Source organism: Curtobacterium sp. MCPF17_001 (genome assembly GCF_003234615.1).
Taxonomy (GTDB): Bacteria; Actinomycetota; Actinomycetes; order Actinomycetales; family Microbacteriaceae; genus Curtobacterium.
Genome location: NZ_QKSL01000001.1, coordinates 1 through 110656 on the forward strand (window position 1 = coordinate 1; position 110656 = coordinate 110656).

116 protein-coding genes (1 of these 116 cut by a window edge) are annotated in these 110656 nt (G+C 71.5%); 42 read left to right on the plus strand and 74 right to left on the minus strand.

The features are described from left to right. Window positions 1-171: 171 nt before the first annotated feature. The 9 genes from DEJ24_RS00005 to DEJ24_RS00045 all read left to right on the plus strand — a co-directional run bounded on the left by DEJ24_RS00005 (window position 172) and on the right by DEJ24_RS00045 (window position 9112). Window positions 172-2646, plus strand: coding sequence for a phosphoketolase (locus DEJ24_RS00005; RefSeq protein ID WP_111076740.1), 2475 nt, complete (start codon window positions 172-174; stop codon window positions 2644-2646). Window positions 2647-2725: 79 nt separating this feature from the next. Next, entirely contained in the window at window positions 2726-3193 is a 468-nt protein-coding gene (locus DEJ24_RS00010) for a GtrA family protein (protein ID WP_111076741.1), read from the plus strand. Then, window positions 3190-3873, plus strand: a complete 684-nt coding sequence (locus DEJ24_RS00015) for a fumarylacetoacetate hydrolase family protein (RefSeq protein ID WP_111076742.1) — start codon at window positions 3190-3192, stop codon at window positions 3871-3873. Before DEJ24_RS00010 ends, DEJ24_RS00015 begins: the two co-directional genes overlap by 4 nt. A 361-nt stretch (window positions 3874-4234) precedes the next feature. Further along, a complete protein-coding gene (locus DEJ24_RS00020; RefSeq protein ID WP_146242580.1) occupies window positions 4235-5314 on the plus strand; it encodes a hypothetical protein in 1080 nt (359 codons plus the stop codon). Between the two features lie 25 nt (window positions 5315-5339). Next, the gene (locus tag DEJ24_RS00025) at window positions 5340-6263 is read left to right on the plus strand and encodes an ABC transporter ATP-binding protein (protein ID WP_258374545.1); all 924 of its coding nucleotides are present in this window, start codon (window positions 5340-5342) and stop codon (window positions 6261-6263) included. Then, the gene (locus DEJ24_RS00030; protein WP_181432831.1) at window positions 6260-7003 is read left to right on the plus strand and encodes an ABC transporter permease; all 744 of its coding nucleotides are present in this window, start codon (window positions 6260-6262) and stop codon (window positions 7001-7003) included. The genes DEJ24_RS00025 and DEJ24_RS00030 overlap by 4 nt, the downstream gene beginning before the upstream one ends. A gap of 20 nt (window positions 7004-7023) precedes the next feature. Beyond that, complete coding sequence (locus tag DEJ24_RS00035; RefSeq protein WP_181432832.1) at window positions 7024-7785, plus strand: ABC transporter permease; 762 nt, start codon at window positions 7024-7026, stop codon at window positions 7783-7785. Window positions 7786-7956: 171 nt separating this feature from the next. After that, window positions 7957-8922, plus strand: coding sequence for a sugar phosphate isomerase/epimerase (locus DEJ24_RS00040; protein WP_181432833.1), 966 nt, complete (start codon window positions 7957-7959; stop codon window positions 8920-8922). A 10-nt stretch (window positions 8923-8932) separates the two neighbouring features. After that, complete coding sequence (locus DEJ24_RS00045) at window positions 8933-9112, plus strand: hypothetical protein (RefSeq protein ID WP_111076747.1); 180 nt, start codon at window positions 8933-8935, stop codon at window positions 9110-9112. A 33-nt stretch (window positions 9113-9145) separates the two neighbouring features. Here DEJ24_RS00045 and DEJ24_RS00050 read toward each other — a convergent pair whose 3' ends face one another. From DEJ24_RS00050 to DEJ24_RS00065, 4 genes are all read right to left on the minus strand, one after another. Next, a complete protein-coding gene (locus DEJ24_RS00050; protein WP_111076748.1) occupies window positions 9146-9343 on the minus strand; it encodes a hypothetical protein in 198 nt (65 codons plus the stop codon). A gap of 171 nt (window positions 9344-9514) precedes the next feature. Beyond that, entirely contained in the window at window positions 9515-12082 is a 2568-nt protein-coding gene (locus DEJ24_RS00055; RefSeq protein WP_111076749.1) for an ATP-dependent DNA ligase, read from the minus strand. Next, the gene (locus DEJ24_RS00060; protein ID WP_111076750.1) at window positions 12079-12969 is read right to left on the minus strand and encodes an SDR family oxidoreductase; all 891 of its coding nucleotides are present in this window, start codon (window positions 12967-12969) and stop codon (window positions 12079-12081) included. The genes DEJ24_RS00055 and DEJ24_RS00060 overlap by 4 nt, the downstream gene beginning before the upstream one ends. Before the next feature lie 113 nt (window positions 12970-13082). Beyond that, window positions 13083-13610, minus strand: a complete 528-nt coding sequence (locus DEJ24_RS00065) for a hypothetical protein (protein WP_146242581.1) — start codon at window positions 13608-13610, stop codon at window positions 13083-13085. A 94-nt stretch (window positions 13611-13704) separates the two neighbouring features. On the opposite strand from DEJ24_RS00065, the gene DEJ24_RS00070 reads away from it, so the two are divergent. Beyond that, window positions 13705-14745: a Ku protein gene (locus tag DEJ24_RS00070; protein WP_111076752.1), complete on the plus strand. Its 1041-nt coding sequence runs from the start codon at window positions 13705-13707 to the stop codon at window positions 14743-14745. Window positions 14746-14776: 31 nt separating this feature from the next. Here DEJ24_RS00070 and DEJ24_RS00075 read toward each other — a convergent pair whose 3' ends face one another. Further along, the gene (locus tag DEJ24_RS00075) at window positions 14777-15289 is read right to left on the minus strand and encodes a DUF6328 family protein (RefSeq protein WP_111044529.1); all 513 of its coding nucleotides are present in this window, start codon (window positions 15287-15289) and stop codon (window positions 14777-14779) included. A 159-nt stretch (window positions 15290-15448) separates the two neighbouring features. Here DEJ24_RS00075 and DEJ24_RS00080 point away from each other — a divergent pair, with 159 nt between their 5' ends. Further along, complete coding sequence (locus DEJ24_RS00080) at window positions 15449-16039, plus strand: antibiotic biosynthesis monooxygenase (protein ID WP_111076753.1); 591 nt, start codon at window positions 15449-15451, stop codon at window positions 16037-16039. Between the two features lie 534 nt (window positions 16040-16573). Here the strand turns inward: DEJ24_RS00080 and DEJ24_RS00090 are convergent. From DEJ24_RS00090 to DEJ24_RS16680, 5 genes are read right to left on the minus strand one after another with little or no spacing between them, the layout of a single operon-like run. Then, window positions 16574-16834 (minus strand): hypothetical protein, encoded by a 261-nt coding sequence (locus DEJ24_RS00090; protein ID WP_111076755.1) that lies wholly within the window; start codon window positions 16832-16834, stop codon window positions 16574-16576. Further along, window positions 16831-18252: a PH domain-containing protein gene (locus DEJ24_RS00095; protein ID WP_181436482.1), complete on the minus strand. Its 1422-nt coding sequence runs from the start codon at window positions 18250-18252 to the stop codon at window positions 16831-16833. Before DEJ24_RS00095 ends, DEJ24_RS00090 begins: the two co-directional genes overlap by 4 nt. 58 nt (window positions 18253-18310) lie before the next feature. After that, on the minus strand, window positions 18311-18808 hold the full coding sequence (locus DEJ24_RS00100) for a PH domain-containing protein (protein ID WP_146242582.1): 498 nt from the start codon (window positions 18806-18808) through the stop codon (window positions 18311-18313). Further along, complete coding sequence (locus tag DEJ24_RS00105; protein ID WP_181432835.1) at window positions 18780-19658, minus strand: ATP-binding cassette domain-containing protein; 879 nt, start codon at window positions 19656-19658, stop codon at window positions 18780-18782. Before DEJ24_RS00105 ends, DEJ24_RS00100 begins: the two co-directional genes overlap by 29 nt. Beyond that, window positions 19655-20335: a hypothetical protein gene (locus DEJ24_RS16680; protein WP_181421683.1), complete on the minus strand. Its 681-nt coding sequence runs from the start codon at window positions 20333-20335 to the stop codon at window positions 19655-19657. Before DEJ24_RS16680 ends, DEJ24_RS00105 begins: the two co-directional genes overlap by 4 nt. A 304-nt stretch (window positions 20336-20639) precedes the next feature. On the opposite strand from DEJ24_RS16680, the gene DEJ24_RS00110 reads away from it, so the two are divergent. Further along, window positions 20640-20801, plus strand: a complete 162-nt coding sequence (locus DEJ24_RS00110; RefSeq protein WP_110904833.1) for an aureocin A53 family class IId bacteriocin — start codon at window positions 20640-20642, stop codon at window positions 20799-20801. Between the two features lie 116 nt (window positions 20802-20917). On the opposite strand, the gene DEJ24_RS00115 is transcribed toward DEJ24_RS00110, so the two are convergent. Genes DEJ24_RS00115 through DEJ24_RS00130 form a run of 4 tightly spaced genes read right to left on the minus strand, consistent with a single transcriptional unit; the run spans window position 20918 to window position 25167 of the window. Then, entirely contained in the window at window positions 20918-21853 is a 936-nt protein-coding gene (locus tag DEJ24_RS00115) for a Ppx/GppA family phosphatase (protein ID WP_111076759.1), read from the minus strand. Between the two features lie 34 nt (window positions 21854-21887). Then, entirely contained in the window at window positions 21888-22748 is an 861-nt protein-coding gene (locus DEJ24_RS00120) for a ribokinase (RefSeq protein ID WP_111076760.1), read from the minus strand. Further along, a complete protein-coding gene (locus tag DEJ24_RS00125; protein WP_111076761.1) occupies window positions 22745-24190 on the minus strand; it encodes an MFS transporter in 1446 nt (481 codons plus the stop codon). The genes DEJ24_RS00120 and DEJ24_RS00125 overlap by 4 nt, the downstream gene beginning before the upstream one ends. A gap of 5 nt (window positions 24191-24195) precedes the next feature. Then, the gene (locus DEJ24_RS00130) at window positions 24196-25167 is read right to left on the minus strand and encodes a nucleoside hydrolase (protein ID WP_375334682.1); all 972 of its coding nucleotides are present in this window, start codon (window positions 25165-25167) and stop codon (window positions 24196-24198) included. Between the two features lie 246 nt (window positions 25168-25413). On the opposite strand from DEJ24_RS00130, the gene DEJ24_RS00135 reads away from it, so the two are divergent. Continuing rightward, window positions 25414-26424, plus strand: a complete 1011-nt coding sequence (locus DEJ24_RS00135; protein WP_258374556.1) for a LacI family DNA-binding transcriptional regulator — start codon at window positions 25414-25416, stop codon at window positions 26422-26424. Between the two features lie 72 nt (window positions 26425-26496). Here the strand turns inward: DEJ24_RS00135 and DEJ24_RS00140 are convergent, their stop codons facing one another. From DEJ24_RS00140 to DEJ24_RS00170, 7 genes are all read right to left on the minus strand, one after another. After that, complete coding sequence (locus DEJ24_RS00140; protein WP_111076763.1) at window positions 26497-28221, minus strand: MDR family MFS transporter; 1725 nt, start codon at window positions 28219-28221, stop codon at window positions 26497-26499. Continuing rightward, window positions 28218-28841: a TetR/AcrR family transcriptional regulator gene (locus tag DEJ24_RS16685; protein ID WP_181436483.1), complete on the minus strand. Its 624-nt coding sequence runs from the start codon at window positions 28839-28841 to the stop codon at window positions 28218-28220. The genes DEJ24_RS00140 and DEJ24_RS16685 overlap by 4 nt, the downstream gene beginning before the upstream one ends. 65 nt (window positions 28842-28906) lie before the next feature. Next, window positions 28907-29389 (minus strand): GNAT family N-acetyltransferase, encoded by a 483-nt coding sequence (locus DEJ24_RS00150; RefSeq protein ID WP_258374547.1) that lies wholly within the window; start codon window positions 29387-29389, stop codon window positions 28907-28909. A gap of 49 nt (window positions 29390-29438) precedes the next feature. After that, a complete protein-coding gene (locus DEJ24_RS00155; RefSeq protein ID WP_111076764.1) occupies window positions 29439-30113 on the minus strand; it encodes an HAD family hydrolase in 675 nt (224 codons plus the stop codon). A 132-nt stretch (window positions 30114-30245) separates the two neighbouring features. Then, window positions 30246-30851 carry a DUF3618 domain-containing protein gene (locus DEJ24_RS00160; RefSeq protein WP_258374548.1) on the minus strand — a complete coding sequence of 202 codons (606 nt, stop codon included), beginning with the start codon at window positions 30849-30851 and terminating at the stop codon, window positions 30246-30248. Next, on the minus strand, window positions 30851-31300 hold the full coding sequence (locus DEJ24_RS00165) for a phage holin family protein (protein WP_111076765.1): 450 nt from the start codon (window positions 31298-31300) through the stop codon (window positions 30851-30853). The genes DEJ24_RS00160 and DEJ24_RS00165 overlap by 1 nt, the downstream gene beginning before the upstream one ends. Beyond that, a complete protein-coding gene (locus DEJ24_RS00170) occupies window positions 31297-32157 on the minus strand; it encodes a hypothetical protein (protein ID WP_111076766.1) in 861 nt (286 codons plus the stop codon). Before DEJ24_RS00170 ends, DEJ24_RS00165 begins: the two co-directional genes overlap by 4 nt. A 190-nt stretch (window positions 32158-32347) precedes the next feature. Here DEJ24_RS00170 and DEJ24_RS00175 point away from each other — a divergent pair, with 190 nt between their 5' ends. Next, window positions 32348-33115 (plus strand): glycosyltransferase, encoded by a 768-nt coding sequence (locus DEJ24_RS00175; RefSeq protein ID WP_111076767.1) that lies wholly within the window; start codon window positions 32348-32350, stop codon window positions 33113-33115. 51 nt (window positions 33116-33166) lie between these two features. On the opposite strand, the gene DEJ24_RS00180 is transcribed toward DEJ24_RS00175, so the two are convergent. Next, window positions 33167-34096, minus strand: a complete 930-nt coding sequence (locus tag DEJ24_RS00180) for an NADP-dependent oxidoreductase (protein WP_111076768.1) — start codon at window positions 34094-34096, stop codon at window positions 33167-33169. A 91-nt stretch (window positions 34097-34187) separates the two neighbouring features. On the opposite strand from DEJ24_RS00180, the gene DEJ24_RS00185 reads away from it, so the two are divergent. Beyond that, on the plus strand, window positions 34188-34688 hold the full coding sequence (locus tag DEJ24_RS00185; protein ID WP_111076769.1) for a MarR family winged helix-turn-helix transcriptional regulator: 501 nt from the start codon (window positions 34188-34190) through the stop codon (window positions 34686-34688). A gap of 298 nt (window positions 34689-34986) precedes the next feature. Here the strand turns inward: DEJ24_RS00185 and DEJ24_RS00190 are convergent, their stop codons facing one another. The 6 genes from DEJ24_RS00190 to DEJ24_RS00215 form a co-directional block, all read right to left on the minus strand. After that, window positions 34987-36144, minus strand: a complete 1158-nt coding sequence (locus DEJ24_RS00190; protein ID WP_258374563.1) for an ROK family transcriptional regulator — start codon at window positions 36142-36144, stop codon at window positions 34987-34989. 186 nt (window positions 36145-36330) lie between these two features. Continuing rightward, the gene (yicI, locus tag DEJ24_RS00195) at window positions 36331-38601 is read right to left on the minus strand and encodes an alpha-xylosidase (protein WP_111076771.1); all 2271 of its coding nucleotides are present in this window, start codon (window positions 38599-38601) and stop codon (window positions 36331-36333) included. Further along, window positions 38601-39524: a carbohydrate ABC transporter permease gene (locus DEJ24_RS00200; protein WP_110904818.1), complete on the minus strand. Its 924-nt coding sequence runs from the start codon at window positions 39522-39524 to the stop codon at window positions 38601-38603. Before DEJ24_RS00200 ends, yicI begins: the two co-directional genes overlap by 1 nt. After that, window positions 39521-40423 carry a carbohydrate ABC transporter permease gene (locus DEJ24_RS00205; protein ID WP_110891462.1) on the minus strand — a complete coding sequence of 301 codons (903 nt, stop codon included), beginning with the start codon at window positions 40421-40423 and terminating at the stop codon, window positions 39521-39523. Before DEJ24_RS00205 ends, DEJ24_RS00200 begins: the two co-directional genes overlap by 4 nt. A 219-nt stretch (window positions 40424-40642) precedes the next feature. Then, window positions 40643-41947, minus strand: coding sequence for an ABC transporter substrate-binding protein (locus DEJ24_RS00210; RefSeq protein ID WP_111076773.1), 1305 nt, complete (start codon window positions 41945-41947; stop codon window positions 40643-40645). Between the two features lie 91 nt (window positions 41948-42038). After that, window positions 42039-43046, minus strand: coding sequence for a LacI family DNA-binding transcriptional regulator (locus tag DEJ24_RS00215; protein WP_111076774.1), 1008 nt, complete (start codon window positions 43044-43046; stop codon window positions 42039-42041). Between the two features lie 279 nt (window positions 43047-43325). Here DEJ24_RS00215 and DEJ24_RS00220 point away from each other — a divergent pair, with 279 nt between their 5' ends. Next, window positions 43326-43811: a hypothetical protein gene (locus tag DEJ24_RS00220; RefSeq protein ID WP_111076775.1), complete on the plus strand. Its 486-nt coding sequence runs from the start codon at window positions 43326-43328 to the stop codon at window positions 43809-43811. 73 nt (window positions 43812-43884) lie between these two features. Here the strand turns inward: DEJ24_RS00220 and DEJ24_RS00225 are convergent, their stop codons facing one another. The 4 genes from DEJ24_RS00225 to DEJ24_RS00240 all read right to left on the minus strand — a co-directional run bounded on the left by DEJ24_RS00225 (window position 43885) and on the right by DEJ24_RS00240 (window position 47607). Beyond that, a complete protein-coding gene (locus DEJ24_RS00225) occupies window positions 43885-44967 on the minus strand; it encodes a Gfo/Idh/MocA family protein (RefSeq protein ID WP_111077074.1) in 1083 nt (360 codons plus the stop codon). Continuing rightward, a complete protein-coding gene (locus tag DEJ24_RS00230; RefSeq protein WP_111076776.1) occupies window positions 44964-45656 on the minus strand; it encodes a ThuA domain-containing protein in 693 nt (230 codons plus the stop codon). Before DEJ24_RS00230 ends, DEJ24_RS00225 begins: the two co-directional genes overlap by 4 nt. A gap of 35 nt (window positions 45657-45691) precedes the next feature. Beyond that, window positions 45692-46885 (minus strand): Gfo/Idh/MocA family protein, encoded by a 1194-nt coding sequence (locus DEJ24_RS00235; RefSeq protein ID WP_111076777.1) that lies wholly within the window; start codon window positions 46883-46885, stop codon window positions 45692-45694. Window positions 46886-47022: 137 nt separating this feature from the next. Then, window positions 47023-47607 carry a TetR/AcrR family transcriptional regulator gene (locus DEJ24_RS00240; RefSeq protein WP_111076778.1) on the minus strand — a complete coding sequence of 195 codons (585 nt, stop codon included), beginning with the start codon at window positions 47605-47607 and terminating at the stop codon, window positions 47023-47025. Between the two features lie 120 nt (window positions 47608-47727). Here DEJ24_RS00240 and DEJ24_RS00245 point away from each other — a divergent pair, with 120 nt between their 5' ends. Continuing rightward, on the plus strand, window positions 47728-49146 hold the full coding sequence (locus tag DEJ24_RS00245; RefSeq protein WP_111076779.1) for an MDR family MFS transporter: 1419 nt from the start codon (window positions 47728-47730) through the stop codon (window positions 49144-49146). A 195-nt stretch (window positions 49147-49341) separates the two neighbouring features. On the opposite strand, the gene DEJ24_RS00250 is transcribed toward DEJ24_RS00245, so the two are convergent. From DEJ24_RS00250 to DEJ24_RS00260, 3 genes are read right to left on the minus strand one after another with little or no spacing between them, the layout of a single operon-like run. Beyond that, entirely contained in the window at window positions 49342-49713 is a 372-nt protein-coding gene (locus DEJ24_RS00250) for a hypothetical protein (protein ID WP_111076780.1), read from the minus strand. A gap of 8 nt (window positions 49714-49721) precedes the next feature. Beyond that, window positions 49722-50315 carry a hypothetical protein gene (locus tag DEJ24_RS00255; RefSeq protein WP_146242584.1) on the minus strand — a complete coding sequence of 198 codons (594 nt, stop codon included), beginning with the start codon at window positions 50313-50315 and terminating at the stop codon, window positions 49722-49724. Next, complete coding sequence (locus tag DEJ24_RS00260) at window positions 50312-50869, minus strand: RNA polymerase sigma factor (RefSeq protein ID WP_111077075.1); 558 nt, start codon at window positions 50867-50869, stop codon at window positions 50312-50314. The genes DEJ24_RS00255 and DEJ24_RS00260 overlap by 4 nt, the downstream gene beginning before the upstream one ends. 155 nt (window positions 50870-51024) lie before the next feature. On the opposite strand from DEJ24_RS00260, the gene DEJ24_RS00265 reads away from it, so the two are divergent. Then, the gene (locus tag DEJ24_RS00265; RefSeq protein ID WP_111076782.1) at window positions 51025-51231 is read left to right on the plus strand and encodes a hypothetical protein; all 207 of its coding nucleotides are present in this window, start codon (window positions 51025-51027) and stop codon (window positions 51229-51231) included. Window positions 51232-51252: 21 nt separating this feature from the next. Here the strand turns inward: DEJ24_RS00265 and DEJ24_RS00270 are convergent, their stop codons facing one another. The 3 genes from DEJ24_RS00270 to DEJ24_RS17300 form a co-directional block, all read right to left on the minus strand. Further along, window positions 51253-52308 (minus strand): LacI family DNA-binding transcriptional regulator, encoded by a 1056-nt coding sequence (locus DEJ24_RS00270; RefSeq protein ID WP_146245912.1) that lies wholly within the window; start codon window positions 52306-52308, stop codon window positions 51253-51255. Window positions 52309-52372: 64 nt separating this feature from the next. After that, window positions 52373-53623 carry a Gfo/Idh/MocA family protein gene (locus DEJ24_RS00275; RefSeq protein ID WP_111076784.1) on the minus strand — a complete coding sequence of 417 codons (1251 nt, stop codon included), beginning with the start codon at window positions 53621-53623 and terminating at the stop codon, window positions 52373-52375. A gap of 126 nt (window positions 53624-53749) precedes the next feature. Beyond that, window positions 53750-55459 carry a GrpB family protein gene (locus DEJ24_RS17300; RefSeq protein ID WP_111076785.1) on the minus strand — a complete coding sequence of 570 codons (1710 nt, stop codon included), beginning with the start codon at window positions 55457-55459 and terminating at the stop codon, window positions 53750-53752. Between the two features lie 278 nt (window positions 55460-55737). Here DEJ24_RS17300 and DEJ24_RS16690 point away from each other — a divergent pair, with 278 nt between their 5' ends. The 3 genes from DEJ24_RS16690 to xylB all read left to right on the plus strand — a co-directional run bounded on the left by DEJ24_RS16690 (window position 55738) and on the right by xylB (window position 59310). After that, a complete protein-coding gene (locus DEJ24_RS16690) occupies window positions 55738-56487 on the plus strand; it encodes a TetR/AcrR family transcriptional regulator (RefSeq protein WP_181436484.1) in 750 nt (249 codons plus the stop codon). A 128-nt stretch (window positions 56488-56615) separates the two neighbouring features. Further along, on the plus strand, window positions 56616-57809 hold the full coding sequence (xylA, locus tag DEJ24_RS00295) for a xylose isomerase (RefSeq protein ID WP_111076788.1): 1194 nt from the start codon (window positions 56616-56618) through the stop codon (window positions 57807-57809). Further along, window positions 57802-59310, plus strand: a complete 1509-nt coding sequence (xylB, locus tag DEJ24_RS00300) for a xylulokinase (protein ID WP_258374564.1) — start codon at window positions 57802-57804, stop codon at window positions 59308-59310. The genes xylA and xylB overlap by 8 nt, the downstream gene beginning before the upstream one ends. Before the next feature lie 99 nt (window positions 59311-59409). Here the strand turns inward: xylB and DEJ24_RS00305 are convergent, their stop codons facing one another. Next, window positions 59410-60027 (minus strand): helix-turn-helix domain-containing protein, encoded by a 618-nt coding sequence (locus DEJ24_RS00305; RefSeq protein WP_111076789.1) that lies wholly within the window; start codon window positions 60025-60027, stop codon window positions 59410-59412. Between the two features lie 67 nt (window positions 60028-60094). Between DEJ24_RS00305 and DEJ24_RS00310 the strand changes: the two genes are divergently transcribed. After that, a complete protein-coding gene (locus tag DEJ24_RS00310; protein WP_111076790.1) occupies window positions 60095-61078 on the plus strand; it encodes an NAD(P)/FAD-dependent oxidoreductase in 984 nt (327 codons plus the stop codon). A 3-nt stretch (window positions 61079-61081) separates the two neighbouring features. Here the strand turns inward: DEJ24_RS00310 and DEJ24_RS00315 are convergent, their stop codons facing one another. From DEJ24_RS00315 to DEJ24_RS00325, 3 genes are all read right to left on the minus strand, one after another. After that, on the minus strand, window positions 61082-61513 hold the full coding sequence (locus tag DEJ24_RS00315) for a DUF6314 family protein (RefSeq protein WP_111076791.1): 432 nt from the start codon (window positions 61511-61513) through the stop codon (window positions 61082-61084). Further along, window positions 61510-62175 (minus strand): pentapeptide repeat-containing protein, encoded by a 666-nt coding sequence (locus tag DEJ24_RS00320; protein ID WP_111076792.1) that lies wholly within the window; start codon window positions 62173-62175, stop codon window positions 61510-61512. Before DEJ24_RS00320 ends, DEJ24_RS00315 begins: the two co-directional genes overlap by 4 nt. A gap of 157 nt (window positions 62176-62332) precedes the next feature. Beyond that, on the minus strand, window positions 62333-62815 hold the full coding sequence (locus tag DEJ24_RS00325) for a MarR family winged helix-turn-helix transcriptional regulator (RefSeq protein ID WP_258374567.1): 483 nt from the start codon (window positions 62813-62815) through the stop codon (window positions 62333-62335). A gap of 117 nt (window positions 62816-62932) precedes the next feature. Between DEJ24_RS00325 and DEJ24_RS00330 the strand changes: the two genes are divergently transcribed. Both DEJ24_RS00330 and DEJ24_RS00335 read left to right on the plus strand, forming a co-directional pair. Continuing rightward, window positions 62933-63535, plus strand: coding sequence for a hypothetical protein (locus DEJ24_RS00330; RefSeq protein WP_111076793.1), 603 nt, complete (start codon window positions 62933-62935; stop codon window positions 63533-63535). 42 nt (window positions 63536-63577) lie between these two features. Further along, window positions 63578-64576 (plus strand): signal peptidase I, encoded by a 999-nt coding sequence (locus DEJ24_RS00335; protein WP_111076794.1) that lies wholly within the window; start codon window positions 63578-63580, stop codon window positions 64574-64576. Between the two features lie 203 nt (window positions 64577-64779). On the opposite strand, the gene DEJ24_RS00340 is transcribed toward DEJ24_RS00335, so the two are convergent. The 3 genes from DEJ24_RS00340 to DEJ24_RS00350 form a co-directional block, all read right to left on the minus strand. Beyond that, window positions 64780-65631 carry a LamG domain-containing protein gene (locus DEJ24_RS00340; RefSeq protein WP_111076795.1) on the minus strand — a complete coding sequence of 284 codons (852 nt, stop codon included), beginning with the start codon at window positions 65629-65631 and terminating at the stop codon, window positions 64780-64782. Next, a complete protein-coding gene (locus DEJ24_RS00345) occupies window positions 65628-66512 on the minus strand; it encodes a S26 family signal peptidase (RefSeq protein WP_111076796.1) in 885 nt (294 codons plus the stop codon). Before DEJ24_RS00345 ends, DEJ24_RS00340 begins: the two co-directional genes overlap by 4 nt. A 95-nt stretch (window positions 66513-66607) precedes the next feature. Further along, complete coding sequence (locus DEJ24_RS00350) at window positions 66608-67255, minus strand: hypothetical protein (protein ID WP_110903833.1); 648 nt, start codon at window positions 67253-67255, stop codon at window positions 66608-66610. A 208-nt stretch (window positions 67256-67463) separates the two neighbouring features. On the opposite strand from DEJ24_RS00350, the gene DEJ24_RS00355 reads away from it, so the two are divergent. Next, complete coding sequence (locus DEJ24_RS00355) at window positions 67464-67931, plus strand: MarR family winged helix-turn-helix transcriptional regulator (protein ID WP_146242586.1); 468 nt, start codon at window positions 67464-67466, stop codon at window positions 67929-67931. 56 nt (window positions 67932-67987) lie between these two features. Here DEJ24_RS00355 and DEJ24_RS00360 read toward each other — a convergent pair whose 3' ends face one another. The 7 genes from DEJ24_RS00360 to DEJ24_RS00385 all read right to left on the minus strand — a co-directional run bounded on the left by DEJ24_RS00360 (window position 67988) and on the right by DEJ24_RS00385 (window position 73918). Continuing rightward, entirely contained in the window at window positions 67988-68515 is a 528-nt protein-coding gene (locus DEJ24_RS00360; protein WP_258374656.1) for a S1 family peptidase, read from the minus strand. 3 nt (window positions 68516-68518) lie between these two features. Continuing rightward, entirely contained in the window at window positions 68519-68716 is a 198-nt protein-coding gene (locus DEJ24_RS17135) for a hypothetical protein (RefSeq protein WP_258374568.1), read from the minus strand. 122 nt (window positions 68717-68838) lie between these two features. Next, window positions 68839-69864 (minus strand): NAD-dependent epimerase/dehydratase family protein, encoded by a 1026-nt coding sequence (locus tag DEJ24_RS00365; RefSeq protein ID WP_111076798.1) that lies wholly within the window; start codon window positions 69862-69864, stop codon window positions 68839-68841. After that, entirely contained in the window at window positions 69861-71066 is a 1206-nt protein-coding gene (locus DEJ24_RS00370) for a zinc-dependent alcohol dehydrogenase (protein WP_111044599.1), read from the minus strand. Before DEJ24_RS00370 ends, DEJ24_RS00365 begins: the two co-directional genes overlap by 4 nt. 101 nt (window positions 71067-71167) lie before the next feature. After that, the gene (locus DEJ24_RS00375; protein ID WP_111076799.1) at window positions 71168-71998 is read right to left on the minus strand and encodes a cytochrome c oxidase assembly protein; all 831 of its coding nucleotides are present in this window, start codon (window positions 71996-71998) and stop codon (window positions 71168-71170) included. Window positions 71999-72077: 79 nt separating this feature from the next. Next, window positions 72078-72719: a DNA alkylation repair protein gene (locus DEJ24_RS00380; protein ID WP_111076800.1), complete on the minus strand. Its 642-nt coding sequence runs from the start codon at window positions 72717-72719 to the stop codon at window positions 72078-72080. A gap of 38 nt (window positions 72720-72757) precedes the next feature. Next, complete coding sequence (locus DEJ24_RS00385) at window positions 72758-73918, minus strand: peptidoglycan DD-metalloendopeptidase family protein (protein ID WP_111076801.1); 1161 nt, start codon at window positions 73916-73918, stop codon at window positions 72758-72760. 200 nt (window positions 73919-74118) lie between these two features. On the opposite strand from DEJ24_RS00385, the gene DEJ24_RS00390 reads away from it, so the two are divergent. Next, window positions 74119-76014, plus strand: a complete 1896-nt coding sequence (locus DEJ24_RS00390) for a gamma-glutamyltransferase family protein (protein WP_111076802.1) — start codon at window positions 74119-74121, stop codon at window positions 76012-76014. A gap of 21 nt (window positions 76015-76035) precedes the next feature. Here DEJ24_RS00390 and DEJ24_RS00395 read toward each other — a convergent pair whose 3' ends face one another. From DEJ24_RS00395 to DEJ24_RS16695, 3 genes are read right to left on the minus strand one after another with little or no spacing between them, the layout of a single operon-like run. Continuing rightward, a complete protein-coding gene (locus tag DEJ24_RS00395) occupies window positions 76036-76452 on the minus strand; it encodes a VOC family protein (protein ID WP_111076803.1) in 417 nt (138 codons plus the stop codon). 43 nt (window positions 76453-76495) lie between these two features. After that, the gene (locus DEJ24_RS00400) at window positions 76496-77455 is read right to left on the minus strand and encodes a GNAT family N-acetyltransferase (RefSeq protein ID WP_111076804.1); all 960 of its coding nucleotides are present in this window, start codon (window positions 77453-77455) and stop codon (window positions 76496-76498) included. Between the two features lie 35 nt (window positions 77456-77490). After that, window positions 77491-77649, minus strand: a complete 159-nt coding sequence (locus DEJ24_RS16695; protein ID WP_181432838.1) for a hypothetical protein — start codon at window positions 77647-77649, stop codon at window positions 77491-77493. A 101-nt stretch (window positions 77650-77750) separates the two neighbouring features. Here DEJ24_RS16695 and DEJ24_RS00405 point away from each other — a divergent pair, with 101 nt between their 5' ends. Both DEJ24_RS00405 and DEJ24_RS00410 read left to right on the plus strand, forming a co-directional pair. Beyond that, the gene (locus DEJ24_RS00405) at window positions 77751-78191 is read left to right on the plus strand and encodes an OsmC family peroxiredoxin (RefSeq protein ID WP_111076805.1); all 441 of its coding nucleotides are present in this window, start codon (window positions 77751-77753) and stop codon (window positions 78189-78191) included. A 91-nt stretch (window positions 78192-78282) separates the two neighbouring features. After that, window positions 78283-79785 carry a threonine/serine exporter ThrE family protein gene (locus DEJ24_RS00410; protein WP_111076806.1) on the plus strand — a complete coding sequence of 501 codons (1503 nt, stop codon included), beginning with the start codon at window positions 78283-78285 and terminating at the stop codon, window positions 79783-79785. 99 nt (window positions 79786-79884) lie between these two features. On the opposite strand, the gene DEJ24_RS00415 is transcribed toward DEJ24_RS00410, so the two are convergent. Both DEJ24_RS00415 and DEJ24_RS00420 read right to left on the minus strand, forming a co-directional pair. Then, the gene (locus DEJ24_RS00415; RefSeq protein ID WP_110903840.1) at window positions 79885-80079 is read right to left on the minus strand and encodes a DUF2795 domain-containing protein; all 195 of its coding nucleotides are present in this window, start codon (window positions 80077-80079) and stop codon (window positions 79885-79887) included. Window positions 80080-80189: 110 nt separating this feature from the next. Continuing rightward, window positions 80190-80882, minus strand: coding sequence for a TetR/AcrR family transcriptional regulator (locus tag DEJ24_RS00420; protein WP_111044495.1), 693 nt, complete (start codon window positions 80880-80882; stop codon window positions 80190-80192). Between the two features lie 203 nt (window positions 80883-81085). Here DEJ24_RS00420 and DEJ24_RS00425 point away from each other — a divergent pair, with 203 nt between their 5' ends. Continuing rightward, window positions 81086-81406, plus strand: coding sequence for a hypothetical protein (locus DEJ24_RS00425; protein ID WP_111076807.1), 321 nt, complete (start codon window positions 81086-81088; stop codon window positions 81404-81406). A gap of 144 nt (window positions 81407-81550) precedes the next feature. Here the strand turns inward: DEJ24_RS00425 and DEJ24_RS00430 are convergent, their stop codons facing one another. Both DEJ24_RS00430 and DEJ24_RS00435 read right to left on the minus strand, forming a co-directional pair. Continuing rightward, window positions 81551-82462 (minus strand): SDR family oxidoreductase, encoded by a 912-nt coding sequence (locus DEJ24_RS00430; protein ID WP_111076808.1) that lies wholly within the window; start codon window positions 82460-82462, stop codon window positions 81551-81553. Between the two features lie 99 nt (window positions 82463-82561). After that, a complete protein-coding gene (locus DEJ24_RS00435) occupies window positions 82562-82768 on the minus strand; it encodes a hypothetical protein (protein WP_111076809.1) in 207 nt (68 codons plus the stop codon). Window positions 82769-82904: 136 nt separating this feature from the next. On the opposite strand from DEJ24_RS00435, the gene DEJ24_RS00440 reads away from it, so the two are divergent. Further along, window positions 82905-83648 carry a hypothetical protein gene (locus DEJ24_RS00440; RefSeq protein WP_146245914.1) on the plus strand — a complete coding sequence of 248 codons (744 nt, stop codon included), beginning with the start codon at window positions 82905-82907 and terminating at the stop codon, window positions 83646-83648. 3 nt (window positions 83649-83651) lie between these two features. On the opposite strand, the gene DEJ24_RS00445 is transcribed toward DEJ24_RS00440, so the two are convergent. Genes DEJ24_RS00445 through DEJ24_RS00455 form a run of 3 tightly spaced genes read right to left on the minus strand, consistent with a single transcriptional unit; the run spans window position 83652 to window position 86611 of the window. After that, the gene (locus tag DEJ24_RS00445) at window positions 83652-84434 is read right to left on the minus strand and encodes an endonuclease/exonuclease/phosphatase family protein (RefSeq protein WP_111076811.1); all 783 of its coding nucleotides are present in this window, start codon (window positions 84432-84434) and stop codon (window positions 83652-83654) included. Next, a complete protein-coding gene (locus tag DEJ24_RS00450) occupies window positions 84431-85045 on the minus strand; it encodes a sigma-70 family RNA polymerase sigma factor (RefSeq protein ID WP_181436485.1) in 615 nt (204 codons plus the stop codon). The genes DEJ24_RS00445 and DEJ24_RS00450 overlap by 4 nt, the downstream gene beginning before the upstream one ends. Before the next feature lie 60 nt (window positions 85046-85105). Beyond that, window positions 85106-86611 (minus strand): LCP family protein, encoded by a 1506-nt coding sequence (locus DEJ24_RS00455; protein WP_258374570.1) that lies wholly within the window; start codon window positions 86609-86611, stop codon window positions 85106-85108. A 136-nt stretch (window positions 86612-86747) separates the two neighbouring features. On the opposite strand from DEJ24_RS00455, the gene DEJ24_RS00460 reads away from it, so the two are divergent. After that, window positions 86748-87584 carry a YdcF family protein gene (locus tag DEJ24_RS00460; RefSeq protein ID WP_181436487.1) on the plus strand — a complete coding sequence of 279 codons (837 nt, stop codon included), beginning with the start codon at window positions 86748-86750 and terminating at the stop codon, window positions 87582-87584. Window positions 87585-87629: 45 nt separating this feature from the next. Here the strand turns inward: DEJ24_RS00460 and DEJ24_RS00465 are convergent, their stop codons facing one another. Together DEJ24_RS00465 and DEJ24_RS00470 are read right to left on the minus strand one after the other, a co-directional pair. After that, window positions 87630-88280 (minus strand): GntR family transcriptional regulator, encoded by a 651-nt coding sequence (locus DEJ24_RS00465; RefSeq protein WP_111076815.1) that lies wholly within the window; start codon window positions 88278-88280, stop codon window positions 87630-87632. A 12-nt stretch (window positions 88281-88292) separates the two neighbouring features. After that, on the minus strand, window positions 88293-90428 hold the full coding sequence (locus DEJ24_RS00470) for an efflux RND transporter permease subunit (RefSeq protein WP_111076816.1): 2136 nt from the start codon (window positions 90426-90428) through the stop codon (window positions 88293-88295). A gap of 86 nt (window positions 90429-90514) precedes the next feature. Here DEJ24_RS00470 and DEJ24_RS00475 point away from each other — a divergent pair, with 86 nt between their 5' ends. Both DEJ24_RS00475 and DEJ24_RS00480 read left to right on the plus strand, forming a co-directional pair. Beyond that, window positions 90515-90934 carry a MarR family winged helix-turn-helix transcriptional regulator gene (locus DEJ24_RS00475; RefSeq protein ID WP_111076817.1) on the plus strand — a complete coding sequence of 140 codons (420 nt, stop codon included), beginning with the start codon at window positions 90515-90517 and terminating at the stop codon, window positions 90932-90934. Between the two features lie 76 nt (window positions 90935-91010). Then, window positions 91011-92045, plus strand: coding sequence for an LCP family protein (locus DEJ24_RS00480; RefSeq protein WP_111076818.1), 1035 nt, complete (start codon window positions 91011-91013; stop codon window positions 92043-92045). Between the two features lie 127 nt (window positions 92046-92172). Here the strand turns inward: DEJ24_RS00480 and DEJ24_RS00485 are convergent, their stop codons facing one another. The 5 genes from DEJ24_RS00485 to DEJ24_RS00505 all read right to left on the minus strand — a co-directional run bounded on the left by DEJ24_RS00485 (window position 92173) and on the right by DEJ24_RS00505 (window position 96806). Next, a complete protein-coding gene (locus tag DEJ24_RS00485) occupies window positions 92173-92859 on the minus strand; it encodes a transglycosylase family protein (protein WP_111044597.1) in 687 nt (228 codons plus the stop codon). Window positions 92860-93194: 335 nt separating this feature from the next. Continuing rightward, entirely contained in the window at window positions 93195-94346 is a 1152-nt protein-coding gene (gene rlmC, locus DEJ24_RS00490; protein ID WP_111076819.1) for a 23S rRNA (uracil(747)-C(5))-methyltransferase RlmC, read from the minus strand. 17 nt (window positions 94347-94363) lie between these two features. Continuing rightward, window positions 94364-95266, minus strand: coding sequence for an SMP-30/gluconolactonase/LRE family protein (locus DEJ24_RS00495; protein ID WP_258374571.1), 903 nt, complete (start codon window positions 95264-95266; stop codon window positions 94364-94366). 69 nt (window positions 95267-95335) lie between these two features. After that, on the minus strand, window positions 95336-95965 hold the full coding sequence (locus DEJ24_RS00500) for a DedA family protein (protein ID WP_111076821.1): 630 nt from the start codon (window positions 95963-95965) through the stop codon (window positions 95336-95338). Between the two features lie 73 nt (window positions 95966-96038). Continuing rightward, on the minus strand, window positions 96039-96806 hold the full coding sequence (locus DEJ24_RS00505; protein ID WP_111076822.1) for an SDR family oxidoreductase: 768 nt from the start codon (window positions 96804-96806) through the stop codon (window positions 96039-96041). Between the two features lie 52 nt (window positions 96807-96858). On the opposite strand from DEJ24_RS00505, the gene DEJ24_RS00510 reads away from it, so the two are divergent. From DEJ24_RS00510 to DEJ24_RS00545, 8 genes are all read left to right on the plus strand, one after another. Further along, window positions 96859-97662, plus strand: coding sequence for an SDR family NAD(P)-dependent oxidoreductase (locus tag DEJ24_RS00510; RefSeq protein ID WP_111076823.1), 804 nt, complete (start codon window positions 96859-96861; stop codon window positions 97660-97662). A 164-nt stretch (window positions 97663-97826) separates the two neighbouring features. Beyond that, the gene (locus DEJ24_RS00515; RefSeq protein ID WP_111076824.1) at window positions 97827-100697 is read left to right on the plus strand and encodes a Na+/H+ antiporter subunit A; all 2871 of its coding nucleotides are present in this window, start codon (window positions 97827-97829) and stop codon (window positions 100695-100697) included. Further along, the gene (locus DEJ24_RS00520) at window positions 100694-101176 is read left to right on the plus strand and encodes a Na(+)/H(+) antiporter subunit C (protein ID WP_111076825.1); all 483 of its coding nucleotides are present in this window, start codon (window positions 100694-100696) and stop codon (window positions 101174-101176) included. The genes DEJ24_RS00515 and DEJ24_RS00520 overlap by 4 nt, the downstream gene beginning before the upstream one ends. Further along, complete coding sequence (locus tag DEJ24_RS00525; protein WP_111076826.1) at window positions 101173-102906, plus strand: Na+/H+ antiporter subunit D; 1734 nt, start codon at window positions 101173-101175, stop codon at window positions 102904-102906. The genes DEJ24_RS00520 and DEJ24_RS00525 overlap by 4 nt, the downstream gene beginning before the upstream one ends. After that, window positions 102903-103484, plus strand: coding sequence for a Na+/H+ antiporter subunit E (locus DEJ24_RS00530; RefSeq protein ID WP_111076827.1), 582 nt, complete (start codon window positions 102903-102905; stop codon window positions 103482-103484). Before DEJ24_RS00525 ends, DEJ24_RS00530 begins: the two co-directional genes overlap by 4 nt. Then, window positions 103481-103879 (plus strand): hypothetical protein, encoded by a 399-nt coding sequence (locus DEJ24_RS00535; protein ID WP_181432842.1) that lies wholly within the window; start codon window positions 103481-103483, stop codon window positions 103877-103879. Before DEJ24_RS00530 ends, DEJ24_RS00535 begins: the two co-directional genes overlap by 4 nt. Further along, window positions 103876-104238, plus strand: coding sequence for a monovalent cation/H(+) antiporter subunit G (gene mnhG, locus DEJ24_RS00540; RefSeq protein ID WP_111076828.1), 363 nt, complete (start codon window positions 103876-103878; stop codon window positions 104236-104238). The genes DEJ24_RS00535 and mnhG overlap by 4 nt, the downstream gene beginning before the upstream one ends. A 73-nt stretch (window positions 104239-104311) precedes the next feature. Then, complete coding sequence (locus DEJ24_RS00545) at window positions 104312-105529, plus strand: ATP-binding protein (RefSeq protein WP_111076829.1); 1218 nt, start codon at window positions 104312-104314, stop codon at window positions 105527-105529. Window positions 105530-105541: 12 nt separating this feature from the next. On the opposite strand, the gene DEJ24_RS00550 is transcribed toward DEJ24_RS00545, so the two are convergent. From DEJ24_RS00550 to mgrA, 3 genes are all read right to left on the minus strand, one after another. Further along, complete coding sequence (locus tag DEJ24_RS00550; protein ID WP_111076830.1) at window positions 105542-106765, minus strand: MFS transporter; 1224 nt, start codon at window positions 106763-106765, stop codon at window positions 105542-105544. 200 nt (window positions 106766-106965) lie between these two features. Further along, window positions 106966-108144, minus strand: coding sequence for a Fic family protein (locus DEJ24_RS00555; protein WP_111076831.1), 1179 nt, complete (start codon window positions 108142-108144; stop codon window positions 106966-106968). Between the two features lie 99 nt (window positions 108145-108243). After that, window positions 108244-109287: an L-glyceraldehyde 3-phosphate reductase gene (gene mgrA, locus DEJ24_RS00560; protein WP_111076832.1), complete on the minus strand. Its 1044-nt coding sequence runs from the start codon at window positions 109285-109287 to the stop codon at window positions 108244-108246. Between the two features lie 53 nt (window positions 109288-109340). Here mgrA and DEJ24_RS00565 point away from each other — a divergent pair, with 53 nt between their 5' ends. After that, window positions 109341-109799 (plus strand): iron chaperone, encoded by a 459-nt coding sequence (locus DEJ24_RS00565; protein WP_111076833.1) that lies wholly within the window; start codon window positions 109341-109343, stop codon window positions 109797-109799. On the opposite strand, the gene DEJ24_RS00570 is transcribed toward DEJ24_RS00565, so the two are convergent. Beyond that, window positions 109777-110235, minus strand: coding sequence for a MarR family winged helix-turn-helix transcriptional regulator (locus DEJ24_RS00570; RefSeq protein ID WP_111076834.1), 459 nt, complete (start codon window positions 110233-110235; stop codon window positions 109777-109779). The genes DEJ24_RS00565 and DEJ24_RS00570 overlap by 23 nt on opposite strands. Before the next feature lie 52 nt (window positions 110236-110287). Further along, a protein-coding gene (locus DEJ24_RS00575; RefSeq protein WP_111076835.1) for a phosphatase PAP2 family protein crosses the window boundary here: on the minus strand, window positions 110288-110656 show its 3' portion. Its footprint extends 348 nt past the window's final position; the window shows 369 of its 717 coding nt (coding positions 349-717); the start codon falls outside the window, past its right edge; its stop codon occupies window positions 110288-110290.

Here is a 110656-nt window from a genome sequence, read left to right on the forward strand (position 1 = left end):
TGGGTGACAGCGCGCCGAACACACCCCGCGAAGGGGTGGAGAACCAGCGGTGAGCTGCTGGTGAGCGCTGCGGGTGTTTCCCGGCTTGTGACAGTGGTTCGGGGCCACCCGCGGATCGGATTGGAGAGATTTCTGGATTCCCCGGATCGGCGTCCTCGTAGCCTGGGCAGCATGTCGACGCTGCACTCGTCCACCGACCGCATCCGCGCGATCGACGCCTGGTGGCGCGCCGCGAACTACCTCACCGTCGGGCAGATCTACCTGCTCGACGACCCGCTGCTGGAACGGCCGCTCGAGCCGTCCGACATCAAGCCGAGGCTGCTCGGCCACTGGGGCACCTCGCCCGCGCTCAACCTCGTGTACGCACACCTCAACGCCGTGATCAGCGAGACCGAACGCGACGTCCTGTACATCTGCGGCCCCGGGCACGGTGGTCCCGCGATGAACGCGAACGCCTGGCTCGAGGGCACCTGGAACGAGCTCTACCCGGAGATCACTCCCGACCCCGAGGGTCTGCGGAAGTTCTTCAAGCAGTTCTCGTTCCCCGGCGGCATCCCCTCGCACGCGGCCCCGAACACCCCCGGGTCGATCAACGAGGGCGGTGAGCTCGGCTACTCCCTCGCGCACGCGTACGGGGCAGCCCTCGACAACCCGGACCTCGTCGTCGCGTGCGTCGTGGGCGACGGCGAGGCCGAGACCGGACCGCTCTCCGCGTCGTGGCAGGCACACACGTTCCTCGACCCCGTGTCCGACGGGGCGGTCCTGCCGATCCTCAACCTCAACGGGTACAAGATCGCGAACCCGACGGTCCTCGCGCGGATCCCGGACGAGGACCTCCAGGCCTACTTCCGCGGACTGGGGTACGAGCCGATCGTCGTCGACTCCGGCCGGGTGGACAACGACCCGTTCGCGGTGCACGCCCTGTTCGACGGCGCGCTCCGCCGTGCGTTCGCGACCATCGACGACATCCAGGCCGCCGCCCGCGCACAGGCCGCCCGTGCCGCCGCCGGCGAGATGGCCGGCGCCGCGGACCTCCGCCCGCGCTGGCCGATGATCGTCCTGCGCACCCCGAAGGGCTGGACCGGCCCGAAGGTGGTCGACGGGCAGCAGGTCGAGGGCACCTTCCGCGCCCACCAGGTGCCGCTGCCGAACGTCCGCGAGAACGACGAGCACCGCGAGCAGCTCGAGGAGTGGATGCGCTCCTACCGGCCCGAGGAGCTCTTCGACGCGGACGCCCGGCCGATCGGTCTGCTCGAGACGATCCGGCCGACCGGTGACACCCGGATGAGCGCGACCCCGCACGCCAACGGTGGCCGGATCCGCACCGCGCTCGACAGACCGGGGCTCGAGCGTTTCGCCGTTCCCGTCGGAGAGACCGCTTCCGCCACCGGGACGCTCGGGCCGTGGGTCGCCGAACTCATCCAGCGCAACCCGTCGGACTTCCGGCTGTTCGGCCCCGACGAGACGATCTCGAACAAGCTCGACGCCGTGTTCGACGTCACCACCCGGGTCTGGCGCGCTCGCCGTGCCGAGGGCGACGAACACATGGCCGCGCGCGGTCGTGTCATAGAGGTGCTCTCGGAACACCTGCTCGAGGGCATGCTCGAGGGATACGTCCTCAGCGGTCGCCACGGCGTCTTCAACACCTACGAGGCGTTCGCCCACATCATCGACTCGATGGTCGGCCAGTACGCGAAGTGGCTCGAGGCCGCGACCGACATCGACTGGCGCGCACCCGTCTCGAACCTGACGATCCTGTTGTCCTCCCACGTCTGGCGCCAGGACCACAACGGCTTCTCGCACCAGGACCCCGGGTTCCTCGACGTCGTCGCTTCGAAGCAGCAGGACCTCATCCGGATCAAGCTGCCCGCCGACGCCAACACGCTGCTCGCCGTCGCCGCGCACGCGATGGAGACCACGGACCGCATCGAGGTGATCGTCGCCGGCAAGCACCCCGAACCGGTGTTCCTGTCGCTCGAGGACGCGATCGCGCACGCCGACGCCGGCTTCGGCGTCTGGGACTGGGCCGGGACGGAGCAGACCGTGGGCCGCACCGACGTCGTGCTCGTCAGCGCCGGGGACGTCCCCACCGTCGAGACCGTCGCCGCCGCGGACATCATCCGGAAGCACGCCCCGGACGTCGGTGTCCGCGTGGTCAACGTCGTGGACCTGCTCTCGATCGGCGACCCACGGAAGCACGAGCACCCGGCATCGGACGAGCGGTACGACGAGGTCTTCCTGCCGGGTACGCCGGCGGTCTTCGCCTTCCACGGTTACCCCTCGCTGGTCCACAACCTGACGTACCGACGGCACGGGCACGACGACCTGCACGTGCACGGGTTCCTCGAGCAGGGCACCACCACGTCTCCGTTCGACATGCTCATCCGCAACGAGATGGACCGCTACGCCCTGGCGCACGACGCCCTCACCCGCGTCGCGGACGGCAGCGACCGGTTCGCCGACCTGCTCACCGCACTCACCGACGCGCGGGCCGCCGCCCGTGAGTTCGCCTACACGAAGGGCGAGGACCACGAGGCGGTCTCCGGGTGGGAGTTCACCGGCTGGCCGCAGGACGAGCCGTCCGACGGCGGCACCGGCGGCGATCCGGGACGTGGTGAGACCGAAGGTGCGGCGCCCGGCAACTGAACGAGCAGCTGAACGGACTGTCGGTCCGGAAGGCGAGCCGGTCAGCGGGCGCCCGGCGACGCCGGTCTAGGGTTGGCCGGTGCAGTCGTTCTCCGTCCGGTCGCTCGTCGAGCATCCGGCCCTCCGGTTCCTGGTCGTCGGCGGCCTCGGTTTCGTCATCACGATGGGCATCAACTACGGGTTGAAGTTCTTCGTCATGCCGCAGCACCCGGTGACCGCCCTGGCGATCGGCATCACCGTCGCGACCGTCGTCTCCTACTTCCTCAACAAGAAGTGGTCCTTCGGTGACCGCGGTGAACTGCGCACCGGACACGAGCTGCTGTTGTTCCTCGTCGTCAGCCTGATCGGGATCGGGTTGAACTCGGCGCCGCTCTGGATCTCCCGGTACGTCTTCGGACTCGAGGTGCCGAACGTGTCCCTCGCCGGGCAGGAGCTGGCCGACTTCATCAGCGGACCCGTCATCGGCACGCTCATCGCCATGGGTTTCCGGTACTGGGCGATGAACCGCTTCGTCTTCCCCGCCCGGTCGGCCCCGCTGGACGCGTGACCGACCTCGTCGTCCCGGCCCCGGGCCTCCCGTCCGTCCCCACAGCGACCGGCGGCCGGTTCCCGGTGCGGCGCATCCACTGCGTCGGGCGCAACTACGCGGCGCATGCGCGCGAGATGGGACACGACCCGGACCGCGAGCCGCCCTTCTTCTTCGACAAGCCGGCGGACGCCGTGGTCACCGACGGCGGTGACACCCCGTACCCGACCCTCACCGCACAGCTGGAGTACGAGGTCGAGCTCGTCGTCGCACTCGGAGCCGGCGGCCGGGACGTCCCGGTCTCCGATGCCCTGGACCTGGTCTGGGGCTACGCGGTGGGCATCGACCTGACACGGCGTGACCTGCAGGCCGAGGCGAAGCGGCTCGGGCGGCCGTGGGACCTGGCGAAGGGGTTCGACGCCTCCGCACCGATCGGCACGATCGTCCCCACCGCCGGCGTCGACCCGAGCTCGGGCAGCATCACCCTGCACGTCGACGGGGAGCTGCGGCAGTCCGGCGACCTGGCCGACCAGATCTGGTCCGTCGCCGAGACCATCGCCGTGCTGTCGCGGGCGGTCCGCCTCGAACCGGGCGACCTGCTCTTCACCGGCACCCCGGACGGCGTCGGCCCGGTGTCCCGCGGGTCGGTGCTGCGCGGGGCGGTCGCCGGCGTCGGCACGGTCGAGACGCGGATCGTCTGAGCGGGAGACGCGGTGCCGTTCCGGTACACGGAACTGCAATCCAGAACATCAGTGGTACGGTCGGTGCACCGCATTGAGGAGGTGAGCACATTGAGCATCGACACCATCACGGCAGAACTCGCGGACGACCGCTTCGTCTCCACGGTCCTCCAGCCCTGGGCACACGCCTGATCGACGTCCGGCATCGGGGCGAGCGAGAGCAGCCCCGGTGTCGGGGACCAGCCCCGGATGAGGGAACACCGTGCAACAAGCGAGACAACGGCGCGTCCTCGAGCGCGCAAGGGAACTGACCGCGGCCAACAGCCGTGGGGCGTTGGAAGCCGTGAGTCCCGCCCTTCCTCGGCGGCTCGCGTTGGCTTCCGTGACCACCCCGATGAAGCACCGACCGGAACAGGTCCCGAACTACCTGACGGACCTCGGTGTCAGAACGAGCCCTGAACCCGCACAGTTCTTCTCCCTCGCGCAGCTCCAACTCGGCGCAGATCCCATCGTCGAAGACCCGCTCGGAGACGCTGCTCCGTTCGCAGCCCGGTGGGACTCCGGCGAACTCAGCGAGCAAGGTGCCATCGCAGAACTCGACGCAGTCGTCTCGATCGCAGGCTTCTGGTCGACGGCGGCAGAGATGGCCGAGGAACTGCTCAGCAGTCGACGTCGTCCGGCCATGGCCCGGCTGCGCGGCTGGCTGGGGTCGGCACTGGCGAGCCGACGAACCGCCCTCGCTGAAGCGTCGTTCCGGTCCGTCGGGTCGGCGTTCGACACCACACCGGACGTGATCGCCGCAGCCCACATCCGGATCGCTGCGATGCGCATCAAACGCGACCGGGACACCGGAGGTGGGGTGGCGGCACTCGCAGAACTCGACGTCTTGCTCGAGCGATGGGTTGGAGAGAACCTCATGTCCGACGGTGACGGGAACGCGATGCGAGCGACAGCACGCAACCTCCACGCGCTCGCCTGTTCCCTGAACGGTGAACTCGAGCGGGCCAGAGGACTCCTGGGGGTCGCCGCCAGGGAAGCCCGCACCGGGGATCTGGTCTCGGTCGAGCCGGACCAACGTGCCCGCTACGCTGCTCAGATCGACCTCAACGCAGTGCAGGTCGCCGCGATGTCGGACGGATGGTCGGCCGCTCTGGAGGGCGCACTGACCCACGTCCAGAACGTGTCGCAAGCGCATCGAGGATCACTGCCGGAGGCATTGTCGTACGCCGCCTACGTGGCCTACCGAGCGTCCGACTTCCCGCGGGCTGCGTCCTGCGCCGAACGGGCCGTCGTCATGCTCGGGGGCGAAGGGGCTCCACTGCGCCTGTCGAGTGCGAGGAAGATCCTCGCCGCGGCTCTCGACGCTGCTGGTCGAACGGCCGCGGCGCAGCGGGTGATCGAACGGCACGGCGAGGACCCGCTCGGTGCATCTGCACACAGATCGGGCGCTGAACTTGGCTGAAGCTCTCGCACTCCAACTGGACTCCGTGACCCGGAGGTTCGGGCACGGCGCCGGCGCGCTCGTCGCCGTCCACGAAGTGGACCTCCCGATCGCGCGAGGTGCGGTCGTGGCGGTACTCGGCCCGAACGGTGCTGGGAAGACGACCACCATCAAGATGGCCTCCACCCTGCTGCAACCGTCTTCCGGCTCGGTCTCCGTCAACGGTGTCGATGCCGTCCGGACGCCGAAACAGGCGCGGAAGCACCTCGGGCTCGTCCTGGGCGGCGACCGCGGTTTCTACATGCGAGCAAGCGCTCTGGAGAACCTCCGCTTCTTCGCAACCCTCGCCGGGCTCCCCCGGCGGAGTGTCGAAGCGAAGGTCCGGGATGCGCTCGGCCTCGTCGGCCTCGTCGGACGCGAACGTGATCGGGTGGAGACGTACTCGCGCGGGATGAAGCAGCGGCTCCACATCGCACGCGCCGTTCTGAACGGCCCGGTCGCCCTGCTCCTCGACGAGCCCTCCATCGGTCTCGACCCGGAAGGCGCGAGAGATCTCCGTGACCTCGTCCGACGCCTTCGCGCGAAGGGGTGCGGGATCCTCCTGACGACCCACCACCTCCAGGAGGCCGATGAGCTGGCCGACGAGCTCGTGGTGATCACCGCCGGGAAGACGGTCGCGCGAGGGTCGGCGCGGGACATCGCCTCCCTCGGCGGTGTCGACAGCGCCATCAGCCTGTGGACCGCCGATCTCGGGATCGGCGAGGAACGCATGCTCGCGCATCCGCAGATCGCCGCGGTCGTCCCGCGGGAAGACGGGCGTGGCTACCGCGTCGATCTCATCGGACACGGCCTCGCACCGACTGCCGACTTCTTCCGGTCGCTGGAGATCACACCTGACTGGTCCGTCCAACGGGACGTCACGCTCGAAGAGGCCTACCTGGCGTTCATCACGAAGGTCGGAGCGGCGTGAGGACGCTGGCCCTGCTCACGTGGTTCCACGGGCGGCAGCTGCTCCGCATCCCGTTCTTCGCACACCAGTGCGTCTCGTCCGCCCTCGTGTTCGAAGTGCTGCGGACACTGGGGCTGTCCGGGGCCGGCCGCGCAGTCCCCCACGACCTGTGGTTGGTCGCTGGCATCGCTGGCGTGTGGTCGACGACGACCCTGGCCGTCGGGATCATCGGCTTCCAACGGTTCCAGGGCACGCTCGAGCACATGGCGATCAGCACGCTCCCGCCCGGGATCGTGTTCGGGAGCCTCGCTTCCGCAGCGGCGCTCATCGGTCTGGTGGGATTCCCGTTGACCCTCGCAGCGCAGTTCGTCACCGGCGGTCATCCGACCGTGACGGGCGGAAGCGTCGTCGTGATCGCCGCCTGCGTCATCGCGTGCAGCGCGTCGGCGTCCGTCCTCGCAGCGGTGTTCGTGGTCCTCCGCGGGGCAACGGTCTACGAGTCGTTGATCGTGACACCCGTCTGGTTGGTCTCCGGTGTGGTGATCCCGCTCGGTGCTCTCCCGGACTGGATCGTTCCGGTCGCCCACCTCTTCCCGATCACCTCCGCCGTGTCCGCCGCCGATCAGCCCGACCTGACGACCACCGTCGCGTTCTCCTTCCTCACGGCCGCGACTTCTGCCGTGTGGTTCGTCGCGGCCGGGATCGCCATGCGCGCGGCCGTCCGGAGGGCGACCATCTCCGGGACCCTGGGTCTGAGCTGATGCGAGGGTTCGTGAACGCCATGGTGATCGCATTGCGGGCCCGGCCGGAGTTCCTGAACGGTCCGACGGTCTTCGTCGTCCTCATCGGGTCCCCGACGCTGCTCGCTGCGCTCTACCTCGCGGTAGCGTCCGCGAGCGGCACATCGAGCATCGAGCCGCCGGACGCGGTCGCTGCGGGCCTGGCGGTGGCTGGCGTCATGTCGACGATGTCGTCGTCCTCGCTGCTGAGCGCGGATCAAGTGCACGCGACCCTCCCCTTCATCGTGATCGCGCCAGCGAGCCGCGCGCTGGTGTGGACTGCCCGCGTGTTCGTCGTCACCAGCATCGGGGTGGTCCAGGGAATCGTGAGCGTGGTCGCGAGCTTCGCCGTCACGAGGAACGCCCCCTCGATCGCCCAGGCCCTCCCGGTCTTCGGGCTCATCGTCCTCGCCGCCGTCGTCTCGGTCGGCCTCGGCCTGTCGATCGCCGCGCTGGGGCTCGTGCTCCGCGACAGCATGCTGGTCCCGAACATCGCTGAGCAGGGGCTGACCGTGCTGTGCGGCGCGGTCGCGCCGGTGGCGACGCTCTGGTCACCCCTGCAGTCGATCGCCCAGGTCCTGCCCGTCACACACGTGGTGGCAGCAGGGAGGGCAACGGCGACGGGCGGTCCACCGCTCCTGTTGGAGTCCTCCTTCTCGGTCATCGCCGGGATCGCGTGGGGCGTGGTCGGGGTCGCGATCTGGCTGGTCCTCGAACGTCATGCACGCCGAACGGGTGCGATCGAGTCCATGTCGATCGGATGACGGGTGGCTCGTCGACCCGGCGGGCTGGGAGCGTTCGGAGACACCGGGGGTAGAACCGTGGCTGACGCTGCGTCGGAGCCCGGGGGACGGGTCGAGGCAGCGATCCGCAGACAGGGTGTGCAGCAGCTGCAACGACGCAGTGGAGCACGTCCGGATCATGGAGGTGATCCGGTGGAGGAACACGACCTGCTCGCCACGTCCTGGACGTGGGCCGGCCGCGAATCCGTCGACGAGCGTGTCAGCGCCGTCGGCCGAGCCGGGTTCTCCGGGCTCGCACTCGCACTCGACGACCTGCACGAGGTCCGTGCCACCACCGGGTTCGCCGCACTCCGGCGGATGCTCGACGACGCCGGCGTGGTCTGGGTCCAGGTCGGCACGCTCGGGGACTGGTGGCGCCGCGGTTCCGAGCACGACGCCGACCGCGGGGTGCTCCTCGAGGCTGCTGCGACCCTCCGCGCCTGGCAGGTCGTGGTCCGCGCCGATCACGCCGTGCCGGCCGTGCCGCTCCCCCGCATGGCCGAGGCATGGGACCGGCTCGCCGTCCAGAGTGAGGGCGTCGGGGCACGACTGGTCCTGGAACCGGAGCCGTGGTCGAACCTGGCCACTGCGGAGCGGGCCTCTCGCTTCGTCGCCGCCGGGCATCCGAACGGCGGACTGCTCCTCGACGCGATGCACGCGCTCCGCGGCGGCTCGACCCTGGCGTCGATCGGTCAGGGGGTCGTCCCGTCCACGCTCGCCGCCGTCGAACTCAGCGACGGACTCCTGCACATCCCGAACGGCATGACGCTGGCCGACGAGTCGCGGAACGGTCGCTACCTGCCCGGCACCGGGGCATGGGACCTGCCCGGGTTCGTCCGCACCGCCCGCGGCCTGGGCTTCGACGAGCCGTGGGGCGTGGAGGTCCGCACGCCCGCGCTCCGGGCGATGCCGCTCGCGGAGGCGCTCCGGGTGGCTGCTGCCGCGACCCGCGCCGTGCTCGACGCTGCCGATGCGCACGGCGGCACGCCCGCACCGGCGATGCCGACCTCGCTCGCGCCGACCTCGGCGGTGGACTACGACGCACCGGGGAGTCGCGGTGTCCCGGGCTTCCCCGGCGTCGGGCTGCCCCGTCGAGCCGATCCAGCGACCTCCGCGTAGCGTGGCTCCCATGACTGATCAGGGACACCCCGGCAACGACGACGCGCTGCAGGCTTCGCAGGAGGCCATCGACGAGGCGAAGGCGGCTGCGGTCGACGCCGGCCATGCGGATGAGCGGGCTGCAGCCGAGGAGGACCTGCCGCTGGGGTCCGGTGGGGCACCCGCGGACGGCCCCGCCCCCGCAGCCTGACCTCCGCTCAACTGGTCAGGCTCGGCCGGAGCGTCAGTCGTCGACCTGGTCGCCGAGGAAGTCGGCGTAGGTGGCTTCGTGTTCGGTGCCGCCCGCGTCCACCATCTGGCGTTCGCCCGTCCAGCCGTCGGGCCCTGATGCCGTCGTGCCGTCCTGGTCGTCCCGCTGGTCTGCGTTCGTGTCTCCACGCTGCCCCTGGGTGAACGGCGGGAGGTACTTGCTCGCGTCCATGTCGCGTCCTTCCGTCCCGAGGACCGTAACAGCCACCCTCGGCCTGGCGTCGGTCCTCGGCGTGATCGTCCCCCGCGTGCGACGACAACGGGGGACGGAAGTTCGCCTCCGGCGGACCTCATGCCAGTGCATGCGGATTCCGGAGTCCGCATGGCGCGTGATGCAGCCCCGTCACTCCCGCACGACGTCGCCCGGCTCCTTGTCGCTCCGCCAGCCACGCCACGACGGCTGCCGGAGTCGTCCGTCGCCCGTCCACTCCGCGAACTCGACTTCTCCCACGCGCTCCGGCCGGACCCAGTGCGCGTCCCTGGCGTCCGGTCGCGGGACGTCGACGAACGGTGGAGCGTCCTGCTCGAGGTCGGCGAGCACCGCCCCGATCTCGTCGAGGTCACGGTCGCGGAACCCGGTCCCGACCTTGCCCACGTAGACCAGGCCGTCGTCGCCCGGGATCCCGAGCAGCAGGGACCCGATGCCCCCTTCGCGGCGACCGGCCCCGGGCTTCCACCCACCGACGACGACCTCTTGCGTCGCGTGGTGCTTCAGCTTCACCCAGGACTCGGAGCGGCGACCCTCGACGTACCGCGATGACCGTTTCTTCGCCACGACACCCTCGAGCCCTCGCTTCCGCGACTCGGTCATCGCCGCGGCGAGGTCGCCGTCGAACTCGGACGGGACGTCGATCGCGCCGCCGGGTTCGACGACCGTGCGCAGGGCTTCGCGCCGCGCGGTGTACCCGAGCCGGGTGAGTTCGTGCCCGTCGGCTTCGAGCACGTCGAACAGCAGCAGGTGCACCGGGGTCGCCGCCCGGGCAGCGCTGACCTCTCGCGGTCTCGTCAGTCCCATGCGGTTCTGCAACAGCTGGAACGACGGGCGCCCGTGCTCGTCGAGCGCCACGATCTCCCCGTCGAAGACCCCGTCCACGCCGGCGTGTTGGGCGAGTTCCTGCAGCTCCGGGTACTGGTCGGTCAGGTCGTTGCCGTTCCGGCTGCGGAGCCGCACCGTGCCGTCGTGCACCGTGGCCAGGGCGCGCACGCCGTCCCACTTCATCTCGAACGCCCACTGCTCGGGGTCCAGAGCGGGTTCGCCCTTCTGCAACGACGCCTGCATGGTGCGGCGTTGATCCGGTGCCGTGTCCGACTCGGCAGCCCGCTCGATCCGTGACCCGGCGGGCGGTCGTCCGGAACCGGAGCTGGTACTGGTACTGGTACTGGTGCTGACGGGCTGGTCGCCGTCGGCGGTCGGCTGGTCCTTCGTCCGGTGGATGAGCCAGCTCTTCTCGTCCCCGGACCGACCGCGCCCACGACCGCGGGTGTGCAGGAGCGCGAGTCGGCGGACGCCGTTGGTCCGGCCGTGCAGGGTGACGATCACCTCTTCGTCTTCGCGCCACTTCTCGAGCTCGTAGGTGCCGTCGTCCCAGATCGTCACCGTGCCACCGCCGTACTCACCCGCCGGGATGATCCCCTCGAAGCCGCCGTACTCCAGCGGGTGGTCCTCGGTGTGGACGGCGAGGTGGTTGGCGCCGGGGTCGGTCGGTTCGCCCTTCGGCAGCGCCCAGCTCACCAGGACACCGTCGTGCTCCAGGCGGAAGTCGTAGTGGTTGCGGGTGGCGTGGTGCTCCTGGATGACGAAGGTGGGGGTGCCGTCGGTCCGGACGGTCGGGGACGCCTGCGGAACGGGCTCCGGGGTCTTCGCCGCGTCGCGCTTGGCGCGGTAGGTCGTCAGGCGGTCCTGCGGATCCACGCGGTCCTGGGGATCCTGACGTTCCTGCATCGCCTGGCGTTCGCGGCGCTCGCGCTCGTTCACCTCCTCGGTCCGGGCACCGTCCCAGTGCCCGGAGTCCGCACGCCCGACCCCGAGCGCGGCGGCGGCGACCGGGTGCAGCAGGTCACCGAGGTCCGGCATCCGCTCGAGGACCTGGTCGAGGGTCAGGTGCGCCAGCCCGGGTTCGGTCAGCTCCTTCCACGTCCGGGGGGCGGCGACCGTCGGGTGCGAGCGGCCGCGCAGCGAGTACGGCGCGATCGTGGTCTTGTTGCCGTTGTTCTGCGACCAGTCGACGAACACCTTGCCGGCACGCTCAGCCCGGCTCATGGACGACAGCACCAGGTCGGGCATGTCCTGCTCCAGCGCCTTCGCCAGCTCGTGGGCGACGTCGGACACCTGCTGGGCGCTCGCCGTGCCGTCGAGGGCCGCGTACAGGTGGATGCCCTTCGACCCGGAGGTCACCGGGTACGGCTCGAGACCCATGCCCTGCAGCACGGCGCGGGCCGCGACCGCCACCTCGACGCACTCGGCCAGGCCGACGCCGTCCCCCGGGTCCAGGTCGAGCACGAGCCGGTCGGGGGCCTGGTGCCCACCGCGCGGGCCGAACCGCCACTGCGGCACGTGCAGCTCCAGCGAGGCCTGCTGCGCCATCCACACCAGCGTCGGCAGGTCGTCGACGACGGGGTACTCGACGTCGTGGTGCTCGTGGTGGATGGTGTGGTGCCGGATCCAGTCGGGCGCCGAGTCGGGCAGGTTCTTCTCGAAGAACACCTTGCCGTCGACGCCGTTCGCCCAGCGCTTCCGGGTCATCGGGCGGCCGGTGACGTGCGGGATCATCCACGGGGCGATCCGCTCGTAGTAGGCGACCACCTGCCCCTTCGTCGTGCCGGTCTCCGGGTACAGCACCTTGTCGAGGTTCGTCAGCGCGAGCCGCCGGTCCCCCACCTGCACCGTCGTCTTCTTGGCGACCGGACTCACAGCGCGACCCCCGTGGCACCGCCGACCGTCAGCGTGGTGCCCGACGTGTAGGACGACTCGGGACCAGCCAGGTAGACGTAGGCGCTGCCGAGCTCGACGGGCTGCGCCGGACGGCCGAACGGGGTGTCCTGCCCGTAGGCCGCGATCTCGTCACCGGGGTAGCTGATCGGCTGCAGCGGGGTCCACACCGGGCCGGGGACCACGGTGTTGGCCCGGATGCCCTTCGCCGCGAGCTGCCGCGCGAGCCCGTTCGTGTACGTGATGATGGCGGCCTTCGTGGCGGCGTAGTCGATCATCCGGTCCTGCGGCTCGTACGCCGAGACCGAACTCGTCGTGACGATCGCGCTGCCCGGGGCCAGGTGTGGCACCACGGCGCGGGTCAGCCAGAACAACGAGTAGAGGTTGACCTTCATGGTGCGGTCGAAGTCCTCGGTGCTCTGTTCGGTGATGTCCGCGTGCACCTTCTGGTGTCCGGCGACCAGGACCAGCGCGTCGAGTCCGCCGAGCAGGTCGACGGCGGTGCGGACGAGTTCGGTGCAGAACGCCTCGTCCGTCAGGTCGCCGGGCAGCATCACCGCCGTACGCCCGAGGTCGGCGACGAGGTCGCGGACCTCGGTGAGGTCGTCGATCTCCTCCGGCAGGGCGTTCAGGGCGACGTCGGCCCCTTCCTTCGCCATCGCGATCGCGGCGGCTCGGCCGATGCCCGAGTCGGCGCCGGTGACGAGGACGCGGTACCCACGCATGCGTCCGGTGCCCTGGTAGCTCGTCTCACCGTGGTCGGCGGGCGGGTCGAGCTCCGCCGCTCGCCCGGACCCCTGCTGCGTCTGCGCGGGGAACGGCGGCCGTGCGTACTGGTCTCGTGGGTCCTGCTTGTCGAGCTGGCTCATGGGCCCATCGTGCTCGCGGAACCGGACCGGCGACACAGGAGTGGCGACGTCCGTGGAGAACGCGAGACGTGCCTCCCGGCCGTGGAGGGGGAGACGTGCGCCGGGGCCGAGCGTCAGTCGGTCGAGACGACCCGGTCCCGAGCGCTGAGGAGCCGCCGCGCCGCGCCACGCCGGCGGTACGACCCCACCAGGCCGACCGTCGCGACGACCGCCCACACGACGACCAACGCCCAGTCGGCGCCGTCGCCGTCCAGCGCGGAGCCGGCCCAGAGGAGGGTGACCACCGCGGCACCCCACGCGCTGACCAGGCGCCCCGTGGTCTCGTCCTCGAGCTGACGGACCCGCGGTCGCCACACCGCGTCCGGGACCTCCTCCGGCACCCGGCCGGACCGCAACCAGGAGCCGGTCTCGACGACGGCGGAGCGCCCGCCCCGGGACCACCACCGGCGCAGCTGCGCCACCGGCAACACGACGGCGAGCGCCACTCCGATGGTCACGACGGTGAACCAGGGGAAGGGACCGTCGATGAGCACCCCGACCACGACCGCGATCCCCGCTCCGAGGACCACCATCAGTCCGAGCTGCACCCATCCGCCGAGGTCCAGCCGATCGTCCACTTCCGCTGCCGCTTCCCCCGCCATGGGCGGCGACGATACGCCGGTCCCGACCCCACCGCACCTGGCGATCCGCTCGGAACCGGGAGCGGTGACCCGTCCGCACGAGCATCATGAGCGCATGAGGTCGATCTGGAAGGGCTCCATCGCGTTCGGGCTCGTCAACGTGCCCATCAAGGTCTACGCGGCGACCGAGACGCACGACGTCTCCCTGCACCAGATCCATGACGAGGACAAGGCTCGCATCCGGTACAAGCGGGTGTGCGAGCTCGGGCACGAGGTCGAGTACGGCGACATCCAACGCGCCTACGACGACGGTGAGAAGACGGTGGTCCTCACCCCCGACGACTTCAAGCAGCTGCCGCAGGAGCAGTCGCACGAGGTCGAGGTCCTGGAGTTCGTGCCCGTCGACCAGGTCGACCCGATGATGTTCGAGAAGACGTACTACCTGGAGCCGGACTCCCGCTCCCCGAAGGCGTACGTCCTGCTCCGGAAGACGCTCGAGCAGACCGACCGCCTGGCGATCGTGCAGTTCACGCTCCGGCAGAAGACGCGGCTCGGGGTGCTCCGCGTGCACGACGACGTCCTGCTGCTGCAGGGGCTCCTGTGGGGCGACGAGGTCCGTGCTGCCGACTTCAAGGCCCTCGACACGTCGGTCAAGGTCAGCGCGAACGAGCTGAAGATGTCGTCGTCGCTCGTCGAGAGCATGTCGACCGACTTCGACCCGGACCGCTACACGGACGAGTACCAGGAGGAGCTGCAGCAGCTCATCGACGCGAAGCTCGAGGCGGGCGACGACGTCGACACCGCGGAGACGTTCGGCAAGGACGAGTCGGACGACGACGACACCGGTGGGGACGTCATCGACCTGATGGCCGCACTGCGCGCGTCCGTCGACAAGAACCGCGGGGGCGGAGCCCGGTCGGGAGGCTCGGGGTCGCGTTCCACGTCCGGCTCGCGATCGCGCGCGGCCGGTTCCGACGACGACGCGGACGACTCGTCCGACCGGAAGCCGGCGCCGAAGCGGGCCTCGGCCGCGAAGGCCCCGGCGAAGGCCGCTCCGGCGAAGCGGTCGACCGCGAAGAAGGCTCCCGCGGAGGACGAGCCGGCTGCGGAGAAGTCGACCGCGAAGCGGGCGTCGGCGAAGAAGAAGGCGAGTTGAGGGCCTCCCGGCCGGAGACGCTGACGGCTGCTCAGCTGCCCTGACCCGACCCACCCGTCCGCCGTCGCAGGACGAACGGCAGCGTCGTCCACAGTGCAGCCGTCCCGATGAAGACCGCGGCACCACCGACCAGTCCGCCGCGGTCGCCGAGCACCACGTCGAAGACGAACAGCACCGTCCCGGCGAACAGCAGCGCACTGGCGAACAGGGCGACGAGCAGGATCACGTTGCCGGCCCGGACCAGCTCGTGCTTCTGACGCTGCCGGAACACCAGGCGGTGGGTCGCGACCGCGGACAGCGCGACCACGGTGACGACGACGGCCAGGACCACCAGCACGAGGTAGGTCGTCTCCTGCAACTCGGTCAGGGAACGGAAGCGCTGCTGGAACGGCAGGGTCAGGAGGAACCCACCGAGGATCTGCGTGCCGGTCTGGACGATGCGGAGCTCCTGCTGGATGTCGGCCCAGTTGCGGTCCCAGCGTTCCGCCGAGGTCTCGTTGCGCCCGCGCTCCGTGCCGCGGGGCTCGCTGTCGGTCGTGCTCATGCGACGAATGTACGCAGAGCCGTCGTCGCCGCCCGCAGCCGGGCCGTCATGCGCGTGTAACACGAGCAGCGGGAGACTGGACGGATGACTCCACAAGAGCCTGGCAGCCTGTCCCCATCGGCACGGCCTGCCCGCCGCTGGCGCGTCGGTCAGGAACCGGTGACGGGGGCCCAGTCTCCACCCGAGGTCACCGGCCCACCCGTCACCGTGTCCATCACCCGCCTCGTCGAACCGGAGCGCATCCCCGAGGTCACGCTGTGGGTGCAGTCGGGCGTGAACCTGGCCAACCGGTACCCGGGGTTCCTCGGCTCGGGGTGGGTCCGTTCCAGCGCACGGTCGCGGGAGTGGCACATGCTCTACCGGTTCGCGGACCACGACTCCCTGTCCACGTGGGAGGTCTCGGACGACCGCCTGCGCTGGCTGGACCTCGGTCGGGACCTGGTCGTCGAGTCCCGCGTCGAGAAGCGCACCGGCATCGAGGGGTGGTTCGACGTGCCGCAGGACGCCCCGGCGTCGAGCGCGCCGCCGCGGTGGAAGCAGGCCGTCAGCATCTGGCTCGGGTTCTTCCCGGTCAACCTGGTGTTCACGGTCCTGGTCGGGTGGCTGCTGCCGTCGTTCGCGGGCCTGGCGGCGCTGCCCAGGGTGCTCGTCACGACGCTGGTGCTCACACCGGTCATGACGTTCTGGGTGCTGCCCTTCGTGACGAAGCTCATCCGCCCCTGGCTGCTGGCCCCGCCCCGCCGCTCCTGATCGCGGAACACAACGTCGGCGGCTGCCCACAACTGAGTACCGCTGTGAGGAGGCGCCGACATTGCGTTCCGCGGGGGTGGCGTCTCGCGGGGGCACCGGGCCAGCGGGCCGCGCCGGAAGCGGCAGCGCGGGTGGCGAGCGGGGCGGAGGTGGCGTCGTGGGTCTGCCGGAGTGCGGCCCAGCCCGCGGTCACGTCGATCGACTCCGGGTCTTCGATCGGTGCGGCGAGCACGTGCTGCGCCCAGGGCACGGCGTCTCCGGGCAGCCGCAGCTCCGGCGGGAACGCGCCGGTGTCCGCGGTCGAGGTCCGGGTGTGCGCGGCGGCATTGCTCGCCCGGTCCGGGGACCGCAGCGACATGAAGGCGACGTGGCGCGGCGGGGTGCCCGCGCTGATCGTGGTCGCCGCCGCCCAGCAACCGTGGTGCACCGTTCTGGGACGGTGGTCGATGTGGCACGAGGACTTGCTCAGGCGCACAAGTACTGTCTGCTCTTGTCGGACAGCAGCGGCACGCGGCTCGCGCAACGACCACTTCCTCAGGAGCCTGCCGTCGGGCGGTTCCGTCGCCGCCGCGAGCCACGGCCAGCCGAGGTGATGATCGCGGTGATGCAGATCACCACCCCTGCCGTCAACCAGTCGCGGACTGTGCCCAGACCACCGGTGGCCGCGACGATGATCACGGCCGTCAGGACCGCAACCGGGAAGCAGGCGGCAACGACCTTCGGCAGGAACCGGCCGGCCGACCAGGCTGCTCCGAAGAACGCGGCGACACACAGTGCGATGAGGAGGTCGGTCATCGAGGATTCCTTTCCAGAGTGAGCGGCGTCGACGAGTCCAACTCCCGACGCAGCAGAGCTGCGAGACGAGCGGATGCGGGCCACACGGTGAGTCGAACGGTGTGCCGCCCGCGGAGTGTCACGGTCTGCGTGCCGCGCTGCCTGGAGAACCCGACCCACCGGCACACGTCGACCGAGTCCGCCCTGACCACCCACACGGATCGGAACAGCGTCCCCCGCTGTGCGATGACCCACCGGCCGCCGGACGCACTGGTTGCTACCCGGATGTGACCGATGTGGCTGTCTGCCGCTCGGAGCAGGAGGAACGCCGCGGCCACAGCAACCAGCGCGAGCGGAGCCAGGGTCACAGACGCGACGGTGGCGAGGAGCAAACTCCCCGCGACGGCGACCAGCACGACGGGCAGGGCTCGAGTTCGACGAGACCCGTCGACCAGATCAGCGGAAGGCAGACCGGTGAGGAAGCCGAGCATCTCGACGGCTTGCGGCATGCGGGTCAATGGCAGCAAGAGGTTCCGGGTCACGAGCCCGCTGCCTCCTCGAACGACGGCACGGAGGACGACGCGGTTCCCGAGAAGCATCAACACGGGTCTTCGGAACTCGTACGCTGCAACGTCCTCCGACACGACGACACGCTGCTCCCTCTGCGCCAGCCCCGCGGCGAAGACCAACTCACCGCTCGGACTGCACGTCACTGAGAAGCCTCGGTACCGGACCCACGCGACGGTGGACCCGTAGACCAGGCTCCCGACGGCAACGATCCCGACGGCAAGGCCCGACACCACAGGATCGAGCCGAGCGATCTCACGCACGGATGGCAACACCGTTCTGGAGAGACCGAACCAGGGCAGGATCTCGGATGCCGCGGAGTAGACGCTCGGCAGGAAGAAGACGAATGCGCCCGTGCAGACCCCGATGAGCACGAAATCGGACGGTCGGAGAGGTGGAGTCACGACCCGTCCTGGCTCGGACTCCATGATCGGCGCGACGTCGAGTACCTGTCCGGGGTCGAGCAGACCTGGGGTGGCCCGCTCCGCCCGGCTCTGACCGTGGAGCCGCACGAGGCGAGCAGCCTCGCCGGTCAGGAGGTCCTGGATCGTGACGGACGCCATCTCCGATGCCCGCAGTGTGATCCGGAGATCCGCGACACCGAAGGTGCGCTGCACCAGTGTCTGACCGACGGTCACGCTGACGACGGACCGCCACGAGAGGCGCTTCTCCTCGCGGCCGACGAGTCCTCGGAGGACCGTGATGCCGCGCCTGTTCGCCGCGTACCGCACGGTGCACCAGCCGGAGAAGACCTGCACCAGCCGCGTGTAGCCGTAGTAGACCAAGACGACCATGAGCACCGTGTCCCAGGCAGATGGGAGCGCCGCCGTCAGCGTCACGCCGAACCCGACCACCAGCCAAGCGGATCGCATCACGATCGCGGCCCGGACGAGCAGGGAACGCGGGTGGGGACGACGAAGTGGAACACGATCAGACATCGTCAGCCCCGAGTTGCATCAGGCGCTCGACGTCCATGTCCGACATGGGCAGGAGCGAGACTTCCCGCGCTGGGGTGAACAGCACGCACTTCGCGACGCAGAGGCGCTGCAGGAGCGGACCCGCTTGACGGCGGACCAGCGTGATCTTGGATCCGGGGATGTGATCCACTGAGCGGAACACTGCTCCCCGGTACACGAGCACGCCCCCCGGAACGATCTCGACACGGAAGTTACGGACTGCGACCGGGATGACGAGCACAGACTCGATGACCGCGCTGAGCAGAGCAAGTGCAGCCACCACCCAGCAACACGTTCGCCACGCCCCGGATGCCCAGACCGTGCAGAGGATCGCTCCTCCGGCGACGATGATGCCTCCCGCCCAGGCTTCGATCCGACCGACCATCCTGGCTGCGATCTCCGCCGCTCGCAGCGACTCACGGGCCTCGAAACCTCCGCGCCGTTCACCGCCGGCGGTTCGATGTCGCGTCACGGTACTGCTCTTCGAGGGTCTGGGCTTCGGAGACGAGGTGCGACAGCACCGCCCCGGAGGACAACGCCGTCCGGAACACCCGCGCTGGCTCCATCCCTCGCACCAGGATCGAACTGTCGGCGGTGACGACCACGTCGGCTCCGGCTGCCGTCAAGGCGCGGACGAGTTCCCCAGCCCGCGACTCCGCGCGGAGCCGGACCGAGTTCCGCGCCGGACTCCGGCCGTCGAGTGGGGACAGAGAACCGTTCGTCAGGAGCACCACGCGGGTGGCGATCCGCTCCATCTCAGCCATGAGGTGCGAGGAGAGCAGCACGGCTCGTCCGGAACTGGCGAAGCCCCGGAGGAGTTCGCGTATCCAGAGCACCCCGTCGGGATCGAGACCGTTGAGCGGCTCGTCCAGCACCAGGACGTCCGGCTCATCGACCAGCGCCAGGGCGAGCGCGAGCCGCTGACGCATCCCGAGCGAGAGGTGCTTCACGCATCGGCGCTCCGCATCGCTGAGCCCGACGGTTGCCAGCGCCGCCTGCACAGAACCGCGACGTACTCGACCGCGGGAGTACAGGTGTGCGATCACCAGGTGTTGACGACACGTGAGCCTGTCGTCAAGCCACGCCGGGTCGAGGAGCGCGCCGATCCGCAGAGGACCGTCCGTGGCATCTCCGAATTCGACGACGCCAGCTTGCGCCGTGTCGATACCAGCGACGATCCGGAGGAGGGTGCTCTTCCCGGAGCCATTCGCGCCGAGCAGTCCAAGTACCTCGCCAGGGCGGACTTCGAGGTCGAGGTCCGTGAGCACCTGGTGCCCCCCGAACCCTTGACGGACGCCGATGAGTCGGACGATGGGGTTCATCGGATGCCCCACCGTCGGATACTGACCAGACCGGCGATGAGGAGAGCGGTGTCCAGTCCCACGAATCGGAGGACGGCGGTCCCTTGCGTCGAGGGCTCCAACAGCGCAGCAGTGAGCGTCACCGGCGCGAACTGCAGGACCGAGACGCTGATACTCGGTGCCCATATCCCAGCGATCGCCACGAGGAGCGGCAGCGCCCAGACGACGGCCAAGTAGACGAACACTGCGGGGACGGGCGATCGCATGAGCATGCCGATCCCGGCGCCGAGCAAGACGAACAGGAGATGCAGGGCCGGGAGCGCCAGCCACGCAAGCGGCGATGCACGCAGGACGTCGTCTGTGCGAGAGGCCGCGAGCGGCACGAGCAACATCACCACGGCGAGCCCTGTGAGCACTCCTGCGGTGGCCAGCACCGCGGTCTTCGCGACGAAGACGAGCGTGCGATCGTTCATCTGCAGGAGTGTCAGCGCGAACTGACGGGATGACAGATCAGCCGCGGTGAAGAGCGCTGCCGCGAGTCCCAGGAAGAACGGGCTGACCTCTGCGCCCGACACAGCTGCTCGCACGACCGTCGCCGATGCCGCGGCCGGTGCGAGGACGAGGACCTGCCCCGCGCCGAGTGCGAGCGCTCCCAGGACGGCGATCGCCAGCAGAGCCATCTGGGAACGCAGGCTCACGAGCCGGTACCCCTCGCCTCGCCACGATCGCGACCATTTGGATCTGGTCGCCGCGTCGGTCGCCCGCCGTGTCATCGTACCCACCCTCGAATTCCGGTCTCCGCCGCCCGGGAGATCCGGGATGGACTCAACGTAGCCGATTTCCCGCGACGTGTATTGCTCACGCCACCTATCAGAATCCTGTATTTGACTTCGAGCGCGCCGACCTGCCACGGTCATGCTCACCGCACCGACTGCGGTCGGGGAGACGCGTGCACGCGGGGACCCGGATGAAGCGAAAAACGAATCGAAGGCGGGCACAGCCATGGCTGTGTTCGCACGGATCCTCCAGCTGCTGGCGAGGTACGGAGCGCGGGCCGTCGCATGGGCGAAGGCCCACGTCCAGCAGGTCCTGAACTGGATCAACATCGGACAGGCGATCGACTGGATCGTGTCGAAGATCAAGCAGATCCTCGGCATCCGCTAGCAGGACGGCGAGGCCCGCCTGTTGCGGAGCCGGCCAGCGCCTGCGTTCGGGGAACCGAGCGCAGGCGCTGGCCTCGTTCGTGAGGGGAGACAGACGTCAGCTGCCACCCGGAGGGGTCAGCCGAGGACCGACAGCTGGTCCAGCCGCTCGAGGATCACGCCCTCGCGCAACGCCCACGGGCAGATCTCCAGCGCGGGCAGGTCGAAGATGTCCAGGCAGGCCTCGGCGACGAGCGCCCCCGGCACGACCTGGTGCGCCCGGCTCGGAGAGACCCCGGGCAGCGTCCCGAGCTCGTCGACCGACATGGTCAGGAGCGACGGCAGCCGGTCGCGGAGCACTGCACCGTCGAGCAGCCGGGGCACGAGCGGCCCTGCGGCCGACGGCGCTGCGCCGCAGATCCGGGCGATGGACCGGAACGTCTTCGAGGTCGCGACCGCCCGGTCCGGAGCTCCGGACCGCAGGAGCCGCCCGGCTTCGCGGGCGATCTCGACGCGGACCTCGTGCCGGATGCGACGCAGCTCGTCCTGGCTGGGGGTGCCGGCCGCGAAGTACGTGCGGGCCAGCCGCGCGGCACCGATCGGCATCGACCAGGCGACGTCGGGCGCCTCGTCCGCGCCGCCGGCGATCTCGAGTGAGCCGCCGCCGATGTCGAAGACCGCGAGACGGCCGGCGGACCAGCCGAACCAGCGGCGCACGGCCAGGAACGTCAGGCGGGCCTCGTCCGACCCGGAGAGCACGGCGAGTTCGACGCCGGTCTGCTCCTGCACGTGTGCCAGGACCGCTTCGGAGTTCACGGCGTCACGTACCGCGGAGGTCGCGAACCCGAGCATGTCCTCGCAGCCGCGGTCCTCTGCGACACGGACGGACTCGGCCACGAAGTCCGTCAACGCGTCGATGCCCACCGGCGTCACCGCACCCCGGTCGTCCAGGTGCTCCGCGAGTCGCAGTGGTCGCTTGAACGACGACGCGGGCAGCGGGGCTGCGCCGCCGTGGGCGTCGACGACGAGCAGGTGACCGGTGTTGGAACCGATGTCGAGGACTCCGACGCGCATGCGCCCACGCTAGTGGTCGGACGGGAGGCCCGGATCACGTCCCGAGGAACGCCTCCAGCTGCGCGGTGGTCGGGTAGGACGCCTGTGCGCCGGCACCGGTCGCCGCGTACGCACCGACACCGGCTGCGAAGCGCGCGGCCTCGACGAGCGCGTCCCCCGCGGCGAGCCGGAGTGCGACCGCCCCCATGAAGGCGTCCCCGCACCCCGTGGTGTCGACCGCGTCGACGGGGACGGCGGGGACCTCGACCGGCGCGGCGTCCCCGTCGTGCACGACCGAGCCGTCGCCACCCCGGGTGACGATCGACCGGGCGACGCCGTGGTCCCCGAGGGCGGCGGCTTCGTGCTCGTTGACGAGCAGGACGTCGGTCAGGTCGAGGAGCTCCGGTGGGACGTCACCGAACGGGGACAGGTTCGTCAGCACGGTCACCCCGGCGGCGTGTGCGGCACGGGCGGCGGCGAGCACGGCCTCCATCGGGACTTCGAGGCAGAGTCCGAGGACGGCGGCGTCCCGGAAGAGGTCGGCGGGCAGGTCCTCGGCCGAGAACGTGGCGTTGGCGCCGCCGGAGATGACGATGGTGTTCTCGCCGCGGCCGTCGACCGTGATGACGGCGGTGCCGGTGGCCGTCCCCGGCCGGACGACGACGTCCGTGGTGTCCGCACCCGAGGCCGCGACGGAGTCGCGGAGCAGTGCGCCGTTGCCGTCGTCGCCGACTGCGCCGACCATGCGGACGGTTCCCCCGAGCCTCCCGGCCGCGACGGCCTGGTTGGCGGACTTGCCCCCGGGCAGGATCGCCAGGTCGGACCCGTGCAGGGTCTCCCCCGGCTGCGGGAAGCGCTCGGTGCGGACGACGAGGTCCGCGTTCAGCGACCCGACGATCACGATCGTGTCGGTCATCGGACGGTCTCCTTCTGCCGGGTGGCGGCCGTGGTCTCGGCACGCTCGGGACGGGGGATGAGGAACGAGGTCGCCAGGGCAGCGGTCGTGATCACGGCTCCGAGCAGCATCCCACCGGAGTACCCGGCGGTGCCCGAGGAACCGCCGACCCCGAGCGCGATCTGCAGCGCGGGCAGCACGGCGAAGCTGACGCCGGCGCCGAGGTTGAACGCGCCGGCGTTGAGTCCGGGCAGGAACCCCGGGTTCGAGTCCGGCGAGAGCACGATGCCCAGGCCGTTGAGGATGATGTTCGCGATGCCGGCGTACGTGATGCCGATGAGCACGGTCGCGACGACGAGTACGGGCAACGAGTGCACGCCGACGATCGCCATCAGGACGGTCGCGACGATGCTGCCGACCAGCCCGACGCGCAGGACGGCCCGGTAGCCCAGCGTCGGGGCGAGCCGACCGGCGAACGGCCCGACGATCCAGCCGACCAGCGCGTACGGCGTGAGGAACACGAGGGAGGCGAGGTCGGCCTCCATCCCGAAGCCCGCGTCCCCGTTCTGGGCGAGCGAGGTGACGAGCCCGTTCACCACGGCGAACACGCCGGTCATGGTGAGGAACGTGGTGGCGAGGAGCGCCCACGTGGCCCGGCGTCGGAGGAACCGGGTCTCGACGAGCGGTTCCCGCACCCGCGACTCGACCGCCCAGAACACGGCGAAGGTGACCAGGGCCAGGACGATGCCGCCGATGACGACCACCGGGTCCGCGTCGCTGAGCTTGCCGGCCTCGTTGAACGCGGTCAGCAGCGCGCCGACCGAGACCACGAGCGGGACGACGCCCACCCAGTCCATCCGGGTGCCCTCGGACGGCTTCGACTCGACGCCCCAGATGGTGACGAGTGCCAGGGCGATGACGGTGACGACGGCGATGACCCAGAAGATGCCGCGGAAGCCGAAGTGGGTCGCGATCCAGCCGCCGGCGAGGGCGTCGATGCCGGCGATGCCGCCGTTCACCGCGGTGAGCACCCCGAGGGCGGCGCCGTAACGCTTCGGGTCCCGGATCTCGTTGCGCAGCACGAGCAGGCTGATCGGGACGACCGGGCCCGTCACGCCCTGGATGATCCGGCCGGTGAAGAGCATCGGCACGTTCACCGCGAGGGCGGCGACGACACTGCCGACGACCATCACCGCGAGCATCCCGACCAGCACGCGCTTGCGGCCGACGATGTCCGACAGCCGGGGCAGGAACAGGGAGAACAGCGCGGCGAGCGTGAAGTACAGCGTCTGCGAGAGACCGATCGTCGCGTCGTCGGTCCGGAGCTCGCGTGCCATCGTGACCAGCGCGGGGCTGAGCATGCTGGCGTTGAGCTGGAACGCGATGCACGCGGCGAGGAGCGCGGCGGTGAGCGCGCCGATCGACTTCGCCGGCATCGACTTCGTCGTCGAGGGGGTGCTCATCGCGCTCAGACCTCCGACGTGGCGCTCGGCTGCGTGGTCAGGCCCGCGTCGAGCCCGTCCGCCGCCGCACGGGGCGTCCAACCGGTGTCGGGCGTCTCGCCGATGCGCTCGAGGGCGTCGATCACCAGGTCCCAGAACCGGCCGTGGTCGAGCTCCATCGCGGCGCTGGTGCGGCAGTCCTCCGGCGCCGGGGAACGGAAGTCTGCGACGGTCATGCCGAGGGTCAGCGTGCCCTGGGTCTCGACGCGGATTGGGACCTTCACGGCGCGCACGATCGTCGGGTCGATGACGTACGCGACGGCGCACGGGTCGTGCACCGGCGGGGCGTCGAAGCCCTGGACGTCCTGGTACGCCTTGCCGAAGAAGTCGAGGAGCTCCCCCACGAACGCGGCGGGTCCGGTGCCGACGGCGGCGATGCGGGCGGCGACCTCGGGGGTGGCGAGCGCCTGGTGGGTGAGGTCGAGTCCGACCATGACGACGTCCCAGCCGGCGTCGAAGACGATCGACGCGGCCTCGGGGTCGATGACGATGTTGAACTCGGCGACCGGGCTCCAGTTGCCGACGTGGACACCGCCGCCCATCAGCACGACCTGCTTGACGCGCTCGACGATGCGGGGCTCCTTGCGGACGGCGAGCGCGATGTTCGTCAGGCCGGCGGTCGGCACGATCGTGACGGTCCCCGGCTCGTGTGCCATCACGGTGTCGATGATCAGGTCGACCGCGTGCCGCTCGTCGAGCTCGAAGGACGGCTCTGGCAGGACGGGTCCGTCGAGGCCGCTCTCGCCGTGGATCTCGGGGGCGACCTCGACCTGGCGGAGCAGTGGCCGAGCGGCGCCGGCGGCGAACGGCACGCCGGTGATCCCCGCGATCCGGGCCACGGCGAGCGCGTTCCGGGTGACCTTCGGCAGGGTCTGGTTCCCGACGACAGTGGTCACGGCGAGCAGCTCGACGTCCGGGTTGCCGTGGGCGAGCAGCATCGCGACGGCGTCGTCGTGGCCGGGGTCGCAGTCGAGGATGATCTTCGCGGGGGTGCGGGGGGCGTCGGTCACGAGGCTGCTCCACTTCGTCGGGGAGCCGGCGGCCCAGGGGTCGGGCCGGCCGGCAGGAGGTCGGGGCCTGACGCGCCATGCACGCCGCGTCAAGCGTTTGACATCTCAGCGCATCAAGCGCTTGACGTCAAGTCGTACGGATGGTGCGTCCGCCAGCGTCGCTAGCATCGACGCGTGCCCTCGTCCCCGCGCAGTCGCCCCACTCCGTCCGGCCGGGTGACCGCCGCGATGGTGGCCGAACGCGCCGGCACGAGCATCGCCACGGTCTCCCTCGTCGTCAACGGCAAGGACCGTGGGCGGGTCTCGACACCGATCGCCGACCGGGTGCGGGACGCCGTCGAGCAGCTCGGCTACGTCGTGGACCACGCGGCGAGCTCCCTGGCGCGCGGCAGCGGCGACCTCGTGGTGCTCATCGCGCCCGACCTGTCGAACCCGTTCTTCGCCGAGGTCATCCGCGGCGTCCGGGACACCGTCGGTGACCGCTTCCAGCTCGTGCTGTCCGTCACCGAGCGCGGCGCGCAGCCGGTGGACGCCGACGTGCGCCGCTTCGAGCGGCTCCGCCCCGCCGGGATCCTGGTCGACGCCCCGGCCGAGAGCGCATCGATGTCCGCGAGCGTCCCCGTCGTCCTGCTCGACGCACCGGGCGGCCCCGGTGCGGTCAACTACGACCTCACCGCCGGGGTGGAGGCGCTGGTCGCCCACCTCGCCGCAGCCGGACACCGCCGGGTCGCCTACCTCGACGGGACCTCACGCGCGACGACGTTCGCGGTCCGCCGCACGCTGTTCGAGCGGGCGACCGCCACCGCCGGCATCACGACGTCGCCCATGGCAGCACATGCGGACCTGACGATCGACGCCGCCGCGACCGTCGTCGGGCAGGTCGTCGACGCGTGGCTCGCTGACGGGGTCACGGCCGTCGTCGCAGCCGCCGACACACTGGCGTACGGGGTCCTCCGGGTCGCCGCCGAGCGCGGCATCGCCGTCCCGGCGACGCTGGCGGTCGCCGGGTTCGACGACCTGCCCTCGTCCTCGGTCACCGCGCCCAGCCTGACGAGCGTCGCCCTCCCCGGTGCGGAACTCGGGCGAGCGGCGGCGCTCCGGCTCCTCGCTGCACTCGACGGCGTCGACACCCCGGACCCGGCGCTGCCCACCCGCCTGGTCCCCCGCGCGAGCACCGGGGCCTGAGACCGAGCAGACGTCGGACGGGAGGCTCCCCACCAGCTGGTGGGGAGCCTCCCGTCCGACCGTCGGTCGCGCCTACTCGTCGTGCCGGGTCGTCGAGACCGATCCGGTCTGCGAGCCGACCCGCTCGGGCGACTCGGGCTCGGACCCGGCCGGCACGTCACCCCGCACCGCACCGTCGCGACGCGCTCGCTCGAGCGCGTCCGCCTCGTCGCCACCGACGGCCTCGCCGCGGGCGACCATGCCGGCCACGTCCGCCAGCCGTATCTGCGGGATGAAGAGCGCGAGCACGAGCGCCGCGGCGATGAACGGCAGCAGGTACCAGAACACCGGCGACAGCGAGTCGGCGTACGCGTTGACGATGCCGTCCTGCACGGCCTGCGGCAGCTTCGACAGCGACGTCGGGTCGATGCTCGAGCTCGCGCTGGCCGCGTCGGTCGCGCTGCCACCGGCACCGCGGAACACGTCCGTCAACGCGTCGGTCAGCCGCGAGGTGAACAGCGCACCGAAGACGGCGACACCGAGGGAGGCGCCGACCTCGCGGAAGTAGTTGTTCGTCGAGGTCGCCGTGCCGACCTGCTCCGGCGGGACGGCGTTCTGCGCCACGAGCACCACGACCTGCATGATCAGGCCGAGCCCGGCACCGAACACGAACAGGTACACGCAGATCAGCCAGATCGGGGTGCTGGCCGCGAGGGTCGTCATGCCGAGCATCGCGATCCCGACCACGATCGTGCCGATGATCGGGAACGCGCGGTACCGGCCGGTCTTGGTGATGAGCGTGCCGGAGAGGATCGAGGTGCCGATCAGGCCGACCATCATCGGCAGCATCAGCAGGCCGGACACCGCGGCCGACGTGCCCGAGGCCATCTGCAGGAACGTCGGGACGAAACCGATCGCGGCGAACATGCCCAGGCCGAGCACGAAGCCGATCGCGGTCGCGATGACGAACGTGCGGTTGCGGAAGAACGACAGCGGGATGATCGGGTCCTGCGCCCGCGACTCGACGAGCACGAAGGACGCGGCGGCGACCAGGAAGCCGGCACCCCACGCCCAGGTCTCGGGAGCACCCCAGCCGTGCTGGCGGTTGCCGCCGAACTCGGTGAAGAAGACCAGGCAGGCGGTGGTGGCGGACAGGAGGGCGACGCCGAGGACGTCGATCCGCTTCGTCGCCTTCTTGCTCGGCAGCGTCAGGGCGAACCACGCGACGGCGAAGGCCGCGATGCCGACCGGGATGTTGATCCAGAAGGCCCAGTTCCAGGTCATGTGGTCGACGAAGAAGCCGCCGAGCAGCGGGCCGCCGACCGCCGAGAGGCCGAAGATCGCACCGAGCGGGCCGAGGTACTTGCCGCGCTGCGAGGCGGGGACGATGTCGGCGATGATCGCCTGCGACAGGATCATGAGCCCGCCACCACCGAGACCCTGCAGGGCGCGGAAGACCACGAACTGCCAGAAGTCGGTCGACAGGGCGCAGCCGAGCGACGCCAGTGTGAACAGTGCGATGGCGACGAGGAACAGGTTGCGGCGACCGATGACGTCACCGAACTTGCCGTAGATCGGCATCACGATCGTCGAGGCGAGCAGGTACCCGGTCGTGATCCACGCCTGGTGCGCGACGCCGCCGAGCTCGCCGACGATGGTCGGCATGGCGGTCGAGACGATGGTCTGGTCGAGGCTCGAGAGCAGCATCCCGGCGATGAGCGCGGCGAAGATGATCCAGATGCGACGCTGGGTGAGGAGCAGCGGCCCGTCGGACTGCTGGCGCCCCCGACGGGTGGTGCTCGGCGCTGATGCGCTCATGAGGTGCCTTCCTGGGCAGGGATGGTGATGGCTTCCGTCATGAGACGGAGGTTGGTGTCGAGGAGTTCGTCGAACCGGGGTCCGGACGCCTCGTCGAAGTCGTCGGCGAAGTAGGTGCCGGCGCTGACCCGGACGACACCGACGGCGGCCTCGGTCACCAGCCGGGCCCGGGGGTCGGCGGGGTCGTGCCAGGCGAAGCGCTGCCGGACGGAGTCGGCCACGTTCTGGATCTGGGCGTCCGTGGCCGACAGGAACCGCGCGGTCAGGGCGGGCTCCCGCTCGAACACGTGCCGGACCAGGGCCTCGTCGGCGCGGTCGATGCCGGCGACGTGCAGCTGCTCGATGATCAGCGCGATGACGGACGGCAGCGGGGCCAGGGTCGTGGGGACGACGGCGCCGTCGGCGTAGGCGGCGAGGAGCGCGGTGTCGGCGTTCAGCTCGATGCCGAGGACCACGTCCTCCTTCGACGCGAAGTGGTTGAAGAAGGTCCGGCGGGAGACGCCGACCCGCTCGCAGAGCTGTTCGATCGTGAAGCCCTGCAGTCCGCCGTCAACGACCGCCCGACGCGCTTCGGACACCATGCTGCGCCGCAGGGTGCGGGTACGTTCAGCGGTGGTCACCCGGAGATACTTGCACTCCTTCATCGAGAGTGCAATTCATCGCGCGGGAACTCCCAGCGAGCGGGTCAGATCGCCTTCGCGAAGCAGTACGACCAGGGCATCGTCTCGGCGTACGGCTCGTACACGTCGATGCGGTCCCACCCGGTCTTCTCGTACAGCGCCACGGCCTCGGGCTGCTTGTCGCCGGTCTGCAGGACCAGACGCGTGGCCCCCTGCTCCCGGCCCACACGGGCGCACTCGTCGAGGAGCGCGGTCGCGGCACCCTTGCCGCGGGCGGCCGCCAGGACGATGAGGCGCTTCAGCTCGATCTCGTCCCCGAGTCGGCGGACGGCGATGTGCCCGAGGACCGTCCCGTCCTCGTCGACGGCGAGCAGGGACGTCACGACGGTGGACGGGTCGACCGACAGTACGCGGTTGCGCTCCGCGGTGACCTCGGGAGCCTCACCGGGGTTGGAGTCGCCGTAGCGCTCGTGCATCTCCTCGTCCATGGTCGCGCGGAGTGCGACTCCGCGCGGGTCTTCCCAGGGCACGCGTTCGATGGTGATCACGATCGTCCATCCTGACACGCGACGGGCGGGCCCGTACACACGGGTCGCGTCAGGAGAGCGAGCCGATCGGGCTACCGTCGAGGTCCTCGAGCAGAGCCGCCGCGTCGTCGTACACGGCGGCAGCGCCGGCACCACGCAGCTCGTCGCCGCCGATCCCGCCGGTCATCACCCCGATGCACCTGACCCCGACGCGCTTCGCGGACTCGACGTCCCACATCGCGTCGCCGATCATGACGGCACGCTCGGGGTCCACGCCCACCTTCTGCAGGGCGACCTCGATGATCCCGGGGTCCGGCTTCGCCTGCTCGACGTCCTCACCGCTCGTCACCGCGGTGATCCAGCGGTCGGCGTCCAGGAGTTCCAGCAACCGGTCGAGCTCGTTCTGCGGGGCGCTCGTCGCGAGCACCACGGCGTGCCCGCGGCCGGCGACCGCCTCGAGCAGGTCCCGCGCGCCGGGCAGCAACCGCAGCTGCGGCATGTGCTCCGAGTAGTAGGCGGTGTGGAACTGCTTCGCGGTGTCACGGACCTCGTCCGAGGCGTCCGGCAGCAGTGACTCCAGGAGCTTCGACGAGTCCATCCCGATCGCCCGGTGGATCCGCCAGGCGTCCACGGACTCACCCGCCGCGCGGAAGGCCCGCCACCAGGCGTCGATGTGAGCGTAGTTCGAGTCGGCCAAGGTGCCGTCGATGTCGAAGAGGACGGCGGTGGTGGGGATGTCGGACATGCCTCCACCCTGCTCCGTCGGCGCCGACCGTCGCCTCAGGTGGGCCACCGGGCGCGGTGGACGCGCCACACGACGGACGGGAGGCCCGGGACCGTCTGGTCCCGGGCCTCCCGTCCGTCAGGTGGTGACGTGTCAGGCGTTGCGGACGTCGTCCGCGGACGACTGCGCGTTGTCCTTCACGTCGGACGCGGCGCCCTGCGCCTCGTCCTTGACCGTCTGGGCGGCGTCCTGCGCGGTGCCCTTGAGGTCCTGAGCGTGCTCCTTGGCGGCGTCGACGAGCGGGCCGCTGGCGTCCTTGGCCTGTTCCTTCGCCTTGTCCAGGAGCGGTGCGGCCTTGTCCTTGAGGTCGCCCGCGAGTTCCTCTTCCTTGGTGGAGGAGGGCAGGAGCGACGATGCGAGCCAGCCGACACCGAAGGCGATGAGGCCCACGGCGAGCGGGTTGCCCTTCGCCTTCTCGACACCGCGCGAGGCGGCGTCCTTGGCGGAACCGGTCGCGTTCGACGTGGAGCCGGAGACGCTGGAGCGAGCCGAGCCGGCCGCGCCCATGACGGAGTCACGTGCGCTGCCTGCGGCGCCCATCACGGAGTCGCGGGCGTCCTGGAACCGGCCCTTGACCTTCTCGGTCTGGCGGTGGGCGATCGACGACGGGTTGACCTTGTCGGCCAGGGCGTCGACGTCCGAACCGAGTTCGCCGCGGGTGCGCTCGATGTCGGCGCGGATCTCGTCTGGGGTACTCATCAGTTCCTCCCGTTGTTGGGCTTGAGTGTCTCGGGGACTTCCTTGACGGTCGCGACCGTCTGCGGCGCACCGTTGATCTGCTTGATCTCCTTGCGCCCGCGGGAGGCGAGGATCGCTGCGGCGATCGCGTAGATGACGGCGATGATCACGGCGGACCAGGCGTTGCCGATGAGGTAGCCGAGGCCCCACCATGCGGCGATCGACAGGAACAGCAGGGCGAACAGCCCGGTGACCCCGGCGCCGCCGAACATGCCGGCACCCTTGCCCGCCTTCTTCGCGGAGTCGGTCAGCTCTGCCTTGGCGAGCGCGACCTCCTGCCGGAAGAGGGTCGAGAGGTCACGGGACACCTCGGAGAGGAGTTCGCCGAGGGGCGTCGATGCAGCACGCTCCTCGGCGCTCGGCTGCCCGGGCACCGTCCGACCGGTCGCGCCGGGGAACGGATCGGTCATACGAGCGGCCCCGTCCCGGCGGTGCCGGTCCCCGTGGTGCTCGTGCCGGTGACACCCGTCGAGCCGAGGTCGGAGGTCCCGGTCGTCCCGGTGGTGCCAGAGGCCTCGGCTTCCTTCTCGTGCTTGATCTCGGTCGTCAGCGCCTTGGCGAGACGGCCGGCGAGGATGCCCGCACCGGCGGCGATCGCGATGAAGGTCCCCGGACGGCGAGCCGCGAACGACTTCACGTCGTCGACGAGCGAACCCGGGTCGCGGCCTTCGAGGTACCCGGCGAACGAGCCGGCGCGGTTCGACAGGTCGCGGACGACCTTCGAGGCCAGGCCCTGCTCGTCGTCGTTCTCGGCCATCTTGCCGAGCTGGTCACCGATCGTGCGGAGTCCACCGGCGGCGCGCTGCTGCTGGTCGGCAGCCTGGTCCTTGAGGGTGCTGGACGCCTGCCCGTAGAGCTGGCGTGCGTGGTCCGACACCTCGGAGGCGACGTTCGCGGCCTGCTCCTTGGCGGTGCCCGCGACGTTCGCGGCCTTCTCCTTGGCGTCGCCGGCGACGTCGGAGGCGGCACCCTTGGCGGCGTCGGCCTTGCCACCGCTCGAGCTGTCGTCGGAGCCGGTGCTGCTGACGCCGCTGCCGGTACCGGTCGCGGTCAGGCTGCCGGCGGGGACGGTGCCCGCGGGCAGCTGCTCGTCGGCGGGGATGGCGTCCAGCGGTTCGAGGTCGTCAAATCCGGTGGGGCGCGCGACGGGGGTACCGCTCGCGTAGGACGGGACCGTGACGCCGGGGTGGATCTCGTGACCCTCGGCGGCAGCCGTGGCGTCGTGGATGGGCGTCCCGGAGTCGTTCCCGGGTGGGTTCGTGGTCATGGTCGGCCTTCCGGTCTTCTCGTCGCGGCGGGCGGTGCACCCGCTGCGTTGGACCCGAACCTGCGCGGAAGAGTCTGGGACGGGTTCCAGGAACTCCGATCTGCGCGGATTCCCGCTCGACCCTCCCCAGAACGCCAGTCGAGGAGCGACGTGCCCCTCCCTCACAGCGACCGTCCGGTTGGCTCGGGCCATGCCCTCCGTCTCGGTCGTCGTCCCGGTGCGCGACGACGCTGAGCACCTCCGACGCTGCCTGACGGCTCTGGCGGCGCAGACCCGGCTCCCGGACGAGGTCGTCGTCGTCGACAACGGCAGCTCCGACGACAGCGCGGCCGTGGCCCGTGCCGCCGGCGCCGTCCTCTGCGTCGAACCGGTCCGCGGCATCGCCCGTGCGTCGTCGCTCGGCTACGACACGGCCCGAGGGGACGTGATCGTCCGGCTCGATGCGGACTCCGTGCCGCCGCCGCACTGGATCGCGAGCGCGCTCGACCTGCTCGAGGACCCCGCCGTGGTCGCGGTCACCGGTCCGGGCCGCCCCGTGGACGCCGGGCCCCTCGTCCGGCTCGCCTGGCCGGTCCTCTACATGCAGGCGTACTTCGTCCTCATGCACGGTGCCCTCGCTCGACCGCCGTTGTTCGGGTCCGCGACGGCGATCCGCAGGTCCGCCTGGCTCGCCGTCCGCGACCGGGTGCACCGGGACGACCCGGAGGTCCACGACGACGTCGACCTCAGCATGCAGCTGGACCCGTCGTGGCGGGTGCTGGCCGACCCCGTGCTCGCGGTGGGGGTGTCCGCGCGACCGTTCTCGAGCCTCCCGTCCGCACTGTTGCGGGCACGACGCGCCTTCCACACCTTCCGCGTGAACGGTCCGCACGCCGCACCCTCACGCCGGTGGGCGCGACGGCTCCGGGTGGCCTGGCGGGCTCGTGACCACGCACGGGCGTGGTGGCGGGCCCGCTGACCGTCGACGCCACAGCCGACGGCTGACACGGCTCGTCACGTCCGTCCCGCCTCAGGGCAGGACGACCACCTTGCCGGCGATGGCCCCGTCGGCGGCCTCGGCGTGCAGGGCCGGCAGCTCGGTGAGTGGGATGCGCCGCGTCACCTCCACATGCAGCGAGCCCTCGTCGACCAGGGACACCAGGCGTGTCAGGCGGTCGCGGTTCGGCAGCACGAAGACGACCGCGGAGCGCACGCCGCGTGATGCGTCGTCCGGGGCGGGCATCCAGGCGGTGGTGCTGACGACCACGCCGCCGTCACCGACCAGGGCGACCAGTCGGGTGAACTCCGCCGGGTCGAGCGGGGCCAGGTTGAGGAGCACGTCGACCGGTTCGGTGACGGCGTCCAGCAGGTCCGTCGTGGTGTGGTCGACGACCTCGTCCGCTCCCGCAGCCCGGACGGCGTCGGCGCTGCGGGGACTGGCGGTCGCGACGACGTGTGCGCCGAGTTGCTTCGCCAGCCGGACCGCGTACTTGCCGACCACACCGCCCGCGCCGACGACCAGCAGGCGCTGCCCGGCCTGCAGCCGTCCGTCGTCGACGAGCGCCTGCCAGGCCGTCAGGGCGACGGAGGGCAGTGCGGCGGCGTCGGCGAGCGGGATGCTCGTCGGGGCGGGGACGAGGACGTCGGCAGGAGCGACGACGTACTCGGCCGCGCCGCCGTCCCGCTCCATGGGCAGGAACCCGATGACCGTGTCACCGACGCTGAGCCCCTCGACTCCGGCCCCCACGGCGTCCACCGTGCCGGAGACGTCGTAGCCGGGGACGTGCGGCAGCACGATCGGGATGGGGAGGGCCCCGGCGCGCATCCCGGCGTCGGCGGCGCTGAACGCCGAGGCGGCGACCCGGACCCGGACCTCGCCGTCGGCCGGGACGGGCTGTGCGACGTCGACGTACCGGAGCACCTCGGGGCCGCCGATCTCCTGGAACTGGACTGCCTTCATGGTCGTTTCCTCTCGTTGTTGCTTCGACTTCGAAGCACTTGTCAGGAACGTACCACTGCTTCGAACTCGAAGCAATGGGTAGGATCGATGCATGACCGAGACACCGCTCCCGCTCACCGGCGCGCAACTGACCGCCTACCTCTCGTTCACCGAGGTCAGCGCCCTGCTCCGCCCGGCGGTCGAGAAGCAGCTCAAGGACGTCGGAGCGCTCAGCTACGTGCAGTTCCAGTTGCTCGCCCGACTCGGCGACGATCCGAGCGGCAGCCGGAGCATGACCGACCTGGCGGACGGCGTCGTCTACAGCCGGAGTGGGCTGACCTACCAGGCGCAGCTGCTCGACCAGCGCGGACTCGTCTCCCGGGCGCCGTCGCCCGAAGACGAGCGCCGCGTCGTCGTCACGATCACCGACGCCGGCCGCGAGGTCCTGGCCGCCGTGTTCCCGGGACACATCGCGCTCGTGCGGGAACTCCTCTTCGCCTCACTGTCGGAAGCGGACGTCGAGTCGCTCGCACGGATCCTGGGACGGGTCGGGACGCGTCTCCGCGAGGCCCCGCCCCGCTCCGCCGCTCCGCGCCGTCGACGGGCCGACTGACGCGACGGTCGACGACGTGGCGCGAGGAACCTCGCGGCCCGCATCGAACACGGTCCAGCCGGACGGCGTAGCGTCGCTCCAGTCGCCCGGCCGGAAGGCACGCGAGGGACCCTGACCTCGTGGAGCGACGACTCGCGCCTGCCACTCCCGGAGGCACGCGCAGGCCGTGGACGCCCGCCCTGACCCGAACGGCGGCGGGCGTCCGCGAGTCCACTCGGCCAGGTGCCGGCCGGGAGGCTCGTCAGCGGCCGCCACCGTGCCTCCCGTCCGCCTCGTCGACGGACCGCAGCCCGAGCGCTCAGCCCGCCGCCGGGTCGGCCAGCAGTGACGTGAACGCGAGCTCGGCCGCACCGCGGAAGAGCACACTGCCGACGAGCTCCGCCGGGACGATCCGCAGGTCCTCGCCCATCGCGGTCATCGTCTGCGCGCGCACGGCGTCCTCGAGTCGGCTGCCGACGTGGCGGAGCAGCGTGCCGAGGAACCCGCCGAGCACGACGACGTCCGGGTTCACCGTGTGCACGACGTTGCGGATGGCGACGGCGAGCGCGGTGACCTGCCGGTCGACGACGGCGGCGAGTTGTGGTGCTGGACCGTCGGCGAGGACGTCACCGAGCCGGTCGGCCTGGTCGATCCCGAGTCCGGCGGCGTCGAGCAGCGCTGCCTGCGAGGCCTCGGTCTCCAGGCACCCGACGGCCCCGCAGTGGCAGCGGATCCCGTTCGCCGCGACGAAGGTGTGGCCGAGCTCCCCCGCGTACCCGGCGGCACCGGCGAGGGGGCGGCCGCCGGTGATGATCCCGCCACCGATGCCACTCGCGCCGCCGTTGACGTACACGACGTCGGTGGCCCCGCGCCCGGCGCCGTAGAGGAACTCCGCGGTGACACCGAGGTTCGCGTCGTTCGCGGCCAGTACCGGCAGCCCGGTGCGCTCGGCGAGCGGTGCGGCGAACGCCTCGTCACGCCAGGCGAGGTGCGGGGCGTACCGGACGACACCGTCACCGACCCGGACGATACCAGGGACCGACACCGCGACGCCGACGACCCGTCGGCCCACGGTCCGTTGCCGCTCGGCCGCAGCCGCGACCAGGTCGGTGGCGATGGCGAGCGCTTCGTCCGGTGTCGGGACCGAGGAGGTCCGGACCGTCCGCCGCTCGTGTTCGGTGCCATCGAGGCCGATGACGGCCAGGGTCACGGCGTCGATCTCGGGGACGATCCCGAGGGCGACGACCTCGGCCGACGCGGAGACGGTCGCACTCGGACGTCCGACGCCGGTGGCGGGCGGCGCGTCCCCCTCGACGACCAGGCCGAGGTCGACGAGTTCGCCGACGAGGGCGGCAACCGTGGAGCGGTTCAGTCCGGTCTCACGGGTGAGCGCCGAGCGGGGCATCGGCCCGCTCTCGTGGACGAGCCGCAGGACCCGTGCCAGGTTGCGGCGCCGGACGACGTCCGTGGTGCGCACCGGACGGAAGGCTGTGCTCGCCTCCGACATGTTCGCTCCGATCGTCCGTCCCCGCCAGCGTAGTGCGGCCGGCGGGGGCGGCCGCGTGCCGCGCTGTCCGCTCGGTTCGCTCGGTTCGCGCTGAGCGACAGTCCTCGTGGTGGCGGCCGCGAGGACTGTCGCCCAGCGCGAACGGACGATCGCGTGTCAGCCGGCGGCCGTGACCGTGCCGTCGTCGGCGAACGCGACCGCGTAGGTCACGGCCCGGCCGTCGGGGGACGTCACCACCACGTCACGGGTGCCGGCACCACCGGCGCCCGGGAACGCGCGGAGTTCGAGCGCCTCGTGGTAGTCGTGATCCGGCCGGTCGGTGCGGGTGGACAGCGGCAGGACCGCGCCCTCGCGGACCCAGAGCGGGAGGGTGTCGAAGCCGTGCCGCTCACGCCGCCAGACCCCGCCGGGAACGACCTCGCCCGTGAACCAGTTCGTCCACGAGCCCGCCGGCAGCCAGTACTCGACGTCGCCGGACTCGCTGAACACCGGCGCGACGAGCAGGTCCGGTCCGAGCAGGTACTGCCGGTCGCAGTACGCCGCGGTCGGGTCGTCCGGGAACGCCAGCGGCATCGGACGCATCACCGGGATGCCCCGCGCCGACGCCTCGAGCCCGGCCGCGTACAGGTACGGCATCAGCCGGAGCTTCAACTCGGTGAAGGCCCGCGTGACGTCGACCGCTTCCTCGTCGAACGCCCACGGCACCCGGTAGGAACTGCTGCCGTGGAACCGGCTGTGCGACGAGAGCAGCCCGAACTGCACCCAGCGCTTGAAGACGGCCGGGTCCGGGGTGCCCTCGAAGCCGCCGATGTCGTGCGACCAGAAACCGAAGCCGGACAGCGCCAGGGACAGGCCGCCGCGCAGGGTCTCCGCCATCGACGGGAACGACGAGGTGTTGTCCCCGCCCCAGTGCACCGGCATCTGCTGGCCGCCGGCGGTGGCGGAACGGGCGAAGACGACCGCGTCGCCCTGGCCCTTGGTCTCCTGCAGCACCTCGAACACGGCCTGGTTGTACAGCTGCGTGTACCAGTTGTGCATCCGCTCGGGGTCGCTGCCGTCGGCGTAGACCACGTCGAGGGGGATGCGCTCGCCGAAGTCGGTCTTGAAGCAGTCGACGCCCTGCTCGACGAGGGCCCGGAGTTTCGACTGGTACCAGGCGGTCGCGTCCGGGTTCGTGAAGTCGACGAGCCCCATGCCGGCCTGCCAGAGGTCCCACTGCCACACGGTGCCGTCGGGGTTCCGGACCAGGTACCCGGCGTCGGCGGCCTCGTCGAACAGCTTCGAGGCCTGCCCGATGTACGGGTTGATCCAGACGCAGACGCGCAGGTCCTTGTCGTGTAGTCGTCCGAGCATGCCGGTGGGGTCCGGGAACACCCGGGGGTCCCACTCGAAGTCGCACCAGGTGAACTCGCGCATCCAGAAGCAGTCGAAGTGGAACACCGAGACCGGCAGCTGGCGGGCGGTCATCTCGTCGACGAACGAGGTGACGGTCCCCTCGTCGTAGTCCGTGGTGAACGACGTGGACAACCACAGGCCGTAGGACCACGCCGGCACGTGCGCCGGACGTCCGGTGAGCTGGGTGTACCGCTCCAGGACGGCTGACGGGCTGCCACCGCCGATGACGTGGAACACCAGCGACTCCCCCGGCACCGAGAACTGCACGCGCTCGACGGTCTCGGAACCGACCTCGAAGGAGACGTGCCCGGGGTGGTCGACGAGGACGCCGTACCCGCGGTTGGTCAGGTAGAACGGCACGTTCTTGTACGACTGCTCGCTCGACGTGCCGCCGTCGGCGTTCCAGATGTCGACGGTCTGCCCGTTCTTGACGAGCGGACCGAAGCGCTCGCCGAGCCCGTAGACGAGCTCCCCGACGCCCAGGTCGAGCTGCGCGTGCACGAACCGGTCCGACGCCGGTGCGTCCGCGCCCTGGACCCGGGCGTTGCCGACCACCCCGCGGGAGACCTCGGCGCCGGGGTCGAGGGTGACGTACCCGAGCGACTTGTGCCCCGAGCCGGTGAGTACCCGGCCCGCACCGTCCGCATCGGTGGCGACGAACCGCAGGTCCCACGGCGCCCCGGGCGTGACGACGGCCGACAGGTCGCCGGAGGTGAGGGTCCCGACACCGTCGGTGACCGTGGCGGAGCCGTGCCCCGCCTCCTGGCCGACCAGGTCGAAGGAGAGCTCCGGACGCGGTGCCCGGAAGTGCTCGACGCGGACGGTGACGACGCCCGCCATCGGGCTCGACAGCGAGACGGTCAGGGTCGGACGGTTGAGGGTGTCGCCCCGCGACGCGATGACCTTCGTCGGCGCGGTGACGACCAGGCGGTCACCCTCCGGCGTCTGTCGTGCGTCGATGTCGTACGCCTCGGCGGCGTACACGGGGTGGACTCCGGGCCTGAGCTGCCAGAACCCGTCGGTGAACTTCATTACTTGACCGCTCCTGCCGTGATGCCGCGCGCGAGGGTGCGCTGGAAGATGAGGAAGAACACGAGCGTCGGGATGAGGCCGAGCAGGGCCGACGCGCTCGTGGTGGTGACGTCCATCAGCCGGTCGCCCTGCAGCAGGGAGATCGCGACGGGGACCGTCTGGTTGTCGTTGCTGACCAGGAAGGTCAGCGGGATGAGGAACTCGTTCCACGTCCAGATGAAGAAGAAGATGAGCAGGACCGACAGGGTCGGGCGGCTGATCGGGACGATGACCCGCCAGAGCACACGCCAGCGGCCGGCGCCGTCGAGCGCGGCGGCCTCGAGGATCTCCTTCGGGAAGGTCCCGTAGACGCTCGACAGCAGGTACGTGCCGAACGCGGACTGGATCACCGTGAAGACGATGATGACGCTCCACACGTTGTCGTACAGTCCGATGCCCTTGAACATCATGTAGAGCGGGTAGAGCAGCACCTCCTGCGGCAGCATGTTCGCGAGCATGAACAGCACCACGATCCAGGTGCGGTACCGGACCCGACCGATGCCGATCGCGAAGGCGTTGAGGATCGAGATGAGCACCGCGAGCAGCGCCACCATGCCGCTGATGAACACGCTGTTCCAGAGCTTCAGCGGGAAGTCGACCCGGTTCCAGAACGTCGTGATGCCGTCGAAGGACAGCTGCGTCGGCCAGGCGAGCGGACCGCCGGCCGCGTAGTCCGCGGGCGTCTTGAACGAGTTGAGCAGGATGAGCAGGAACGGCGCGGCGATGAGCACCGCGATGACGATCCCACCGGCGAGCACGACCCAGTCGGAGGGCCGCTTGACCCCGCCTTCGCCCGGTCGCTTGCGCGGCTTCGCCGTCGGCCGGGAGGCCCGTCCCGCGTCCGCCGTGACGGTCGCCCTGGTGCTGGGTGCGGACACGGTCATCGTGCCTCCTCCTTGCGTTCGGCCCGGTTCTGGGCGGCGATGAACCCGATGGCGACGATCACGATGACGACCGTCAGCGCGGTGGCGATGGTGGCGCCGTACCCGACCTGCTGCGCCTGGAAGAACTGGCTGTACGAGTAGTAGCTCGGCACGATCGTGGCGTTGCCGGGGCCGCCGCCGGTCAGGGCGTAGACGGGCCCGAACACCTTGAGTGCCGCGATCGTGCAGGTGAGCACGACGACGAAGATCTCGGGCCGGATGATGTGCACCGTGATGGAGCGGAACCGCTGGAACCAGTTCGCGCCGTCGAGTTCGGCGGCTTCGTAGAGCTCCGGGTCGACGCGCTGCAGGGCCGCCATGAAGACGACGACCGGGTAGCCGATCTGCACCCAGACGAGCACGACCGCGACCGACAGCAGCGCGGTGTCCGGGCTGCCGAGCCAGTTGTGCTGCAGACCGTCGAGGCCGACCGCGCCGAGCACCGCGTTGAGCGCACCGTTCTCCGGGCGCAGGATCCACCCGATGACGATCGCCGCGATGACGGCCGGCAGGATCTGCGGCAGGTAGTAGGTGGCGCGGAGGAAGCTGGCGAGCTTGCCGCCGAACTTCTTGCCGATCACGTCGAACAGTGCGGCGGCGAGGACGAGCCCCAGGCTGGTGGGGACGATCACCATCGCCAGGATCATCACGATGCTGTTCCGAAACGAGATCCAGAACTGCCCGTCGGCCATCAACCGGCGCCAGTTGTCGAGCCCGGTGAACTGCGGCGGCAGGATCCCGCGGTAGTTCGTGAACGACAGGTACACGTTCCACCCGAGCGGCACGAGGATGATCGCCGCCAGCAGCACGAAGCCGGGGAGCAGGTAGAACCAGTAGCTGCCGCGGCCGGAGGCGGGCATGATCGCGCCGTCGTCGCGGCGGCGGGGGCGGGGCACGCGGCCGCGGAGCGGCGCGATGGGAGGACTGGACGCCATCGTCGGGCTTCCCTTCCGGGGAGTGGGGTGGTGCGGGTGAGGGGCCCGGGAGGCACGTGACGAGTCGGACTCGTCACGCGCCTCCCGGGTGGCCGCGTCAGCGACCGGGGTGGTGCGGGTGACCGGAGGGTCGAGACCGTCAGGTCAACCCGTGACGGCCTTCACGCCGTCGGCGTACTGCTGGCCGAGCTCCTCGTTGACCTGCTTCGGCGAGCTGCTGCCGTTGAGGACGCTCTGCAGACCGGCGTTCAGCTGGTCGTAGAACGTCGACGTGGGCCAGTCGGGGTAGTACGCCAGACCGTCACGCTCGGTGAGCGTGTTGAAGTTGGCGATGAGTTCCTTGCTCTTCTCGTCGGTGATGTCGGACTCGGTCGCCGCGACCGGGACACCACCGTTGTTGCCGATGATCGCCTGCATCTCGGGACGGAGCGTGATGTCGATGAACTTCTCGGCGAGCGTCTTGTTCTTCGCCTTGGTCGGGACGACCCAGAGGTTGCCGGACGAACCGGGCGACATCTCGGCGCCCGGGTACAGGAAGGTGCCCCAGTCCTGCTGCATCTCGGTGCCGAAGCGGCCGTACCACCAGGAGCCGGAGAAGAACATCGGGTACTTGCCGCTGATGAAGGCGGTGCCCGCGTCCTCGGCCTTCATGCCGGTGGAGTCGCCGGAGATGTAGCCCTTGTCGGTCCAGTCCTTGATCGTCTTGGTGGCGTACGAGATCTCCTTGTCGGAGAAGTCGACCGGGTTCTTGTACAGCTGGTAGTCGTTCACCCAGCTGCGGTCCGCCTTGGACAGCGCGAGCTGGTACCAGAGCTGGCCCAGCGGGTACTCGGCGGCCGACTCGGCGAGCGGCGTGACGCCCTTCGACTCGAACGTCGCCATGGCCTTCTCGAGGTCGGCCTGGGTCTTCGGGACCTCGACGCCGTACTTCTCGAAGAGCTCCTTGTTGTAGTAGAACTCCACGTACTCGCCGTAGTCGGGCACGCCGTACCAGGAGCCGGAGCCCATCACGCCCTTGTCGTCGTAGCGCGCGGTGGTCTGCAGGGACTTCGCCAGCTTGTCGTCCCAGCCGTACTTCTCCACCGCGTCGTCGAGCGGGCTGAGCAGACCCTGGCTGGCGAGCAGGCCGGCGGTGGCGTTGCCCTTGTTGTACTCGATGAGGTCCGGCGCCTGGTCGGAGTTCAGCGACTGGCTGGCCGTCTTCCGGATCTGCTCGAAGCTCTTCTCCTGGAACTCGACCTTCGCGCCGGTCTCCTTCTCGAAGACCTTGATGGACTCCTTCCAGGCCTTGCCCATGGCGGAGTCCTCGGACTCGAAGTGCCAGAGCTTCAGGGTCTTGCCGTCCTCGTTGCTGCGGTCGTCGGCGCTCCCACCGGCGGAACAGCCGGTCAGGACGACGGCGGTCGCGGCGAGCCCGGCGAGTGCGCCGAGCAGGCGTGACTTCTTCATGTCGCTACTTCCTCGTAGTTGGTGATGGGTGTCGCAGTATCGAAGCGCTTCGACAGTGCACGGCCGAAGACGCCGGTGGAGCCGTGTCCGGTCAGTGCACCGGTCGGATGGACCCGCGGTCGATGAACCGCGGTCGGAGGAGTGTGACGCCCGGTTCACGGGCACCGTCGACCTGACGGACGGCGCCCTCCACGGCGCCGCGACACATCTCCTCGAGCGGGAGGGGGATGGTGGACAGGGGGACCTCGAGCGCGTCGGTGTCGTAGCTCGCGCAGGCGGCGACGACCGAGACGTCCTCGGGGACACGGATGCCCCGGGACACGAGGTGGGCCAGGACGGCCTCGACGACGGGCTCGTTGCAGTGGAACACGAGCGCCGTCATGTCGGGCAGGCCGGCGAGCAGCTCGTCGGCGGCCGCACGCTGGTCGACGCGGTCGAGGGACGGGTACAGGGCGAGGGTCGCGATGCCGGCGGACCGGCACTCGTCCTCGAACGCGTCGGCGAACCGGCGGATGAAGCCGGTGTGCCGCTCGACGTAGGTGGCGGGGTGCCCGATGACCCCGATGCTGCGGTGCCCCGCGGCGGCGAGCGCCCGGACGGATTCGCGTCCGGCCTCGGCGAAGTCCAGGTCGATGCAGGTCAGGCCCGTGGTGTCACCCGGGACGCCGACGAACGCGGCCGCGGCACCGGAACGGCGCACGACCTCGGCCCGCTCGTCGTCCGTGGAGACGCCGAGCACGACGACCCCGTCGACCAGCGAGCTGTCGACCACGCGACGGATGCCGGTGACCTCGTCGTCGCGGGCGAGCAGGAGGACGTCGTCGTCGTGCGCCCGAGCAGCCTCGACGACCGCTGTGACGAAGCGCATGTGCGTCGGCAGGTGCGCGTCCTCCCGGATCGGGGCGGACAGCGCGAGGATGTTCGTCCGGGCGCCGGCGAGCATCCGGGCGCCGGCGTTCGGGCGGTAGTCCAGGTCCGCGACCGCCCGGTCGATGCGCTCGCGGGTGGTGGCGGAGATGCTGCGCTTGCCGGAGAGGGCGTACGAGACGGTCGAGATCGACACGCCCGCGGCCTTCGCCACCTCGTGGATCGTCACCATGCGCGCACCTCCTCGTGCTCGTTCGTCGCTGCTGTCGGGCGGCTCGTGGAGGGCTTGTGAAGCGCTTCGACGAGCTTGCGACGGCGACGCTAACAGCGTCGAAGCGCTTCGCGCAACCCATTTGTCGGCGATGCCGACAAATGGAGCGCGCCATGTGCCCACCTCCCGTCGGCATCGGACGCGCCCGCCGCTGGAAGAGCGGGGCCGGACATCACGGATCGGCATCATCCGGACGACGACGAGGGTGTGGAGGCGGGTTCCCCTGCCAGGATCGACCGCATGGGGGCACGCAGCGCGCACGTCATCACCGCACTCGTCATCGGCACCGTCGGGGTGGTGACGCTCAGCGGGTGCACGGCCGACGAACCAGCACCGACGAAGACCGTGACCGTCAGCGCGACGCCCCGGGCGCTGCCCCCGGGCGACACCGACGTCAGCGCCGCAGCGGTGTGCGGGCAGGTGAGCGCCGTCGAGACCATCACGTTCAACGCCGCCGACGCACACCAGCGCGGTGAGCTCGGGGACGAGGCGTACCGGTCCCGACTCGACGCCGCGCGCTTCGTCTACGAACGGCTCCCGTCCGTCGGCGACGTCGGCACGTCGGTCGGCGCACTGCAGACGTGGCTGACAGACCACCCGGCCACCGATTCGGCGCTCGCGCTCGACCCGGACGACGTCGGGCTGCAGGACGCCGTCGCGTCGGTCGGGGCGGCCTGCGGCGCGGCCGGGTCGCCGGTCGCCATCTCGGCGGCGTCCGGCGGCTGACGGGAGCGCGGTCCCTCGCGCCGACCGACCGATCACCGCACCGGACCTGCCGCTGCGATGCCCGTCCGCCGGGCTACGCGAGCGGGACCGCCGCCGGCCGGGAGGCCCGGCTCACCACCTCGACGACGCCGTGCGTCCGCCCCGCGGTCACGATGGACTCCATGACGTCGAGCACGTGGAACGCGAGGTCACCGGAGGCCCGGTGCGGCTCCCCCGACGCGATCGCCCGCGCCATGTCGGCGAGACCGACGCCCCGTCCGGCGTCGGGGAACCCGGCGAGGACGGGCAGTTCCCGGAACGTCCGGTCCGCAGGCGCCGCGATCCGGGTCGGGTCGGAAAACCGGTTCGGATCGGCGACCGACAGCGACCCGGCGGTGCCGTGCACCTCGAACAGCGGCGCCTCGGTCGCCCACACCTCGAACGACACCGTGAGCGTGGAGACGACCCCGCCCTCGTGCTCCAGGATCGCGACGACGTGGGTGTCGACGTCGACGGCCAGGACCTGCCCGGCGTTCGGCCCGGTCGCGACCGTGCGTTCCCGGGTCGACCGGGTGGTGCTCCCGCTGACGCGCACGACGGACCCGAAGAACGTGACGAGGCTGGTCAGGTAGTACGGGCCCATGTCCAGCAGTGGACCGCCGCCGGGCTGGTAGTAGAAGCCGGGCGCCGGGTGCCAGAGCTCGTGGCCGGGCGCGCTCCACGACACCGCGGCCGCGACGGGCGTGCCGATCCGACCCTCGTCGAGTGCGGCGCGGGCGGTCTGCACACCGGTGCCGAGCACGGTGTCCGGCGCGCTGCCGACCCGCCGGCCCGCGGTCCGGGCGGCGGCGAGCACCGGAGATGCCTCGGCGGTGCTCAGCGCGAGCGGCTTCTCGCCGTAGACGTGCTTGCCCGCAGCGAGTGCCCGGAGTGCCACCTCGGCGTGCGCCGCCGGGACCGTCAGGTTCAACACGATGTCGACCTCGTCCGACTGCAGGAGCTCGTCGACCCCGAGGGCGTGCACGCCCTGCTCGTCGGCGACCGTCGCAGCCCGGGCGGTGTCGAGGTCGGCGACCGCGGTGAGCCGGAGGTCGGGCAGCGACGGGAACTGCTCGAGGTACTGCCGGCTGATGTTGCCGACGCCGACCATGCCGACGCGGAGGGGTGCGGCGCTCATCGGGCGGCCCACAGCAGGCCGCGCTCGATGATCGTGCGGACGGGTTGCGACTCGACGATCTCGATGCGGTGCCCGGGCGCCGAGACGAAGATCCGCCCCTTGCCCCACTGCCGGGTCCAGATCGCCGGCGAGGTCACCGGCCGGTTCCAGGCGTCCCAGCTCCGGGCCTCCTGGGTGGTGGTGGCGAGCACGTCGTCGTACTCGTCGCTGAGCACCCAGTACTGCTCGCTGACCAGGTCGAAGTCGTCGATGCCCTGCGTGATCGGGTGCTCGCGGCCGAGGTCCGTCACGTGCACCGTGTAGGGGATGTAGTTGTCGGACTGCTCGCCGACGCGCTCGGACGGGTGCTTGCCCGCGTGGTGGGCGAACTGGCCACCGATCATGTGCAGGTAGTCGGCGTTGTCCCGGTACGAGTCCGCGATGCCGCCGTGCCACCCGGCCATGCCGGTGCCGGCGAGGACGGCGCGCTGCAGGCCGGCGAACTCCTCCTTCGCGATGGTCGACATCGTGTTGACCTGCACCACGAGGTCGACCGTGTCCATCACGGCCTGGTCGGCGTAGACGGCGGTGCCCTCCTCGACACGGACGTCGAAGCTGTTGTCGCGGAGGAACGGGATGAACAGTTCGGTGGTCTCGACGGGCATGTGCCCGTCCCAACCGCCGCGGACGACGAGTGCCTGGCGTTGCATGGGTGCTGCTCCTGAGGGATCGGGGGAGGGAGTGGTCATCGCGCGGGGATGGTCGTCCAGGCGCTGCCGTCGGCGGCGCTCCGCTGCACGGCGTCCAGGACGTCCTGCACGTGCAACCCCACGGCGAAGGACGGCTCGGGCTGCTGTCCGGTGGTGATCGCGGTGACGAAGTCGGCGACCTCGTGGACGAACGTGTGCTCGTAGCCGATCGTGTGCCCGGTCGGCCACCAGTGCGCCATGTACGGGTGCTCCGGTTCGGTGACGAGCACCCGGCGGAACCCCTGCTCGCCCGCCGGAGCGGCCTGGTCGTACACGCGGAGTTCGTTCATGGCCTCCAGGTCGAAGGCGATCGCTCCGGTGGACCCGCTGATCTCGATGGTCAGACCGTTCCTCCGCCCGGTCGCGTACCGGGTGGCCTCGAACGAGGCGACGGACCCACCGGGCCGGGCCGCGCCTCCCGTCAGTCGCCCCAGGAACCAGGCCGCGTCGTCGACCGTGACCCGGCCGCGCTCCTCCGAGGCTGTACCGGACAGGCCGACACCGTCGGCGAGCAACGGGCGCTCGTGCACGAACGTCTCGAGCGTGCCGCTCACGGTGCCGAGCGTCGCGCCCGTGATGTGCTCGACGAGGTCCACGGCGTGCGCGCCGATGTCGCCGAGCGAGCCGGACCCGGCGAGGGACGCGTCCAGCCGCCACGTCATCGGACCGTCCGCGTCGGTGAGCCAGTCCTGCAGGTACAGCGCACGAGCGTGGCGGACCTCGCCGATCCGGCCGGCCTGCACGAGCTGCCGGGCGAACGCGAGGGCGGGGACGCGCCGGTAGCTGAAGCCCACCATCGAGCGCACCCCGCGCGTCGCGGCCGACGAAGCGGCGGCGACCATGGCCTCCGCCTCGGCGACGGTGTTGGCGAGCGGCTTCTCGCAGAGGACGTGCTTGCCGGCCTCCAGGGCAGCGATCGCGACCTCGACGTGCGACGACCCCGGCGAGCAGACGTCGACGACGTCGATGTCGGGGTCCTCGACGACGCGACGCCAGTCGGTCTCGGCGCGTTGCCAGCCGAAGCGGTCGCGGGCCGCCTCGGTGCGCTCGAGGTCGCGGCCGACCACGACGGTCATCTCGGGCTCCCGCTCGAGCGGGAAGAAGCGTGGCGCCACCCGCCAGGCCTGCGAGTGGGCGGCTCCCATGAAGCCGTGCCCGATCATCGCGACCCGCAACCGGTCCTCCGTCATCGCATGCTCCCTCGCATCGTGCGTCTGCGGTCGACGCTACGGACGGGCGGGCGGCCGGGACAAGCCGGACGGGAGGACCGGAAAACTTTCGTGCGCCGTCTCGCGCCGTCGACCGCGTTCCGCCCGATGCGGACGCGTCAGCGTGCGCCGTACGCCCGCATGAACGCGTGCACGCCGCTCGTCATGATGTCGCGGACCTCGGCACGCGCGGGTTCACCCGGGATCCAGTTGTTCCAGGCGAGCAGGGTGGTGAGCGCGTTGAAGTGGTCCGACGCCAGGCGCGGGTCGTCGGCGTCGAGCAGGCCGGTGCCCGCGAAGTGTGCGATCCGCTCGGCGAGAGCTTCTTCCGGGGCGGAGTTCAGTGGGTGCTGCTCCAGCTCCGGAAGCAGCGTGCGGTTCTCCGAGATGAGCTTGACGGTGGTGGCGTAGTCCGAGGAGCCGAGCATCGACGACCCGATCTCGACGGCGAACTCCGTGAGTGCGCCTTCCAGAGCGGCGGTGTCGGGGATGTCCGCCTCGTCGGAGAGGTGCGTGTCGAGGGCCGTCCGGAGCGACGCGACCAGGGACTCGCCGGCGTCGACCACGACCCCGAGGAGCAGCCCGCGCTTGTCGCCGTAGTAGTCGTACACGGTGCGCTTGGAGACTCCGGCCCGCGCGGCGACCGCGTCCATGCTCGTGCGGTCGACGCCGTCCCGCACGAAGAGTTCCCGTGCAGCGGCCATGATCGCTGATCGTTTCTCCGCCTGGCCCTGGCGGAGCGGTCTCGACGGTACGGCAGCTCCCACACAGCTGACCTTACCGGTCTTGCTGAGAACTACACTGCACGGTGTAGTGTGCGCAGCATGACGACAACCAACCCGCTCCCTCCCTCCACCGACACCGCGCCGGTGAGCGCCCGGCGACTCAACGCCATCAGCCTCGTGCTGGTGTTCGGAGCCCTCACCACGCTCCTCGACACGACCATCGTGAACATCGCGCTCGACCACCTCCACCGCGTGTTCCTTGCACCCGTGGCCGACACGCAGTGGATCGCGACCGGCTACCTGCTCGCGTACGTCTCGGTGATCCCGGTGTCCGGTTGGCTCTCGGAACGGATCGGTGCCCGCTCCACGTGGATGGTCGCGGTCGGCCTGTTCACGGTCGGCTCGCTCCTGTGCGGTCTCGCCTGGTCACTGCCGTCGCTCGTCGTGTTCCGGGTGCTCCAGGGCCTCGGCGCCGGACTGGTGCTCCCGGTGACGATCACGATCCTGACCCGCGCTGCCGGTCGCGAGCGGATCGGCCGGGCGATCGCGACGATCGGCCTGATCGGGCAGCTCGCGCCGATCCTCGGCCCGATCATCGGCGGCTCGATCGTCCAGTCGATCAGCTGGCACTGGCTGTTCTTCGTGAACGTCCCGATCTGCGTCGCCGCACTCGTGCTCGCACCGCGGTACCTGCCGGCGACGACCGGCCAGCGCGGCCACCGGTTCGACCTGCTCGGCTTCGTGTTGCTGACACCCGGCGTCGCTCTCGTCGCCTTCGGCGTGAGTCAACTCACCGGTACCGAGGGCTTCCGTGCGGTGCAGGCGTGGCTCCCCCTCACGGTCGGCGTGGCGCTCCTCGTGGCGTTCGTCCTCACCGCGCTCCGTCGTGGGACGCACGCCCTGGTCGACGTCCGTGTGTTCGCCCGGCGCAGCTTCGGCCTGTCGAGCGTCATCACGTTCGTCGGCGGGTTCTCGCTGTACGCGCTGATGTTCCTCCTGCCGCTCTGGTACCAGCAGGTCCGCGGCGTCAGCGTGCTTGAGACGGGGCTGCTGCTCATCCCGCAGGGACTCGGCACGATGGCCTTCATCGTGCTCAGCCGCAAGATGTCCGCCCGGATCGACCAGCGGGTCGTCGTGGCGGGCGGCGTCGTGCTGCTCATGCTCGGCATCGTCCCGTTCGCCACGGCCGGTGCCAGCGGGGAGTCGGTCCTGCTGCTGGCCGCGCAGTTCGTCCAGGGCTTCGGGATGGGCGCGGCGTCGCTCCCGGTGATGACCCTGGCGTTCGCGAGCCTCAGTCAGGCCGAGACCCCGAGAGGGAGCGCGGCGTTCAGCATCGTCCAGCGCGTCGGCGCCCCGTTCGGCGTGACCGTGGTCGCGGTGATCCTGGAGCACTTCCTCGCCGGGGCCGCCACCCCGACGGCGGTGGCCGGCGCGTTCACCGGCACGTTCTGGTGGGTCTTCGGGCTGAGCGCGATCCCGCTCGTGCTCGCCTGGTTCATGCCCCGGTCCCGCTCCTGACGGCGTCGCGGCGTGCCGTCCGCGGCGGCGGGCGGCACGCGGCGACACATCCGGGTCCGTCACGTCGTGCGCCCGCCGTCGACGCCGGCCGGATCGGTGCCCGACCGGCAGGTGCGGGGCTGACGGCCCGGCAGTGCAGGGCCTGCCGGCTCAGTCGCGGGTGGCGATGGCGGACGTCGTCGGGATGCGGTCGGGTCAGACCGTACCGGCCGCGACGTCGTCCGCGGTGAGCCCGACGGTGTCGTCGACCAGCCGGACCACCACCGTGATGGTGTCGGGGCGAGGGCCGGGCTCGGCGTCCACGACGGAGCGGATGCGTTCACCGACCTCGCGCACGGTCTCCGTCGCGGGTCGAGCACCGTCGACCGCGACCTCCGCGGCGATCCGGACGGCCCCACCGCCGCGGTGGACGTCCACCATGGTCCCCGGCTGACGGAGTTCGAGTTGCGCCGCCACCGCGTCCGCCGCGACCCGCACGATCGACTGCGCCGGGAACACGTGGCTCACGCCGTCGGTCCCGCGCGCGACGTCGGTCAAGCGGCGGGACAGCTCCTGGTCGTCGGCCACGGGTGCTCCTAGGGGACGTAGACGTCGTCGAAACGGACGTCGATCTGCTCGATGACGAGTTCGGTGTGACGGGTGAGCACGTCCACCACACGACGTCGGAGGCGGTCGGCGGTCTGCTCGGCGACCTGGCCGTAGGCGATGGCCGCGGTCAGGTCGACGGTGATCGGCGTGCCCGGGGTCGAGACGTCACCGGTCAGGGTGCACCGTCCCATCACGATCCCGCCGGTGCTGTCACCGGCGCGGCGGATGAGGTTGCGGACGGCGGCCTCGGTCAGCACGAGTCGCAGCCGCGGGTCCGGATGACTGACGGGGACGTCACGTCCGGACGTGATCTCCGCCCGGATCGTGGTGAGCAGGCCGTCGATCCAGGCGTTCTCGCGGTCGGGGTCGGCGTCGGCACGACGCTGCATGGCGTCGACCGAGAGCTCGCGGAGGCGCTGCATGTTCGACAGGGCGAGGCGGCAGGCGGCGGACGACTCGATGTCCGGGTCCCGGGGGGTCCGCCCGCGGTCCAGGTACTCCGCGAGCTCGTCGAAGGTGTGGCCGTCGAGGTCGGCGTCGGGCAGGACGTCGGCAGGCAGGGTCTGGTCGTCGTCGCTCATCGCCACGCCTCCATCTCCCGGAGCAGGAACTGCCGTGCCCGAGCGAGGAGCCCTCGGACCGTCGAGACCGGCAGCTCGAGCGCCTCGCTGATCTCCTGGTAGCTGTACCCGGCCGTCTCCCGCAACAGCCAGCAGCGACGCTGGTCGGCAGGGAGCCGGTCCAACGCAGCCCACATCGCGTCGAGCTGCAGCCGCGCCTCGACGATACGCTCCGGGCTCTGAGACGGGTCCGCGGGAGGTTCGATCTCGTCGACGTCGTCGTGGTGCCGGCGTCGGCGGAGCCGGTCGATCGCCTTCCGGGTGACGATCTGCATCATCCACGGCCGGAAGCGGGCGGGGGTCTCGAGGTCCGACAGACGGCGCCACCCGGTGAGGAACGACTCCTGCACGACGTCGTCGGACTCGACGTTCGATCCGAGCATCTGTTCGGCGTAGACGCGCATCAGCGGACCGTGACGACGGGCGAGGACGGCGAAGGCCGGTACGTCGCCGTCGACGGCGCGGACGACGAGCGTCGAGTCCTCGGCGCGGCCGAGCGGGTCATCGTCGCGCATCCTCACCTTCCGACGGTCCAGGGGTTCGTCCGTCCGGTCGACGGCCGCATCCGAGCATGCACCGTCGTCCCCGGACTCGCCCGCACGGATCGGATTCGTGACGGAATGCCCGGTCGGTCCGTCCAAGGAAGGGGCGTCCCGACAGGAAGCAGACGATGCACGACCGACCGACCACCGATCCCCGCGCCGTGACACCTGTCGGACGTGCGGGACCGGACCGTGACGAGCACTGCCCGGGTCGTTTCGACAGCTGGCACTGCGGGCTCCCGCAGGGGCACGGCGGACTGCACGTCGCCGAAGAGCCCCAGGGGCGGACCACCTGGAACGACGCCCTGGACGGCCGCGACCTCAGCTTCCTCTGACGCCCGCTTCTCGGCCCGGCCTCAGACCGTGTCGTCCGGACATCCGCACGAGCGTCGGAGGACGAGTTCGCCGGGGAACAGTTCGTGCGCGTGGTCGCGGTCGGCCGCCAGCAGTCGCGTGACCGCGCTCCGCGCCATCTCGTCGACCGGCTGCCGGAAGGTCGTCAGACCCGGCCAGGCGTACTCGGCTTCCGAGGAGCCGTCGAAGGACGCGATCGCGACGTCCTGCGGCACCCGGACACCGCGCTCGTGGAAGGCCCGCAGCACCCCGACCGCGGTCCGGTCGGACGCGACGAAGAGGGCACGTGGTCGGTGGCCCCCGTCGTGCGCACCGGTGCTGACGCGGGCCCGATCGTTGGCGACCCGGTGTCCGGCGGCCCGACCGCCCGGACGGGTGACCTCGGCCGCCACGAACGGCCCGGCCGGCACTCCGGCCGCCGCACAGGCCTGCAGCCACCCGATGTACCGGGGTTCGGTCGGGTCGTCCTGTCCCACGAACCCGACCGATCCGTAGCCGTGCTCGAGCAGGTGCGTCGTCGCCGCGACCGCTCCCGCGCGGAGGTCGGTGCCGAGACTCGCGACCCCGCGCTCGCGGCTGGTCACGTTGAGGGCGATCCACGGCAGCCCCACGCCGTCGAGCGCCGCGCTGTCGAGCGGGGTGTCCCCCGCGAGCACCAGCACCCCGTCGATCTGGCGCGCGGCGAACTCGCGGAACCGGGCGAGCACCTCGTCCGGTCGGAACGTCGTGGCCGTCGTGTACAGGGCGTACCCGTGGTCGCGGGCCGCGGCCTCCAGGGTGCTCGCGTACTCGCCGAAGAACGGGTTCGTGAAGACGGGGTCGCTGCTGCTGGGCACGAGGAAGGCGAGGGTGTCCGCGGAGCCGGAGCGGAGGGCGCGTGCGGCCTGGTTCGGTCGGTACCCGAGCTGTTCGACGGCGGCCCGCACCCGTTCCGCCGTCGCGGCGGCCACCGGTGCCGTGCCGTTCAACGTGTAGCTGACGACGGCGTCGCTCACCCCGGCGAGCCGGGCGACGTCACGTCGTGTCGCCTTCCGCGGGGCCGGCGTCCCGTTCGTCATGCCCTGCGGCTCCGCACCGAGGCCGGCCCAGGGCGGCGCACACGCGGCCACGCCGCCCGACCGGTCATGCTCCGGACATCCCGCTCCGGACCGGCAGCGGCGACCCGACGGGCACCGGGGCGTCGCCGAAGTCCGGGATCGGCAGCCGCTCGCCGTCCTGCAGCGCGGACTGGAACGCGACGAGGCCGGGGAGCGTGTACCGGGCCGCGACCCAGGCGTTGACGGTGGGCAGCGTGCCGCCGTCGACGGCGCGGACGAAGTCGTCGACCAGGAAGCGGTGGCTGCCCTCGTGTCCGTCCGGGGCGACGTCGAACTCGGACGGGAGGCGCTCGGCCTCCGCCGCGTGCACCTTCGCGTGCCCGGAGCTGAAGGCTTCACGGAGGGACGGCGCGATGTCCGCCAGCAGCGGGTCGTCCAGGCCGATCGCGGGCTCCGAGGCGAGCAGGTCCGAGACGTCCTGCACGCCGTCCTTGTCCTGCCAGACCGAGGTCGCCGCGAGCTGCTCGAAGCTGCCCTCGGTGCCGAACCAGCGGAACCGGCTCTCGCGGATCGGGGACGGGTAGCCGACTCGACGGAACTCGTTGATGCGCATCGAGCCCCCGCCGTCGAGCTCGAACAGGGCGGTCATGTTCGAGAAGTCGTTGTCGAACATGCTGACCTGCTTGTCGAACACCCCGTCGTCGCGGTCGTCACGCACGCCGATGCAGCTGACGCTCGTCGCGTGCCGCGGCATGGCGCCGAGGACCCCGCCGATCGCGTGCGTCGGGTACCACATCGGCGGGTAGCTGGCGGTGGCCTTCCAGTCGTCGCCGCCGCTGTACCTGTACGCGTCGTAGAACCCGAGGTCCATGTCGTGCAGGTAGTCGCCCTCGGCGTAGAACACCCGGCCGAACGCACCCTGTTCGGCCTTCTGCCGCGCGAAGACCGTCGCCGGGTTGTACTGGCTGGTCTCGCCCATCATGTAGGTCAGCCCGGTCGCGGTGACCAGGTCGATGACCTCGGCGATCTCCTCCTGCGTCACGGCCATCGGCACCGCGGAGTACACGTGCTTGCCGGCCTGCAGTGCGCGGGCGACGATCGGCCCGTGCGTCCAGCGCTGCGTGAACACGGCGACGGCGTCGACGGCGGGATCGGCGAGCATCGAGTCCAGGTCGTCGTACGTGCCGGCGAGGCCGAGGTCGTCGACCAGCCGCTGCGCGCGGCCCTCGATGACGTCGGTGGCGTACACGGCCGAGATGCCGGGGTGCAGCTGGAACAGGGCGGCGAAGTGGGACGAGAACTGGCCGGCACCGACCATGCCGAGGGTGAACGTCATGTGCTGTCCTCCTGTGCGTCGTTGCACACCGCCGGGTCCGACGGAGCGTCCAGCAAGTGTGGCGGCACGGGTTTACTCGTGTCAACTATCGTCACGGTCCCCTGCCCAGCCGGTCGGCGATGAGCGTTACCCGGGTAACACCCCTGCGACCCGCGCCCGTTCCATCACCGCGCGGATCACGTCGGTCTTCGCGTCCGCGTAGTCGTTCATGTCGTCCCACGTCCCGCTGAGCAGGGCCCGCTTCGTCTGCTCGTACAGCGCCCGGTCGTCCGGGTCGCTCCGCAGCCGCTCACGCAGCAGCAGGTGGTCGTCGACCGCCGTCGCGCCTCGCTCGTAGACGTGCACGTGCACGTCCCGCGCCGGCGTCCGCACCAGACGGTGGCCCGGCTCACGCACCCGCAGCTCGTACCCGGCCCCCAGGAGCGGCTCGAGGTACGCGGACTCGTCGGCGACGTCAGGTACGACGACGACGAGGTCGACGATCGGTTTGGCGGCGAGGCCCGGCACCGAGGTCGAGCCGATGTGCTCGACCCGCACGTCGAGCGGTCCGACCGCGCGGAGGATCCGTTCATGGTGCTCCGCGAACGTCACCGTCCAGCCCGGGTCGTGGTCGTGCAGGCCGACGCGCAGCGCCTCGGGTCCGCCCACGATCTCGACGGTGGTCACGTCACGGCGTTCGACAATGGCCGCGTCACGCCGCTCGACGTCGGTCGCGTCGCGACGGGCGGGAGGCTCGTCCCCCGCCCCGACCCCGGGTGCGGCCGTCGAGTCGCGCACCACGAGCGTCGTGGCGAGCTCGACCCGGACCGGCTCGTCCGGCGCACCACCCGTGTGCCCGCCCGTGCCCACGCCGGCGTGCTGGCGCAGCGCCATCCACGTGGCCCGCTCCGCCATCTCCCGCAGGGGCTGCCGGATCGTCGTGAGCGCGGGTCGGGCCCACCGTGCGGGAGCGACGTCGTCGAACCCGACGACGGACAGGTCCTCCGGCACCCGGAGCCCGAGCGACCGTGCGGCGTCGAGTACGCCGAGGGCCTGCAGGTCGTTGCCGGTGACGACCGCCGTCGGCCGGGGCACGGCGGCCAGCAGTTCACGGGCGGCACGTTCGCCGTCCTCGCGGCTGAACCGGGCGACGACGACGGACGGATCGTGTGTGCCGGACGGGTCGGGCGGGACGGAGGTGTGACGGGCCTCCAGTCCGGCTGCGGCGAGCGCCGCACGGTGCCCTGCCAACCGATCGACCGCGCAGGCCATGTCGAGCGGCCCGGCGACCGCCGCGATGCGGGTGTGCCCGAGGTCCAGCAGGTGCTGCGTCGCAGCCGCTCCCCCGGTGGTGTTGGTCGCACCGACGACGGGGACGTCGGCGGGCGGGTCGCCGACCGGGTCGACGACCGTGAACGGGATGCCGCGAGCGCGGAGCTGGTCGCGACGGCCGGCGGTGAGGGCGGAGAACTGCAGCACGATGGCCGCGGGTCGTCGGTGCAGGACGCCGGTGATCCAGTCCTGGCCGACGGCGTGGTCCGGGCCGAGCGCGGAGAGGGACAGGGCGTACCCGTGCTCCCGCGCGACGGACTCGACCCCGCGGACGATCTCGATCGACCACTCGCTGGCCAGGTCTTCGACGACGAGCTCGACGAGGGAGCCGGGACCGGGCGGGGTGTCGCGCTGGGCGTAGCCGGAGCCGGAGAGCAGGCGTTCGACGCGCTCCCGAGTGGGTTCGGAGACGCCGGGGCGGCCGTTGAGGACCTTCGACACGGTGGCCAGGGACACCGACGCCCGGCGCGCGATGGCGTCGAGCGTGGGGCGGGAGCCGGACCGTTCCGCGGGGTCGATGGACATGTGCCGAGTATCCCAGCGCCGATCGGGCGCGCGGAGCCGCGCGGCGACCCTGCGGAGGAGCGCCGGTGCCGTGACGCTGGCACGGGCGGCCTGCACGACCGCGTCGGGCTCACCGGGCAGCTCGACGGTGTGCCCCGCATCCGCCGGAGAGCGCAGCCGGAGCGCGTGCCGGGACCCGTGGCCCGAGGACTGGGGCGCGCGGACCGTCCGGCACCGCCGGGATACTGCCGGTGCACAGCCCCGTCCACCCGGGGGGCTCACGACGAACCGAGGCTGCGATGACCACCGATGCCCGCTCCGCCGGAAGCGCCGACGAGATCGACGCCGAGACCGACGCCGACACCGACACCGACACCGACACCGACACCGCGCTCGACACCGAGTCCGGAGTCGACAACGACCCGGCTGTCGACGACCACCTGGAGCAGGCCCGGCTCCGTGCGCACATCGCCGCGGTCACGATCGAGCTGATCCGGACCGGTGAGACGCTGCGACCGGACAGCGCTGCGGTGTCCGAAGCCGCCGGCGTCGATCAGGAGGTGGTGCAACGACAGTTCCCGACCTGGGAGAGCCTGGTCGCGGTCGCCGTGATGCGGTGGCACGAGGGCCGGATCGCGCCGCTGCTCGCGACGGCCGGTGGCGGCGGCGCCGTCGTGTTCCTGGAGCGCCTGATCGCGGCGAACCTGGCGGACCCGCGGATGATGCGACTGCTCGTGAGCACGCTGACGGCCGGTGCCGACGCGGCGAACCCGGCGGCGCCCTTCTACCGCAACCAGTACGCGGGGTTCCACCGGACCGTGCGCGGACTGTTCGAACAGGACGTCCTCGCCGGCCGCGAACCCGCGACCATCGATCCGAGGCGCGCGGCCGACCAGCTGCTCGCGCTCTACGAGGGACTGCAGCTCCAGGGCATGCTGCGGGACGGTCTCGACGTCCTGGCCGCGTTCCGCGACGTGACCGGACGGCTCCGTCGCGGCTGGGCGGCCGGTGTCGGCGGGGAGGCCGCCGACGGGGTCTACGACATCTGACCGCCGGACGGGAGGCGCGGCTCGGGCCCGGCCCCGGCCTCCAGCCCGACCGGGGGTTGCGCTCGGCCCCTTCGTCGCATATGTTCTCGCTGACAACAAATCCGCTCGACGACGATCGGCAGACCCCCATGGCAGTGCAGCCCACCCGCGACGACAAGTTCTCCTTCGGTCTCTGGACCGTCGGGTACAACGGCTCGGACCCCTTCGGCGGCCCGACGCGCCCCCAGCTCGACGTGGTCGAGGCGGTCGAGAAGCTCGACGAGCTCGGCGCCTACGGCCTCACCTTCCACGACGACGACCTCTTCGCGTTCGGCTCGACCGACGCCGAGCGGCAGACCCAGATCGACCGCCTCAAGGGCGCACTCGAGTCGACCGGCCTCGTCGTCCCGATGGTGACCACGAACCTCTTCTCCGCCCCGGTCTTCAAGGACGGCGGATTCACCTCGAACGACCGCGAAGTCCGCCGCTTCGCCCTCCGCAAGGTGCTGCGCAACGTCGACCTCGCCGCAGAGCTCGGCGCCGAGACCTTCGTCATGTGGGGTGGCCGCGAGGGCGCCGAGTACGACGCCGCCAAGGACGTCCAGGCTGCGCTCGAGCGCTACCGCGAGGCCGTCAACCTCCTCGCCCAGTACGTCACCGACAAGGGCTACGGCATCAAGTTCGCCATCGAGCCGAAGCCGAACGAGCCCCGCGGCGACATCCTGCTGCCGACGCTCGGCCACGCGATCGCGTTCATCGACACCCTGGAGCGCCCGGAGCTCTTCGGCGTGAACCCCGAGGTCGGCCACGAGCAGATGGCCGGTCTGAACTTCACCGCCGGCATCGCCCAGGCGCTGTACTCGGGCAAGCTCTTCCACATCGACCTCAACGGTCAGCGCGGCATCAAGTACGACCAGGACCTCGTCTTCGGTCACGGCGACCTGCAGAACGCGTTCTCGCTCGTCGACCTGCTCGAGCACGGTGCACCACAGGGGGGCCGCGCCTACGACGGCCCCCGTCACTTCGACTACAAGCCGTCCCGCACCGAGGACATCACGGGCGTCTGGGACTCGGCAGCCGCGAACATGCGCATGTACCTGCTCCTCAAGGAGCGCGCGCAGGCCTTCCGCGCCGACCCCGAGGTCCAGGCAGCGCTCGAGGCCGCCAAGGTCACCGAGCTCGCCAAGCCGACCCTGAACGCCGGCGAGAGCTACGACGACTTCCTCGCCGACACCTCCGCCTACGAGGACTTCGACGCCGACGCGTACTTCGGCGGCAAGGGCTTCGGCTTCGTCAAGCTGCAGCAGCTCGCCCTCGAGCACTTGATGGGCGCTCGTGGCTGAGATCGCCTCCAGCGCGACCGACCCCGGCGACGAGGACCTCCTCGTCGCCGGGGTCGACTCGTCCACGCAGTCCTGCAAGGTCGTCGTCCGCCGGGCCGCCACCGGCGAGGTCGTCCGCTCCGGCCGCGCGTCCCACCCGGACGGCACCGAGGTCGACCCCACCGCCTGGTGGGACGCCCTCGGCACCGCCGTCGCGGATGCCGGCGGGCTCGACGACGTCGCCGCGATCGGCATCGGCGGCCAGCAGCACGGCATGGTCGTGCTCGACGCCGGCGGTCGCGTGATCCGCCCGGCACTGCTGTGGAACGACGTCCGCAGCGCGGCCGCCGCCGCCGAGATGGTCGAGGAACTCGGACGGGAGGCATGGGTCGCCCGCACGGGTCTCGTCCCGGTGGCCTCGTTCACCGCCACGAAGCTCCGCTGGCTCCGCGACGCCGAGCCGGAGCACGTGGCCCGCGTGGCCGCCGTCGCGCTGCCGCACGACTGGCTGTCCTGGCGCCTCCGCGGCTACGGCCCGGCGGACGAGAGCCCGCTCGGCCCGGACCTGGACGCCCTGGCGACCGACGGTTCGGACGCCAGCGGCACCGCCTACTGGGACCCGGCACGCCGTGAGTACGACCCGGAGCTCTTCGAACTCGCCCTGGGCCGTCCGCTGCGCGGAGCCGAGACCGGTGACGACGGCGACGCGGTGATCGTGCCGCGGGTGGTCGCGCCGTCCGAGGCGATGGGCACGCTCGAGCAGGACGTCGACCTGCCGGGCGGTGCGCGGGCCTCCCGCGGGCTCGTCGTCACGGCGGGCGCGGGCGACAACGCGGGCGCCGCACTCGGCCTCGGCCTGGCGGCGGGCGACGTCGCGGTGTCCCTCGGGACGAGCGGCACGGTGTTCGGCGTGACCGACACCGCCATCGAGGACCCGACGGGCACGGTGGCGGGCTTCGCGGACGCCACGGGCTCCCGCCTGCCGATCGTCACCACGCTGAACGCGGCGCGCGTGCTCGAGGTGATCGGCGGCTTGTTGGGCATCGACCACGCCGAACTCGGTCGCCTGGCGCTGCAGGCGCCGGCCGGTGCCGACGGGCTCGTCCTGGTGCCGTACTTCGTCGGCGAGCGCACCCCGAACCGGCCGGACGCCACCGCCTCGCTGCTCGGGATGACGCCCGGCACGACGGACCGGGCGCACCTGGCCCGCGCCGCGGTGGAGGGCATGCTCTGCGCCCTCGCCGACGGCCTGGCCGCGGTCGAGCGGACCGGTGTCACCGTGGAACGGCTGCTGCTCATCGGTGGGGCCGCGCAGAACGAGGCCGTCCGCGTGGTCGCGGCGCAGGTCTTCGGCCGCGAGGTCCTGGTGCCCGAGCCCGGCGAGTACGTCGCCGCGGGCGCTGCGCGACAGGCGGCGTGGGTCGTCACCGGGGAGCTCCCCGGCTGGTCGATCCCGACGACGTCGATCCCGGCGGACCCGCACCCCGAGGTGCTCGAGCGGTACCGCGCCGCCGTCGCCTGACCGCGCCGCGTCGGCTGACCGCAAAACGCAACGTCGGCGTCGAGACGCAACGCGATCGCGTTGCGGTTCGCCGCCGACGTTGCGTTTTGCGACCGCCGTTCAGTCCGGCCGCGGCGCGGGCTTCGACCGGACGTGGGCCCGCTCCCCCTGCGGCCCGTACAGGCAGAGCACCTCGGTCACCTGCGTCGAGACGTTGCCGACCCAGTGCGGGGTGTGGGTGTCGAACTCCGCGACCTCGCCCGGGCCGAGGTCGAACACCTCGTCGCCGAGCACCAGCCGGAGTCGGCCGGACAGGACGTAGAGCCACTCGTAGCCCTCGTGGGTCTTCAGCGTGGTGTCCGAGCCGTGGTCGTTCGGCTCGATGAGCTGCTTGAACGACCGCACTCCACCGGTCCGCTTCGTCAGCGGGATCACGACGCGGCGACCGTGTCGCTCGGGCTTGAGGTGTACCCGCGGGTCCCCGGTCGGCGGCGCCCCGACCAGGTCGTCGAGCGGCACCTGGTACGCCCGCGCCAACGGCAGCAGCAGTTCCAGGGTGGGCTTCCGCTGCCCGGACTCCAGCCGCGACAGGGTGCTCACCGAGATGCCGGTCCGCTCCGCGAGGGCTGCGAGGGTGCCTTCCTGCCGGGTGCGGAGCGCCCGGAGTCGCGGGCCGACCGCGTCGACGACGTCAGCCGTCGTCGGTTCGGTGCGGCGCGCCTCCCGATCGGATGTCATGCCGCCGATCTTGCCACACCGGCAACAGCACTTGCCACCCCGGTCGCGGGCGACCGAAGATCGCCGCATGTCTGAACACTTCGACGTCATCGTCGTCGGCGGCGGCCCCGCCGGCCTGTCTGCCGCACTCATCCTCGGGCGCTCGCGCCGTTCCGTCCTGGTCATCGATGCGGGTGAGCCCCGCAACGCCCCTGCCGAAGGCGTCCACAACCTCCTGGGCCAGGAGGGCACCGCACCTCGCGACCTCGTCCGCATCGGCCGACAGGAGGTGGCCCGCTACGGGGTCACCGTCACGGACGGGAGGATCGTGGCCGCGTCCGCCGCGCCGGTCACCGACGACGACCCGCTCGGGTTCCGGCTCACCCTGGACTCCGGCGAGGTCGTCGCTGCCCGCCGCGTGGTCGTGGCCGGCGGCGCGGTCGACGTGCTGCCCGACGTCCCCGGCCTCGCTGAGCAGTGGGGCCGCGGGGTCGTGCACTGCCCGTTCTGCCACGGGTGGGAGGTCCGCGACCGACGCATCGGGGTCCTCGTCACGATGGCGGCCGCCGCGCACCAGGTGCAGATGTTCCGCGCGCTGAGCGACGACGTCACGGCGTTCGTGGCGGATCCGGACCTGCTCGACGACACCGTCCTGGCCGGTTTCGCCGCTCGTGGCATCCGCGTGATCGGGTCCCCGGTCGCCCGCGTGCTCTCGGACGGCGATGCGCTGTCCGGGGTCGAGCTGGCGGACGGGACCGTCGTCGGACTCGATGCCCTGGCCGCAGCGAGCCGGGTCGAGGCCCGGGTCGAGTGGGCCGCCGGACTCGGGCTGACGCCGGTCGACCAGGAGGCCAACGGCGTGCTGTTCGGCCGGGTGCTCGCGGTCGACGGGACCGGGCAGACCGAGGTCCCCGGTGTCTTCGCCGCCGGCAACGCGGCGAACGCGATGCTCACGGTGGTCGCCTCGGCTGCGGCGGGGTCTCAGACCGGGGCGATGGTGCACGGCGACCTGCTGCGGGCGGACGTCGCAGCAGCGATCAGTGCCGGTGCCGGTGCCGGTGCGACACGCTGATGCTCAGCGCAGCGGGGTGAGCGTGCTCTCGAGGAGCAGGTCCTTCGCCGGCCCGCGCGCGTGCCAGCGGACGCTCCACCGGTCGGTCGTCCCGGCGAGCAGGCCCGCGTAGTCGTCGGGGGCGCAGGCGTGCTCGACCGGCGCTCCCCACACCCAGTCGTGGAACGGACGGCCGTCGGCGAAGGACACCCGCCACGGGCTGTCCGGACCACAGCCGTCCGGGCCGCGTCGGACCGTCAGCGTCCGCCACACCGGGGTCGTGCGGTCGCCGAGGACCATCGTGCCGGTCTCGTGCCAGCGCACCGTGTCATCGTCGACCGCTGTGAGCTCGGTCGTGCCGGTGACGGTGCCGTGCAGGTCGGCGAGCCGGTCGTGCACCCTCCGCTCGAGCGACCACCGGCCGATCAGGTCGGTGGGCGTGAGTGCGTCCGTCACTCGAGCCGGTAGCCGGCCTGGGCGGCCAGCAGCGGAGCGAGCGTGAACAACTGCTCGCCGCCGATCGTCGCGCCACGCATGCCGTCCAGTCGCTCGAGTCGGTCGAGGTCGGCGCCGCGCAGGTCGACGTCCTCGATGCGGGTGTTCGTGCCCGCGAACTCACGGACGGTGCTGCCCGGGAACGAGACCCGCAGCAGTCGGGCGTCGGCGATGTCGATCTCGTCGATCACGCAGTCGCGGAAGACCACGTCGGTCAGCGTCGAGGCGCGGAGGTTCACGAACCCGAGCTTCATGCCGACGAACTCGACGCTGGCCAGCGAGCTGTCGTGCAGTTCGGCCGAGCCGACACGGCCGCCGGCGATCCGGACCTCTCGCCAGGCACTGCTGACGGCACGGAGCACGGGGGCGTCGAGGACCTCGACGACGCTGTCCCGGATCCGGAAGCCGCGCAGCTCCGCGTCACCGGCACGGAGCGTCTCGATGAGGCATTCCTCGACCTCCAGGTCGGGCAGCCGTTCGCCGGACAGGTCGAGGACGCCGATGCGCTTGCCCTCGATGCGGTCGCCGGTCAGGACGTCGCCGGGCCCGGGCGCCCAGTCCTCGAGGTCCGTCGGTTCGGTGAGGGTGATGCGGGGCGCCGTGACGCCGGTCTTCCGTGCCATGCGCCCAGTCTGCCGCGGACGGCAGTCTGCCGCGGACGGCCAGCCGCCGCCGACGGTCGCGTCAGGGTCCGGGCTCGTCAGGCCTCGGGCTCATCAGGGTCCGGGCTCGTCAGGGTCCGGGCTCGTCAGGGTCCGGGCTCGTCAGGGTCCGGGCTCGTCAGGCCTCGGGCTCCTCCGAGCGTGCGGCTGCGCGCAGGGCGTCCGACATCCGACCGGTGAAGTCGATGAACAGTTCGAGGGACTCGGGCGCCACCGCGCCCTCGAGCACCCCGCGGTAGGCGGCCCGTACGGACCCGAGGACCGCGACCCCCTCGAGCGTGAGCTCGATCCGGACACTGCGGCGGTCGTCGGGATTCCGGACACGGTCGAGCAGCCCCTGTCGGGTGAGCCGGTCGAGGAGCGCGGTCACAGCACCCGTCCCCATCTCGAGGTACCCGCCGAGTTCCTTCGGCGTGCGGTCGTCGTCGATCGCACCGAGGAACTGCAACGCCCGGAGGTCGACCGGGTTCAGGCCGTGCCGGACAGCGAGGTGCTGCATGAGATGCGCGTGTTCGACCTGCGCGCCGTAGAAGGTCGCCACGGCCTCGTCGAGGAGCCTGTCGAGGTCGGCGGGCGAGGAGCGCCGAGGAGGTGCGGTCACGGGGCGAGCATAGTCGACATCCGTTCATCACGAAGATTGACAAACTCGAATTTCGAGGCGTACTGTCGCAGATGCCTCGAAATTCGAGGTGACATGATCAGGATGGACCCTTCGGAAATGCGTCGCCCCACCCGCACCCTCGCTCGCCTCGGCACCTTCGCCGTGATCCCCGCCGCACTGCTCGCCGCCGGCATCGCCGTCTCCACGGCGAGCTACTCGGCCTTCTCGGCGACCTCCTCCGACGGTGCCGACAACTGGTCGATGGGCACGGTCGCGCTGACGAACGACGCCGCGAACGGTGCGCTGTTCTCCGCGTCGAACCTGAAGCCGGGCTCCACGGGCACGAACTGCATCGCGGTGACCTCGAGCGGCAGCCTCCCGAGCGCCGTCCGCATGTACGCGAAGGACGTCACCCAGACCAAGGCCCTGGCCTCGTCCGTGACCCTGCAGGTCAAGCAGGGCACCGGCGGCGGCTACGGCACCTGCGACGGCTTCACCGCGGCGACCGGCACCGACGGCACCCTCTACGACGGCTCGCTCGCGACCTTCGCGTCGACCCGGAAGGACTACGCGTCCGGTCTCGGCACGTGGAAGACCGCGGGCACCAAGCCCGAGACGCGGACCTTCCAGATCACCTACACCGTCTCCCCCGACGCTCCGGCGACGCTGATGGGCGCCACCGCCAGCCTCGGCTTCACCTGGGAAGCCCAGAACCTCTAGTCCCCGCCCACCACCGCACGCCCACCGGACAGGAGGATCGGGATGCGCTCGTCGTCGTGGCTCCGGTTCACGGTGGTGCTCGCCGCTCGTGGCGTCATCGCCGTGCTCGTCGGCGTCGTGTTCTGGGGCATCGCCCCGCTCGCACTCGGATGGCACACCACCACCGTGATGACGGGCTCCATGCAACCCACCCTGCTGCCCGGTGACGTCGTCGTGAGCAAGCCGGTCCCGGCCCACGACGTCCGTGCGGGTCAGGTGCTGCTCTTCCCGGACCCCGACCACGCCGGGGTGCTGCGCCTGCACCGACTCCAGGACGTGGACGCCCACGGCGACCTCGTCACCAAGGGCGACGCGAACCCGGAGGCGGACTCGACCGCCGTCGCGCGCTCGTCGGTGGTCGGTGTCGGCTACCTGCGCGTCCCGTTCGTCGGGCTCCCGGTCGTCTGGGCCGCGGAACACCGGACCGCGCCGCTCGTCGCACTGGCGGCCGGCATCGTCGTGCTCGCCGGGACCGCTGCGGTGCCCGCCGTGCGCACCGGCACCGACGCCCCGACCGGCCGGCTCCCGCGCCACGGCCGGCACCGTGCCGGACGTCCGCGCCGCCTCCACGCCCGGGCCGTCGCCGTCGCGGCGACGGTGTGCGCCGTCGTCGGGGTCGCACTGCCCGCACCAGCGGCGGCAGCGGCCTTCGCAGCCGCCACGACCACCGGGACCAGCTCGATCACCACCGCGGTCGCCACCCCGGTGACCGGGCTCACCTGCGTGAACGTCGGCAACGCCGCGGTCGACGTGGGGTGGGCCTACTCGGGGGTCGCACCCGAACGCTTCACGGTCCTGGTCGACGGGGCCGCGAGCGGGATCAGCGCCACTCCCGCCGAGCGGGACGTCACGCTCGGCGCATCGGACTTCTTCATCTGGAAGACGTCGACCATCAGCGTGCGCACCGACCTCACCGACACGTGGACGGCCGCATCGTCGTCCACCGTGCGGATCACCACGATCCGCCTGTTCGGGCTCGGCCGCACCTCCTGCGCCCGCTGACCGCACGGATCATCGGCGGTCGGCGACAGCGCCCCGCCGCGTCCGACCCGTCTCGGGTGCCGGTACGGTCCTGCGGCGGCCGGGATCCGCGTCGACGCCACGAGTGGGCCGCCGGCGTCCAGGGGGACGCCGGTCGTCGTCGTGGCGGCCGATGCTCGGGTTCCCGGGCTCCCGAGCGCCGGCAGCTGCGTCAGTGGGACGACTCAGCGCCCGGCGTTGTAGTGGTTCGCGACCTGCGTGGCGGAGAGCACCGAGCTGTACACGGCCGCGAACCGCATCGAGCCGGTGAAGTAGTAGTTGCCGGCGCCCGGCCACCCCGTGATGGTGTCGTAGCCGACGCGGAAGTACCCGCTCGCGTTCTCGGGGGCGGTGAAGGCAGCGTTCGAGGCGACCAGGGCCCCGTCGGCGTACAGCCGCATCCCGGTCGTGGCGGACATCGTGGCGACGACGTGGTGCCATGCGCCGTCGCTGTAGGCCTTGGGCGACGTGACGACCTGCGTGGTGTTGTTGTACGAGCCGAAGACGAGCTGCCCGCTGGTGTTGAGGTACACCTGGCGGTCGTGCTGCCCGGAGACGGCGACCTGGTTGCTGCCGAAGCCGATGAGCAGTCCGCCGGCGACGGTGGTGCGGAACCAGACCTCTTCGCTGAAGGTGGTCGGGTTGCGGTACATCGTCGGGGTGGAGACGAAGCTCGAGGAACCGTCCAGCACGTACGCCCCACCGGTGTCGCGGGGGCAGGCCTTCGGGGTCGCCGTCGTCGTGGCCATCGACCCCTGGTAGGCACCGTTCGCGGCCTTGCCGGAGTCGTCGACGGCGGTTCTCGCGTTGGCAGCCTCGGCGAGTTGGTAGGTGAACAGCGCGTTGGCGTTGTCCACGTCCACCGCACTCGCGCAGGTGAAGTAGCTGGCGGTGCCGGCACTGTTCGACCCGTTGGTCACCTTCGCGGTGAACGCGGACCGGGTCGGCGCGAACTGGTTGAGCACGATGACGACGGCCAGGGCGACGACCAGCAGGACGGCGACGACCTTGCCGTCACGGAGTCGACGCAGGTTCACGTCGCACGCACCGTCTCGACGCGGCCGATCGCCAGGCAGAACAGCAGCGGCAGCAGGCAGGCGGCGATGAGCGCGGCCCAGCCGATCGGGTCGAGGTCGATGTTCGACATGAGCTGGTACTGCCCGTTGTGGGTGAGCTCGTGGATGGTGACGCGGCCCACTTCGCCGTCGACCAGGTGCACGGTGTTGCCACCGACCGCGTCGATGCGGACGGGGAACATGCCCGAGGACACCACGGTCGCCTCGACGCTGCCCTTCGCCGACGTGTTCGAGATCGTCGTGACGTTGACGAACGGCTTGAGCACGAACGCGGCGTACGAGACGGTGAGCGAGCTGCCGGCGATGCGCAGGCTGCCGCGGGTGACCCGGTCGGTGAAGACGCTGGTCAGGGCCCAGATGAGGAGCGTGCCGACCAGGAGGATCGGGGCGGCCCGGAAGAGCCAGCCCAGGTGCGGGACGAGCAGGACCGGGGCGCCGACCAGGTTCTCCTGCGTGAGCGTCCACGGGTCGACCGCGCCGTTCACGTCGCCGCGGGCGTGGATGCCGCCGTCGGGGTCGATCGCGACGATGCGGTGCGTGTAGGTGACGTCGGGGTTCGCGGCGGTCCGGTAGGACACGATGTCGCCGATCCGGAGGGACGACGCCTGCACCGGCATGTCGAGGACGAGCGTGCCGACCGGGGCGGCTTCACCCATCGACGGGGTCTCGACGACGAACCAGCGGCCGCCGTTGGTGAGGAACAGGACCGCGGCAGTGAGGAGGAGCGCTGCGATCGCGGCGACCGACCAGGCGAGGACGGTCTCGGAGCGGCTGACCGCACGTCCGCCGAGGAGCGGCCGCGGGAGGGTCCCGCTGAGCGGGATGGCCGAGGTGAGGCTCATGTGCTGCTCCGTCCTGGTCGGTCGTGGTCAAGGGGAATGGCGACGCTCGACCGTAGGGGGGTCGGTCGAGCGTCGCCGGTCTGGGGTGGGTCGGATCAGGCGGTGAAGGTCCAGGTCATCGGCACCGAGGCGGCGAGGCCCTGGTAGGTGTTGCCGGCCGAGGAGTCGAGGGTGACCGCGAAGTTGAAGGGGACGCTCGCACCGGCGGCGGGAGCGGTGGGCAGCGTGATCGCGGCGCCGCCCTTGAAGCTGGCGAGGGTGCCGGAGAAGACGGTGGTGGAGCCGGAGGTGACCACGAGGTTCATCTTCGCGCAGAGGTCGGTCGCGGTGCCGTTCGACGTGCCGTTGGCGCTCTGCGTGCAGGTGGCGCCCGGGGTCAGCGTGAAGGTGCTGGCGGCGGCGGTACCGGTGTTCTTGATGGTGATCGGGGTGTTGACCGTGTTGCCCGGGGTCATCGTCGTGCTGCCACCGAACTTGTTGATGGTGGAGCAGGTCGCGGCGTTGGTCGAGACCGAGCCGCCGTCGGTGCTGAGGCAGGTGACGGACGCGTTGGCGTTCTGCTCCTGCATGATCAGCGTGCCGCTGGCGGCGGTGTTGCTGCTGTTGGTGATGCTCGCGGCGAACCCGGAGAGGGTGCCGGTGAGCGAGAGGGAGAGGAGCACGGCGGCGAAGATGCCCGCGAGGAGCGCCACGGGTGCGAAACGGATGCGCTTCAGCGGGGAGGTGCGGAGCTGGTTGGACACGGGATACCTCGATGTTCGTGGATGGTCTGTTTCGCAATCTCCGTTCGGTCGATTGCTCAATGATTAAGATAGTCATCGGTTCAACAACATGGAACCGCCGCAAGGCCCCCAGAGCGGGGGGCACCGCGGACGGGAGGCGCACAGACGCCCGGTGGACGCGTGTCGGACCGGTAATCTCCCGCAACGAGAGAGATCTGGAGACCAGCCCGTGAGTGAGCAGGACGAGCACGACGCGACGGACCTGATGGCCGCGTTCGACGCCGTCGTCCGCGCCAACGCGAGCCTGGTCGCGCAACTCAGCGCCCGCGCCGGCGTGCACGAGAGTGGGCTCCGCGCCCTCGTGCTCATCAGTGACACCGGCTACTCCACCCCCACCGAGGTCGCCGGGTTCCTCGGGCTGACCTCCGGTGCGGTGACGAACATGGTCGACCGGCTGTCCACCGCGGGGCTGCTCGAGCGCACACCGAACCCGTCCGACCGGCGCGGGTCACTGCTGCGTCTGCGGCCCGCCGGCGAGGACGTCGTCGCGGACTACCGGGAGCGCTACGCCGCCATGCTCCGCGCGGTGGACTCCGGGCACCGTGGGGACCTGCACGCGGTCCTCAACGACCTGGCGACCGGCCTGTTCCAGCAGGCCGCGACCGCTGACCCCGCGACACCGGACTCCACGAGCTGAACGAACGGGCGCCGCGGTCGACGTCGACCGCGGCGCCCGTTCTCCGTCCGGAACGGTCAGATGCCCGCCGTGCTCCGGATCCACGAGGACGCCTGCGCCAGCAGGGCGTAGTTCGACCCCGCGCGGGTGTTCGCGCCCGGGTCGGCGCTGTCGCCGGTGGAGCACACGGCGACGACCTTGCCGTTGACGATGAGCGGCCCGCCCGAGTCGCCGTGGTTCGAGGCTCCCGAGACGCCCGTCACGTGCTGGGCCCGGCCTCCGAACGCGTCGGTGCTCGCCCCGGTCAGGGCCACGGACGCTTGGTACAGCCCGTCGGACTGCACGGCGTTCGCGCGCAGGCCGTAGCCCTGGATGGTGCCGGTGCCGCTCGACTTCGCTGTCGCGGCCAGGTCCAGCGGCGTGTACGAGGACAGCGCGTACGCGCTCCGCAGGTGCACCAGGGCGACGTCACCGGTGGGTGCGGCGCTGATCCGGTCGACGGCGACCGGGGTGCCGCGGTTCACCGTCGAGTTCGAGTGGTAGACGTTCATCGCACCGATGCCGTCGATGCAGTGCCGGGCGGTGAGGACCCACGACGCCGTGATCTGCTAGCCCGTGCACGAACTGGCGTAGCCCGCGGGGATCGTGCCGCCGGTCGCCTGGAGCTGGACGATCGACGTCGCCGCCGGGGCCTTCTCGCCACCGACGACCCTGGTCGACGCGGTGAGCGCCGAGGCGGGGGCGGCGGCGAACAGGCCAGCGGCGATGACGGTCGCCGCGGCTGCGGCGGCGATGGACTTCTGCATGTCGACTCCTCTGTCGATGAACCACAAGACAGTTGCCTCCTGCAACTGCCTCGTATCCTCACCCTCGGCAGAGGGGCGCACCAGTCCGCTCTTCAACGGACCGAGTCGGCCGGGCCCGAGCCTCAGCCCCGCAACGGCGGCGACGCCGCCACACCGTGCTCGTCCGCGAACCCGGCCACCAGGTCACGCATGGCGTCCTCGGCGCTGTGCCGTGCCTCCCAACCGAGCACCTCGCGCGCACGGTCCGTGCGCATGATCGGCACACCGGCCGCGATGTCCACCCAGCCGGCGTCGGTGGGCTGCAGGCGCAGCCGCCAGGTCAGCGTGACGAGCCCGCGGACCAGGCCGAGTGGCACCCGGACCGCTCCGAGCATCCCGAACACCCGCGCCATCCGCGGCGGCGTGAGCACGGGTGTGGCGGCGATGTTGAACGCTCCCCGGGCCTTCCGGTCGATCGCCCGCCAGTACGCGTCAGCGAGGTCGTCGGCATGGACGGCCTGGAACACGAACGGGTACGGCAGCGGCAGCACGGCCCAGCGGATCCAGCGGACGACCCGCATCGGCACGAGGTGCCCGAGGAACAGGCCACGGATCTCGGCGGCAGCGTCGCGCTGGAACACCAGGCCGGGGCGCAGCCGGGTCACGACGACCTCCGGGTGCTCGCGCTCGAAGACGTCCATCGCGCGCTCGTTCTCGGCCTTGTGGATCGAGTAGGTGGCGGTCGGGATGCCGTCGGCGGGCCAGGACTCGCCCACCGGGGTGCGCTTGCCGTCGACGTCGACCCCGCGGTAGGCGCCGACCGAGGACGCGACGACGACCTGCGGCACGCCCGCGGCCGCGACGGCGGCCAGGACGTTCGCGGTGCCGGTCACGTCGGTGCGGTGCTGTGCCGGGATGTCGTGCGTCGGCTGCAGCGCCCACGCCAGGTGGACGACGGCGTCGGCGCCCCGGAACACGGCCGTCAGCCGGTCGATCGCATCCGGGGCACCGACGTCGACGGTGTGCCAGAGCGCGCTGTCGTACGGCTGGGCGTGCAGGTCCGGCCGTCGGCGCGCGACCCCGACGACGTCGGCGCCGGCGTCCCGGAAGCGGCGGAGCAGCGCGGTCCCGACGTTCCCGCTGGCGCCGACGACGACGATCCTGGTCATGCCGCGGCCGGGGTACCTGCGGGCAGTGCGGGGTCGAGGACGACCTTGATGCAGTCGTCCTCCTTCTTCTGGAAGACCTCGTACATGTGCGGGGCGTCCTCGAGCGAGACCCGGTGGGTCGTCAGGTCGAGGGTGCCGAGCGGGTCGGACGGGTCCTCGACGAGCGGCATGATGTCGTCGATCCAACGCTTCACGTTGCACTGGCCTTCGCGGATGGTGATCTGCTTGTCGAACAGCGTCATCATCGGCATCGGGTCGGCCATGCCGCCGTAGACACCACTGAGCGAGACGGTGCCGCCACGGCGGACCAGGTCGATGGCCGTGTGCACGGCGTCCAGACGATCGACACCGGCGGTCTCGATGGCCTTCTGCGCGAGCTTGTCGGGCAGCAGGCCCGCGGCGCGCTGGGCGAACCCGGCGACGGGGTTGCCGTGCGCCTCCATGCCGACCCCGTCGACGACGGCGTCCGGGCCACGACCGTCGGTGAGGTCCACGAGCTCGGCGACGAGGTCCTTCGACAGGTCGAACGTCTCGATGTCGTACTTCGCCGCGAGGTCACGACGGACCTGCTCCGGCTCGACGGCGAGCACCCGGTAGCCCAGGTGCTTGCCGATGCGGGCGGCGAACTGCCCGACCGGGCCGAGTCCGAGGACCGCGAGCGTGCCGCCCTCGGGGACGTCGGCGTACTGCACGGCCTGCCACGCGGTCGGCAGGATGTCGCTCAGGAACAGCCACTGGTCGTCCGCACCGGTGTCGGGCACCTTGATGGGACCGTAGTCGGCGTGCGGCACACGCAGGTACTCGGCCTGACCCCCGGGGACCTGGCCGTACATCTTGGTGTAACCGAAGAGGGCGGCTCCGCTGCCGTACGCGGTCACCTGGGTGGTCTCGCACTGGGACTGCAGCCCACGCTGGCACATGTAGCAGTGCCCGCAGGAGATGTTGAAGGGGACGACGACACGGTCGCCGACCTTGAGGTTCGTGACGGCCGAGCCGACCTCCTCCACGATGCCCATCGGCTCGTGGCCGAGGACGTCACCCTTGTCGATGTACGGGCCGAGGACGCGGTACAGGTGCAGGTCGGAGCCGCAGATCGCCGTGGAGGTGATCCGGACGATCGCGTCCGTCGGCTCCTGGATGGTCGGGTCGGGAACGGTCTCGACGGACACCTTCTCGGTGCCCTGCCAGGTCAGTGCGCGCATGCGTGCGCTCCTCTCGTCGCGGTCGCGGCCGGAAGGGAGGCCCGGCACGCGTCGTCCCATCGGTACGCCTCCGCCTCGCGGAGCCTCCCAGCGTGGGCCGGTCAGCGCACCGGGTCGGAGGCGACGGGTGCGGCGGGCGCGGGGCGCGCCTCCCGGACGTCAGCGGCCACCTGGTCGTCGCGTGCGGTGCGCTCGTCGCGGGCACGCTCCCCGGCGACCACGACACCCAGCGCGACGGCGTACAGCACCGCACCGATCCAGAGCGCTGCCGATGCGGACGGCACCTGGTCGGCGGGGATGTCCGGCACGCCGGCCGCGGCCATCAGCGCGGACTCGGCGCAGAGCACGGCGGTCGAGAGCACCAGGACGGTCACCCGCAGCCAGCGCGGGCTGCGACGGATGCCGGCCGAGACCCCGACCACGCCCGCGGTCAGGAGCAGTCCGGCGAGCAGGAACCCGATCATCACGACCGAGTGCAGGGCCGGGTCGCGGGTCGAGTCGGCCGCGGTGGTGCCGGTGTAGAGCAGCCAGGACCCGCCGACGGCCAGGACTGCGGCGACCACCGGGAACGCGAGTGCCCGGGTCAGCGGGTTGCCGGCCAGGCGACCGAGGCGCTGCAGCGGGACGGGTTCGAGCGTGCGGCGGGCGAGCGTCACCGGCGAGCCGAGGACCAGCAGCACCGGGGCGACCATGCCGATGACGACGTGGCCGAGGACGTGCGTGGTGAGGTCGTGCCCACCGGCGTGGCCGAGCGGCCCGACGAGCACCGCGGCGACGGCCAGCAGTCCGGCGATCCAGGAGACCGTCCGTGCCGGGGGCCAGGCGGCGTGCCCGCGTCGCCGCTGTCCGGACGCCCCGACGATGTACACCGCACCCGCCACGGTGAGGGCGATGAGGGTGAAGGTCCCGAGCGTGCCGCCGTGAGAGTGCACCGATGAGCTCCTGTCGTCGTCCGACCATCCTGTCGGAGACCGGTGCGCGGTGTTCGGCGCGACGGGGTCCCGCGACTGGTCAGCCGCGCAATCGGTCCCGTTCCGCCGGCGGCAGGTGTTCGGTCGCGGTCTCGAGGGCCGCGCGGCTGAGGAACCGGCCCTGCCGCTCGAGGAACGCGACGAGCTCGACCTCGGACGCCCGCTTGCCGACCTCGCGCAGCACCCGGCCGAGGGCCGACTGCACGACGTCGCCGCGCTCCCGGACGAGGCGACCGACCACGGCGAGCGGGACCTCGGCGTCGCCCTGCTTCGCGAACGCAAGGGTCGCCACCACCGCGGCGCGACGGACGAGCGCCACGTCGGACTTCGCGAGGGCGAAGAGCGGCCCGGTCGAGCCGCCGAGCAGCGGGGTGCCGACCAGGTCCTCGGCGGCCAGGTCGACCAGTGCCGGGTCGTCGAGCCGCTCGGCCCGGAGCGCGGACAGGTACTCGTCGGTCAGGTCCGGGTCCGGGCCGCGGTGCTCGGCCTGCCGCTCGCGGGCGGCCTGCAGGAGCAGCACCACGGCGACGAGGCGACCGCCCGGGTCCTCGCTCCAGAGCAGCGCCGACCGCTCCCCGGGGTTCAGGTCCGCGAAGCGCCGGGCGATGCGGCGTGCGGCGCCGACGTCCCCCGGCGTCCGGGCGAACGCGACGAGGACGTCCTCGGCGGTGGGGCGTGACATCCCCACCACCCTACGGCCGGCGTCCGGGACGCCGGCCGTCAGCGGAACGCGAGGATCGTCAGCGGGTCCTTGAGCGTGCCGTTGACCCGCGTCTCGACGTGCACGTGCGGGCCGGTGGACTGCCCGGTGTTGCCGGACTTGCCGAGCTGCGTGCTCAGCGAGACGACCTGGTCCTTGCTGACCGCGATCGAGCTCATGTGCGCCGTCAGCACCGTCGTCAGGCCGTAGGTCACGACGACGTAGTTGCCGTAGCTGGCGTTGTTGCGGACCACCGTCGTCACCCGCCCGCTCCCCGAGGCGTACACCGGGGTACCGATCTTCACGGGCGAGTCGGTGCCCTGGTGGTAGCGCGGCACGTGGCCGGCGCCGCGGTCGTCACCGTAGCGACCGGTGATCGTCGTGCCCGCGACCGGCCACTGCAGTCCGGTGACCTTCTTCGTCGACCAGGAACGGGTGTCCGCCTTCCCGTAGAGGACGACGTTGCCGTCGAGCTGCACCAGCAGCGCTCCGCCGCCCTTGCGCGAGGTGTTCGAAGCCCAGAGCGCCGTGCCGCCGCCCTTCGGGTAGACGACGAGGTTGCCGTCGGTCTGCACCGCGGCGGTCGCGCCGGGGTGCCGGAAGGTCTTCGACGACCACGCCGCGGCGCCGTTCACGTACTGGACGAGGTTGCCGTCCGTCTGCATCGTGAAGGTCTGGTCGCGACCGGCACCGGAGCGCAGCACCGTGCCGGGCAGGATCGTCGTCCCGGCAGGCACCCGGCTCTGGAACGTCTGCAGCTTCCAGGTGGTCGTGTTCGCCGTGTTCAGCAGGAGGAGGGTGCCGTCGCCGCTGACTCCCAGGCTCTTCGTCGGGGAGCTCTTCGGACCCCACTGCGCCAGCAGTTTGCCGTTCTTGATGATCGACAGCGGTCCCTCCTTCTGGACGACCGCGGCGGCGCCGGACTGGTTCGAGGTGTTCGACGCCCAGAGCACCGCGTTGCCGATGCCGTACTCGACGAGGTTGCCGTCGCCCTGCATGACCAGCCGGAACTGCCCGTTCGGCGAGGTCACCTGGTCGCCGGCCCGGAGCCAGGTGCCCGCCGGGGCGGTGCCGGTGTAGGTGGTCGCTGCGTGCGCCGGTGCGGCGACCGCGACGAGTCCCGCGGCCGCGATCGCGACAGCGGTGACGGCCGCGGCGAAGCGTGCTCGTGCCCTGATCATGTGGTGGTCGTCCCTGCTCGTGGTGAGGCCCACCGCGGGCGGCCGAGCGCCAGCGCGGTGCGTGTCCGGTGTCGAGACGTCCCTGTACGACTCGACGATCAAGGTTCGCAGGCGGAACCGATCAGGGCCATCCCCGGTCCGGGGGCGTTGCGCGACGCGTGTCCGTGTGCTCCCGGCGTTCCGGGGACAGGATGGGACCCATGCCCGCTCAGCCGAACCCCGCCTTCGTCCGTCCGGCCGCGGAACGCACCCGTCCCGACCTGCAGGGCACGTTCGGGATGACGGCCTCGACGCACTGGCTCGCCACCGCGTCCGCCCAGTCGGTCCTGGAACGCGGCGGCAACGCCTTCGACGCGGCGGTCGCGGGCGCGTTCGTCCTGCACGTGGTCGAACCGCACCTCAACGGCCCGGGCGGGGACCTGACCGCGGTGTACGCGACCGCGGCGGACCCGACCCCCGTGGTCCTCGTCGGCCAGGGTCCGGCTCCGGCCGGGGCGACCCCGGAGCACTTCCGCGCCGAGGGGCTCGACCTGGTCCCCGGTGCCGGCGCCCTCGCCGCGGCCGTGCCGGGAGCGGTCGACGCCTGGCTCCTGCTGCTCCGCGACCACGGCACCTGGGAGCTCGCGGACGTGCTCGCCCCCGCCATCGGGTACGCCCGCGACGGCCACCCGGTGAGCGCCGGCGTGGTCCGCACGATCGGGGCGGTCGCGGACCTGTTCCGCGACCACTGGCCCACCTCCGCCGAGCGGTGGCTGACGGGAGGCGCGCCTCCCGTCACCGGGGACCTGGTGCGGAACGAGGCGCTCGCCTCGGTGTTCGACCGGCTGGTCGCGGCCGGCGCGGACACGGACGACAGCGGGGCGGACGGTGGACGGGCCTCCCGGATCGACGCCGCTCGCCGGGAGTGGGCCGAGGGGTTCGTCGCGACGACGATCGACGCCTTCGTCCGGCAGCCGCACCGGCACTCGTCCGGCACCGACCACGCCGGCGTCCTCCGGGCCGGGGACCTGGCCGCGTTCCGGGCGACCACCGAACCGGCGACGACCGCGGAGTTCCGCGGCCACACCATCGCGAAGACCGGGCCGTGGGGGCAGGGACCGGCGCTCCTGCAGACCCTGCGGATGCTCGAGCCGCTGGACGACGAGCGCCTGGACCCGTCGACCGAGCTCGGCGCGCACACGGTGGTCGAGGCGCTGAAGCTCGCCCTCGCCGACCGCGAGGCGTTCTACGGCGACGGCACGGTCCCGCTCGACGTCCTGCTCACCGACGCCACCGTCGCTGCACGTCGGGCACTCATCGCGGACACCGCCTCGGCCGAGTTCCGCCCGGGCGACGTGCCGGGCGTCGACCCGGTCCTGCCGCCGCTCCGCACCTCGTACGACGTGACCGGTGCGGCCGGCGTCGGGGAGCCCACCGTGCCCGGTGCCCGGCGTGGACCGGTCGACGAGGCTGCGGAGGTCCCGGTCGAGGACCGTGGCGAACCGTTCGTCGCACCGGACGGCGACACCCGCGGTGACACGTGCCACATCGACGTCGTGGACCGCTGGGGCAACATCGTCAGCGCCACGCCCTCCGGCGGCTGGCTGCAGTCGTCACCGACGATCCCCGAGCTCGGCTTCTGCCTGGGCACGCGGCTGCAGATGACCTGGCTCGAGGAGGGCACCGCGTCGACCCTGCGCCCCGGCGAACGCCCGCGCACCACACTCACCCCGACGCTCGTCCTCCGCGACGGCGTGCCGGTCATGGCGCTCGGCTCTCCCGGCGGCGACCAGCAGGACCAGTGGCAGCTGCTGTTCCTGCTCCGGTGGATCGTCGGCGGGTACACGCCGCAGCAGGCCATCGACGCCCCGGCCCTGCACACGACGTCGTTCCCGGGGTCGTTCTGGCCGCGGACGTGGGAGCCGGCGGGCCTGGTCGTCGAGGACCGGCTCGGCGACACGGTGATCGCCGGGCTGGAGGCCCGCGGTCACGTCGTCACGCGCGCGGGCGACTGGAGCCTGGGCCGACTGACGTGCGTCATCCGGGATCCAGAGACCGGAGTGGTCGGTGCGGCCGCGAACCCGCGAGGCGCGCAGGGGTACGCGGCTGGGCGCTGAACACGCCGTCGCCGCAGCGGGTCAGGCGGTCGATCCCGCGGTCGTGTCCGCGTCCGTCTTCATCCAGAACGGCGACCAGTGGTACCCGTCCGGGTCGTCGAACTGACGCTGGTACATGAACGGGTAGTCGTCGGTGTCGCCGACCGTGCCGCCCGCAGCGGCCGCGCGCTCGACGAGTTCGTCGACGGCCTCCTGGCTGCCGAGGTCGAACGACACCGTCGTCTTCGAGGGGGTGTCCGGACCGCCGATCAGGTCCTCGGTGCCGCCGACGCTGGCGTACATCTCCCGACTGGCGAGCATGACGTACTGCTCGGGCGCGATCGCGAAGCACGACGTGTCCGGGCCGGACATCTCGGCGTTCTGCGTCCAGCCGAGTGCCGTGTAGAACGCGGTCGCGCGCTGGACGCTCGCGACCGGACAGCTGATGAAGAGGGTCATGCGCGCAAGACTCCTGCTGCCCGGGTCCGCCGTCAAGGGTGGGCTACACCGTCGGCATCCCCGGGAAACCGGTGGGGGTGATCCACACCAGCGACGACACGACTTCGCGGCCACTCGCCAGGGCGTTCCGGAGCGATCGGGTGTTGTCGGGGTGGATGTGCCCGCGGAGCACGTCCGAGGGGCCGGCCGGCAGCGCACGAGCGAGTTGCCGGAGCACGAGCGGCCCGTACCCGTGTCCGCGGTGCTCGGCGTCCAGGACGATCTCCTCGACCGTGAAGCCGGTGAAGCCGTCCGCGTCGTCCCGCGTGGCTGCGACGGCCCCGGCGATGCGGCCGGCCACGACCACGTCGAACAGCAGCCCTTCCTCGTCCGCGTCGGCGAGCGAGTCCTCGTCGGCGGCGGTCGCCCACTGGTCCAGGTCCGGCTCCGACCGCCGCAGTCCGTCGTAGGCGTCGGCGACCCGGACCGCGGCCCCCGCCGGCTCGGCCCGGACCAGTTCGACGTCCACACCGGTGCTCGCTGCGCCATCGGCCACCCGTGCCACCGGGGCTGACACCACGAGCAGGTCCGTCACGGCGGTGAACCCGTCCGACGTCGGTGCCGAGTGCTGGTCACCCGGCAGGTGCACACGGAGGCACAGCGGGGCGAAGTCCCGATGGGCCGGCAGCACCTCGGCGAGTTCGGCGATCCCGGCGGCGTCCGGTGCCACGTCGGTGGCGATCACGTCGACGAAGGGCTTCGCGACGTCCCGCCCGCGGAACCGGATGCCCGTGATCGCCCAGTGCCCGGACGACAGCTCGATGCGTCGGTTCGCCCACAGCAACGGATCGGCGACGGGGAGCTGCACGGCGTCGCGGACCGCCGCGCCCCACGAGGCGTCACCGACCAGGGCGAGCGCCGGCTCGGCCGACGCCGCCAGGTCCTGACGCCAGGACGGGTTCCAGTCCGGTAGCTGCACCGGGGACCATGTCTCGAGTGCGGTGCGGACTGCTGCGTCGGTCATCGGACCCGACCATAGGGCCGGACGACCGGCGGACGCTAGAGCGTCGAGACGACCACCGCGCGGCCGCTCAGCTCGCCGGCCTCGAACTCCCGGCAGGCCTCGAGCGCGTCGGCGAGGGCGAACCCCACGGTGTCCGGCTCGATGCGGAAGGGCGGCTCCTGGGGCCGCGGTACCCGAGCGGCCGGAACCACCATCCTGCGTCTTCCCCGGGAACCGTTGCGAGAACGCTCGTTCTCCGATTGACTCGGCACCGAGGGTCGCACCCGGCCCTCACACCCGAACGAAAGGAGCGGCCATGCCCACACGCACCGCACGCACCGCCTGGAACGGCGGCCTCAACGACGGTTCCGGCCAGGTCGAACTCTCCAGCTCCAAGGTCGGCACCTACGACGTGTCCTTCCCGAAGCGCGCCGCTGACGACGCCGGCGGCACGACCAGCCCCGAAGAGCTCATCGCCGCAGCGCACTCGGCCTGCTACGCCATGCAGTTCTCCGCCGTCCTCGGCGAGGCCGGCGGCACCGTCGAGTCCCTCGACGTCAAGGCCGACGTCTCGCTCGGCCCGGACTCCGCAGGCGGCTTCAAGCTCACCGGCATCGTCCTCACCGTGCACGGCGAGGTCACCGGCATCGACGAGGCGACCTTCCTGAAGGCCGCCGACGAGGCGAAGGCGACCTGCCCGGTCAGCAAGGCCCTCACCGGTGTCGACATCGACCTGCACGCCACGTTCGAGCAGTAAGCACCGAGCGCGCTCCTGACGGGAGGCTGCCCACCGGTTCGGTGGGCAGCCTCCCGTCCGTCTCCCCGGCAGCGCGATGCACAATGGTCCGATGGCCGAACCGCTCCTCCCCGGCCCCCGACCGGGCCGACCACCCCGACCGCGACCCCGGGCCCGGAGCGTCGCCCAGCACGACATGCGGGACGTCCGCGCGCGCCTGCGCGGCACGATCTACGAGCACGTCGCCCCCGACACCCGGTCGCTGCGGGAGCAGTACTCGGCCCGGCAGATCGTCGACTTCTGCCTCGACCTGACCGAGGTGATGCTCGCCTCCGGTGCCGACACCCGGAGCGTCGAGACCGCGGTGATCGCCGTGGCGACGAAGTGGAACCTCGCGCCGCTCGACCTGGACTTCTCCGGCAGTGCCGTGACGATCCAGTACTCGCCGACCGAGGGCCCGCCGCTCGTCAAGATGCGCAGCACGCGCTCCGACGGCGCCGACCTCGGGCGCCTGGCGTGGGCGAACCAGATCGTCGAGGACGTCATCCACGACGACCGGGACATGACGAGTGCGGTGAGCGCCCTCGTGGCGGTGCTCCGGATGCCGCCGCGGTGGCCGATGTGGCTCGCCGACGTGGGCCTGTCCGTCCTCGGGACGTCGATCGCGCTGCAGGCCGGCGGTGGCTGGCGGGCCGGCGTCGGGGCGTTCGTCCTGATGCTCGGGATCATCGTCTCCGGGCGGTGGCTGACCGGCCGCGGCTACCCGCAGTTCTTCGTCTCGGGCGCACAGGGCGCGGTGGCGTCGGTGATCGGCACGCTCGCCATCTGGGCCGGCGTGCTCACCCCGACCGGCGCGGCGACGATGGTGGCGGCCCTGGTGGTGCTCCTCCTGCCGCACGTGCAGCTGGTCACGTGGGCGCAGGACGCGATCTCGGGGTTCCGCGCGATGGCGGTCGCCCGGGCGTTCACGATCGGGATGCTCATCGCGGCGATCGTCGTCGGGGTGCCTGCGGGCATCGCGATGACGCACTGGCTCCGGCTCGAGGTCGACCCGTCCGGCATCGTCACGCAGGCCCTACCGCTGTGGGCCTCCCTGTCCCTGACCGTGGTCTCGGCCGGGGCGAACTGCTTCGTGCAGCAGGCGAGCGCTCGCGTGATCCCGGTCGCGGTGGTGCTCTCCGTGGCGGCGGGGGCGGCGCTCTGGCAGCTCAAGGCGTTCGGGCTCCCGCTGCTCGGGGCGACGTTCGTGGCCTCGGTCCTGCTCGGGGTGCTCTCGACCTACGCGGCCGTCCGGATGCGCACGGCCGTCTCGGCGATCGCGGTGCCGGCGTTCTGCGGTGCGCTGCTGCCCGGGGTCGCCGTCTCGAACGCGCTGCTCAACGTGATGAGCGGGTCGTCGAGCTCGGTGTTCGACTTCGGGTCGGCGGTGACCGTGGCGCTCGCGATCGGGGCCGGACTCGTGCTCGGCGGGCTCTTCGCGACGCCCGGAGCCCGGCGTGCGCTGCGCCGTGGCCGCCGGATCGAGGTGCACTCGGTGCACAGCGACACCACCGCGCTGCCGGTCATCCGCGACTCCGGCTACGACCCGGGCAACGGCAGCGTCCCGCGCTGGTGAGCCGCGCGCCCGAGTGGGACCCGCACTGAGCGACACGACGCGGGCACGTGGCCCGGCGCACGGTCGCTCAGCGCGGGTCCCAGCGGAACGAGGCGGTGCCTAGCTCGCGTCCGAGACCGCGCTGGAGACGGCGGTCGGAGCGTCGTACTCGCCGTCCGGGATCGCACGGAGCGCCTCGAGCACGTCGTCGGGAGCGTTCTCCTTCTCGGCGGTCGACACGACGTCGTCCTTCGAGGCGGGGTAGTCGATGCCGCTCAGGTACTTCTGGATCTGGATGGGGTTCGGTGCTGCCACGATCGTTCCTTCCGTTGGGCTTCCCGGCGTACCCGGGGTCCCCTCGGCGACGACCCAGCGGATGCGGTCGGCGGCCAGCACGGACGGCACGAGCCGGCCCGCGCCTCCCGTCAGACCGACCAGGTCTCGTCGTCGGACCAGGACACGTCGCCCCAGGTCGACAGCCGTCGCTGCGCGGTCGCCTCGTACCGTTCCATCCACCCGCGCTCGAGACGGGCGACGGCACGGTCGAACGCCGCGACCAGGTCCAGGTCACTGCGCAGGAGGGCCTGCAGCTGCAGCCCCTCGTACAGTGCGATGAGCTGTTCGGCTCCGCGGCGGGGGTCCATGGTGTGCGGGGCGCGGCCGACCGCGATGTCGTGCTCCAACCCGCGCTTCACCTGCGAGAAGAACAGCTGGTACCGCGAGCGCAGGTACGTCGACATGGCGTGCTCGGGGTTGCCGGCGACGCTGAGTAGAGCGACGAGCAGGCGCATCAGGGCCGGGTCGTCCGCGTTCGAGGCGACGATCGCACGGAGCAGCTCGACCGTGCTGCCGTTGCCGACCTCGCGCGTGACCTCGTCCATCCGGGCACCGTTCCACCGGTCGACCGCGGCCAGGACGAGTCCGTCCCACGACGGGAAGTGCTGCTGGAGCTCGTACGTCGAGATGTCCAGCCGCTCGGCGACGTGCTCGACGCGTGCCTCGTGGAAGGGCACGTCACGAAGCAGGTCGACCGTGGCACCCACGATCCTGATCCGCAGGTGCAGGGTGGCCGCAGCCGCAGCGGCAGCCACCGTGTCGGCGCTGGTGTCCTCGAGCATCTTGCCCTCCGTGTCCGGGACACGCGGTCAGGTCGTGGCCGTCGCGTCCGGGGGTGCGGACGTCCTGTCCGCATGACGATCCTGGCGTAGATCACGGGTGACGCGCATCCCCGGTACGGGGGTCGGCAACATGGGGGACAAGCGACGGCGCTCAGCGGCCACTGCCCGGGCGAGTCCGATGCCCGGTGTGTGACGATGCCGGGATGTCTCCGAACGACTCCACCGCACAGGGCCTGGCCACCATGGCGTCCGCCGGGTTCGAGTTCGCGAGCACCCCGGAGCAGGTGGCGCACGACGTCCGCACCATGTGGGAGCACCTCGGTCGCCCCGAGGGTGCGTTCGAGGCCGCCGCCCAGGCGATCGCCGTCCTGCCGCAACGGCCCGAGGTCCCGGTCGCCCTGCAGGCCCGGCGCCGGGAGTTCGAGCAGGCCGTCGGCATCAACCCCGTCGAGGTCGAGTTGGCCGCCGCCCTCGCGGCGCGCGAACTGCTCGAGTCGATGGCGCGCACCTGCGGGATGCGCTGAACCGACCGTAGACAGACGGGAGGCCCGTGGCTGCGCAGCCACTGGGCCCACGCCTGCCGGTTCCGGCTCGACGCGCCAGCGGCGAGCCGGCCGTGCCCGGTGGGGAACCTCCCGTCCGGTCCGGCGTCACCGCCGGTGTGACGACTACGGCGTCGGCATGCCGCCGTCGACGTGCAGCGTCTCGCCGACCACGTAGGACGACTCGCCGCTCGCGAGGAACACGAACGCCGGCGCGAGCTCGGCGGGCTGGCCCCAGCGGCCGAGGTAGGTCTGCTCCCCGGCGGAGGGCAGCGCCTCGGGCGGCTGGCCACCAGCCGGCTGCAGCGGGGTCCAGATCGGGCCCGGGGCGACGGCGTTGACGCGGATGCCCTTCGGCGCGAGCTGTGCCGCGAGGCCCTTGGCCATGTTGTTCACGGTCGCCTTGGTGGCGGCGTAGTGCACCAGGTGCGGCGACGGCGCGTAGGCCTGGATCGAGGTGGTGTTGATGATCGTCGAGCCCGGCTTGAGGTGCGGGACCGCGGCCTTGGTGATGCGGAAGGTGCCGTAGACGTTCGTCTTGAAGGTCTCGTCGAACTCCTCGTCGGAGATCTTCGTGATGTCGTCGACGTTCTGCTGCTTGCCGGCGTTGTTCACCAGGATGTCGAGGCCACCGAGCTCCTGCACGGCCGTCTCGACGAGCTGCTCGCAGAACGCCGCGTCGGTGATGTCGCCCGGGATCGCGACGGCCTTGCGACCGGCGGCCTCGATGAGCCCGACGATGCGGTCGGCGTCCTCCTGCTCCTCGGGCAGGTAGACGATCGCGACGTCGGCACCCTCACGGGCGTAGGCGATGGCGACGGCAGCGCCGATGCCGGAGTCGCCGCCGGTGACGAGTGCCTTGCGGCCCTCGAGTCGACCGGAGCCGCGGTACGTGTCCTCGCCGTGGTCGGCCGGGACGTTCTGCGCCATCTCGGCGTCGGTGCCGGCACCCGAGAGGTACTGCTCGTCCGGCTTCTTGTCGGCGTAGAGCTTCGTCGGGTCCTGCATGGTGTACTGGTCGATCCGCTGGTCCGTCATGCGTGCGACGGTACGCACCGGGTCACCCGCTTCCGTTCAGGGGACTGTCCCCCGCCGCGCAGTCCGGCTGGTGCTGCGCGGACCGGTGCCGGCGACCGCTCAGACCGGTCGGTAGACCGCGATCGGCGGGGCGTCGTCGCCCTGGTCCTCAGCGTCGCCGGTGCGGGCCCAGGTCCGGCCGTCGTGCTCGATCGTCGACGGCAGGTCCCCGTGGACGATCATCCGCACAGCCGGTTCGTCGCCGTCGATCAGGTCGACGCCGTGCGCCGCGTTGTCTCCGGTGCTGTCCACCACGTACTCCGCCATGGGCCCGACGCTACCCGGGGCGACCGCGTACCGGCCCCGGACCCGCGTTCCGGGAATGTCACGGTCCGGTGACGGTGCGGAACCGTTTCGGTAACACCTGTCGCCCGCTGGGGGAGGTGCGGCTACGGTCGAGCGAGTGACTCCCAGGACCGTGTTGACGATCGGCGCCGTGACGCTCGCCCTCGTGGTGGGCAACGGCGCTGCGGTCGACCACTGGTCCGGCCAGGACGCCGACCGTGCCGCTGCCGCTGAGCCGAGTGCGTCGGCGACCCGCACCGCCGATCCCGTGCCCACGTGGCGCCCGGTGTCCGCCGCCGCCCTGAAGTCCGTCGACGCGGTCGAGCTCCGCGCCGAGTCGATCGTCCTCCGCGCCGATGACCGCACCGTCACCACCATCTCCATGCGGGACGCCAAGCACACCGTCGGGGTGCTCAACCGCGTCCTCGGCACCCCCGCCCGGACGCAGACCGCCGTGGGCGACGCCGGCCGGTGCGTCCCGGCCAGCACGACCTCGACGTGGGGCGGGGCGATCCGCGTCGCGGCCCTGTCCCAGCCCGGCAGGGCCGGCAACCGGGTCGAGGTCCGGGTGCTCCGTGACCATGTCCGTTCCCGTCTCGGGGCGGTCATCGAACTCTCCGGACCGCATGGGGTCCAGGTCGGCGACGACGTCGCGCGGCAGATCGACGACGCGTCGAAGAGCGAGCGTGAGTCCCTCGGGTCGGACGACGCCCAGGCGTGGCAGCTGCTGCTCGAGCGCGGCTGGTCCGACGACGACGAACGCTCGGACGACGGCACCAACGGGGTGTCGGTCCTGACCGACGAATCCGCGGTCACCGTGATCGGCTCGCCGATGCCGATCCGCCCCGCCCGCGGCTGTTGAGTCTCAGACCCGGATCGTCGCGATCACCGGGAAGTGGTCGCTCGCGAACCAGGTCTCCGGCCCGTCGTGGTCGATCTGCACCCGGTCGACGCCGGTGACGTCACGCGTGAACACCCAGTCGATGCGCTCCCCGGTCGCCACCGGTGGCTGCCAGTCGTTGTAGGACGCCGTGTGGTCGTCCGGGTCCCCCGCCACCGTCCATGCGTCGGTGTACCCGGCGTCCGCGAACACCTGTGCGGCCGCACCGGACCCGGCCGGCTCGTTGCAGTCCCCCGCGAAGAGCACCGGACCGTCGACCACGGACAGCCGCTGCACGATGAGCGATGCGCTGCGTCGACGGACCTCGTCGCCGTGCGGGCCCTGCTCGTGGTCCATGTGGGTCGTCAGCAGGGTGAAGGCGGGGCCCTCGGCATCGAGGAACCGCGCGTGGTTCGCGATCCGCGGGTACAGGCTGTCCCAGGTGTTCGAGACGGGCTCGTCGGGGGTGTCCGACAGCCAGAACGAGCCGGACTCGACTGGCCGGAACCGGTCGCGTCGGTAGAACACCGCAGCGTGCTCGCCCGCGGTGCCGCCCTCACGCCCCTGGCCGACGGCGTCGTGGTCCGGCAGGCCCGCGCGGAGGGCGTCCATCTGGTGGTCGAAGGCCTCCTGCACGCAGAGCAGGTCAGGGTCGTGACGGCGGATGACGTCGAGGACCACCGGCAGTCGAGCGGGCCAGTCGTGCACCGGGTCCGGGTTCTTGATGTTGTAGGTCATGAGGGTGATCGGGCGTGCGGTGCTGGTCACCCGTCGAACCTACCCGCGCGGTCCCCGGAGCCTCCGCTGTCTTCGCCTGCCGGACCGACCAGCGTCCGCCGGAGCGTCAGCACGCCGTCGCGGGCCCGGGACTTCGCCGTGCCGGTGGGGACGCCGAGCACCCGACCGAGCTCGGGCCCGGTCAGGTCGGCCAGGTAGCGGAGGGCCACCGCGTGGCGCTGTCGCTCCGGCAGCGCCTCGAGCGCCCGACGCAGCGCCATCCGGTCGAGCACCGACTCGGCGCGGTCGAGGGCACCGTGGTCGACGTCCTCGTGGTCGCGGATCCCCACGCGCCGGTCCCGGTCGCGGTCCGCCTGGGCCTTCCTGACCCGGTCGACCGCCCGCCGGGTCGCGATGGTCCGGATCCAGGCGATCGCGGGGTGTGCCGGGTCGTACCGCGGTGCGAGTCGCCAGACCTCGAGCATCACGTCCTGCGTCACGTCCTCGGCGAGCCAGTCGTCGCGCAGCTGCCGACGGACGACCTGCAGCACGAGTGGTCGGAACCGTTGGTCGATCCGGCGGAAGGCCTCCCGGTCCCCCGCGGCGACCCGCAGCAGCAGCGCGCGTTCCTCGTCCCGTCGTCGGCGCAACTCGTCGTCCACACCGTGCAATGTGACATGCCAGTCTGGACAGCAGCGGGATGTACCGGCCCGCCACGCCGCTCAGTTGATGCAGACGCCCTCTTGGCCGTACTCGTGGACGGCGGTGGACGACGGGCTCGGCTCCGCGGCCTCCTTCGTCGGCTTCGGGGCCGTGGCCTCCTTCGACGGCTCAGCGGGGGCAGGTGTCTCGGTACCCGGCTGCGCGGCCGCCTGCGGGGTCTTGCCGTCCGTGCCGAGCACCAGGGTGACCCCCTGCACGGCGGTGCTCTGGACCGGCACCGCGCCGGGCACGACGGCGACCAGCGCCTTGGCCTGCGCCTCCATGCCGGCCGGGTACTGCACCATCGTCGCCGCCGTCGTGGCCGAGGAACCGGGGGCACCGACCTGGAAACCCCGGCCGGCGAGGACCGTCGAGGCCGCCGCCGCAGCGCCGGTGACACCGCTGCCGTTCGAGACCGTCACCGTGACGGAGCCGGCGGCAGCCGCCGTCGCCTTCGTGTACGCCGGCGGTTCCCCGACGAGCCCCTGGACGAACGCGGGCATACCGGCGGTGTCGACCTCGACGATCGACAGCGCCGAACCGTTCGGGTAGATCGTCGGGGTGCCGAGGATCGGGATGGTCGCCGACTTGATGTTCGACGGGCGCAGGTTGCTCATCTGCCGCGCCAGGGTCAGCATGTCGAGCCCCTGGTCGGTCTCCACCGAGCTGCCGATCGCGTCGATGATGTTCGTGGTCTTGACCGGGTTCAGCAGGGTGCCGGCGGACAGGATCTTCCGCGCCTCCTGCGACAGGAAGTACTGCTGCCGGACTTGACGGTCCAGGTCGCCGTTCGGCAGACCGTGGCGCTGCCGGACGAACGACAGGGCCTGCGAGGCGTTGAGCTCCGAGACGCCGGCCGGCAGGTCCACGCCCGAGTAGTCGTCCTGGGCGGCCTGGTTCAGGCAGACGTTCACCGGCCCGAGTTGCTTGACGATCTCGTAGAACCCGAGCAGCGAGACACGGACGTAGTGGTCGATCGTCAGCCCGCTGAGGCCCTGGATGGTCGCGATGAGCTTCTTCGCGCCACCGGTGTCACCGCCACCGTTCATGGTGCCGTACGAGAACGCGCTGTTGAGCTTGCCCTTGCCGACGCCCGGGATGTCGACGTACGAGTCACGTGGGAACGAGATCATCGTCGCGCTCCGACCGTCCGCGGCGATGTGCAGCACGATCATCGTGTCGGTGTTCGTCGCCCCGCCGTCGGACTGGGTGTTGAGCTCCGCCATCTCCTCCGGCGTCGCGTTGTCCGGTCGGTGGTCGTCGCCGACCAGCAGGATGTTCATCGCTCGGCCGTCGACGTCGTCCTTCGCGGGCGGTGCACTGCCGATGGCGTCGACCTTGGTGACACTGCTGGCGAGGCGGTTGTACGCGTACGCGGCGTACCCGCCGCTCAGCAACACGGCCATGGTGAGGACCCCGGCGAGCGCGGGGAAGACGACTCCCCAGTGGCGCTTGCGGCGTCCGTGGCGGGGCGGCACGGCGCGATCGGCCCGGCGCGGCCTGGTCTCCTCGGGTGCGTTCGTCACGGGGAGAACCATAACCGTGGAGCGCACGGATGACATGGATTCCGCCTGGACGACCTGTACGCACCGGCCGGGAGGCCCGGAGGCGGGCCAGCGCACCGCCGCCGTCCACCCATGGTCGCCCCGTACTGTCGGTCGGGTGTTCCTGACCGTCGTCGCCGTCTGCTGCGCCGTCGTGGCGGTGCCTCTGCTGGTGAACGGCGTCCGCGCCTTCCGCCGGGGTGCGCGGAGCCTGACCCGCCTCCTCGCGCTGGTCGCCGGCCTGGCCGTCCTGGCACTCGGGGTCCTCGTCGCGGTGCTCGCGGCGGTCGGCACGACGGTGAGCACCGCACTGCTCGTCCTGGTGCTGGCGCTGGCGGGCTACCTGGCGCTGGTGTTCCTCGTCTTCCTCGGCGCCGCCCTGACCTACGGCCACGTCCGGGTCACGGAGGAGGCCGAGTCGCTCGTCGTCCTCGGCTGCGGGCTCGTGCACGGCGCGGTCTCACCGATGCTGCGTTCGCGGTTGGACCGGACGCTCGAGGTGTTCCACCGGTCCGTCGCCGCCGGCCGCACGCCGGTGGTGGTGCCCTCCGGCGGACAGGGCGACGACGAGGACCGCACCGAGGCCGACGCGATGGCGGAGTACCTGGTCGCCCACGGTGTGCCGGCGGAGCTCGTGCACCGCGAGACCCGGTCGACGAACACCCGCGAGAACCTCCGCTTCTCGCACGAGGTCCTGCGCGACGCCGGGGTCGACGGCCGGACGCTCGTCGTCACGAACGACTACCACGTGATGCGCACGGCGATGACGGCGCGTCGTACGGGGCTGGACGCCCGGGTGCTCGGGGCGCCGACCGCGCGGCAGTCGGTGCCGAGTGCGTTCCTCCGCGAGTTCGCGGCCGTGCTCGTGATGCACGGCTGGTGGCACCTCGGAGCGCTGGCCGCGATCGTGGTGCTGTGGGGCGCGGGGCTGGCGACGGGGATGCTGCCGGCCTGACGCGCCAGGGCTCAGTCGCGCCAGGGACTCAGTCGCGCCAGGGACTCAGTCGCGTCCGGGCAGCAGGTGCACGGCCTCCATGGCGAGCTCGGCGGCGATCGGGTCACCAGCGCGCACGGCGTCGCGGAGCTCCGCGATGTGGGGCGTGACGGCCGCGACGGGGACGACCTCGGCGATCTCGGGCACGCGGAGCCTGTAGGACAGGCCGTCGGTCGTCGACCGGCACAGCTGCGCGAGTGAGGCGTTGCCGCAGGCGTCGGCCCACATCGCGTAGACGTCGGCGCCGTCGTGCGCCAGTGCGGCCTGCTCACCCTCGCCCAGACGGGTGAGCACCTGGTCGAGCGTCGCCGCGACCTCGCGGCGCTCGGCGTCGGTGAAGCGCGGGACCGCCAGCCGCACCACGCCGCCGTAGATCACGCCGAGCGTCCGGTACGCGTCGAGCACCTCGGCCGCCGTCGGTGCCGCGACCCGGGTGTACCGGTTCGGCGCCATCTCGATGAGCCCGGCGCGGGCGAGTTCGGCGAGCGCCTCACGGATCGGGGTGCGGGAGACACCGAGCCAGGCGATCAGGTCGTCGTCGTTCAGGCGCTCACCGGGCTCCAGCGTGCCGTCCATGATCGCGTCGCGGATCTTGTCCTGGACGGTGTCGCGGAGGAGCTTGCGCTCGGCGGCGGGCTGCGTGGCGGGAACGGGCATGCGGTCAGCGTGTCACATGTCACGCGGTCGGCGCGAGAGGCGCGACGGCCACCAGGCCCGGCGGCCGAGGTCGAGGACGAGCGCCGGGACGAGCAGCGAGCGGACCACCACGGTGTCGAGCAGCACGCCGAACGCGACGACGAAGGCGATCTGCACGAGGAAGAGGATCGGGATCACGCCGAGGGCCGCGAAGGTGGCCGCGAGCACCACGCCGGCGGACGTGATCACCCCGCCGGTGGCCCCGAGCCCGCGCAGCACGCCCTCGCGAGGACCGTGCCGGAGGGTCTCCTCGCGCACCCGGGTCATGAGGAAGATGTTGTAGTCCACGCCGAGCGCCACCAGGAACACGAACGAGAACAGCGGTACCGACGGGTCCGCGCCGGGGAAGTGGAACAGGTGGTCGAAGACGAGCGCGCCGACGCCGAGCGCGGCTGCGAAGGACACGATGACGCTGCCGATGAGGACGAGCGGCGTGACGATGCTCCGGAGCAGCAGCATGAGGATGAGCAGGATCACCGCGAGCACGACGGGGATGATGAGCGTCCGGTCGCGGATGCCGGTGTCGTCGGTGTCGATCGCCGTCGCGGTCACCCCGCCGACACGGGCACCCGGGTCGACGCGCTCGACCGCGGTGCGGAGTTCGCGGACGGTCCGCTCGGCCGCGCCGGAGTCCGCCGGGTCGGCGAGGGTCGCCTCGAGGAGCACCTGACCCCGGGACACGGTGGGGTCGGCGGCCGGGGCTCCGGGCGTCGTGCTCGTGGTGTCGCCCGCGCCGACCGTCGTGGTGCCGGAGGGCGAGTCCTCGGCCGCCGCGGTGACGCCGTCGACCCCGTCCACACCCGTGACCGCGTCGGCGAGCTCGTCGATCCGGTCGGCGTCGCCGAGTACGAGGGCGGGGCTGCCGGAACCACCGGGGAAGTGGTCGGCCAGCACGGTCTGACCGTCGCGCGCCTGCGACTGCCCGATCACCAGCTCGCTCTGCGGCACCCCGTCCGCCCGGAGACCGAGCAGCCCCGTGCCCATCGCCAGGAGGCCCACGGTGCACACGATCCACACGGTCCGGGAGTGCCGGCCGACGAGCCGACCGACGCGGGCCCAGAGCCCCCGGGCATCCGGGCCGGTGAGGACCGGGTGGGCGCTGCCGAACGTCGGCCTGAGCGGCCAGAACGCTGCTCGGCGGAAGCAGAGGAGCAGCGCGGGCAGCAGGGTGAGGGCGGCGAGCACGCTGAACGCGATGCCGATCGCGGCCACCGGGCCGAGCGCCTTGTTCGAGTTGAGGTCCGAGAGCAGCAAGCACAGCACGCCGACGATGACCGTGCCGCCCGAGGCGATGACCGGCTCGAGGCTGCCGCGGAGTGCGGCCCTGGTGGCGTCCCATCCGGCCCGGTGGTCGCGGAGGGCCTCGCGGTACCGGGACGTGTAGAGGAGCGCGTAGTCGGTCGCGGCGCCGATCACCAGGATCGAGAGGATGCCCTGCACCTGCCCGTTCACGGTGACGACGCCGGCCTTCGCGAGTGCCCAGACGACGAGGATCGACGCGGTCAGGGCGAACACGGCGGTGGCGAGCACCAGGAACGGCAGCAGCGGCGAGCGGTAGACGACGATCAGGATGACGAGCACCGCGATCAGCGCGACCCCGAGCAGCAGGCCGTCGATGCCGGCGAACGCCTCGGTCAGGTCCGCGGTGAAGCCCGCCGGGCCGGTGACGTACCCGCGCAGCCCGTCCGGCAGGGCGTCGTCCACGTCCGCACGGATGGCGGCGACCGCGTCCCCGGTCTCGGCGGAGGCGGTCAGCGTGGCGACGACCTCGGCGGCGTCGCCGTCCTCGCTCGGGATGACCGGGCTGACCTGGTCGACGTCGTCCCGGTCACCGAGGGCGTCGGCGATGCGGCCGGCAGCGGCGGTGTCGGCCGCCGTCAGGCCACCGTCCCGCTCGAACACGATGACGGCCGGCGCCCCGCCGGCGTCCCGGAAGTCGCTGCTGCGGTCCTGCACCGCGGTGGCGTCGGCCGAGGCCGGCAGGAACGAGGTCTGGTCGTTCGTGGAGACCTCGGAGATGCGACCGAAGAAGGGGCCGCCGACCGAGGCGACGACGAGCCAGACGAGGACGACGAGCGCGGGGACCACGATGCGGAGGGAGCGGGACACGTCGGCGAGCGTACACCGATCGTCAGCATGCTGATCACTTCCGCTCCGCACCAGGCACGTCGTCAGCCCCACCGTAGACTCGGACCATGGAGGACCAGTCCGCGCAGTGGCCGATCGGACGCCTGCTCGCCGCCGCTTCCCGCGCGGTGGAACGGGAGTGGGACGAGCGCCTCCGGGCCATCGGACTGCAGCACGCCGCCCTCATCGCACTCGACATCGCCCTGCGGAACGGCCCGACCGGCGCCGACGTCATCGCCCGCACCGCCCGGGTGCAGCCGCAGACGATGTCCCGCACCCTCGAGCGACTCGAACGCGACGGGATGATCGAGCGCAGCCCGCACCCGGAGGACGGCCGCCGGCGACTCGTGACCGTCACCGACCACGGGCGGGAGATGTGGGACACCGCGCGGCACATCGAGCGCGAGGTCCTGCCGGACGACCCGGAGCTCCGCGCCCGGCTCGGGGCCATCCTCGCCAACTCGAGGAGTGCGCCTCCCGCACGGTGACACTTGCGTCTGATATGCAGGATGTGACACGCTGGTAGGGTCGGCATCAGGGCCGACCTGATGCCAGGGAGCCCGCATGTCCGGCCGCCGCGCCGCCCGATCCGCACGTTCCGCCGGTTCCGTACGACGCCGACGCCGACGGCCGTTCCTCGTCGCCCTCGTCGTGACGGTCGGCTCGCTCACCGCCGTCGCCGCGGTGCTCGCCGTCGTCGCCGCCACGTTCATCGGCGGCCTCGCGCAGCGGTACGACGCCGGCCGGACCGTGCTCGAGGACCCCTTCCCCGGTGGCACACGCCCGTCCGAGCACGGCGACGCGGTCGACGTCCTGCTCATCGGGTCGGACTCGCGGGCACACGAGGACCCTGACGGTGATCGCGTCTCCGGCAGACGATCCGACACACTGATGCTCGCGCACATCCCGGCCGATCGGCAGGACATCACCCTCCTGTCCATCCTCCGCGACACCTGGGTCGACGTCCCGGGCCACGGCGAGGCGAAGATCAACGCCGCCTACGCCTGGGGAGGCGCCCCACTCACCGTGCAGACCGTCGAGCAGCTCCTCGATGTCCGGATCGACCACGTCGCCGAGATCGACTTCGCCGGGTTCGCCGGCATGACCGACGCACTGGGTGGTGTCACCGTCGACTCGTCGACCGCGTTCGACGCGCGGGGGCACCACTTCACGGTCGGCCCGAACCACCTGGACGGCGCCGCGGCCCTCGCCTTCGTCCGGGAGCGCTACGCCTTCGCCGATGCCGACCACACCAGGGTGCGGAACCAGCAGGCGTTCATGCGGGCCCTCGTCCAGCGGGTCCTGTCCGAGGACACCCTGACGAGCCCGGGCAGGATCCGGCAGTTCGTGTCCTCGACCAGCGAGTACCTCTCCGTGGACCCCGGCCTGGACTTCTCGAGACTCGTCGGACTCGGGTGGTCGCTCCGGGACTTCCGCGCGGGTGACCTGGCCACCACGACGCTGCCGTCGGCCGGCGGCGGCACGAGTGACGACGGTCAGTCGTACGTGCGGGTCGACCGTTCCGCCGTCTCCAGCCTGTCGATCGCGTTGCGCTCCGACGACCTCTCGGACTGGCTCGCGACGCACCCGTCCGGATGACCTGCGCCTCCGGAGGTCCCACGACCCACGGAGGGCCCATGACTCCGGGCGCCCCCTCCGCCCGGACGACGGAGCGCCCCACGACCGAGGTCGTGGGGCGCTTCCGATCGGCGCGAGACGCTGAGCGTCAGGCCGGGAGCTGCAGGGTCTGTCCCGCGTAGATGAGGTTCGCGTCGTCCACGGTCGACGTGTTCGCCGCCCACAGCTGCTTCCAGCCACCCTCGACGCCGAGCTTCGTCGCGATGGTGTCGAGCGTGTCGCCCGAGACCACCTTGTACGTCTTGCCGCTGGTCGGCACGGCGGCGGGCTTGGTCGCGGTCGCCGACGGTGCCGGCGTGCTCGCGACGGCCTTCGGGGCCGCCGCCTGCGGTGCCGGCGCAGCCTGACGGGCCGGTGCCGCCGGGGCAGCAGCCTGCGGAGCCGGTGCCGGAGCCGCCTGCTGGGCGACCGGGGCGGGGGCCGCGCCGCTCGTGCCGCTCAGGCCGAGCTTCGCGGAGCACGCGGGCCAGGCGCCCCAGCCCTGCGAGGCGAGGACGTTCTCGGCCACGGCGATCTGCGTCGCACGGCTCGCACCGGCCGGGCTGCCGGTGCCACCGTTGGCGGCCCAGGTGCTCTGCGAGAACTGCAGTCCGCCGTAGTAGCCGTTGCCGGTGTTCGTGGCCCAGTTGCCACTGGACTCGCAGGCTGCCAGGGCGTCCCAGGTCGAGCCGTCGGCCGCACTGGCCGGTGCAGCTGCGAGACCGACGCCCGTGGCGGCGATGCCGGCGAAGGCGAGTCCGCCGACGAGGGCGCGGGTTCGGGTGTGGTTCTTCATGTCGTTGCTCCACCGGGGTCGCATCGTCGTTCCCGACGCCGGCTGCCCACCCCGACCGATCGCGGTCAGTCTGATGGTGTCACCGGGGGCAGCCTCCGCGCCGGCGTCACGGTGGGCCACCATAGGAAATCCATGCTCGTTATCAAACCGAGACCAACGGTTCTACCCAGTAGTGCTATGTACCCCGCCGCGAACCTGAACGTCTCGATGCCCATGGGCGCGGCGATCGGACGTACCCGGGTACACGACCTTCCGAATTCCCTGGCAATCGCGGATCCGGGCGACCGAGGACGGACGGGAGGCCCGTGGCGGCACCGCGAGCCGCCTCCCGTCCGTCAGCCCCGCGAGAGCAGCGTGACGGCCTCGAGGTGCCCCGTCTGCGGGAACATGTCGAGCACGCGCACCCGTCGCAGGCGGAACGACGGCATCACCGCGAGGTCGCGTGCGAGCGTCACGGGGTTGCAACTGGAGTAGACGACGTGCCGGACCTCGGACGTCTCCAACCACCCCGCGAGCTCGGCGCCGATGCCGCGTCGGGGCGGGTTGACGACGACGAGTTCGGGGGTGGTGCCGGGCCGGGCGCGCAGGGCGTGGGCGGTCGCGTCGTCGGCGGCGAAGCGGACGTCGGTCAGGCCGGCCTCGCGGGCGGACTGCTTGGCGGACACGATCGCCTCACGACTGGTCTCGATGCCGGTGACCGCGCGACCCGGGCGTGCTGCGTGCAGGGCGAACCCGCCGACACCGCAGTACAGGTCCCACATCGAGGCCGGACCGACCTCGTCGATCCACTCCGACGCCTGCGCGTACAGCTGGGTCGCGACGGTGGTGTTCGTCTGGAAGAAGCTCTGCGGGCGCAGGTGCATCGTCACCGGCCCCAGGCGCATCGGCAGGGTCTGCTGCTCGGTGAGGACGACCTCCCGGTCCCCCTCGGTCACGGCCTTGTGCTCGGGCAGCAGGTTCGCGGTGACGACGACGGCCTGCGGCAGGACCCGGTGCAGGTCGCCGAGCCGGTTCCGCAGGCGTGGCAGCTGCCCCTCGCTCCGGAGGACGAACCGGACCATCAGCTCGCCGTCCGGCGACTCGGTGACGAGCACGTACTTCAACTCGCCGCGACGCTGTCGGACGTCGTACGGCATCAGTCCGGCGGAGGCGATGAAGTCGGCCAGGACCGGGAGCGCCCGCTGGATGCCGGGCGTGCAGATGCCGCAGTGCCGCAGGTCGACCCCGCGCTGCCGCTCGTCGAGGATCCCGACGGTGGGTTGCTGCGCGGTGCCGCCGACGACCATCTTCGCCTTGTTGCGGTAGCCGGACTCGGGGCTGGTGATCGCCGGGAGCCACTCGACCGTCCCCGGGCCACCCGCGGCGTCGACGGCGTCGTGCAGGAGTTCGCGGGTGCGGAGCTCCTTGTCGAGGACCTGGTCTCCGTATGGCTGACCCATCAGGGTGCACGACCGGCAGACCCCGCGGTCGAAGTAGTCGCACTGCATGGCCGAGTCAGGATACGTCAGCGGCGGGCAGCGTCCCGGGTGGTCGTCCGGATGCGGTGCACCGAGGTCGTCGCCGTGACGAAGAGGTCGCGGCCGTCGTCACCGCCGAAGCACAGGTTCGCAACGACCTCGGGCACCGGGACGGTCCCGATCCGGGTGCCGTCCGGCGTGTACACGAACACCCCGACCGCGGCGGAGGTCCAGATCCGGCCGTCCTCGTCGACGCGGAGACCGTCCGGCACACCCTCGCCCGGTGCGAAGCGCACCAGGTCGCGGCCGTTCTTCACCCGCACCCCGGGCACCCCGGACGCCGCCGGAGCGTCGGTGACGACGTCGTAGGCGCGGATCACCGGGCGGTCGCCGTCCGAGCTCGCCACGTACAGGACGCGCTCGTCGGGTGAGAACGCGAGCCCGTTCGGTTCGTCGACGTCGAGGACGACCGGGCGCAGGTCCTCGCCGGCCGGGCCGCAGCGGAACACCCAGTGGTCGCCGTACTCCCGCTCCCCGGGGTAGCCTTCGCGCGGCTGCGTGATGCCGTAGGCCGGGTCGGTGAACCAGACGCTGCCGTCGCGGGCGACGACGACGTCGTTCGGGGAGTTGTAGGCGACCGCACCCCACCGCGTCGTGATCGGCGTGACGACGCCGTCCCGGTCACGCTCGACCCGCCGGTGTCCGTGCGAGCACTGCACCACCGAGCCGTCGGGGTCGAGTGTCCGGCCGTTGGTGAACTCGACCCCGTCGGCGTACACCGACACCGTGCCGTCCGTGGCGGACCACTGCAGGATGCGGTCTCCGGGGATGTCCGACCACCGGAGCGTCCTGGTGGCCGGGATCCAGCACGGTCCCTCGGCCCACGTGCTGCCGGTGTGCAGGGTCTCGAGCGCGGTGGGGTCGGGGACGAGGTCGGTGAGGCTCGGCACGGGTTCTCCTTCGAACGGTGCGACCACGCTAGTGCGCGCGCACCCCGCTGGGCCGGCGACCCCGACGGTTCAGACCGTCGCAGCGGCCGCGGCCGCCGCGCTCCGCCGCCGCAGGGCCTTCTCGACCGCGGAGATGCCGAACCCGAGCAGGATCGACGCCACCACGGCCAGCACGGTCACGAGGAACGGCTGGTCCCGGCTCCAGTGCCCGGTCGCCGCAGCGATCCCGACGCAGTACGCGGCCCAGACGACGTCGGCGAGCGCGCAGCTGAGCAGGAAGCGCCGGACGTCCAGACCGCTGTCGGCGCCGACGAGGTTCGTGGTGAGGCGGCCCATCGGGATGAACCTCCCGAGCACGGCGATGCGACCGGGGGCGGCGCGGTAGCGCTCGTCGATCGCCTCCCGCGCTTTCCTGACCTTCGGCCGCGCGAACCAGGACCTCGAGCCGAGGTCGACCGACCGGGCCAGCTGGTAGAGCGCGAGGTCGCCGAGCACCATGCCGATCGTGGCCGCGACGATCAGCAGCAGCACGGGCAGGAGTCCGCCGTCACCGCCGACCAGGAGCGTGCCGATCGCGACGACCATCGCCTGGCTGGGCAGGAAGACCGCGATGCTGCCGACGGCGAGCACCAGGCCGACGACCAGGAACGCCCACGGGGTGCCGACGAGTTGCAGCACCACCTGTTCTGCTGCGTCCACCGGTCACCCTCCGCGGCACGAGTCGGACGCACCGCTGTCGATCATCCCAGGTCCTGCGCCGGACCGCGCGCGCTCAGCGCTGCGACACCGGGGAGAGCACGAGCTCGTCGATCCGCACGTGTGCCGGGGCGGACAGCACGAACCCGACAGCACGGCCGACGTCCTCCGGCGTGAGCATCACGGCACGTGCCGCGGCGTCCGGCACGCTCGGGCGCTGGTCGAGGAAGTCCGTCGCGACGTCCCCCGGGCAGAGGTGCGTGGCCCGGACACCGTGGTGCGCCTCCTGCTGGTTGAGCGTGCGGACGACCGGGCCGAGGGCCGTCTTGCTCGCCGAGTACGCCACGCCCGCGCCCGGCTGCGACGACCACCCCGCGTACGAGGAGACGACGACCACGACCCCGCCGGAGCGCCGGAGGGCGGGGAGCGCCGCGTCGACGACCTGCACCACCGCGGTCAGGTTCGTGTCGATCACGGCCCGGAGGTCGGTCATCGACTGGTCGTCCCACCGCCGCCGTGGGGAGTTCAGCCCGGCCGACAGGACGAGCCCGTCGATCCGACCGTGCCGTCCGAGGAGGGTGTCGCGGGCCGTGGTGACGGCGTCCGGGTCGGTGGCGTCGAGGGGCAGGACGTCCGCGGTGCCGCCCGCGGCGCGGATGCCGGCGGCGACCGTGTCGAGACGGTCGGTGCGACGCCCGCTGAGGACGAGCCTCCAGCCCGACCGTGCCGCCACCTGCGCGGCCGCGGCACCCATGCCGCTGCCGCCGCCCGTGACCCACAGGACGCGGTCGTCCGTCGCCGGCTGGTCCGTCGTGCGCTGGTCTGCCGTGCCGTCGTCCGTCATGGGTGGGACAGTAGACGCGTCGGCGTCGACGGACGCCCCGAAGGAGCGACCGATGCACCTCGACCTCAGCGACCGGGTGGTGATCGTCACCGGCGCCGCCCGCGGGATCGGCCGGACCATCGCGGAGCGGTTCCGCCTCGAGGGCGCGCACGTGGTCGCGCTCGACCTGGCGGCGGCGCTCGCGGACCACGCGGCGGACGACCAGCCGGGAGGCCCGTCCAGCGTCCCGGACGGCGCCCACCCGCTCGAGGTGCTCGCCTGCGACGTCACCGACCCGGAGTCGGTGCGCGCCGCGGTGGACGAGGTGGTGACCCGGCACGGCACCGTCGACGTCCTCGTCAACAACGCGGGGATCAACGTCGAGGGACGGGTGGTCGACCTGGAGTGGGACGCCTGGCGACGGTGCATGGACGTGAACCTCGGCGGGACCTTCCTCATGAGCCAGGCGGTGGCGCCCGTCATGCAGCGGGCGGGGCGCGGCCGGATCATCAACGCGGCGTCCTTCGCGGCGATCGTGCCGAGCGTGGGGAGCGCGGCCTACGCGGCGTCGAAGGCGGCGGTCGTGCAGTTCACCCGGGTCCTGGCATCCGAGCTGGGGCCGTGGGGCATCACCGTCAACGCGTACGCGCCGGGGATGGTGCCGACCGCGATGAACGGCTTCGCGACCATGCCGGCCGCCGCACAGGACCGGCTGCTCGACACGCTGTCGATCCGGCGGTGGGAGACGCCGGACGACGTGGCGGACGTGCTGCTCTTCCTGGCGAGCGACCTGGCCGGGTACGTGACGGGGACGCTGCTCGACGTGTCGGGCGGCAAGCTCGCGACCCAGATCCCGTCGCGGGCGTACGAGGGCTGATCCGGACCCGGGCGGTCGCCTCGGCGAGCGGGCAGAGTCGGAGGCAGTCTGGACCACCGCGGCGGACCCTGTCCGCTCGCACAGGATCTGCTCATGCGGCTCTCCGTAGGCTGTGAGGTGCCAAGAGAGCCGGACTGCAGCCCGACCCCCGAGGAGGTGCCCCTGTGTTCACCGTCCTCATCGCGTTCGGCGTCATCGCACTCGTCGTCCCCGCACTCACCCCCCTGCTGGGGCGTCGCGTCTTCTTCGTCGCTGCCCTCGCCCCCACCGCTGCCGCGGTCCTCACCCTGATCCAGACCGCTCCGGCACTCGGCGACGGCGTCACGGAACGCGTGCGCTGGATCCCACAGCTCGCACTCGACCTGGCGTTCCGGGTGGACGCCCTGTCGTGGGTGCTCGCCCTCGTGGTCACCGTGGTCGGCGCGCTCGTGCTCGTCTACTGCGCCTCGTACTTCCCCGACGACGAGCCCGGGCTCGGACGGTTCGCCGGCGTCCTGACCGCCTTCGCCGGGTCGATGTACGGCCTGGTGATCGCGGACGACGTCATCGTGCTGTTCGTCCTGTGGGAGGCCACGACGGTCTTCTCCTACCTGCTCATCGGACACGACGCCGTGAAGCGGGCCAGCCGGGCCGCGGCCATGCAGGCCCTCGTCGTCACCACCGCCGGTGGGCTCGCGATGCTCGCCGGGCTCGTCGTGATCTCGGTCGCCGCCGGCACCACGTCGCTGTCCGGGATCATCGCCGCCCCCCCGACCGGCACGGCCGTCTCGGTGTCCGTCATGCTCGTCCTGGTCGGTGCGCTGACGAAGTCGGCGATCGTGCCGTTCCACTTCTGGCTGCCCGCCGCGATGGCCGCGCCGACCCCGGTCAGCGCCTACCTGCACGCCGCCGCGATGGTCAAGGCCGGCATCTACCTGGTCGCCCGGCTGGCCCCGGCCTTCGCGCTGCTCGACGGCTGGCGCGAGACGATCACGGTGCTCGGGGTGCTCGGCATGCTCGTCGGCGGGTACCGGGCCCTGCGGCAGACCGACCTCAAGCTGCTGCTCGCGTACGGAACGGTCGCCCAGCTCGGGTTCCTGGTGCTCGCCGCCGGATGGGGTGTACCGGAGATCGCCCTCGGTGGGGTCGTCCTGCTCGTCGCCCACGCCACGTTCAAGTCCACGCTGTTCCTGGTCGTCGGCACGGTCGACCACGTCGCCGGGACCCGGGACCTCTGGAAGCTCAGCGGTGTCGGACGCCGTCTACCCGGGCTCGCCGCCGTCGCAGTGCTCGCGCTGGCGTCGATGGCCGGCATCCCGCCGCTCATCGGCTTCGTCGCGAAGGAGGCCGTGCTCGGCGGCTTCCTCGAGGAACTGCACGGTGCGGACGCCGGGTGGGCCTGGGTCGCACTCGTCGGTGTCACGATCGGTTCGATCCTGACCGTCGCCTACTCGTGCCGGTTCTTCTGGGGCACCTTCGCCCGCAAGTCCGGGGTCGCCCAGACCGAGCCGCACGCGCTGCACGGGCTCTGGGTCGTCCCGACGGTGCTCGGCGTCGCGGGGCTCGTCCTCGGGCTCGCCACCCCGTTCGTCGCGCACGGCTTCGAGTCCGCCGCCACCGCCGCACGGCACGGCAGCGGCAAGGTCCCGCACCTGGCGCTCTGGCACGGGTTCGAGCCGGCGCTCGGCATCTCCGCCCTGACCCTGGTCGGCGGTGGCGTCCTGTTCCTGCTCCGCACGCGGGTCGAGGCCGTGCAGCACCGCCTGGCCGGCTCCCCCTCGGCGTCCGCGAACTACCGACGGATGATGCGCGGGCTCGACCGGTTCGCGACCTGGCTGACCGCCAGCCTGCAGCGCGGTTCGCTGCCCTACTACCTGACCGTGATCCTGTCGGTGTTCGTCGCCGGCGCCCTCGCCAACCTGGTCGTCGGCGGTCCCTGGGCCTTCCACATCCGGTTCGCCGACACCTGGGGCCAGCTGCCCGTCGTCGTCGTGATGGCGATGGCCGCGATCGCCGTCCTCGCCGCGAAGACCCGCTTCGCCGCAGCCGTCCTGGTCGGCGTGACCGGGTACGGCACCGCGATCCTGTTCCTGCTGCACGGCGCCGTCGACCTCGCGCTCACCCAGCTCGTCGTCGAGACCGTGACCCTGATCGCGTTCGTCCTCGTGCTGCGTCGCCTGCCCCCGCGCATCGGCACCGCCAACCCGTCGCGCTTCCGGGTGCTCCGGGCACTGTTCGCCGCCCTCGCCGGCCTGACCCTGGCGATCGTGGTCGTCGTCGCCGCGTCCGCCCGCACCGCCGAGCCGCTCTGGCCCGACCTGCCGGCGCTGACCAGCTCCTTCGGGCACGGCCTCAACGTCGTCAACGTCGCCCTCGTCGACCTGCGCGGCTGGGACACCCTGGGCGAGCTGACCGTCGTCGTGGCCGCGGCGACCGGTGTCGCGAGCCTGATCTTCGTGCGGTCGCGGGAGGACACCCTGCCGCGACTCCGGGACATGCCGGCCTCGGTCGCGAGCGGTGACGACCGGGCCGACGGCGAGCCGCGGGCCTGGCTGCCGACGAGCGCCGCGATCCCGACCGGACGCTCGGCACTGCTCGACATCGTCGTCCGCCTGCTGTTCCACGGGCTCGTCGTGCTGTCGGTCTACCTGCTCTTCGCTGGACACAACTCGGCCGGTGGTGGCTTCGCGGGCGGTCTCGTCGCCGGTGTCGCCCTCGCCGCCCGGTACCTGGCCGGGGGCCCGGCGGAACTCGGGGCCGCGGCACCGATCCGTGCCGGGCGACTGCTCGGCCTCGGGGTCGCCACGGCCGGCATCACCGCGATCACGCCGATGTTCTTCGGCAAGGACGCCCTGTACTCCGAGTTCTTCGAGGCCACCGTCCCGGTCCTCGGCCACGTCGAGTTCGTCACCGCCACGTTCTTCGACATCGGCGTGTACCTGGTCGTCGTCGGACTCGTGCTCGACGTGCTCCGCTCGCTCGGGGCCGAGGTCGACCGACAGCGCCTCGAGGACCGCCGCGTCCCCACCGCCGACACCCTGGAGGGACCCGCATGACCGTCACCCTCGTCCTCGTCATCGCGATGGCCGTGCTGTTCTCGTGCGGCGTCTACCTGCTCCTCGAACGGTCCCTGACCCGGATGCTGCTCGGGTTCCTGCTCCTCGGCAACGCCCTGAACCTGCTGTTGCTGACGATGTCCGGCGCGGCCGGTGACCCGCCGATCGGCAAGTCGGCCGAGGGGATCACGGACCCGCTGCCCCAGGCGTTCGCCCTCACCGCGATCGTCATCACCTTCGCGGTCAGCGCGTTCCTGCTGGCCCTCATCCACCGCTCCTGGCGGTTGTCGCGTGCGGACGAGGTCGAGGTGGACGAGGCCGACGTCGCGATCCGCACCGACCGCGCCGACCCCGCCGACGACGACCCCGAGCTCGCCGAGGACGACAGCCCCCGACGGTACGACCCGAAGTCCCCCGAGGACGCGGACGACCCGCACGAAACGGCCCCACACCCGACCGAGAGCAGGCCCGCACCGTGACCTTCCTCGTCCCGCTCCTGGTCCTCGTCCCGCTCCTCGGAGCCGCCGTCGCCCTCGGACTCCTCCGCCACCAGCAGCTGCAGCGCGCCATCACGGTCGCGGTGCTCGTCATCGCGGTCGCGGTGGCCGTCACGCTCATGGTGCTGGTCGACCGGCACGGCACCATCGTCGTGCAGGTCGGCGGCTGGCAGGCTCCGTACGGCATCTCGCTCGTCGTCGACCGGTTGAGCGCCCTGCTCCTGACGGTGTCGAGTTCGGTGCTGCTCGTCGTCCTGCTGTTCTCCATCGGGCAGGGCCTGGCCGACGACGACGAGGACGCCCCGGTCACGATCTTCTACCCGACGTACCTGGTCCTGGCGGCGGGCGTGCTCGACTCCTTCATCGCCGGCGACCTGTTCAACCTGTACGTGGCGTTCGAGATGCTGCTCGTGGCGAGCTACGTGCTCATCACCGTCGGCGGCAGTGTGCAGCGGGTCCGCGCCGGAACCACCTACATCGTGACGAGCCTGATCGCGTCGTCGATCTTCCTCGCCGCCATCGGCCTGGTCTACGGCGCGACCGGCACCGTGAACATCGCGCAGATCAGCCAGCGGGTGGCGGAGCTGCCGGACCACGTCCAGCTGCTGCTGCACACCATGCTGCTCATCGGGTTCGGCATCAAGGCCGCCGTGTTCCCGCTGGCGTTCTGGCTGCCGGATTCGTACCCGACCGCCCCGGCGCCGGTCACCGCGGTGTTCGCTGGTCTGCTCACGAAGGTCGGGATCTACGCGATCATCCGGCTCGAGACGATCATCTTCCCCGGACCGCAGTTGAACGGGGTCCTGCTCGTCGTCGCCGTGTTGACGATGGTGGTCGGGGTGCTCGGCGCGGTGTCGCAGACCGACGTGAAACGGCTGCTGTCCTTCACGCTCATCAGTCACATCGGGTTCATGGTGATGGGCATCGGACTCGGTTCGGTGGTCGGCACCGCGGCCGCGGTGTTCTACACGGTGCACCACATCGTCGTGCAGACCACGCTGTTCCTCGTCTCCGGCCTCATGGAACGGGTCGGCGGCACGACCTCGACGCGCTCCCTCGGTGGCCTGCTCAAGACGGCGCCCCTGCTCGCGGCCCTCTACCTGGTCCCGGCGTTCAACCTCGGCGGCATCCCACCGTTCTCCGGCTTCATCGGCAAGCTCGGTCTGTTCCGGGCCGCGGCCGAGGACGGTTCTCCCCTCGCGTACGTGACGATCGGCGCCGGGGTCGTGACGAGCCTCCTGACCCTGTACGCGCTGATGCGCGTCTGGGACGCGGCCTTCTGGCGCCCCAAGCCGGCCGCCGAGGCCGCCGCCCCGCACGCCAGTGTCGCCGAGCCGCACGAGCACCTGCGTGCACCGGAACCCGCGCCGGTCACGGTCCCCGAGACGGAGACCGAGGGCCGGACAGGAGGCCCGTCCGACACCGGTGCGCCGGCCGCGGTCGTCCGCGCCCCGGCCGGGGACGGCTCGGTCGCGACGCTCGACGACCCGACGCGGTCGGACGCCCACGACCACGGCGACGCACCGTCGACCGAGCACGCCCGGTCCAAGCTGCCGCCGATGCTCGTCGTCGTGACCACCGTCGCCGTCCTCGGGTCGGTCGCCCTCACCGTCCTCGCCGGGCCCCTCTACGGCTACGCGACGCGTGCGGCTGAGTCCCTCGAGTCGCCGGACCGATACGTGCAGGCCGTCCTCGGGGGTGACGCGCGATGACCGACGTCCGACGCTTCACGAACGCCCGCCGGATGGCGCTGGCGTGGCGCTACGACGTGCCGCTCGTCGCCGGGCTCACGGTGCTGTGGGCGCTGCTCTGGGGGAACTGGTCACCGCTCACGTTGCTCTGCGGCGTCGTCGTCGCGCTGCTCGTCACCCAGTCGCTGCCGCTGCCGCCGGTCCCGCTGTCGGCACGGTTCTCGATCGTGCACGTCGTGTGGTTCCTGCTGGTCTGGGCCGGGTACGTCGTGCTCGCGTCGTTCCGGGTCGCCTGGGTCGCGGTCCGGCCACGAGGGGTCCGGAAGAGCTCCATCGTCCTCGTCCAGCTGCACACCACGTCGGAGATGACCTTCACGCTGTCCACCATCGCGATCTCACTCGTCCCCGGCTCCTACGTCATCGACGAGGACCTGCGCCGTCGACGCCTGCTCCTCCACGTGCTCGACACCGAGCGCCCCGAGCAGGTGGACGCCGCCCGACGGGAAGCGCACCGGATCGAGGCGCTCGTGATCCGTGCGATCGGGTCGGCGCAGGACGTCTCCGAGCTGTCCGAACCGCTGCCCGAGGTGGTCCGGTGAGCGCCGCCGTCGTCGTCATGGCGGTCGGGATCGCCCTGGTCCTGGCGTTGCTCGGCGCGACCCTCGTCCTCGCGGTCGGTCGGATCGTCCGCGGCCCCACCATCCTCGACCGGATGATCGGGTCCGACATGGTGCTCACCACCGTCCTGCTCGTGATCGCCGCATCGATCGTCGTCCGCCAGGACGCGAGCGCCGTGCCGGTGCTCGTCGTGATCGCCGCGACGAGCGTCTTCGCGACCGTCGCCGTCGCGCGCGCGGTCACCCCGTCGACCGACCCCGAGGACGAGGGCATGGACGCGACCACCCCGGAGCACGCCGTGCAGGCAGCAGACGAAGAGGCTGCGGACGACGCGCACACCACCGACGACGGCCACAGCGCGGGAGGGCAGCGATGACCGAGATGACGGACATGCTCCAGGCGTTCCTCGACGACGCCGGCATCCGGGCGTGGATCGCCCTCGCGCTGCTGCTCGTCGGGGCTGCGCTGTCACTCGGCGCGGCGATCGGCATCGTCCGGTTCCCCGACCCGCTGGTCCGACTGCACGCGATGTCGAAGCCGCAGGTCCTCGGTCTCGCCTGCTGCCTGGCGGCCGTCGTCGTCGCCGTGTGGACCTGGTCCGTGCTGTGGATGGTGATCCCGGCGATGGTGTTCCAGCTCGCACTCGTGCCGGTGTCGACGCACATGATCGCCCGCGCCGGACTGCGCTCGGGCGACTACCGGCACGAGGACCTGCTGGTCGACGACACCGAGTGACTCGGGTTTTGGCAGTTGTGATTGTTTTATGAGCCCTAGATAAAGCGCACTAAACTCCGTAACATGGGTCGCGATGGACAGCATCAGGAACCCGTACACGCCCAACGCGGGAGCGACACCCGAGATCATCGCTGGACGAGCAGAGCAGACGAGGTCCTTCACTGTCCTCCTCGAGCGCCTCGCGCGCGGACGCACAGAACAGTCGATGATCATGACCGGCCTGCGAGGGGTCGGCAAGACAGTCCTGTTGAACGAGTTCGCAGACCTCGCCCGACAGGCTCGTTGGGAAGTCGTGGAGATCGAAGCGAGCAAGCGGGGCGACGATCGCTTCCGTCAGATGATCGCGTCGTCCCTGCGGTCGGCGCTTCTCCAGATCTCGCCGCGCAAGAGGTGGGGGGAACGAGCGCAGCGAGCAGCCGAGGTGCTCACCGCGTTCTCCGTCAACGTCACGAACGAGGGGTCCTGGGCTCTGACGTGGGACGTCGAGGCTGCTGAGGGCCTCGGCGACCACGGGGACCTCGCACTCGACCTCACCGACGTCCTCGTCGCGGTCGGAGAAGCGGCCAGGGAGAAGGAACGAGGGGTCGCGATCCTCATCGACGAGGTCCAGTTCCTCAACCAGGCACAGCTCGAGGCACTCATCCAGGCCATGCACAAGACCGTGCAGCGCAAGCTGCCGGTGACCTTCGTCGGTGCAGGGCTCCCACAGATCGCCGAACTCGCGGGCGATGCGAAGTCCTACGCGGAACGGTTGTTCCGGTTCCCCCTGATCGATTCCCTCGGCGACGACGACGCACGCGAGGCACTGATCGCTCCAGCCGAACGTGAAGGGGTGGTGTTTGAATCTGCCGCGGTCACAGAGGCGCTCGCCATCACGAAGGGCTACCCCTACTTCATCCAGGAGCTCGGCTACCAGGCTTGGGAGATCGCGGAAGGCGGGAGCATCACCGCCGATGACGTCTCAACCGCCAAGGAGGCGTACCTGGCAAAGCTCGATTCGTCGTTCTTCCGCGTCCGACTCGACCGAGCGACGCCACTGCAGACCGCCTACATGCGCGCAATGGCGGAGCTGGGTCCGGAGGCCCAGAAAGCGTCTGAAGTCGCGCGCGTCATGCTCCGCGAGTCGACGCAGTTGGGCCCTACCCGGGCCGAACTGATCGACATGGGTCTGCTGTTCACGCCGGAGCACGGGTATGCGGCCTTCACCGTCCCGGATTTCGACCAGTTCATGCTCCGCGCAATCCCGGATCTGATCGTTCCTGAGGTCCGTCGCCGCCCTCGGCCGAGCTGAACGAACCGCCCGTCAGCGCAGCGCGTCCCGGCGGGACAGCACCAGGTTGGCCGCACCGGCCAGCACGACGACGGCGGCCGAGAACGCCGGGAACGCCATCGCGGCCGGGGTGCCGGCACGCTCGGCGACCTCACCGACGACCGCACTCGCGATCGACTGCCCGACGATGACCGCCGAGCCGAGGATCGTCATGGTGGTCGCCGAACGGCCCACCGGCGACCGGTCCGAGCCCAGGCTGTACTGGGTGACGAGGGTGGGGCCGATGCCGATCCCCATCACGGCGAGGACGATCCCGACCGCGAGCACGGAGTCCGCGGTGGCGAAGACGATCGCGGATGCCAGCAGCACCACGCCGAACAGCAGCCAGCGCCAACCGAGCCGGAAGGCCCGCGGGAACGCCGCCGACCCGAGCGCGAGCCCGGCCGAGCCGATGCCCATCAGGCCGTAGAGCAACCCGGCCCGCGAGGACCCGCCGTGGTCGGCCATGAACGCGGTCAGCGCGGTCAGCGTCGACCCGAAGAAGAACCCGATGCCGAGGATGCCGACGACGACCACCACCAGTCGGGGCCGCAGGAGCTGCCGGGCCGGTGCCGGACGCGGGTCGGACGCATGCCCGAGGGTCAGGCGACCGGTCGGGTGCAGGGCGAACGCGGTGACGAACACGAACGTCAGCACCGAGGCACCGGCGACGGCGACCCACGGCGCGATGGCGCTCGCGAGGACGCCGACCAGGAACGGTCCGACGATGAAGACGGTCTCGTCGGCGGCGGACTCGTACGCCATGGTGCCGCTGAGGACCCGCTCGTGCCGCTTCGGTTCCATCCGGTTCCGGATGATCGCGACGAGCCGGGTGCGGGACATCGGCGCCACCTGGGGTGCGCTCGCCCCGATGAGGAACGACATCGCCAGGACGGCCAGGGCCGGGGCGCTGCCCTGCACGACGAAGGGCAGCGCCCCGAGCAGGACGGCGTTGGCCAGGCCGACGGGCACGAGCACGGCGCGCTGCCCGTACTTGTCCGCGGCGGCGCCGACGAGCGGCCCGAACAGCGCCGAGCCGATGCCGACCGAGGCCGAGTTGATGCCACCGAGGGCGACCGAGTCGCGTGCGGCGACGACGAGCGTCAGCACGCCGACGACCATCATCGCGAACGGCAGTCGCGCCACGAAGGCGATGGGGAAGTAGGACCGCCCGGCGAGGGCGATCAGGGAAGCGCCGGAGGAACGCGCCTGGAGCATGGTGGGGGTGTGCCTTCTCGGCCCACTCGTGTGGAGCGGACCCATCGGGTGCCGCCGCTGTCCGCCGGGGTGCCGGCGTCCGGTAGATACACGGTTGTTGCTGGTTTGCCCGTCCACTGTACCTGCCGGACGGGAGGCTCACCCAGGGTCCAGCACCGAGCCTCCCGTCCGGCGCTCCTCCGTCAGAGCGAGCGCAGCCGTCAGCCGCGGCGGCCGGCGCGAGCCGCGAAGGCGTCGAGGGCGCGGAGGACATCGTCACTGCGGTAGACCCGCGAACGCAGCGAGTACTCGGACTTCGCCTGCAGCACGCCGGCCGCGATGAGGGTGTCGAGGGCCCGGTAGACGTTCACGGACGGCCCGAGCTCGACTCCCAGTGTCGCCGCGGTGACGACCGGCTGACGGGCGATCACCTCGAGGACGCGCCACACTGCGGAATCGCTCCGGGACCGGACCGTCTCCCGCCAGCGCTCACGCACCGCGTGCACCTCGTCCACCAGGACCGTGGCGTTGTGCACCGCTCGGAAGCACGCTTCGGCGGTGGCGAGGACGATCGCCTCGACGTCACCCGCGCGGTACGAGTCGAGGGCTGCGTGGTACCCAGCGGTGTCGGTCAACAGGCCGGCGGAGACGGGGATGGTCACGTTCCTCGTCAGTCCGGTTCCGCGGAACATCGCCTGCATCAGCGCCCGCCCGGTCCGGCCGTTGCCGTCGGTGAACGGGTGGATCGTTTCGAACTGCGCGTGCGCGACGGCGATCTGGACGAGCCGTGGCAGGTCGGACCGCCGCGCGAACCGCATGACGTCGTCGATCAGCGCCGGGACGCGGTCGGCTCGGGGCGCGACGAACTCCGCACCCCGAGGACTGTCCGCGGCCCGTCCGATCCAGACCGGTTCGTCCCGCCACGCTCCGGCGTCGTGGTGCGGATCGCCATGGAGGAGCGCGGCGTGCATCGCGAGGACCGTCTCCGGCGTGAGTTCGTCCGCCAGGTCGAGCGCCGCCTGCATCGCACGCGTGTTGGCGACGATCTGTGCAGCGTTCTGCCGGGACGTGTCGCCGAGCTCAGCGGTGAAGACGGCTCGCGCACTCGCGGTCAGGTGTTCGATCTGCGATGAAGCCGCGGCTTCGGAGCGCATCAGGAGCGGCGCGAACGCAGCGATCTCGCCACCGAGGCCCGCATCGAAGCGGACCAGGGCCTCCGTCGCATCGTCGACGACGGCGGCCGTCGCGGACGACACCACCGGGTCGAGGTCGACGATGAGCGGCGGGACGGCAGCGCTGTACGCATGCCCGACGCTGGATCGTCGGCTCGCGGCGACGCCGAATCCGGCGTACCGGGACTCGAACCACAGCTCTTCGGAGTCGACGGCGGGCCATCCCATGTCGTCCTCCTGTCACTGCGTGGGCTCGAGTTCGACACTTAGCCTACCAAGTGTCGAACTCGTGCCCCGCTGGTGACACTTCCGTCGGGCCGGCTCGGGTCAGGAGACCTCGCCGGAGCGGGCCCCCGCCCAGAGGTCGACGTCGGTGATGCCGACCGTGTGCTCGTCGATGGTGCGGAGCTCGTCGTCCGAGAACGACGTGTTCGCGAGCGCGGCGACGTTGTCCTCGAGCTGTTCCACGCGGGAGGCGCCCATCACGAGCGAGGTGACCCGCTCGTCCCGCAGCGCCCAGGCCAGGGCGAGCTGCGCCATCGTCTGGCCGCGCGACTCGGCGACGGCGTTGAGCGCACGAAGGTGTTCGACGACCTCGGGCGTGATCGACGAGGGGTCGAGCGACTTCCCGGCCGCGGCACGCGAGCCCTCGGGCACGCCGTCGAGGTACTTGCCGGTGAGCAGCCCCTGCGCCAGGGCGGTGAACCCGATCACACCGAACCCGAGCTCGCCGGCCGCGTCGAGCAGCCCCTCCGTCTCGATCCAGCGGTTCAGCATCGAGTAGGACGGCTGGTGGATGAGGAGCGGCGTGCCGAGGTCGCGGAGGATCGCGGCGGCCTGACGGGTGCGTTCGGCGTCGTACGACGAGATGCCGACGTAGAGCGCCTTGCCCTGCTGGACGGCGGTGTGCAGCGCGCCCATCGTCTCCTCGAGCGGGGTGGAGGCATCGAGGCGGTGCGAGTAGAAGACGTCGACGTAGTCGAGCCCGGTGCGGCGGAGGGACTGGTCGAGTGAGGCGAGGACGTACTTGCGGGAGCCGCCGCCCTGGCCGTAGGGGCCGGGCCACATGTCCCAGCCGGCCTTCGTCGAGACCACCATCTCGTCACGGTACGGCGCGAAGTCCTCGCGCATGAGCTTGCCGAAGTTCAGCTCCGCGGCACCGTAGGGCGGGCCGTAGTTGTTCGCCAGGTCGTGGTGGGTGATGCCGAGGTCGAACGCCCGGCGACTGATCGCTCGCTGGGTCTCGAACGGGACGTCGTCGCCGAAGTTGTGCCAGTAGCCCAGCGAGAGCAGCGGCAGGTCGAGCCCCGAGTGCCCGGTCCGCCGGTAGGTCATCGAGTCGTAGCGGTCGTCGGCAGCGATGTAGGTCATGGACCCGAGCCTGCCACGGCGCTACCGTGGGCTGCACCGACGAGGGAGCACCCATGGCAGCACGCGACGACGCGTCCGAGACCACCTTCACTGCCGAGGAGCAGGCTGCCATGCGCGAGCACGCGGCCGAGGTGAAGGCGAGCCGGAAACGCGGGACGACGAAGGCCGAGAAGGCGGCGCTCGACGCCCAGGCCGTGGTCGACAAGATCGCCGCGATGCCCGAGCCCGACCGGGGCCTGGCTGAACGGATCCACCGGATCGCGCTCGAGGCTGCTCCCGACCTGGCACCGAAGCTCTGGTACGGCATGCCCGCGTACGCCAAGGACGGCGCCGTCGTGTTCTTCTTCCAGGACGCGGGGAAGTTCACGGCGCGCTACTCGACGCTCGGGTTCCAGGACCCGGCGACACTGGACGACGGATCGTTCTGGCCGACCTCGTTCGCGGTGACGCCGGAGTTCTCCGGCGCCGACGAGCAGGCCGTCGCCGAGCTCATCCGTCGCGCGACGGCCTGAGCCCCGCCTCGATCCGCTCGAGCAGGCCGACGGCGGACACCACGGCGGCAGCGTCGATGCCCTGCGCCCCGAGCGCTGTCCGGAGCGCCTCCGCCCACCGGGCCCGCAGCACGCCGATGTTCTCGGCCGCGAGCGCCGTCGGGAACAGCTGTGCGGTCCGGGCGTCGTCCGGGTGCGTACGGCGTTCGACCATGCCCTTCGCGACGAGCGACCCGAGCGCGACGCTGAGGTTGCTCCGCCGGAGCGCGGTCGCGTCCGCCGTGGCACTCGGCGTCGTCCCCGGGTTCGTGTCGACCCAGCGCATCACCAGGACCTCGGTACCGGTCAGTGGCACGACGTCGACCGCGCGCGGACCGGTCGGGTCGAGCTCCCGCGCGACGCTGAGGACGACGTCCGCGAGCCGGGCCAACGCGTCGTCGGAGGTCGGGGAGGTCATCCCCGCACCGTAACCCGCGCCGACGGACAGCCTGCTGGGCGACGGACGGCGCTCAGTGCCGTGCGGTGAGCGCCGGGCGCCGCAGCACGGGGATGCGCGGCATCGCCCAGTCCACCCAGACGAGCCGGGCGGCCGGCGCGACGGCGAGCGCCCACACCACCGACGCGACGGTGTCGGTCGGGTAGTGCACGGCGTCGATGGTGAGCGACAGCACGACCACCACGACGACCACGGTGCCGAGCGTCACCGCGAGGGTGTGCCATCGGGTGTCGCGGAGCACCCACGTCAGGGCGATGACGATGGCGACGATGAAGACCGTGTGCCCGCTCGGGTACGAGGGGTCGGGCTGCGTGGCGAACGGGTGCGGCAGCAGCGACGTGTCCGGGCGGGGGCGCTGGACGAGTTCCTTGACGAGGTCCGA

Excerpts from the sequence above, each read along its gene's own strand:
- DEJ24_RS00050 (WP_111076748.1), bottom strand. The coding sequence starts at position 9,343 with ATGGACGCGAGCAAGTACCTCCCGCCGTTCACCCAGGGGCAGCGTGGA.
- DEJ24_RS00435 (WP_111076809.1), bottom strand. The coding sequence starts at position 82,768 with ATGGCGGAGTACGTGGTGGACAGCACCGGAGACAACGCGGCGCACGGC.
- DEJ24_RS00405 (WP_111076805.1), top strand. The coding sequence starts at position 77,751 with ATGCCCACACGCACCGCACGCACCGCCTGGAACGGCGGCCTCAACGAC.
- DEJ24_RS00395 (WP_111076803.1), bottom strand. The coding sequence starts at position 76,452 with ATGACCCTCTTCATCAGCTGTCCGGTCGCGAGCGTCCAGCGCGCGACC.
- DEJ24_RS00075 (WP_111044529.1), bottom strand. The coding sequence starts at position 15,289 with ATGAGCACGACCGACAGCGAGCCCCGCGGCACGGAGCGCGGGCGCAAC.
- DEJ24_RS00170 (WP_111076766.1), bottom strand. The coding sequence starts at position 32,157 with ATGACCACGAACCCACCCGGGAACGACTCCGGGACGCCCATCCACGAC.
- DEJ24_RS00125 (WP_111076761.1), bottom strand. The coding sequence starts at position 24,190 with ATGAGCACCCCCTCGACGACGAAGTCGATGCCGGCGAAGTCGATCGGC.
- DEJ24_RS00265 (WP_111076782.1), top strand. The coding sequence starts at position 51,025 with ATGCACGACCGACCGACCACCGATCCCCGCGCCGTGACACCTGTCGGA.
- DEJ24_RS00385 (WP_111076801.1), bottom strand. The coding sequence starts at position 73,918 with ATGATCAGGGCACGAGCACGCTTCGCCGCGGCCGTCACCGCTGTCGCG.
- DEJ24_RS00240 (WP_111076778.1), bottom strand. The coding sequence starts at position 47,607 with ATGGCCGCTGCACGGGAACTCTTCGTGCGGGACGGCGTCGACCGCACG.
- DEJ24_RS00370 (WP_111044599.1), bottom strand. The coding sequence starts at position 71,066 with ATGCGCGCACTGACCTGGCAGGGCACCGAGAAGGTGTCCGTCGAGACC.
- DEJ24_RS00155 (WP_111076764.1), bottom strand. The coding sequence starts at position 30,113 with ATGTCCGACATCCCCACCACCGCCGTCCTCTTCGACATCGACGGCACC.
- DEJ24_RS00430 (WP_111076808.1), bottom strand. The coding sequence starts at position 82,462 with ATGACGGACCAGCGGATCGACCAGTACACCATGCAGGACCCGACGAAG.
- yicI (WP_111076771.1), bottom strand. The coding sequence starts at position 38,601 with ATGAAGTTCACCGACGGGTTCTGGCAGCTCAGGCCCGGAGTCCACCCC.
- DEJ24_RS00410 (WP_111076806.1), top strand. The coding sequence starts at position 78,283 with ATGGCCGAACCGCTCCTCCCCGGCCCCCGACCGGGCCGACCACCCCGA.
- xylA (WP_111076788.1), top strand. The coding sequence starts at position 56,616 with ATGGCAGTGCAGCCCACCCGCGACGACAAGTTCTCCTTCGGTCTCTGG.
- DEJ24_RS00090 (WP_111076755.1), bottom strand. The coding sequence starts at position 16,834 with ATGACCGACCTCCTCATCGCACTGTGTGTCGCCGCGTTCTTCGGAGCA.
- DEJ24_RS00365 (WP_111076798.1), bottom strand. The coding sequence starts at position 69,864 with ATGACCAGGATCGTCGTCGTCGGCGCCAGCGGGAACGTCGGGACCGCG.
- DEJ24_RS00035 (WP_181432832.1), top strand. The coding sequence starts at position 7,024 with ATGGTGATCGCATTGCGGGCCCGGCCGGAGTTCCTGAACGGTCCGACG.
- DEJ24_RS00065 (WP_146242581.1), bottom strand. The coding sequence starts at position 13,610 with ATGGCGGGGGAAGCGGCAGCGGAAGTGGACGATCGGCTGGACCTCGGC.
- DEJ24_RS00480 (WP_111076818.1), top strand. The coding sequence starts at position 91,011 with ATGTCCGGCCGCCGCGCCGCCCGATCCGCACGTTCCGCCGGTTCCGTA.
- DEJ24_RS00105 (WP_181432835.1), bottom strand. The coding sequence starts at position 19,658 with ATGAACCCCATCGTCCGACTCATCGGCGTCCGTCAAGGGTTCGGGGGG.
- DEJ24_RS00335 (WP_111076794.1), top strand. The coding sequence starts at position 63,578 with ATGCGCTCGTCGTCGTGGCTCCGGTTCACGGTGGTGCTCGCCGCTCGT.
- mgrA (WP_111076832.1), bottom strand. The coding sequence starts at position 109,287 with ATGACCTACATCGCTGCCGACGACCGCTACGACTCGATGACCTACCGG.
- DEJ24_RS00175 (WP_111076767.1), top strand. The coding sequence starts at position 32,348 with ATGCCCTCCGTCTCGGTCGTCGTCCCGGTGCGCGACGACGCTGAGCAC.
- DEJ24_RS00545 (WP_111076829.1), top strand. The coding sequence starts at position 104,312 with ATGGACAGCATCAGGAACCCGTACACGCCCAACGCGGGAGCGACACCC.
- DEJ24_RS00220 (WP_111076775.1), top strand. The coding sequence starts at position 43,326 with ATGGGGGCACGCAGCGCGCACGTCATCACCGCACTCGTCATCGGCACC.
- DEJ24_RS00345 (WP_111076796.1), bottom strand. The coding sequence starts at position 66,512 with ATGAGCCTCACCTCGGCCATCCCGCTCAGCGGGACCCTCCCGCGGCCG.
- DEJ24_RS17135 (WP_258374568.1), bottom strand. The coding sequence starts at position 68,716 with ATGCAGAAGTCCATCGCCGCCGCAGCCGCGGCGACCGTCATCGCCGCT.
- DEJ24_RS00475 (WP_111076817.1), top strand. The coding sequence starts at position 90,515 with ATGGAGGACCAGTCCGCGCAGTGGCCGATCGGACGCCTGCTCGCCGCC.
- DEJ24_RS00060 (WP_111076750.1), bottom strand. The coding sequence starts at position 12,969 with ATGAGCCAGCTCGACAAGCAGGACCCACGAGACCAGTACGCACGGCCG.
- mnhG (WP_111076828.1), top strand. The coding sequence starts at position 103,876 with ATGACCGAGATGACGGACATGCTCCAGGCGTTCCTCGACGACGCCGGC.
- DEJ24_RS00005 (WP_111076740.1), top strand. The coding sequence starts at position 172 with ATGTCGACGCTGCACTCGTCCACCGACCGCATCCGCGCGATCGACGCC.
- DEJ24_RS00510 (WP_111076823.1), top strand. The coding sequence starts at position 96,859 with ATGCACCTCGACCTCAGCGACCGGGTGGTGATCGTCACCGGCGCCGCC.
- DEJ24_RS00330 (WP_111076793.1), top strand. The coding sequence starts at position 62,933 with ATGCGTCGCCCCACCCGCACCCTCGCTCGCCTCGGCACCTTCGCCGTG.
- DEJ24_RS00530 (WP_111076827.1), top strand. The coding sequence starts at position 102,903 with ATGACCGACGTCCGACGCTTCACGAACGCCCGCCGGATGGCGCTGGCG.
- DEJ24_RS00310 (WP_111076790.1), top strand. The coding sequence starts at position 60,095 with ATGTCTGAACACTTCGACGTCATCGTCGTCGGCGGCGGCCCCGCCGGC.
- DEJ24_RS00255 (WP_146242584.1), bottom strand. The coding sequence starts at position 50,315 with ATGAGCGACGACGACCAGACCCTGCCTGCCGACGTCCTGCCCGACGCC.
- DEJ24_RS00425 (WP_111076807.1), top strand. The coding sequence starts at position 81,086 with ATGTCTCCGAACGACTCCACCGCACAGGGCCTGGCCACCATGGCGTCC.
- DEJ24_RS00225 (WP_111077074.1), bottom strand. The coding sequence starts at position 44,967 with ATGAGCGCCGCACCCCTCCGCGTCGGCATGGTCGGCGTCGGCAACATC.
- DEJ24_RS00305 (WP_111076789.1), bottom strand. The coding sequence starts at position 60,027 with ATGACATCCGATCGGGAGGCGCGCCGCACCGAACCGACGACGGCTGAC.
- DEJ24_RS00245 (WP_111076779.1), top strand. The coding sequence starts at position 47,728 with ATGACGACAACCAACCCGCTCCCTCCCTCCACCGACACCGCGCCGGTG.
- DEJ24_RS00275 (WP_111076784.1), bottom strand. The coding sequence starts at position 53,623 with ATGACGTTCACCCTCGGCATGGTCGGTGCCGGCCAGTTCTCGTCCCAC.
- DEJ24_RS00210 (WP_111076773.1), bottom strand. The coding sequence starts at position 41,947 with ATGAAGAAGTCACGCCTGCTCGGCGCACTCGCCGGGCTCGCCGCGACC.
- DEJ24_RS00570 (WP_111076834.1), bottom strand. The coding sequence starts at position 110,235 with ATGACCTCCCCGACCTCCGACGACGCGTTGGCCCGGCTCGCGGACGTC.
- DEJ24_RS00230 (WP_111076776.1), bottom strand. The coding sequence starts at position 45,656 with ATGCAACGCCAGGCACTCGTCGTCCGCGGCGGTTGGGACGGGCACATG.
- DEJ24_RS00180 (WP_111076768.1), bottom strand. The coding sequence starts at position 34,096 with ATGAAGGCAGTCCAGTTCCAGGAGATCGGCGGCCCCGAGGTGCTCCGG.
- DEJ24_RS00465 (WP_111076815.1), bottom strand. The coding sequence starts at position 88,280 with ATGCCCGTTCCCGCCACGCAGCCCGCCGCCGAGCGCAAGCTCCTCCGC.
- DEJ24_RS00120 (WP_111076760.1), bottom strand. The coding sequence starts at position 22,748 with ATGACCGACACGATCGTGATCGTCGGGTCGCTGAACGCGGACCTCGTC.
- DEJ24_RS00110 (WP_110904833.1), top strand. The coding sequence starts at position 20,640 with ATGGCTGTGTTCGCACGGATCCTCCAGCTGCTGGCGAGGTACGGAGCG.
- DEJ24_RS16695 (WP_181432838.1), bottom strand. The coding sequence starts at position 77,649 with ATGGTGGTTCCGGCCGCTCGGGTACCGCGGCCCCAGGAGCCGCCCTTC.
- DEJ24_RS00505 (WP_111076822.1), bottom strand. The coding sequence starts at position 96,806 with ATGACGGACGACGGCACGGCAGACCAGCGCACGACGGACCAGCCGGCG.
- DEJ24_RS00235 (WP_111076777.1), bottom strand. The coding sequence starts at position 46,885 with ATGACGGAGGACCGGTTGCGGGTCGCGATGATCGGGCACGGCTTCATG.
- DEJ24_RS00205 (WP_110891462.1), bottom strand. The coding sequence starts at position 40,423 with ATGCCCGCCTCCGGCCGCGGCAGCTACTGGTTCTACCTGCTCCCCGGC.
- DEJ24_RS00260 (WP_111077075.1), bottom strand. The coding sequence starts at position 50,869 with ATGCGCGACGATGACCCGCTCGGCCGCGCCGAGGACTCGACGCTCGTC.
- DEJ24_RS00520 (WP_111076825.1), top strand. The coding sequence starts at position 100,694 with ATGACCGTCACCCTCGTCCTCGTCATCGCGATGGCCGTGCTGTTCTCG.
- DEJ24_RS00160 (WP_258374548.1), bottom strand. The coding sequence starts at position 30,851 with ATGAGTACCCCAGACGAGATCCGCGCCGACATCGAGCGCACCCGCGGC.
- DEJ24_RS00390 (WP_111076802.1), top strand. The coding sequence starts at position 74,119 with ATGCCCGCTCAGCCGAACCCCGCCTTCGTCCGTCCGGCCGCGGAACGC.
- DEJ24_RS00485 (WP_111044597.1), bottom strand. The coding sequence starts at position 92,859 with ATGAAGAACCACACCCGAACCCGCGCCCTCGTCGGCGGACTCGCCTTC.
- DEJ24_RS17300 (WP_111076785.1), bottom strand. The coding sequence starts at position 55,459 with ATGTCCATCGACCCCGCGGAACGGTCCGGCTCCCGCCCCACGCTCGAC.
- DEJ24_RS00400 (WP_111076804.1), bottom strand. The coding sequence starts at position 77,455 with ATGACCGACGCAGCAGTCCGCACCGCACTCGAGACATGGTCCCCGGTG.
- DEJ24_RS00070 (WP_111076752.1), top strand. The coding sequence starts at position 13,705 with ATGAGGTCGATCTGGAAGGGCTCCATCGCGTTCGGGCTCGTCAACGTG.
- DEJ24_RS00565 (WP_111076833.1), top strand. The coding sequence starts at position 109,341 with ATGGCAGCACGCGACGACGCGTCCGAGACCACCTTCACTGCCGAGGAG.
- DEJ24_RS00550 (WP_111076830.1), bottom strand. The coding sequence starts at position 106,765 with ATGCTCCAGGCGCGTTCCTCCGGCGCTTCCCTGATCGCCCTCGCCGGG.
- rlmC (WP_111076819.1), bottom strand. The coding sequence starts at position 94,346 with ATGCAGTGCGACTACTTCGACCGCGGGGTCTGCCGGTCGTGCACCCTG.
- DEJ24_RS00420 (WP_111044495.1), bottom strand. The coding sequence starts at position 80,882 with ATGCTCGAGGACACCAGCGCCGACACGGTGGCTGCCGCTGCGGCTGCG.
- DEJ24_RS00095 (WP_181436482.1), bottom strand. The coding sequence starts at position 18,252 with ATGCGATCCGCTTGGCTGGTGGTCGGGTTCGGCGTGACGCTGACGGCG.
- DEJ24_RS00320 (WP_111076792.1), bottom strand. The coding sequence starts at position 62,175 with ATGGCACGGAAGACCGGCGTCACGGCGCCCCGCATCACCCTCACCGAA.
- DEJ24_RS00140 (WP_111076763.1), bottom strand. The coding sequence starts at position 28,221 with ATGAGCGCATCAGCGCCGAGCACCACCCGTCGGGGGCGCCAGCAGTCC.
- DEJ24_RS00200 (WP_110904818.1), bottom strand. The coding sequence starts at position 39,524 with ATGACCGTGTCCGCACCCAGCACCAGGGCGACCGTCACGGCGGACGCG.
- DEJ24_RS00380 (WP_111076800.1), bottom strand. The coding sequence starts at position 72,719 with ATGTCACGCCCCACCGCCGAGGACGTCCTCGTCGCGTTCGCCCGGACG.
- DEJ24_RS00215 (WP_111076774.1), bottom strand. The coding sequence starts at position 43,046 with ATGGTGACGATCCACGAGGTGGCGAAGGCCGCGGGCGTGTCGATCTCG.
- DEJ24_RS00555 (WP_111076831.1), bottom strand. The coding sequence starts at position 108,144 with ATGGGATGGCCCGCCGTCGACTCCGAAGAGCTGTGGTTCGAGTCCCGG.
- DEJ24_RS00165 (WP_111076765.1), bottom strand. The coding sequence starts at position 31,300 with ATGACCGATCCGTTCCCCGGCGCGACCGGTCGGACGGTGCCCGGGCAG.
- DEJ24_RS00115 (WP_111076759.1), bottom strand. The coding sequence starts at position 21,853 with ATGCGCGTCGGAGTCCTCGACATCGGTTCCAACACCGGTCACCTGCTC.
- DEJ24_RS00045 (WP_111076747.1), top strand. The coding sequence starts at position 8,933 with ATGACTGATCAGGGACACCCCGGCAACGACGACGCGCTGCAGGCTTCG.
- DEJ24_RS00270 (WP_146245912.1), bottom strand. The coding sequence starts at position 52,308 with ATGACGAACGGGACGCCGGCCCCGCGGAAGGCGACACGACGTGACGTC.
- DEJ24_RS00185 (WP_111076769.1), top strand. The coding sequence starts at position 34,188 with ATGACCGAGACACCGCTCCCGCTCACCGGCGCGCAACTGACCGCCTAC.
- DEJ24_RS00130 (WP_375334682.1), bottom strand. The coding sequence starts at position 25,167 with ATGCTGCTCGCCCACGGCAACCCGGACGTCGAGCTGCTCGCCGTGACC.
- DEJ24_RS16690 (WP_181436484.1), top strand. The coding sequence starts at position 55,738 with ATGACCACCGATGCCCGCTCCGCCGGAAGCGCCGACGAGATCGACGCC.